This window comes from Pseudonocardia xishanensis, from assembly GCF_039541715.1.
In the GTDB taxonomy this organism is placed as follows: Bacteria; Actinomycetota; Actinomycetes; order Mycobacteriales; family Pseudonocardiaceae; genus Pseudonocardia; species Pseudonocardia xishanensis.
Genome location: NZ_BAABGT010000025.1, coordinates 55199 through 168739, shown reverse-complemented (window position 1 = coordinate 168739; position 113541 = coordinate 55199). Strand labels below are relative to the sequence as shown.

The window sequence follows — 113541 nt, the reverse complement described above, 5'->3', positions numbered from 1 at the left end:
AGGTGGAACTCGACCGTGCCGCGGTGGTAGGCGGCCCAGTCGCGGGTGCGGGCGTCGAGGTCGGCGAGGATCCGGGAGAGCACGGTGCGGTTGCCCGGCTCGAGGGTCTCGACGGGCTGGACCTCGCCGCGCTCCGCCGCCCGGACCCACGCGGACTGGGTGAGGCAGCCGATCAGCGCCTCTCCGACCTCGTCGCGCAGGTAGTCGACGTCCTCGGCGGAGACGGTCTTGTTGCCCAGCACCCGCAGCGCGACGCCGTGCTCGGCCGCGTAGTCCGCGTACTGCCGGTAGACGCCGACGCCGCGCCGGGTGGGCTCGCAGACCAGCACCGTCAGGTCGAACCGGGTGAACAGGCCGGACGCGAAGGCGTCCGCACCCGCGGTCATGTCGACCGCGACGTACTCCCCCGGCCCGTCGAGCAGGTGGTTGAGGTACAGCTCCACCGCGCCGGTCTTGGAGTGGTAGCAGGAGACGCCGATGTCCGCCTCGTCGAACGCGCCGGTGGCGAGGTGGCGCACCCCGCCCGCGACGGCGGAGTACCGCTGCAGCAGCTCGCCCGACGGGTCGAGGGTCAGCATCCGGGAACCCGGGCCGGGTGGCGTGGTCTTGATCATGCTGTCGGCCGAGGGCAGCAGCGGGTTGTCCCCGCGCACGTGGTCCTTGAGCCAGGTCAGGTCCCCGCCGAGGGCCCGCGGCGGGGCCTCGTCCGGGTCCGCCCCCAGGGCCACCCCGAGGTGCTGGTTGATGTCGGCGTCGACGGCCAGCACCGGCCTGCCGAGCCCGGCGACGTACCTGCTGAACAGGGCCGCCGTCGTGGTCTTGCCACTACCGCCCTTCCCGACGAACGCGATCCGCACCGCTCGGGTCCCCTCTCCGTGTTGGAAAGGGTAACGATAACGATGTTCACCAACGGGTGATCACCCCGGGCCCCACATGACCGTGCGCGGTCGGTGGTGTCGGAGCACCGCCGACCGCGCACGAGCGTCAGATCGTCGCCGCGATCAGCGGGACGGCGTGGTCGATCGCGTAGCGCGTGCCCGGTGTTGAGCCGGAGGAGAAGGCGTTGATCAGCGTCGGGTCCTCCAGGATCAGCAGGTGCCCGGCCCGGGCGGCCGGGATCTGGTTGAGCACCGGGTCCGTCTTCAAGGGGGAGGCGTCGCCGCCGATCGGGAAGAGGATCGTCAGGTCCGCGGAGAGCTGCTCGATGTTCTCCCTGGCCAGCGAGACGTAGAAGCTGCCGCCCGCCGCCTGCGACTTGATCTGCGGGGCATTGGTGAAGCCGAGCGACTCCAGGAAGTCGACGCGCGGGTCCCCCTGGACGTAGGCGCCGTAGGAGTCGCTGAAGAACGCCCCCACGCCGACGGTCCTGCCCGCGAAGCCCGGGTCGGCCGCCTTGGCGGCCGCGAACGCGCCGTTCACGTCCGCGACCAGCGCGGCACCCTGCTCCTTCCTCCCCAACGCCGCCGCGACCTGCGTGGCCTGCTGCTCCCACGTGGTGCCGTACTGCACGGTGACCCCGGGCGGGGCGGAGACGGTCGGCGCGATCCTGCTCAGCTCGTCGAACTTCTCCTTCGTGTTGTCCGAGCGGGTGTTGAGGATGAGGTCCGGGTTCAGCGCGGAGATCTGCTCGTAGTTCAGCTCCAGCGTCGGCAGGATCGTCGGCGTCGAGGTGAAGAGGTCCGCCGCCCACGGCCCGACGCCCTTGCCGCCGAACGCCAGCCAGTCGCTGACGGCGATCGGCTGCACCCCCAGGGCCAGCGCGGCCTCGGCGTCCGACCAGCCGAGGGCGACGACGCGCTGCGGGTTCGCAGGCACCTCGACCGCCCCGAACAGCGTCTCGACGGTCGTCGCGGCGGCCGCGGTGCCGCCGGGGGACGACGAGTCCTGCACCTGGCCGCAGGCGGCGAGGGTCAGGCCGACGGCGGCCGTGACGGCCGCCACCAGAAGGCGGCTCCGTCATCTCTGGGGGGTTCTCACGACGTGCTCTCCGAATCTCTCGTGTGGTGCCGCCCGATCGGCACGATCAGGGGGGTGCCCGACACCGGGTCCACCAGGACGTCGCACCGCATCCCGAACACCGTCGAGACGGTCTCGGCGGTGACGACCTCCCGTGGGGGGCCCTCGGCGACGATGTCGCCCGCCTTCATGCACACCAGGTGGTCGGCGTAGCGGCAGGCGAGGTTGAGGTCGTGCAGCACGATCGCGATCGTGGTGCCGGACCGCCGGTTCAGGTCCGTGAGCAGGTCCTGCAGCTCGACCTGGTTGGCCAGGTCCAGGAAGGTCGTCGGCTCGTCCAGCAGGAGCAGGTCCGTGCGCTGGGCGAGGGCCATGGCGATCCAGACGCGCTGGCGCTGGCCGCCGGACAGGCTGCCGACGGGCCGCCCGGCCAGCTCCGCGGTGTTCGTGACGGTGAGGGCCCGGGCGACGGCCTCGTCGTCCTCGGCGTTCCACTTCCGGAACCATCCCTGGTGGGGGTACCGGCCGCGACCGACCAGGTCGGTGACCGTGATCCCGTCCGGGGCCACCGGGTGCTGCGGCAGGATGCCGAGCACCCGCGCGACCTCCCGGTTCGGCAGGGTGCCGATGTCCCGGCCGTCCAGCAGGACCCGGCCGCCGCTGGGGTCGAGCAGCCGGGCGAGGCCGCGCAGCGTGGTCGACTTGCCGCAGCCGTTCGGCCCGATGATCATCGTGACCTTGCCGGGCGGCAGCTGGAGGTCGATGCCGTGGACGACCTCCTTCCTGTCGTAGGAGAGTCGGAGCCCCTCGGCGAGGAGCGTGTGCCGGGTGCGCGGGTGCCCGTCGGACGAGTCCGTCGCAGCACGAGCGTGGACCGTGGTCATGTCTCCCTCGGGGGTCATCCGCCCTGCCCACCGGAGTTGGTGCGGGCGAGCTGCCACAGCAGGTACGGCGCGCCGATCGCGCCGGTGAGCACGCCGACGGGGAGGTTCGGCAGGAACGGCGTGTGCTGGGCCACGACGTCCGCCACCAGCACGATCAGAGCTCCGACCAGCGCCGACGGCACCAGCGCCGGGCCGCCGTCCTTGGCCGGCCCGCGGCCGATCGGCCCGGCCAGCAGGGCGATGAAGGCGATGGGTCCGGTGGCCGCGGTGGCCACGCCCGCGAGTCCGACGGCCGCCACGACCAGGCCCAGCCGGACCCGGCCGACGGTCACGCCCAGGCCGCGGGCCGTGTCGTCGCCCAGCCCGAGCATGCCCAGGACCCGGCCGAGCACCAGGGTGACCGGCACGAGCACGACCAGCGAGACCAGCAGCGGGACGATCTGGTCCCAGTTCCGGCCGGACAGGCTGCCGGAGATCCAGAGCAGCGCGTCCTGCGCGGTGGTGACCCGGGCGCTGGTCATGAAGTAGCTGATCACCGACAGCAGCAGCGAGTTGAGCCCGATGCCGACCAGGATCAGCCGGTAGCCGGAGACGCCGTTCCGCCAGGCGATCGCGTACATCAGCAGGGCGGTGAGCAGGGCGCCGCCGAGCGCGAGTCCGGAGACGGCCGGGCCGGACAGCCCGATCCCGATGATGCCGAGCACCGCGGCCGCGCTCGCCCCGGTGCTGATGCCGATGACGTCCGGGCTGGCCAGCGGGTTGTGCAGCAGGGTCTGGAGCACCGCGCCGGAGAGCCCGAACGCGATGCCGACCAGCACGCCGGCCAGCGCGCGCGGCAGCCGCAGCTCGAGGACGACGTAGTTCGTGTTCCGGCTGCCCTGGCCCGCGAGGGTGGACAGCACGTCCGGCAGCGAGACGACCGCCGCGCCCACGACCAGGGACAGCGCGACCACGACGAGGACCGCGACGGTGAGCGCGCCCGCGACCGAGACCCGTCGGACCCGACCACGGGTACGGGTGCGGGTGCGGGCGAGGTCGAGCGCCGCGGCCGTCACAGCTCCGCCACCTTCCGGCCGCGGACCAGGGCGATGAAGACCGGCGCGCCGATCGCGGCGGTGAGGATGCCGACCTGGACCTCGCCCGGACGGGCGATGACCCGTCCGACGATGTCCGCGCCCAGCACCAGGACCGGTGCCAGCACGACCGCGTACGGCAGCAGCCACCGGTTGTCCGGACCGGTGACCATGCGGGCGACCTGGGGGACGGCGAGCCCGACGAACGCGATCGGGCCGACGGCCGCGGTGGCCGCCCCGCAGAGCAGCACGACCGCGGTCCCGGAGACGATCCGGGCCCGGTTCACGTTCTGCCCCAGTGCCTTCGCGAGGTCCTCGCCGAGGGTCAGGGTGTTGAGCAGCCCACCGGAGAACAGCGCGATCACGATGCCGACGCCGAGGAACGGCAGCACCGACACCACGACGTCCCAGTCGCGGCCCGCCAGCGAGCCGACCTGCCAGAACCGGAACTGCTCGAAGGCGTCCGTGCTGGTCAGCAGCACGCCCGTGGTCAGCGACACGAACGCGGCGTTGGCCGCGGCACCGGCCAGCGCCAGCTTGATCGGCGTCGCACCCTCCCGGCCGAACGCCGACACGCCGTAGACCAGGACGGACGCGACCGCCGCACCGACGAAGCCGAACCAGACGTAGCCGGTCAGCGCGGTCAGCCCGAAGAACTCGATCCCCACGACGATGAACAGCGCGGCGCCGGCGTTCACCCCGAGGATGCCCGGATCGGCCAGGGGGTTGCGCGCGATCGCCTGCATCACGGTCCCGGCGAGACCGAGGGCGGCGCCCGCGAGCAGGCCGATGACGGTGCGGGGCAGCCGTTCGACCCGGACGAAGAGGTGGTCGTTGTTCGTGGGGTCGAAGCCGAGGAATGCGTCCAGCACGGTGCCGACCGGGATGGGCTTGGCGCCGACCATCACACTCGCGACGACTACGACGACCAGCGCGGCGACGGCGACCAGCAGACCGAGGACCCTGCCCGCGGGCCGCGCACCCCGGGGCTCCGGGCGGACCGCGGCGGCGGTCATCTGGGCGCCCTCGGCGGGGCGGGATGCTGTGGAGCGCTCATCGTCTCCCGTTCCGAACTGAGGCGTGCCTAACTTAGGGGACGGGATAGGAGAAGCCGCAATCAGCGGGACGAACCCGGGATCACCGGGACGCGCGCCGCGTCCGCACGTACTCGCGCAACGTCGGCACCGCCGTGCCCGCCGCGCGGAGGTTGTGCCGGGCCCGGGCCCGCATGACCACGATGCCGACCGCCGCGGCGGCCCACAGGACGTAGTGCACGGTCCAGGCGACCCGGAAGGCTGACGGCGTGTAGCCGCCCAGCGCCCCCAGGACCGTGCCGATCCCCAGCGAGACCAGCAGCGACGCGGTGAACCCGCCGACGTTGACGATCCCCACCGCGGTGCCCTGCCGGGTGCTGGGGTTGAACGTGCGGGCGTAGTCGAAGGCGACCATCGACCCCGGCGGCCCGAGCGCCAGCACCACGACGAGCGCCACCAGCAGCCACAGCGGCACGGGCGGCGGCAGCAGGAGCACGAGGGTCCACATCGCCGCCGTCAGCGCGATCACGCCCAGCACGAGGTACGAGCGGCGGAACGGGTGCCGCGCGGTGAACGTGCCGAAGATCGGGCCCGCCACGATCCCGACGGCGACGAGCAGCGTCAGCAGCAGGCTCGCCGTCCCCGGGGCGACTCCCTGCCCGGCGACCAGGTACGGCACGCCCCAGAGCAGCCCGAACACCGTCCCGGAGAACTGCGTGCCCATGTGGGTGAACAGGCCGAGCCGGGTCCCGGGCTCGTGCCAGGAGGAGCGCAGCCCGTCGAGCACCTCGCGCGGGGTGGGTGCCGCGGGCCCGGCGGGTGAGCCGGGCGGGCTCTCGCGGAACACGGCGAGGACCGCGACCGCCGACAGCACGCCGAGGCCCGCGGCGGACAGGAACGCGGGCGTCCAGCCCGGGCCGTGCAGGACCGCCGCCAGCGGCACGGCCGAGAGCACCTGCCCGAGCTGGCCGAGCAGGCCGGTGAGTTGGGTGAGCACCGGGACCCGCCGCGCCGGGAACCAGGCGCCGAGAACGGAGAGCACGGAGATGAAGGTGAACGCGTCCCCGGCGCCGACCAGCACGCGGGCGGCGATCGCGAGCGGCAGCGCGGTGGCCAGGGCCAGCATCGCCTGGCCCGCCGCCATCGCGAGCGCACCAGTCGCCACCAGCGTCTTCGCCCCGAACCGGTCCAGCAGCACCCCGGCGGGCACCTGGAGCGCGGCGTAGACCAGCAGCTGCAGCACCACGAAGCCGGAGAGCACGGCGGGCGAGGCGTCGAACCGGGCCGCGGCGTCCAGCCCCGCCACGCCGAACGAGGTGCGCTGCAGCACCCCGACCACATAGGCCAGCAGACCGACCGACCAGACGAGATACGCGCGCGCAGAACCCATGACGGGTTCCATGGTGCGCTGTGACCGCAGCTACAGCCCGGACGGGGCCTGCGCCCGCCACCCGTCGACGACGGCGGGGTCCTGCAGGTCGAGGAACGCGTCGACCTGGGAGTAGGTGGCGCAGACGGTCTCCGGGCGCAGGCACACCTAACCCATGGACTCCTCGACCGCCCGCGCGAACCCGCCCCCGGACCAGTCGTTGAAGTGGTTGCCCACCACGAGTGGCGCCCGGTTCCCGGCCGGCGCCGACTCGTACGCCGCCCGGTACGCACCGAGGGTGACCTGCGCGAGCTCGTCCGCCCGGGCCGGTTGGTCCTTCGCCCCGTTGAGCACGAACCAGAGGTTGTAGCCCATCGGCACGACCGTGCGGCCGAGCGCCGGGACGGTGACCGTGGGCATCCCGTACTCCCGGAGCCCACCCTGCTCGGTGGGCCACGCGACCCCGCGGACGACCCTGCTCGTGTACCGGAACGGAGCAGCGGAAGGGATGCTGTGTGGGGGCCGCGGTGTTGGACGTGGAGGATGGGCCGGAGAAGTCGCGACGAGGAGGTACGTCAGGTGCTGGATCCCGCGGAGCTGTACCGCGTCGAGGAGGGCGTGACCGCCGACCCCGACGGGTCGGTGCTGCTGGTGGTGCTCGACGGTTTCGTCGATGCGGGCAACGCCGGTCGGCTCGCGGTCGAGGCGCTGCGCGAGGGGCGGGAGCCCACCGTGCTGGCCTCCTTCGACACCGACCAGCTGGTCGACTACCGCTCGCGCAGGCCGCCGCTGACCTTCGACACCGACCGGTGGTCGGCGTACGACCCGCCGGTGCTGGACGTCGTGGCCCTCACCGACACCGCGGAGGCCACCTACCTGCTGCTGGCGGGCCCCGAGCCGGACACCCAGTGGGAGCGGTTCGCCGCGGCCACCGAGCAGCTGGTGCGCACGCTGAACGTGCGGCTGGTCGTCACGCTGCAGGGCATCCCGATGGCCGTGCCGCACACCCGGCCGATCGGGGTCACCGCACACGCCACCCGCAAGGACCTGATCGAGGGCCACGAGCCCTGGTTCGCCGAGGCGCAGGTCCCGGGCAGCGCCGCGGGGCTGCTGGAGTACCGGCTCGGCGAGGCGGGGATCGACGTCGTCGGGTTCGCGGTGCACGTGCCGCACTACCTGGCCCGCGCGGAGTACCCGCAGGCCGCGCGCACGCTGCTGGACCACACCGCCGTCGCCACGGGGCTGTACCTGCCCACCGAGGAGCTCACCAAGTCCGCGGAGCGCACGGACGCGGAGATCTCCGAGCAGGTCGCGAACTCCGCCGAGGTCGCCGAGGTGGTGTCGGCGCTGGAGAAGCAGTACGACTCGGTCGCCGCCGGGCGGGCCGCGGGCGGGCTCGTCGGGGACCTGCCGAGCGCGGACGAGCTGGCCGCCGAGGTCGAGCGGTTCCTGGCCGACCAGGACGACGACAAGAACGGCCCCGGGTTGGGCGAGGAACGCTAAGCCGGGGCACAGCCGCCGCACAGGATCGCGGCGCACGCTGGTCGTACGGCGCGCGGCGGGCCGGACCCCCCTCACCGGTCCGCCCCGCGCCGGTCCTCCGGGGAGGTGCGCCGTGTCCATCACCGATCAGCTGCCGCGTCCCGCGGCCGAGCCGTCGGACGGATCGTTCGCGGAGGGCCGCGTCGAGCGGACCCTCGTCGGCGCGGGCCGACCCACCGGGCGCGGTCTCGCCGGGTCCGCCTCGGTGCGCGGACTCCGCCGGGTCGCCGCGGACGCCACCGCGGTGTGCGGGTCCGCCGCCGCGGTCGCGGACGGCATCGGGGACTCCGCGGGTGCCGCCCGCGCGGCCCGGATCGCCGCCGACGTGGCCGCCGGTGCCGCGGGCCGGATCGGCCCGCGGGCCGCGGTCCTCGTCGCGCGGGACGCCGTCCTGGGCTCTCCCGACGCCGCCGACACGGTACTGGTGGTCACCGCCGAGGAGCCCGACGGCGACCGGGCCGTCGCGTGGGTCGGCGACTGCCGGGCCTACCTGGTCACCGCGCGCGGGGTCGCGCTGCTCAGCCACGACCACACCGCCGCCCAGGCCTTCCGGGACGCGGGCCTGGACCCCGCGCCGCAGTGGGAGCACCTGGTGACGACGACCGTCGCGCACGCCGAGGCGGAGTCGATCGGCCACGCTCGCGTGCCGGGCGCGGGAACGCTCGTGCTGGTCAGCGACGGGGTGCACCGCAGCGTCGAGCCCGAGACCCTGGCCTTCCTGGTCCGCCGCGGCCCCACCCCCGCCGCCGCGGCCCGCGCCCTCGTCGAGGCCGCCCTCACCGCGGGCGGCACGGACAACGCGACCGCGACGGTCCTCCCACCCCCCTGACACCGCTACCGACACCGCTGCAGACACCGCTGCAGACACCGCTGCCCCGCCCGCATGCCCGCGGGCGGCGCAGCGGGGTGCTCAGAGCAGGTCCAGGGCCGCCGCCACGACGGAGTCGGTGTCGATGCCGTGGTGGCGGTAGACGCTGTCCAGGTCGCCGGACTGGCCGAAGCGCGTCACGCCGAGGTGGGTGGCCCGGACCTGGTTGATGCCCGCGAGGAAGGCCAGCGAGTGCGGGTGGCCGTCCAGCAGGGTCACCAGCGGCGCCGCCCGCCGCGCCGGGAAGGCCGCGTCGAGGATCCAGGTGTCCGCTCCGTCGAACCGGGACCCGTGCCCCGCACGCGCCTGGACCGCGTCGAACAGCAGGCCGGGGCTCGTGATCACGACCACGTCGACGGCCGTGCCCAGCGACTCCAGCCGCTCGGCCGCGGCCAGCGCCTCGGGCACCATCGCCCCCATCGCGGCGATCGTGACCCGCGGCTGCTCCCCCGCCCGCAGCGGGTACGCCCCCGCCACCACCTGCCTGCGCCGCCGCTCCCGCGCCGCCGGATCGGCGGGGACCGCGGCCAGGGACTGGTCCACCGGCCGGGTGGACAGGCGCAGGTAGGCCGAGGCCCCGTCCGGTCGCCCGAGCCGGGCCAGCGAGGCCAGCAGGGTCCACTCGACGTCGAGCGCGAAGGCGGGCTCGTAGGTGATGCAGCCCGGCTGCTCCAGCCCGACCGACGGGGTGGTGATCGACTGGTGCGCCCCGCCCTCCGGCGCGAGCGACACCCCGGACGGCGTGCCGACCAGGATCGACTGCCCGCCCGCGTAGATCCCGAACGACCACGGCTCCAGCGCGCGCTCGACGAACGGGTCGTAGAGCACCCCGATCGGTAGCAGCGGCCGGCCCCACCGGGACCAGGTCGCCCCCAGCTCGCCCAGCGCGCCGACCAGGTTGCCCTCGGCGATACCCAGCTCGATGTGCTGGCCGGTGGGGCGCTCGCGCCAGTGCAGGATCGTCTCGGGGTCGTCGTCGAACCAGTCCCGGCGCTCGTCCGGGGACCACACGCCGACCTTGTTGACCCAACCGCCGAGGTTCGTCGACGAGGAGACGTCCGGGCAGAGCGTGACCACCCGCCGCGCCGCCTCGGGCGCCTCCCGGGTCAGGTCGAGCAGCGCGCGGCCGAGCGCGGCCTGCGTCGTCGCCCTGCCCGACGGCGTGCGGCCGATGTCCGTCGGCAGCCCCGGCGGCGCCACCGCGGCGACGGGCTCCCGCCGCAGCCGCGCCGCGGTCTGCGCGCACACCTCACCGGCGGGCGACGCCGGGTCGAACCGCTGCCAGGGCGCCTCCACCGACATCCCCGAGCGTTCCGCCAGCTCCCCCAGCTGCTCCGCGGTCAGCAGCGACGAGTGGTTCTGCGGGTGCCCCTCGCTCGCCAGCCCCTGCCCCTTCACCGTGTAGGCGAAGATCACCGTGGGCCGGGTGTCGTCGATCTCGTCGAAGGCCTGCCCCAGCGCGGCGAGGTCGGTGCCGCCCAGGTTGCGGATCGCGGCGTGCAGCGTGGCGTCGTCCAGCGTCTCGACGAGCGCGGCCAGCTCGGGTGAGTCCGGCAGCCGCTCGCGCAGCTGCTCCGGGGTGCAGCGCAGCAGCCGCTGGTACTCCGGGTTGGTCATCTCGTCGATCCGCGTGCGCAGCTCGGGACCGCCGGACCGCTCGAACAGCGCGGTGAGCAGGGCACCGTACTTCACGGTGAGCACCTGCCAACCCGCCGCGGCGAACATGCCCTGCAGCCGCGGCGCGCCGATGTTCGGCACCACCCGGTCCAGGCTCTGCCGGTTCAGGTCGACGATCCACACGACCTCGCCCAGCTCGGCGACCATCGGGTCGAGGATGGCCTCCCAGACCGCGCCCTCGTCCAGCTCCGCGTCCCCGACCAGCGAGTACTGCCGCCCCGCGCCCGCCTGCTCGCCGAGTGTGGTCACGTACCGGCGGGCGATCGCGCCCCAGATCGGGGCCGTCGCGCCGATGCCGACCGAGCCCGTGGAGTAGTCGACGGGATCGGGGTCCTTCGACCGCGACGGGTACGACTGCAGCCCGCCGAAGGCCCGCAGCGTGGTCAGGTACTCCTCGTCCAGATCGCCGAGCAGATAGTTGATCGCATGCAGCACCGGCGAGGCGTGCGGCTTCACCGACACCCGGTCCCCCGCGCGCAGCCGCTCGAACCACAGCGCCGTCATGATCGTCGTCATCGAGGCCGACGACGCCTGGTGCCCACCGACCTTCAGCCCCGTCGGGTTGGGCCGCACCCGGTTCGCGTGGTCGATGATCGCCGTCGAGAGCCAGCGCACCCGCTGCTCGATCTCCCCGAGCACCGCCAGCCGGTCGGTCTCGGCGGATGCGGACGGTGCGGTCATCGACGACTCCTTCAGCGGCGGGATGGGCGCCCAGCGCACCACCGGACACCGCTCTGCACAAGCGGCTACCGAGTCAGCGTGCAGAATGCCCACCATGAGCGCAGCCGCCGCAGGAGACGCGAGCAGAGTGGGCACCATCGACGACATCGACGCCCGGCTGCTCCTCGCCCTCGCCGACAACCCGCGCGGCACCGCCCTGGCGCTCGCCGAGGCGGCCGGGCTCTCCCGCAACACCGTGCAGGCGCGGCTCGCCCGCTTCGCCGAGCGCGGGGTGCTCACGGCGTTCGAGCGCCGGATCGACCCGGCGGCGCTGGGCTACCCGCTGGCCGCGTACGTCACGGTCACCGTGGTGCAGCGGCTCCTCACCCCGGTCGCGGACGCGCTCGCGGCCGTGCCGGAGGTCCTCGAGGTGCTCGGGATGACCGGCGAGGGCGACCTGCTCGTGCAGGTGGTCGCGCGAGACGCCGACGACCTGTACCGGATCGCGGGGCGGCTGCTGGCCATCGACGGCATCGAGCGGACCACCACGTCGCTGGTCATGCGCAGGCTGGTCGACTACCGGATCGCCCAGCTCGTCCCGCGGAGGTAGTCCGCGCACCGCGCTCGGGGGCGCCCGTGTACGAGATCGACCCGCATCGCGCTCTCCCGTGAAACGCCACCCTCCCCCGGAGTCCGCCATGACCACGCTCCTCGTCGTCCTGCTGATCATGGTGACGCTCGTCGCCGCCCTGGTCGTCTTCTACAACCGGCTCGTGACCTCGCGCAACGCGGTGGACAACGCCTGGGCGCAGATCGACGTCCAGCTCCGCCGCCGCCACGAGCTGATCCCCAACCTCGTCGAGACGGTGAAGGGGTACGCGGCGCACGAACGGCAGACCCTCGAGGCCGTCACCGCCGCCCGGGCGGTCGCGGTCTCCGCGACCGGTCCCGCCGAGCAGGCGGCCGCCGAGAACGCGCTGACCGGTGCGCTGCGCAGCCTGTTCGCCGTGGCCGAGGCGTACCCGCAGCTGCAGGCGGGCCGCAACTTCAGCGCGCTGCAGGGCGAGCTGAGCGACACCGAGAACCGGATCGCCTACTCGCGGCAGTACTACAACGACGCCGTGCTCGGCTACAACAACGCCGTCCAGACGGTGCCCACGACCATCGTCGCCGGGATCACCGGCTTCCGGGTCCGCGAGTACTTCGCGGCGCCGGACGAGGAGCGCGGCCCGGTCCAGGTCCGGTTCTGATGCCGCTCGCCCTGCTCGCCACGGCGGTCGTGCTGGGCGCCTGGTTCGCCCTGCTCGCCGTGCTCCTCGCCGCGTCGCGCACCCCGCCGGTCCGGCCCGGGCCCGCGACCGGCGCGCTCCGTCCCGAGTCCCCCGCCGTCGTCGACCTGCTGACCGGGGACTGGGAGCTGTGCGACGAGGCCGCCTCGGCCACCCTGCTCGACCTCGCCGCCCGGCGGGTGGTCACCCTCGAGGAGATCGGCCCGGAGCTGGCGCTGGTCCGCCTCGGCCGCGGTGAGCAGGCGGAGCTCACCCCCTACGAGCAGCTGGTCCTGGACCACGTGCGCGAGCTCGCCACCGCGGACGGCGTGGTCGCCACCGGGGCGCTCGCCGAGGGCGCCCGCAACCTCGGCGGATGGTGGGCCGCCTTCACCAGGGCGGTGATCGCCGAGGCGCGCGCCGCCGGGCTGTCCCGGCGGCGCTGGAGCGGTCCGCAGCGCACGATCCTGGTCGGGGCCGCCCTGGTGCCCGGCGCGGCCGCCGGGATCGCCGCGGCGGTGGCGTTCACGAAGCCGGACGACGGCCCCCTCGGACCGTTCTTCGGCGGCGCCCTCTTGGTCGTCGCCGCGTTGTCCGCGCTGGTCGAGCGGTTGGACGGCGAGCGCGGCACGGAGGCGGGCGCCGCGGCGGCGGGGCACTGGCTGGGCGTGCGCGAGCACCTGCGCGGCGCGCGGTTGCTCGAGGCGCCCGCCGCGGCCGTCACGATCTGGGGCAGGCCGCTGGCCTACGCCGCGGCACTGGGCGTGGCGGGCCGGGCGGTCGCGGGACTGCCGGTCGCCACGCCCGCGGACGACTCCCGCGCCTGGTCGGACCGCGGCGGGCTGTGGCACGTCGTGCGGGTCGAGTACCGCGGGCCCGGTCCGTGGGGCCGGTTCTTCTGGGGCCGCTCGCCGCTGCAGCAGCTGGGCAGGCTGCTCCTGGCCGCGATCCCGTCCGCGGGCTTCGCGTTCGTCCTCGGCATCCTGGCGCGGGCGCTGCTGGGCTCGCCGGTCGAGCCTGAGGTCTTCGGCGTCCTCGGCGCGGTCGTCGTGGTCGGGGTCCCGCTGCTGAGGCTGGCCCTGGACACCCTCGCCCGGAGCACCGTGGAGGGTCAGGTCGTGCGACTGCGCGGGAAGGTGCGCTCGCAGAACGACAGCTCCACGACCTACGACCACTACGTCGCGCTCGACGACGGGCACTCCCGCACCGTGTACGCCTTCGGCATCGCCGAGGACCGGTGGAACTCACTCGTCGAGGGCGACGTCGTCCGGGCGACGGCCGCCCGGCGCAGCGGCTGGATCCACGAGGTGGAGGTGGTCACGGCCTCCCGGCACCGGCCCGGGGACGGCTCGGTGGGAGAGAGCCCAGTAGCTTCCGGATCATGAGCCTGCTCCCCTCCACCGAACGCCTCCTGCTCGCCCGGGTGGCCCGGGCCCAGCGGGACGGGCGCTGCCCCTCGCTCGTCGCCGGCGTCGTGCGGGCCGGAGACGGAGCCCGCGGAGTCGACCATCGGCTCGACGGAGCCCGCGGAGTCGACCATCGGCTCGACGGAGCCCGCGGAGTCGACCATCGGCTCGACGGAGCCCGCGGAGTCGACCATCGGCTCGGCGGCCTGGTGTGGCACACCGGCCGCGGTGCCGTCGCCGAACCGACCGACGACGTCCAGTACCGCCTCGGCTCGATCTCCAAGACCGTCTGTGCGGTCACGGTGCTCCGCCTGCGGGACGAGGGGCTGCTCGACCTCTCCGACCCGCTGGAGCGGCACCTGCCCGGCACCCCGCTCGGCGACCGCACCCTCACCCAGCTGCTCTCCCACACCGGCGGTGTGACCAGCGAGAGCCCCGGCCACTGGTGGGAGCGCACGCCCGGCGGTGGGCTCGACCTCTCCGCGGCCGACCGGGTGCTGCCCGCGGGCCGCCGCTTCCACTACTCCAACCTCGGCTTCGGGCTCCTGGGGGACGTCGTCGCGCGGATCCGCGGCCGGTCCTGGGATGCCGTCGCCCGCGACGAGGTGCTCCTCCCCCTCGGCATGCGCCGCACCACGCCCCGGCCCGACGGCCGGGCCGCGCAGGGCTACGCGGTGCACCCGTGGTCGGACGAGGTGCTGGTCGAACCCGAGCACCACGCCGGGGCGATGGCCCCCGCCGGGCAGCTCTGGGCCACCGCCGCGGACCTCGGCAGGCTCGGCGCGTTCCTGCTCGGGGACGGCGCGGAGGTGCTGTCCGCCGGCACCATCGAGGAGATGACGCTGCCCGCGGGCGTCGACTTCTCGGGTCCGAACTGGACGTCCTACGGGCTCGGGGTGCAGGTGCAGAAGCACGAGGGCCGCACGCTCGTGGGGCACGGCGGCTCCATGCCCGGCTTCCTCGCGGGCCTCTGGGCGGACCGCGAGGAGGGCACCGCCGCCCTCGCGCTCGCCAACGTCACCTCCGGGCTGGACGGCGGGCTGCCCGCGGCCCTGCTCGCCGACCTGCGGACGCACGAGCCGACCGTCGTCGAGGCCTGGCGGCCCGCCCCGAGCCCGGTCCCCGCGGAGCGGGCTCGGCAGGCCCGGCCGGTCGTCGCGGTTCCGGGCCCGGGAGGACGGCACCTGGGTGGGGCTGGACGGCTACTTCGCGGGCGAGACCCTCCGCCTGCTGGACGGCTCGCTGAACCTCGCGACCTTCGTGTTCACCCGCACGCCGTACGACCCGGCGGCCCCCGTGCCGGGAGACGTCGACCCCGCGGGCTGGCACGCGCCGTGACGTTCGGGTAACGATCGGACGCGCAACGATCCCCGTTCGCGCAGCTCAGACACCCTGTCTGCGCAGGTACGCACACTGCGCAACCCATCGCGCTCCGCGAAACGAAACCGGATTCTCCTGTTGACGGGGGACGATTCGCAGGCCGATGGTGTCCGCGACAGCCCGATGACCGTTCGCTTCGAGGACACGTGAGGGGGACCCCGCCGACCGGCGGGAACGCCACGGATGACACTGAAGGAACCCACCACCGGCGGGTCCGGGACGGACCCCGCTCCCGAGCAGCCCGACACTCCGGAGATCGTCGCCGAGGGCGGCGGCGCCGCCGACCGGAAGCAGCCGACCGACAAGATCGTGTTCGGGGTGGCGGCCGCACTGGTCGTCGCGTTCATCGTCTGGGGCATCGTGGGCACCGCGAGCCTGTCGTCGGTCGCGAGCGCGGTGCTCGGCGGCATCATGTCCGGCGGTGGCTGGTTCTTCATCCTCACCGCGTCCGCCTTCGTGGTGTTCGCGATCTACCTGGCCGCCAGCCGGTACGGCAAGATCCCGCTCGGCCGAGACGACGAGGGTCCGGAGTTCCGGACGTCCTCGTGGGTCGCGATGATGTTCTCCGCCGGGATGGGCATCGGCCTGATGTTCTACGGCGTGGCCGAGCCGCTGGCCTTCTTCACCTCACCGCCCCCGGGCTCCGGGGCCACCGCGGGCAGCCCGCAGGCGCTCGACGCCGCCATGGCGACCACCCTGTTCCACTGGACGCTGCACCCGTGGGCGATCTACGCCGTCGTCGGGTTGGCGATCGCGTACGGCACCTTCCGCAAGGGCCGCAGCCAGCTCATCTCGGCCGCGTTCGCGCCGCTGCTGGGCACCCGGCGCACCGAGGGCCCGCTCGGCAAGGCGATCGACATCTTCGCGATCTTCGCCACGCTGTTCGGCTCGGCCGCCTCGCTCGGCCTGGGCGCGCTGCAGATCGGCGGCGGGCTGGACGCCGTCGGCTGGATGTCCGACCCGGGCACCGGCGTCCTCGTGGCGATCATCGTCGTGCTGACCATCGCGTTCATCGCCTCGGCCGTCAGCGGCGTGGCCAAGGGCATCCAGCTGCTGTCCAACGTGAACATGGTGCTGGCCGCGATCCTGGCCTTCGTGGTGTTCGTGGTCGGCCCGACGGTGCTGATCCTCAACCTGCTGCCGGGCGCGGTGGGCCACTACCTCGCCGACCTCGCCTCGATGGCCGCCCGCACCGGTGCGGACGGGCCGGAGACGGCCGAGTGGCTGCAGAGCTGGACGGTCTTCTACTGGGCCTGGTGGATCTCCTGGACGCCGTTCGTCGGCATGTTCATCGCCCGCATCTCCCGCGGCCGCACGATCAAGCAGTTCATCACCGGCGTCATCCTGATCCCGAGCGTCGTGTCGCTGGTCTGGTTCGCCATCTTCGGCGGGGCCGCGATCTCCGAGCAGCAGGCGGGCAACGACCTGGCGTCGGCGAGCACCGAGGGGCAGCTGTTCGGGCTGCTGCAGTCCTACCCGCTCGGCGGCATCCTGGCCGTCATCGCGATGCTGCTGGTGGCGATCTTCTTCGTCTCCGGCGCGGACGCCGCGTCCGTGGTGATGGGCACGATCTCGCAGAAGGGCTCGATCGAGCCCGGCCGCGGCATCGTGATCTTCTGGGGCGCGGTGATGGGCGCCATCGCGGCGGTGATGCTGCTCGTCGGCGGCTCGGACGCCCTGTCCGGCATCCAGAACATCACGATCATCATGGCGCTGCCGTTCGTGATCGTGATGGTGCTGCTGTGCGTGGCGCTGTTCAAGGACCTGCGCAGCGACCCGCTGATCCGCAAGGAGGACCGGGCCGCCGAGGCCGTCGAGCAGGCCGTGGACTACGGCCTCAAGGAGCACGACGGCGACTTCATCCTCAACGTCAAGCCGCTCACCATGGCGGAGGGCGCGGACGAGGCGAAGCGCCACGGCGGCGGCACGCTCCTGCCGGGCGATCCGCGCCCGGAGCAGTAGCGCATCGGGCCCACTCCCGCGGCACCCACCCCCCGTCCCCGGACGCGGGCCGGGCTGCGAGAGTGGGCCCGATGCGTCTCGTGTTCGCCCCCGGTGACGACCAGGGATACGCCGGAGCCCGGGACCGGCTGATCGACGCGTTCCTGGTCTGGGCGCGCAGGCGCCGGGTCTCGGCCGACGTCTTCCTCGTCGCCGCCGCCCTCGACTACAAGTACGCGCTGGACCGCAGGCTCGGCCGCTGGACCCGCGCCCACGTCGCCGACGCGCTCGGCATGTGGTTCCCTCGGCACGTCACCGTGCTCGACGCCGACGAGGTCCCCGAGGCCTTCCACGCCCTGATCGACTTCCTGGGCGACCACGACGGGCTGGACCCCCGCTCCTCCTCGCGCGCCGAGCTGCACGCCCAGGTCCGCGACTCCACCCCCGCCCTGCTCGACGGGATCGCGGACGAGCGCAACTACGACCTCGGCAAGTTCTGGGGCGTGCAGCTGCGCCGCCACGGCGTCGACCCGGCCGATCCCCGTGCGGTGCAACGGTTCCTGGACCGGGCGCGTACCGGCGAGGTGGACATCGACCGCGCCGCGCTGGCCGAGATCACCCGTCGCGAGTCCCAGACGCCGAGCAGGCAGGTGCCCGCCCCGGAGCTGCCGCCGGTGCTGCTGCCGTCGGCAGCGGACATGGTCACCGCGGCGGGCGAGAGCGTGGCGCTGGACCTGTTGCGGCGCTTGACCGTCTGGGTCCGGGCAGGCCGCAGGCTGACCCGGGACGGGCGGCTCACCCTGCCCGACGCGCTGTCGCTGGCCGACCTCCTCGGCCTCGACCAGCTCTACCGCGACTCCGCCCGGACCGCCACGGACCTGCCCGAGACGTCGCTGATGCTGCACTGGGCCAAGGCCGCGCGGCTGGTGCGCCCGGTGCACGGCCTGCTGGTCCCGGTGAAGAGCGCGGCGAAGGACCTGCACAGGCCGATCGAGCTGTGGCGCAGGGTGTTCGGGTCCGTCGGGCGGATCGGCGACCACCTCGGCGGCACGGACGTGTTCGGGGCGCCGTCGCTGTTCGGGATGTCCCTGGCGGACGCGTTCCCGATCCTGTGGCTCGAGCTCTACGCCGCTGGCGGCGGACCGGTCCCGGTGGAGCTGTTCCACCGGCTGGTCCGCGAGGCCGTCAACGACTCGTGCGGCTGCGTGGTGGACGACCTGGCCGGAGACGCCGAGGGGCGGCTCTGGCGGCGGGACGTCACCGCCCTGCTGGACGCGCTCGAGCTGCTCGGGGCGGTGGAGCTCGGCGAGGTGCTGGACTCGGACGAGCACGACCGGCTCGTCGAGCTCGCCGGGCGGGACGACCCGGACCCCACCGTCGTCTCGCTGACCCCGATGGGGCTGTGGGCCGTGCACGAGGTCCTGATCGACCAGGGCCTGCACGCGCCGCTGCCCGGGGAGCTGGCGGACGAGGACATCGAGTACGTGTGCGTGCGGATGGCGGACGTGCGCGCCGCCGTCGCCGAGGCCGAGCTGGACGCGTGGGTCGCCGCCCGCACCCAGGTCGACGCCGCGGACGAGCTGTCCCGGTTCCTGGCCCGCACCGACGACCCCCTCCACCGCGACCTGGCCCTGCACGCCCTCGCCCGCACCGGCGCGACCGGCCTCGCCACCGCCAAGCGCCTGCGCAGCACCCCGTCGGCGCAGCACCGGGAGGACGAGCTCCGCCTCGGCTGACTGTCGCACAGGGCTCAGGCCGGGACGGGGAGGTGCGACCTCGAGCTCCGGGCGATGACCGCGGTGCCCGCGAGAGCGACCACCACCAGCGCGCCCAGGAGCGCCGGGTAGCTCGCCACGCCCGCGAGCAGGGCCAGGACGCTCGGGAGCAGGAAGCCGACGTAGGCCAGGGCGTAGTAGACGCCGGTCATCGCGGCGAGCTCGGCGGGCGGGACCATCCGCTGCAGCTCCAGCAGCCCCGACACCACCGCGATCCCGTACGCCGCCCCCAGCACGACCGCCGCCACCAGGGCCACGACCGGCGACCGCACGACCGCCGCGGCCGCGCTCACCGCCAGCCCCGCGGACATCAGGACCATGCCGGTCACCACCCCGCGCGCGCTCGTCACGCGGTCGAGGCGCTTGGCCACGGGCTGCACCAGCGCCCCGGCACCGAGCGTGCAGACCGTGAGCAGCGTGGAGTACGCGAGCCCCCACGACCCCAGCCGCTCCCCCACCAGCTGCGGCAGGATCGCGTACGCCACCCCGGCGGAGCCGAAGATCCACGGCGCCATCGGGAGGACCACGCGTCGGAAGCGGGGCCGGCGGAGCCCGGCGAACCGGGGACCCGGGGCCGCCGCGCCACGGGTCTCGGGGAGCCGGAACAGCGGGACCAGGACCGCCGCCGCCAGCGCCGCGTGCACCAGGAACGGCAGGCGCCACGGCCAGGGCGCCCACTGGGCCAGCACCCCGGCCACCCCCGCGCCGAGCCCGAACCCGAGGGTCAGCCAGAGTGCCCCCCGCCGGGTCCCGGTCGCCGCGGTCCCGCCCGCGCGCACCGACAGCTCGGTCACCCACGTCGACCCGACGGCCATCGCGACCGCCACCCCGACCCCCGTCACGAACCGGCCCGCGCCGATCGCCCAGACCTCGCCCACCGCCAGCAGCAGGCTCGCCACCAGCGACGCGAGCGTCCCGGCGATCATCACCGGGCGGCGGCCACAGCGCTGCGACAGCGCCCCCGCGCACAGCAGCCCCGGCACCAGCCCGACGACGTAGGCGCCCAGCAGCGCGTCGACCGTCAGGACCGACCAGCCCGCCTCCCGGTACATGACCAGCAGCGGCGTGAACTGATTGCCGCCCCACCCGCACGCGAACACCGCGAGCGCGGCCGCCCGCCACCCCGCTCGCGCGCGCCGAGAGGTGTCGCGCACGGTCACCGCCGGTGGGTGCGGTCGAGGTGCCGGTGCAGCGCGGACGCGAACGCCGCCGCGTCACCGGCCCGGACGATGTCGACCAGCGCCGCGTGCTCGTCCACGATCTCGGGCAGCCGGGCGGGCACCGGGCCGAGGGCGTGCATGCTCATCCGCCTCTGCCGGTCGGCCAGGGTCGCGTAGAACCGCAGCGTGACGGCGTTGCGCCCGGTCTCGACCAGCGTGCGGTGGAAGACCTCGTCCGCCTCCGCGAACGCGGGGAGGTCACCGCGCGCGGCGTGTCCCCGCTGCACGTCGAGCGCCTCTCGCAGCCGGTCGACGGCCTCGGGCACGAGGTCCGGCCTGCGCAGCAGCCGACGCACGGCGGCGGTCTCGATGGCCTCGCGGGCGTCGAGCACGTCCTCGGCCTCGCCCGGCGACACCGGCACGACGACCGCGCCCCGCTTGGGGATCAGCGTGAGCAGGTCCTCCGCCTGCAGCCGCAGGAACGCCTCGCGGACCGGGGTGCGGCTCACCCCGAGCCGCTCGGCGATCTCGCCCTCGCTGAACAGGTGACCGCCGGGCAGCTCGCCGGTGAGGACGAGCTCCTTGGTCAGCGCGTAGGCACGGTCGGCGGCAGGCTGCTCGGGCACGCGGGCAGCCTACGCCTCGCATCCATGCTTGTATCTAAGCTTTCACAACGGCGGCGCGTCCCCGTACCGGACGGGCGCGACGCCGCCGGTCAGCTCGTCGCACAGGTCCGAGAGCCTGCTGTCCAGGCGCTGCTGCACGCGTTCCAGGCCGTCGAGCTCGATCATGATCTCGACGGACGAGCGGGGACCGTCGATGCCCGAGAGCACCCGACGCAGCTCGCCCCGCAGCTCGGTGATGCGTTCGCGGCACTCGTCGACGGCGCTGCGGTGCGCGGCGAGCCGGGCGCGCTGCGTGGCGTCGAGCGACTCCGGGACGGAGTCGAGTCGGTCCTTCAGGCGGTGCGGGTTCACGGGCCGGCCTCCCCGGTGGTGGTGGTCGCGATCACTGTGTGATCGACACCACACCACCGTAGCAGGGCCGCGGGCCGTGCGGCGGAGATCCGCCGAGCGGTGCCCGCTAGGCGGAACGGCGGTCCCGCTGCTGCGGCATCGCGGCGAGGGCGCGGAAGGCGTCCAGCTCGCGCTGCCGCTCCCGGACCAGGTCCGTGGTCAGGTGGTAGTGCCCGCGCCGGGAGCGCTTGCAGACGTACGCGCGCTGCGCGCGAGCGCCCAGCTCCTCGAGCTCGCGGGCCGCGGACTCCGCCGACTCGCGGTCCGGGTAGATGACCTTGCCGTCCGCGCCCACGCCCTGGCGCCGCGGGGCGGTGCCCGCCAGCTCGGCGCGGCTCGGCTTGCAGAAGACCGGGCGGCCGGTGGCCATCAGCCGCGCGTAGCGCAGCAGCACCTTCGCGCGCTCCTGGTCGCGGACCGGGCCGGTGGGCTCGAGGTCCCCGCGGTCCTCGGGCGAGACGCGCGGCCGCGGGGCCAGCCTGCGGACGTGGGCCAGGTCCGACGGGGACGGGACCCGGCGCTGCTGGCGCGGGATGAACGGCATGAGCGGTCCGGCGCCTGCGGTCTCGCCGACACCGGGGACTCCCTGCTCGCGCTCGCTCATCTCATCCTCCGCACCACTGCATCCGTGGAACCGCTGTCATCTCCTGGATCGTGTGAGCCATCCTGCCTCGTTACCGGGGTGGCGCGGTGTCCCACGATCGTGTCGTTTCGTCCGGCGGTTCACCGTCCGTAGTCCCCCGCCGGCCCTCCGCCGCCCCGACCGGCCACTGTCCGTGCCCGGATCGGTGCACACGCCTGTCCGGCGACGGCGCACGGTCGTATGATGCAGATCACTTCGGGGGAGGTGTCATGGCGGCGGGCGCAGGTGACTGGACGGGATCGTTCCTGCGCTCCCCGCTCGCCCCGACGGTCTTCGAGACCGCCCCCGCCGTCCGACCCGTGCTGCGCGCGTGGCTCGCCGAGCAGGTCGGTGCGCGCGCCGAGACCCGCGAACCGCTCCGCCCCGCCGTCGACGCCTGGGCCGTGCTCGACGGCGGCGTGCTCGCCGTCGCGCACTGTCGTCCGGCCGGCCCGCAGGATCTGCCCGCCGGCCTGCACGTCGTCGGGTTCGGCGCGTTCCGGCTGGTCACGGCCGAGCTGGGGCTGGCGCGCCCGCTCCGCCCGGTGCCCGGCGAGCCGCTCTACGACCTCGACTCGCTGCGCCGCGCCCACCGGGCCCGGCCCGCGGAGTGCCCGGACGCGCGGGAGCAGGCCGAGCTGCTCGCCACCTGCGTGGACGCCCGGTCGCTGCGCTGGGTCGCGGGCGCGCTGGCGGCCGTGCGCACCCCCGGGGAGGCTTCCGCCCTGGGAGCATGACGGGCGTGACCCGGTGGGTGCTGCACGTCGACCTGGACCAGTTCCTGGCGGCCGTCGAGCAGCTGCGCAGGCCCGAGCTGCGCGGGCGGCCGGTGGTGGTCGGTGGGAACGGGGACCCGTCGTCCCGCACCGTGGTCGCCACCGCGTCCTACGAGGCGCGGGAGTTCGGGATCCACTCCGGCATGCCGATGCGCCTGGCCGCCCGCCGCTGCCCCGACGCCGTGTTCCTGCCCGCCGACAACCCGACCTACGAGGCGGCGTCGGAGGAGGTCATGGCGGTGCTGCGGGAGTTCGACGTCGTCGTCGAGGTGATCGGCTGGGACGAGGCCTTCCTGCAGTGGGACGGCACGGATCCCGAGGCGCTCGCCGACGAGGTGCGGGCGGCGGTCCGCGCGCGCACCCACCTCTCCTGCGCGGTCGGGATCGGCGACAACACCCTGCGCGCCAAGATGGCGACCGGCTTCGCCAAGCCCGGAGGCGTGCACCGGATCACCGCGCACAACTGGTTCGCGACCTTCGGCGACTCCCCCACCGGCGTGCTGCACGGGATCGGGACGAAGACCGAGCGCAAGCTCGCCGAGCTGGGGATCCACACCGTCACGCAGCTCGCGGAGGCCTCGCCCACCGCCGTCGGCGAGCGGCTCGGGCCGCGGATGGGTCCGTACTACGTGTCGCTGGGCCGCGGGATGGGGCGCACCGAGATGGAGGGCGCCGCGTACGTGCCGCGCTCCCGCAGCCGCGAGACCACCTACGACCAGGACATCGACGACTGGACGCGGGTGCTCGCGGAGATCTCGGCCCTGTCGGTGCGGGTGTCCGCGGACGTCGCGGACGAGGGCCGGGACGTCGCGCGGGTCGGGGTGAAGGTGCGCTACGCCCCGTTCCTCACCACGACCCGCAGCCGCACGCTCGACTCCCCGACCCGCGATCCCGCCGTCCTGGAGGCCGCCGCGCTGGAGGTGGCGGGATGGTTCCGCCGGGACCGGCCGATCCGGCTGCTCGGTGTCAAGGCGGAGTTCGCGGAAGTGTCGGTGGGCGGTGGCACGCTGCCCACCATCTCGGAGCGAGGGACTCGGAGCGAGGAGACGCCATGACCTACACGGACACCCCCTGGCCCGCGGGCACGCCCTGCTGGGTGGACCTCACCGTGCCGGACCTGCAGGCGGCGCGGGAGTTCTACGGCCCGGTCGTCGGCTGGGACTTCGCGGACACCGGCGAGGAGTTCGGCCACTACACGCTCTGTCAGGTCGAGGGTCGGGCGGCGGCGGGCCTCGGCCCGGTCCCGCAGGAGGGCACGCCGAGCGCGTGGACCCTCTACTTCGCCACGCCGGACCTCGACGCCACCGCGAAGCAGGTCGGCGAGCACGGCGGCACGCTCGTCGCCGGGCCCATGGACATCCCGCGCAACGGCCGGATGGCCGTCGCCGCGGACCCCACCGGCGCGGCGTTCGGGCTGTGGCAGGCCGACGGGCGGATCGGCACCGAGATCGTCAACGAGCCCGGCAGCCTGGTGTGGGAGGACGGCCGGGTCGCCGACGTCGCCCGGGCGCGGGAGTTCTACACGGCCCTGTTCGGCTACTACGCGCCGGTCCCCGGCGTGCCGTGGGAGGTCTACGGCACGGCGGACCTCGCAGGGCGCCCGGTGGGCGGGCTCGGCGGGATGTTCGACGCGCCCGCGGGCACCCCCTCGCACTGGCTCGTCTACTTCGGGGTGGTGTCGACGGACGCCGCGGTGGCGGCCGCGACCGCGGGCGGCGGCCGGGTGGTCTCCCCCGCCGCGGACTCGCCGTTCGGGCGGATGGCCACGGTCGCGGACCCGTTCGGTGCGGTCTTCGCACTGCACCAGCCGCCCGGGACGGGCTGAGATCCAGTTGCTTGCTTGACGTCAGACAACTTAGTGTGGAGGAACCTCCGGAAAGCAGGTGACCACTCCCCTTGTCCGAATCCGTCCGCGACGTCTCGCCCCCACTCGCCCCACCCGGGACGTCCCCGACGGAGGTGCTCGCCCCGCATCCGCGCAGGCACGCGGTCTTCGTCGTGGTCGCGTTCGCGCTGTTGATGTTCTCGCTGGACCAGACGTCGGTGTCGACGGCACTGACCACCCTGGGCGCGGACCTCGGGGCGGACCTGGCCTGGACAGGCTGGACGGTCACCGCGTGCGCCGCCGGGCAGATCCTCGCGCTGCCGCTCGGCGGCTGGCTGGGCGACCGGTTCGGCAGGCGCCGGGTCTTCCTGGTCGCGGTCGCCGCGTTCTCGCTGCTGTCCCTGTGCAGCGCGGTGACCACGGACATCGGGCAGCTGATCGGCTGCCGGTTCGCCCAGGGCGTCGCAGGCGGGGTGATGATCCCCGCGGCCACCGGGATCGTGGCGCACCACTACGGCCGGGAGAGGGACCGCGCGCTCGCGCTGTTCACCTGCGTGTTCCCGTTCGGCGCCATCGCCGGGCCGCTGCTCGGGGGCGTGATCCTCACGGTCTGGTCGTGGCACGGGATCTTCCTGGTCAACGTGCCCATCGGGCTGCTGCTGGTCGTGGCGGGGTCGCTGCTGCTGTCCGAGCCGCCCCGCCGCAGGCCCGAGCGGGTGGACGTGGCAGGCATCGCGCTGATCATGGCCACGCTGGTCTCGGCGATGGTCGCGATCACCCTGCTCGGGTCGCTCGGCCGCGGGCCGCTCGCCCCGGTGCTCGCGGCCCTGGCCGGGGCCGTGGCGGTCGGGGCGGGCTGGGCGTTCCTGCGCCATGCCCGCACCCACGCGGACGCGGTCGTGCCGATGCGGCTGCTGCGCGGTCGCGGGCTCGGCATCATGAACGTGACGAACGTGCTGTTCGGCACCGCGATCATCGGCTTCTCCGCGCTGCTCCCGCTCTACGCCCAGACCCGCTACGCCCTGCTGCCGCTGGCGGCGGGCGTGCTGCTCACGGCCCGCGCGGTCGGCACGATCCTCACCTCGACGGTCGCCGTCGCCCTGCTGCGCCGGACCGGACACCGCCCGCTGCTCCTCGTCGGGATGGGGGTGATCGTGGTGGGGCTCGTCCTCGCGGCGGTGCCGCCGATCGGCACCTCCCCCACGGTGTGGCTCTCGGTCGCGGCCGGGCTCTGCGGGATGGGCGTCGGGCTCGCCGGACCTGCCGCCAACAACGCCGGGATGCACCTCGTGCCGGAGGACGTCACCGCCGTCACCGGTCTGCGGGTCATGTTCCGGCAGACCGGCGGCATCGCCGCGGTGTCCGTGGCGACCGCTGCGCTGTCCGCGAGCGGCTCGCCGGGGATCGCGGGCGGGATCGTGTTCGGCGTCCTCGCGACGCTGCTGACCGGTGCGGCGGTGGCGGCGTCCCGGATCCCCAACCGCCGCGGGCGCTGGTGACCGCGTCGGCGTCGGGCGCCACGGCCGGCCGCGGGCGCCGTCCTCCTACGATCGGTCCCATGGAGAGCTGGACGGCCGCCGAGTGCGCCGAGGCGTGGGGGGTGAAGCCCGGGACCTGGGCGGGCTACGTCTCCCGCGGCCAGGCCCCGGCTCCCCTGCCCGGCACCGAGCCGAAGCAGTGGTCCGCGGCGGAGGTCCGCGACTTCCCGCGACCCGGGGTCGGGCGATCGCGCGCGGGCGCGGGCTCCGACGCCCGGGCCCTGCTCGCGGAGATGGCGGAGGTGGCGGAGCGGATCGAGGAGCTGCGCGCCGAGCAGCGCAGGCTGCTGGCCGCCGGGCGCGCGCAGGGCCTGGAGATCAGCCCGATGGCGAAGGCACTCGGGATCTCGCGCCAGACCGCCTACTCGTGGCTGGGATGACCCCGCCGGTCGCGGAGATCGAGCCGGAGGGTGCGCGCGGAGCATTACGGCTGCTCCGGCCGGCCGTGGCCACGTCGAGCCTGGACCGCTTCGCGATCTCCCCGCTGCTCATCGCCATCGGCCTCGACCTGGGCGCGTCGCTGGCCGAGGTCGCGGTCGCCGCGTCGGCCTACTTCCTCGCCTACGGGCTGCTGCAACCGGTCTGGGGCATGCTGGGCGACCGCATCGGCCTGGTCCGGGTGATGCGCATCGCCCTCACGGTCGCCGGGGTGGCCGGGCTCGCCTCCGCGTTCGCCCCGTCGGTGCTGGTCCTCACGCTGCTGCGGGCGGTGGCGGGCGGCTGCTTCGGCGCGGTCAACCCGGCTGGGCTGGTCTACGTGGGCGACACCTGGCCCGCGGGCATCCGACAGCGGGCGCTGGTGGACGTGGCGGCGGCGACCTCGCTCGGGCTCGCGGTGGCGACGGCGGGCGCGGGCGCGCTCGGCGACTGGGCGGGCTGGCGGGTCGTCCTCGCCGTCACCGCGGTGATCGCGCTGATCCTGGGCCTGGTGCTGCGCAGGCTGCCGGAGCCGCCGCGCAAGCAGGCCACCAGCCCGCTGCGGGCGCTGGCTTCGGTGGTGCGCGAACGGTGGGCGCTGGTCGTCCTGGCGCTGGTGTTCGTCGAGGGCGCGGAAATCGGGGTGCTCACGTTCATCGCCCCCGCCGTCCAGACCCTCGGGTACGGGACCACCGTGGCGGGCCTGGCCGCGGCGGGGTACGGCGTGGGCGTCGTGCTCGTCTCCCGGGCCGTGCGGCCCCTCGTCGGCAGGCTGACGACGGCGTGGCTCGCCGGCATCGGCGGCGCCCTGCTGGTCGGGGGCTGGGCCCTGCCCGCCGCGGTGGTGACCCTGCCGACCGCGGCGGTGGGCGGGCTGCTGCTGGGCGGCTCGTGGGCCTTCCTGCACTCCACCCTGCAGAACTGGGCCACCGTCGTGGTGCCGCGCGAGCGCGCCACCATGATCGCCCTGTTCGCCGCGACACTGTTCCTCGGCAGCGCCGTGGGCACCGCCCTGGCGAGCCACGAGGCGGACGCGGGCGCGTACGCGCTCGTCTTCCGCCTGACGCTCGTGGTGTCGCTGGGCCTGGCCCTCGCGGCTCCCCTGGCCCTGTCCCGCTACGCCGCCCGCGCGTAGCGCTCAGGCCACGCGGACCAGCTCGCGGAAGGCGCTGGCGTGGAAGACCAGCGGCTCGCCCTCGGGCAGCGCGCGGGCGGCGTGCACCCGCAGCAGCACGATCCGGTGGTCCCCGGCGGGCACGAGCTGCTCGACCGAGCAGTCCAGCTGCGCCGGTGAGCCGTCGACGAACACCGCGCCGTCCGCCGTCGTGGTGGTGGCGAGGCCCGCGAACCGGTCGCCCTCCTTCCGCGACAGCTGAAGGCACGCGGCCGAGTGCGCGGAGCCGAGCACGCTGACCCCGAGGCGGGGCAGGTCGGCGAGCTTCGGCCAGGTCGTCGAGGTGTCCTGGATGCAGAACGACACCAGCGGCGGATCGATCGACACCGAGGTGAAGCTGCTGGCGGCGAGCCCGACGGGGCCGTCGGGGCCCTGGGCGCAGACCGCCACCACCCCGCTGGGGAAACAGCCGTAGAGCCTGCGCAACGCGGCGCGGTCGAGCACGGGATCGGCGGGCCAGGTGGTCATCCGGAGGTCCTCTCCAGGGTCGGGACGGGGACGGGCACGGTGAGCAGGGGCAGGGACCCGGCGTCGGCGAGCTCGCGCATCCGGGCCGGGTCCAGGGGGTCGCCCGCCTCGTCGAGGACGTCGGCGAGCACGGCCACGGCGGGCAGCCCGACCCGCCCGCACAGCCGGACGGCGGCCTCGGCGACCGCGCCCGCGGCCGTCGGGCGGACCTCGGTGCCCGCCAGCTCGACGAGGACGTGGCCGGGGGCGACCAGGTCCTCGGGCCGCGTGGCCGGATCGGCGAGCACCCGCAGGGTTCGGGCGCGCGAGGCGGCGCTGATCCCGGTGCCGGTGTCGACGGCGTCGACCGCGGCGGCCTGCTGGGGCCCGCGCCTGCCGGGATCGACGCCGCCCATCGGGGGCAGCCGCAGCGCCTCGGCCCGCGCAGGCTCGACGACCGCCCGCAGCAGCCCGGTGCTGTGCCGCACCGCCCAGGCGACCCCGGCCGTGGTGGCGGTCGCGGCCGCGAGCATGACCAGGCCGGTGTCCGGGCCGACCAGCAGGACGGGCCGCCCGTCGAACAGGGCCTCGACGACGGGCGACGAGACGGCACGGTCCGCGCGCCCGCCGCCGTCCGGGCCCCCCGGCAGGGAGTTCACGGCGGCGGTCACCGCGCACCGACCCCGGACTCGACCCCGGCCACCGAGCGGGCCCCCGCGACCGCGGTGAGCGCGGGGCCCCACAGCCCGACGAACTCGGCCAGCTGGGTCTGCAGGTCGCCGGACCCGATCGCGGACTCGAGCACGTAGAGCCCGCGGGTGGGGCAGGAGGCGCCGATCTCGACCAGCACCGGCCGCAGCTGCTCCTCCACCGCCAGGCTGTGCAGCGGCGCGGCCCCGACCATCAGCGGCACCGTGGCCAGCGCACCCAGCTCGTCTCGGCCGAACTGGTCCAGGAAGGACTTGAGCAGCCCCGTGTAGGAGGCCTTGTACACCGGGGTGGCCACGACCAGCAGGTCGGCGCCGAGCACGGTCGCCTTCGCCGCCGCCACCGCGGGGTCGCCCCACGCGAACAGGCCGCCCGCCAGCTCCGCGACCTCGACGGTCGTCACCTCGGCCGTGGGAGCCACCGCCGCCGCCGCGGCCCGACCCGCCGTCGCCGTGCGGGAGCCGACCTTCGGGTTCCCGACGACCACCACGACCCGTCCGATCGCACCTTCGTCCTCGCTCATGCGAGCCATGGTCACCCGGACGGGGCGGGCGGGGAGTGACTGCGGTGTCACGAGTTGTTTGCGCCACTCGCGGCGCCGTTCGCCGGGTGATCCCCGCAGCTCATGTGGCCCGTCGACGGCCGTCGGAGCCGGTCTGCGCCGCGGCGTTCGTGTGTCCTGGGTCACTTTCTCCTGGTGTCGCGACCGCCGGACGAGTGGTCGTCCGGCCCCGACGGTCCCTCGACACGCCGCCGCCCGTCCCTCCGTCGTGGAGTTTCGACTCCGGTCGGTGGACATTCCTTGCCCCTGAGTGACCGAACGGGCGATCATTCTCGTGCACGGTCCGGGCACGCGACGTGACGGAGCGTCAGGAGCACCGGTGAGAGCAAGGAGAAGGCGATGTCGGGCGATCACGATCCGCACAGTGACTACGGCTACGACCTGGCACACGAACTGACGATCGCCCTGAGGCAGCCCATGCGGCGGCCGAAGTCCGTCGTCTCGGTCCCGGCCCAGGTGCTCCGGCGCGAGCTGGACCTGGACATCGAGACCCCGGAAACCCTCGACGCCTGATCCGTTCCGACCCCGCGGGCCCGCGCCGCAGGCGCACCTACTCCTTCGGCGCGGGAGCCCGCCAGAACACCGCGAGCTGCGCCGCCGCGCCCGCCAGCCCCACCCCGGCCGCCACGGCCGCCGCCCCGCCCCCGCCGATCCGCCGGGTGAGACCCGTGGCGTGGTCCACGCTGAACCGCCCCGGCCCGATCGCCGCCAACGCCACCGCGGCCGCCGCCAGGTTGGTGACGTACTCCCAGCCCTCGGCCGTGATGAAGAAGCCGTTCGGCAGGTGCACCGAGCGCGCCGCCACCCCCATCGTCCCGACGACGGCGGCCGAGGCCAGCGGTGTCGCCGCGCCGGCCAGCAGCAGCGCCCCCGCCCCGACCTCGACGGCGGCACTGGTCTTGGCCTGCAGCTCGGGCTGCCGGAAGCCGATCGAGCCGAACCAGCCCGCGGTCCCCTTCAACGAGGTCCCGTGCTTCACGCCGTGCGCGATCATCGTGCCGCCGACCGCGCCCCGCAGGAGCAGGCTCGCGATCTCGCGCCCGACCCGATTCCGCCTGCCACGACCGCCCATCCGGGCCTCCTCGCTCGAATCCGTGTCGATCTCCGGCGCCCACCCTAGGCCATCCCCCCGCTCCGGTCGTCGATCGACGACCTCCAAATGTCCGGACTCGAATCCCCATTCCCACCAGGCAGAACGTCGGTGTGACCGGGTCCGCAATCCCAACCTCTCGGGTTGGGTATCGGCCGGAAGCGCGCTACCGTCGGGTACATGACCGGCACGACGTTCCTCACCGCCCGGGGTCACATCGACCTCGGGCGCGTGGCGTCGGCCCTCTGTCCGCGCTGACGCCCTCGTCGGACCATGCCGCCCCTGCAGCGGCGATCCCCCAGGGTGCCCGGTGCGAGATGACTCCCGGGTGCCCGTAGAGCCCCTAGGGACACCCATGACCACCACCCCGGAACGGACGCGTGTGCCCGCGCCACCGTCCGCAGTGGACACCGAGACGCTCTCCTCGCAGTCCGGCGGGCGCGCGGGCCGCGTGCCGCGCTGGCTGCTCAAGACCATCTCGCCGATCGTGCTGATCGCGTTGTGGCAGGTGCTCTCGAGCGTCGGCGTGCTGGACGACGACACGCTCGCCTCCCCCGCCACCGTCGTCGAGACCGCCGCGGGCATGTGGCGGGACGGGTCGCTGCAGAGCGCGGTGGGCACCTCGGTGCTCCGCGTGCTCGCCGGGCTGGCGTTCGGTGTGGTCGCCGCGGTCGTGCTCGCGACGGTCGCCGGGCTGTTCCGGCGCGGCGAGGACGCCATCGACGCACCGATGCAGATGCTGCGCACGGTCCCGGTCATCGGCCTGATCCCGCTGCTCATCATCTGGTTCGGGATCGGCGAGACGCCGAAGATCGTGCTGGTCGGCCTCGCGGTGACCTTCCCGCTCTACATCAACCTGTTCGCCGGCATCCGCAACGTCGACTCCGGGCTGGTCGAAGCCTCGCGGACGCTGGGGCTGGGCTGGTTCGGGCAGGTCAGGCACGTGATCCTGCCGTCGGCGATGCCGAACTTCCTGACCGGGCTGCGCTACTCGCTCGGCACCGCCTGGCTGGCCCTGGTCTTCGGCGAGACGATCAACGCCACCTCCGGGATCGGCTACGAGATGAACAAGGCCCGGGAGTTCTTCGCGACGGACGTGATCATCGTCTGTCTGGTGCTCTACGCGATCCTCGGCCTCGTCGCCGACCTGATCGTCCGGATCCTGGAGAGGGGGTTGCTGTCGTGGCGACCGGCGTTCAGCGGACGGTGAGTGCGGTCTCGGTTCGGGGCCTGACCCGGCGGTTCGACGACGGTGCCGGATCGTCGCGAGCGGTCATCGAGGACCTGGACCTGGACATCGAGCCCGGCCGGTTCGTCGCCCTGCTCGGGGCCTCCGGGTGCGGCAAGTCCACGCTGCTGCGGATCCTCGCGGACCTGGACAAGGACGTGACCGGCGAGGTCACGGTCGCCCGGAGGCGGGCCGTCGGGTTCCAGGCGCCGCGGCTGATGCCGTGGAAGAAGGTGTGGCGCAACGTCGTGCTCGGCCTGCCGGGCAAGCCGGACCGCGAGCGGGCGGTCGCGGCCCTGACCGAGGTGGGTCTCGCCCACCGGGTGGACGTGTGGCCGAAGGTGCTCTCCGGCGGCGAGGCGCAGCGCGCCGCGCTCGCCAGGGCCCTGGTCCGCGAGCCGGACCTGCTCCTGCTGGACGAGCCGTTCTCCGCCCTGGACGCCCTCACCCGGATCACCGCCCGCGGCCTGGTGGAGGAGCTGTGGCAGCGCCACCGGTGCGCGGTCCTGCTCGTCACGCACGACGTCGAGGAGGCGCTCGCGCTCGCCGACCGCGTGCTGGTCATGCAGGACGGGCGGATCGGCTACGACGCACCCGTCGAGCTCGACCGCCCCCGAGACGTCACCGATCCCGAGTTCCAGCGCCTGCGGGTCGAGCTGCTCGCGCGGCTCGGCGTGCACTGACTCGGACACCGAGGAGATGACCGTGAGCGTCGAGTTCATCGGCATGATCGGGACCCAGGAGGTCTCCGAGATCCACCCCGCCACCGGTCCGGTCGTGGACCGGGACACGGTGCGCCGCTTCGTCACCGCCCACGAGGAGGGCGGGTTCGACAAGGTGCTGGTCGGTCACTCGTCGTCCACTCCGGACGGTCTGCAGGTGGCCGCGTTCGGCGCCGCGCACTCCGAGCGGCTCGGCTTCCTGGTCGCGCACCGCCCGGGCTTCACCGAGCCCACGCTGGCCGCACGCCAGTACGCCACGCTGGACCACTTCTCCGGCGGCGGCCGCGTCGCGATGCACGTCATCTCCGGCGGCAGCGACGTCGACCAGCGGCGGGACGGGGACTGGCTGGACAAGGAGCAGCGCTACGCCCGCACGGACTCCTACCTCGAGGTCGTGAAGCGCTCCTGGTACTCCCCCGAGGCGTTCGACTACGCGGACGAGCACTACCGGGTCGCAGGCGTGCGGCAGGAGATCCGCCCGCTGAGCCCGCACATCCCGATCTTCTTCGGTGGGTCCTCCGAGGCCGCCTACCGGGTCGGGGGCAGGCACGCGGACGTGTTCGCGCTCTGGGGCGAGCCGCTGGCCGAGACCGCGGAGCAGATCGCGCGGGTGCACGAGGCCGCCCGGGCCGCGGGCCGCACCGAGCTCCCCCGGATCAGCGTGTCCTTCCGCCCGATCCTCGGCGCCACCGAGGAGCGGGCCTGGGAGCGGGCCCACGCGATCCGGGACGGGATCGTGGCCGCCCACGGCGGGCACGGGTCGTTCACCGGCACGCGCATGCGGGAACGGGGCGGACCGACCAACGTCGGCTCGCAGCGGCTGCTGGCCGCCGCCGAGAAGGCGGAGGTCCACGACCGCTGCCTCTGGACCGCCACCGCCGCGGCGTCCGGTGCCGCGGGCAACTCGACCGCGCTCGTCGGGACCCCGGAGACCGTCGCGCAGGCGCTGCTGGACTACGTCGACATCGGCGTGACCACGCTGCTGATCCGCGGATACGACCCCATCGCCGACGCAGCCGAGTACGGCCGTGAGCTGCTCCCCCTGGTCCGGGCCGAGATGGCCCGGCGTTCGCAGAAGGTGTCCGCATGACCCCGCCCGAGGCCCCGGCCGCACCGGCACCCGCCGTCTTCACCCCCTCCGCCGCCGTCCGCGGGACCGTCGTGGTCCTCGTGGGCCGAGGCGAGAACCCCGGGATCTACACCCGCTTCGGCACCCGGCTGGCCTTCGACGGCTACACCGTCGTCGTCCCCCGCGCCGGGGCGAGCGACGCCGAGGTCACCGCCGCCCTGGACGCGGGCGAGGGCGCCCGGATCCTGCTCGGCTCCGACGCGGGCGCCCTGCGCGCCTGGACCATCGCGACCCGGCACGCCCCGGACGCGCTGGTCCTCGCCGCCCTCCCGCTGGGGGACGGCGGGGCCGCCCCCGTCGACCACGACGCCGAGATCGCCGCCCGCACCGCATGCCCGGTCCACCGCCGGGTGCTCGACGCCGACCCGGACTTCCACTGGGGCGAGCTGAGCGCCGAGCTGCCCGCCCACCCCGAGGCGCTGCCCGCCGTGCCCACGCTCGTCCTGCACGGCGAGGTCGACCCGATCGCGCCGGTCGAGGCGGTGCGGGCGTTCACCGTCGGGGACGGAGCTCGCGGAGTCGACCACCGGCACAGCCTCGCCGTGGTCCGCGACGGCGTGCACGACGTGCTCAACGACCAGTTCCACCGCATCGTCGCCGCCCGGATCGTCACCTTCCTGGAAGGGGTTGCGAAGGGCGCCGGGTTCGTCGAGTCCGCCGCCCCGGAGACCCCGGAGGCCCCGCGGACCCGCAGGGCCGCGCCGCTGCACGTCTCCGCCCGGCTGGACTACGCCCTGCGCGCGCTCGACCAGCTCGTCGGCGCGGGCGAGGGGCCGGTGCGCTGCGAGGACATCGCCCGCGCCCGGGACATCCCGCTGAACTCGCTGGTCAACATCATGATCCAGCTCCGCAGGGCCGGACTGGTGAGCAGCCGCCGCGGCTGCGAGGGCGGCTACCAGCTCGCCCGGGACGCCGCGGACGTCACCCTCGCGGACGTCGTGCGGGCCACCGAGGGCGCCATCGCGACCGTGCCCGCCGGGGCGCCGTGGGGCGACCTGGAGCGGACCGTGCGCGACTATCTCGAGGAGCGTTCCGTGCTCGAGCTGAGGAGCTGAGATGAGCCAGGACAACACCGCCTTCCACCCCGACTTCACCACCGCCCAGGCGCAGCTGCCGGACCGCGCGCGCGTGCACCTGATCAAGGGCTCGCAGCTGTCCGGGGACACCACCCAGACCACCGGCATGCGCCGGTTGGAGGCGGTCAGCGGCAAGTCCGTCGGCTCGGAGAAGCTGTGGACGGGCGAGACGCACGTCGCGCCCGCCACCAACTCCGGCGACCACCACCACGGCGAAGCCGAGACCTCGATCTACATCGTCAGCGGGAACCCGCGGTTCGTCTTCCACGACGGCACCGGCGAGGTCGCGCTGCAGACCGAGCCCGGCGACTACATCTTCGTGCCGCCGTTCGTCCCGCACCGCGAGGAGAACCCGGACCCGGACCACCCGGCCGTCGTCGTGATCTCCCGCAGCACCCAGGAGGGGATCGTCGTGAACCTCCCCGCCCTCTACCCCCTGGAAGAGAATCCCTCGTGAAACGCGTCCTGACCGCCGTCCTCGCCGCCGCCGCCCTGGCCCTGACCGCCTGCGGGTCGAGCGGCTCCGCGTCCGACGGCCCCGTCGACCTCTCGACGGTCACCCTGCGCGTCGGCGACCAGGCCGGCATCCAGCAGGCACTCGTCGAGGCCTCCGGTGCGCTGCAGGGCGCCCCGTACAAGGTCGAGTGGGCCCAGTTCCCCGCCGCCGCGCCGGTGCTGGAGGCCCTGCGCGGGGACGCGGTGGACCTCGGCGTCGCGGGCGACGCACCCACCCTGACCGCGCTGTCGTCGACGGACGACATCAAGATCGTCGCGGCGACCCGGGCGCCGCAGCAGTACGGGCTGTCGGTGATCGTGCCCAAGGACTCGCCCATTCAGTCCGTCGCGGACCTGAAGGGCAGGACCGTCTCCCCCACCACGCAGGGCTCGGTGGGCCACTACCTGCTGCTGCAGGCGCTCAAGGAGGCCGGACTCACCGACCAGGACGTCACGATCTCGTTCCTGCAGCCGGTCGACGCCGCCGCGGCGATGTCGTCGGGCGCGATCGACGCCTGGTCCACCTGGGACCCCTACACCGCGGTCGCCGAGCAGGACCAGGGCGCCCGGGTGCTGCGCGGCTCGGACGGGCTCGCCCCCGGCCTGACCTTCCTCGACGCGAACACCACCGCGCTCGAGGACGCAGGCAAGACCCAGGCGATGAAGGACTTCGTCGCCCGCTACGGCAAGGCCGTGCAGTGGGCGGCCGACCACCCCGCCGAGAACGCGGCGATCTACACGAAGCTGACCCAGCGACCCGCCGCCGTCGCGGACCTGATGTCGCAGCGGGCGAACCGCAGCCTGGTGCCGATCGACACCGCGCTCGTCGGGGAGATCCAGACCGTGGCGGACAACTACGAGGCCTACGGCGTGCTGCGCAAGAGGGTCGACGTCTCCGAGGCGGTCCAGGACCTCTCCCCCGCGGCCGTCTCCTGAGGCAGGCCCGCAACTTCAGCCGGGATGCCCACCTCGACCCCGCCACCCGCTACGACCGTGCGGCCGAGTTCCTCGACACGGTCGTCGAGCTCCGGGACACCTGGGCGGCCGGGGCGTCGGGCACGTTCCAGGCGGTCGCGGCGCGCACCGCCGAGGTGGTGTTCGCGGTCGCCCCCACCCTGGAGCGCGCCCAGGACTTCCGGTCCGGCTTCCGGGCCGTCGTCGCGGCGGCCGGTCGGAGCCCGGACTCGGCGAAGGTCCTACCGGGGACCATGCCGATCGTCGCCCCGTCGTGGCGCCGGCCGAGCGGTAGGTGCCGCATCGGCACCGTCCCCGGTGGACGGTCGGTCGGGGGAGCTCAGGCGGCCGCAGCGGAGGAAGCAGGCGCCCGCGAGGGCGACCAGGGTCGCGCAGAGCAGCCAGGCGATCGGCCAGCCCGTCGCGTCGACCACGGCACCGAAGGCGGGGGCGCTGACCAGGGCGCCGAGGAAGTAGCCGGTCATCGCCACCCCGGCGGCCCGCCCGGCGGCCGCGGGCGCCACCGCCACGACCAGGGCGTGCAGCAGGCCGACGGCGAGGAGGTGGGCGACCGTGGCCAGCGCCAGACCGGTGATCCCGAGCAGCGGCCCACCGGGGCTCCCGACCGCCACGGCCTGCACGACCGAGCCCAGCGCCGCGACGCCACAGGCGACCGCGGCCCGCGCGCCCAGGGCGCCGGGGCCCACCGCACGCGCGCGGGTGGCCATCACCAGGACGCCGACCACCCCCACGACGGACACGGCCGCAGCGAGGATCCCGGCAGTCAACACCTCGAGCGCCAGCGCGTCGCGGAGGTACGCCACGGACCACACCATCACCGGCTGCGAGCCCACGATCAGCAGGAACGCCGCCACGGGGAGCCTGCCGAAGCCCGCGGGGAGGCGGGAACGCCCGGTCGTGGTGGCCGACGGACGGGCGTCGGGCAGGACGCGCCCTGCCGCGGCCGCCACCATCAGCACCGGCACCGCCAGGACCGCGAGCAGCGGTCGCCAGCCCCAGGCCGCGGCCAGTGGGCCTGCACCCAGCGAGGCGACCGCGACGAGCGCCGGGATGCCCGCGGTGCGCACCGCCATCACCCGGGTGCGCTGCGCCGCGGGGACCGCGGCGGCGACGGCCGAGGTGGTGCCGGTGGTGGCCAGCGCGTACCCGGCACCCGCGACCACCGCGACGGCGGCGAGCACGGCGTACTCCGCGACGGCCGCCGCGACGAGTAGGCACACCGCCAGCAGGAGCAGGTCCGCCACGACCGCGGCCCGGGCGCCGATCCGCTCGGTGAGCCGTCCGGCCGCCACCGAGCCGAGCCCGGTCGCGCCGAAGAACAGCCCGACCAGGACGCCGATCGCGGGGCGGCCGAAGCCCTCGGCCGCCAGCAGCACCGGGGCCAGCAGTCCGAACAGGAACCCCGGCACACTCCCGAGCCCCAGCGCCAGTCCCCCGACGACCCCGACCGCGAGCCCGGCGCGCCCGCCCCTCAGGCGTGCCTCGCCCAGTGCAGCGCCCGGCGCTCGACGGCGGCGTAGAGGGCGTTGAGCAGGTTGCCCAGCACCCCCAGCACGATGACCGCCGCGAACATCGCCGGGATGTCGAAGTTCTGCTGCTGGTAGGTCAGGTAGAAGCCGAGGCCGTTCTGCCCGCCCACCAGCTCCGAGACCACCATCATGATCAGCGCGATGGGCAGCGCGACCCGCAGCCCGGCGGAGATCATCGGCAGAGCCGAGGGCAACACCACCCGTCGGGCGATCGCGAACCGGGTCAGCCCGAACATCCGGGCCGTCTCGACCCGCTCCGGACGGACCGACCGCGCCCCCGCCGCCGCGTTGACCAGCACCGGGAACACCACCCCGAACACGATCACGGAGATGCGCATGGAGGTGCCGAGGCCCAGCACGAAGACCGCCACCGGCAGCACGGCCACCGCGGGCAGTGCCCGGAGGAACTCCAGGGTGGGTCGCAGGTAGTCGTCGAGCGTGCGGGACATGCCGATCGCCAGGCCCAGCACGATGCCGATGACCGCGGCGAGCAGGAACCCCGCGGCGAAGCGCCCGAGGCTGGGCAGCACGTCGTGCACGACCACGTCCGGGAACCAGGTCTCCGCGAAGACTCCCAGCGTGCGGGAGAGCGGAGGCAGGTAGACGCTGCCGCCCGCCTGCCCCGCGACCTCCCAGAGGGCGAGCAGCACGACCGGCAGGACAGCGGGCACCCACTTCGGCGGGGCTCCGCCCCGACGCCGGGTGCTCGGTGCGGCGACGGCCATCAGGCGTCCCCTCTCCGGTTCCAGAACAGCATCCTGCGCTCCAGTGCCTGGACGCCGAGGGCGATCAGGTAGCCGAGCACGCCGACGACCAACACGCCCGCGTACATCTCCGGCGTCCGGATCGCGGCCTGCATGAACGAGATGAAGTAGCCGACCCCGCCCGCCGCGGTGAGCAGCTCGACGGTGATCGTGAGGACGAGCGCGATCGCCGAGGCGACCCGCACGCCGGTGAGCACGTTCGGCAGGGCCAGCGGCAGCACCACGCGGCGCAGCACCTGCACCCGCGACAGCCCGAAGGTGCGCGCGCTGTCCACGGCGACCGGGTCCGCGTCCCGCACGCCGTAGAGCGTGTTGAACAGCACCGGCCACAGCGAGGCGTAGAACGCCGCGAGGATCGTGGTGGTGCTCCCGACCCCGAACAGCAGGATCGCGAAGGGCACCAGCGCGACGGATGGCAGCGGGCGGAGGAACTCCACCACCCAGCGGACGATCGCGAACGTCCACGGCGAGCTGCCGAGGAGGAGTCCGGCCACGACGCCGACCACCGTGGCCAGCACCAGCCCGGCCAGTGCGCTGCCCAGCGTGCTCAGCAGGGCCACGCCGAGCGCGCCGTCGGCGAGCTGGTCGACCAGGGCGGCGGCGATCGCGGTGGGTTGCGGGAAGTACCGCGACCCGATCACCGTGGTGATCACCTGCAGCGCCAGGACCAGCCCGACCACGAACACGACCCCGCGCAGCCCCGCCCGGCCGAGCCTGCGCCCCCGCCCCGCCGGCCGCGCGGCCCGCGAGACGGCGACCTGGGGATCGACGACCGCGGTCACGACGTGGCCGGGGCGGCCGTGATCAGGTCGGCCGCGTTCAGCTCCTTCGGCAGCGTGCCGAAGCGGCGCTGCAGGTCGAGCTGGCTCTGGATCAGCTCGGGGGTGAGCTCGGTGCCGTAGTAGGACAGCGCGGAGCGGGCCACGACCGCCGGGTCCTGCCCGGTCGCCCCGGCGAGGATCGCGCGCCGGGTGTCGGCGTTGGCGGGATCGTTCGACCAGGTGCTGACCTCCGCCATGGCCTCCTGGATCGCCGTGACGGCGGCCGGGTTCTGCGCGGCGAAGTCCTTCGTGCCGAACCAGACGGTGTAGACGAACGGGTTGCCGCCGTTGACCGCGTCGTAGGGGCTGGCGAGCTTCCTCCCGCCGTTGGCCTCCATGTCGTCCTGGTACGGCGGCTGCAGCACGCCGCTCTGGACCTGGCCGGTCTCCAGCGCCTGCCCGATGTTCGGGAAGGCGAGGTTCACGAAGGTCACCGAGGCCGGGTCCACGCCCGCGTCCTGCAGCATCGCCATGGTCGAGAGGTGGGGCAGGGTGTTGAGCGCGTTGACCGCCAGCGTGGTCCCGGCGAGCTGGGACACCGACGTGATCGAACTGCCTGCGGGTGTCATCAGGAACGAGCCCGGGTTGTCCTTCCGGTACTCGATCCCGGGGGCGATCATGGTGAAGGGCAGGCCCTGGTTGATCCCGCTCGCGACGGCGGTGGGGGCGCTGCAGGCGAGGTCGGCCTGGCCGGAGGTCACGGCCGCGGCCAGCTCCGGCACGCCGGCGACGACGTCGAGGGTGACGTCGATGCCGTGTGCGGCGAAGATGCCCTGCTTCTCGCCGATGAAGCTCTGGGCGCAGGAGTCGGTGGCGACGGTGGCCAGGGTCAGGGCGATGCGGCCGTCGTCGCCGGTCACGTTCTGGGCTCCCCCGCCGCAGGCGGCGAGGGTGAGGGCCGCGGCGGCACAGGAGACGACGGTGGCGAGTAGCCGCCGGGTGCGAAGTGGTGCGGTCATGTTCGGGGGTCCTGTCCGGGGAGGGGTGATCAGGGAGACGATCAGGGGGTGGGCTCGTCGCCGGCGCGTTGCCGGTTGAGCCCCACCCGCTCGTGGATCAGCGCGCGGGCCTCGAGGAAGGCCTGCTCGCCGCGAGTGCGGATCTGGTTGCGGGGGCGGGCGAGTGTGATCGGGAGCTCCTCGACCACGCGGCACGGCGGCGGGCCCAGCACCTCCACCCGGTCGGCGAGGTACACGGCCTCGTCGATGTCGTGGGTGACGAGCAGCATCGTGATGCCCTCGTCGGCGTAGCGCTGCTGGATGGTCAGCAGCAGGTCCTCCAGGTTCTCCTTGGTCAGCGCGTCGACCGAGGCGAACGGCTCGTCCAACAGCAGGATCCGCGGCCGGAACGCCAGCGCGCGGGCGATCGCCACGCGCTGCTGCATGCCACCGGAGAGCTGGTAGGGGTGGTAGCCCTCGAACCCGGCCAGCCCGACGGCGGAGATCGCCTCGTCGATGCGGGCCCGCTTCTCGTCCGGGGTCAGGTCGGTGCGCTTCTTGAGCGGGAAGGCGACGTTCCCGGCGACGGTCAGCCAGGGGAACAGCGAGCGGGTGTAGTCCTGGAAGACCAGGGCCATCTCCGGCGGCGGCCCGGTGACGGGCTTCCCGTCGAGCAGCACCCGGCCCTCGGTCGGGTCCAGCAGCCCGCAGATCATCCGCAGCAGCGTGGACTTGCCGCAGCCCGAGGGGCCGACGATCGCGACGAACTCGCCGCTGCGGACCTCGAAGGACAGGTCCTTGGACACGAAGGGGCCGTCGGCCCGGTACTGCTTGGCCAGGTCCTCGATCCGCAGCAGCGGCTCGGCGGCCCGCGTGGCCACGGGGTCCTGCTCGGTACTCGACACGGCGGTCATGGCGATCCTCAGCTGTGGTGGGCGAGCAGCCGGAGCCGCTCGAGCACGAACGGGCGGTCCTTGGTGGCCAGGAAGTAGCCGGGCGACTGGGGGAAGACCGGCTCCAGGAAGGCGCCGAGCACCGCGCGGCCCGCGGCCCCGCGGCCGAGCGCGTGCGCGGAGAGGACCGTCGTGACGGCCTCCTGCACGACCAGCGGCGACCAGCTCTCCAGGTCCTGCAGCGCGTCCGCGACGGTTCCGAGCAGGGCGCGGCGGGCGGGGTCGTACTCCAGCGCGGCCGCCGGGGGCTCCTCCTCGCGGAAGGCCAGGAAGTTGCTCCAGTTGCCCGGGTGCTGCGCGGCCTCGGCGTCCGGCCGGACGACCTCGCCGTGCTTCGCGGTGAACACCACCTCGAGCCGCTGCCGCCCGGTCAGCCGCCCGCCGACCGTGTCGGCGAACTCGGTCGGCTGGTCCACCAGGTCCAGCACGGTGATGTCGGCCGCCCGCCCGACCCGCAGGGCACCGTGGCGGTCCGAGGCGCGCAGCCGCTCGGCGGCGTGGGTGGTGACCATGGGCAGGATCTCGCGCAGCGACATCCCCATGGCCAGGAACATCCCCATCACGTTGACCAGCGAGAAGGTGGGGCCGGTGACGTTGGCCTGCTGCAGGTCCGACGAGATGGTGGTCGGCAGGAAGCCCAGCTCCATGCTGCGCCGCGCGATCCGGAAGTCGAAGTTGAAGGCGCCCATGCCCACGTCGAACCCGACGCCGCGCTCGATCGCGGCGGCGACCGACGGGTACAGCTCGGTCTCGCTGCGGAACAGCGAGTTCGGGTTCGGCGAGTAGCAGTGCGTCACGGTGTCGCACGGGTCCAGCAGGTCGATGATCGCGTCCATGTCGAGCGGGAGCGGCTGCCGCTCCTGGATGTCGCCGACGTGGATGTAGAGGGGCAGGCCGAGGCTGCGGGCGAGGCCCTTCGCCATGGTCATCGGGCCGATCTCGCCGGTGGGCCCGAACGCGGGCACCTTCATCCCGGCGATGGTGTCGCGGTGGCGGTCGACCAGCTCGAACATGTCGGTGATCGGCAGCACCGGGACAATCGAGCGGATGTCCTTCTGCTGTTCCTCACCGATCAGCGAGACCGCGATCCCGCTCGGCCCGACGTAGAGCCAGGAGTACATGTCGGTGCGCAGTCGCCCGTCGAGCTGGGCGTGCATGTCCGGGAAGGACCAGGTGCCGGCGCCGCCCGCGTCGCACAGGGTGGTGACGCCGCTCTGCACACCGACGGTGTCGGAGTCGGAGAAGCCTATGCCGCCGAAGGCGTGCATGTGGATGTCGATCAGACCGGGCACGACGTACCGGCTGGTGACGTCGTGGACCTCGGCATCCGCGTCGGGGGTCAGGTCGGGGCCGATGGCGGAGATCCGGCCGTCGCGCACCGCGACGTCGGCGACGCCGTCGAGGCCGGAGGCGGGATCGAGCACGTGTCCGCCGCGCAGCAGCAGGTGGCGGCCGGTGCCGTCGGCGTGGGAGGAGCCGAGGGACATCAGAGGGAACCCTTCTCCGGTCAGGGGGTCACGTCGGCGGGGACGCCGTCGACGTGCCAGCGGCCGTCCAGCAGCGCGGCCGGGCGGGTGGCGATGGTGAAGCGGCAGTTCATGCCGCGGCCGGTGCGGCTGTCGAAGAGGAAGCCGTGCAGGGGGCACTTGACCGCCCTGCCCATCAGCGACCCCCGGGCCATGTCCGCGTCCTGGTGCGGGCACGCTCGGGCGACCGCGGTGTCGTGCTCCACCACGACGACCCATTCGGTGCCGTCCGCGGTGACGGGGACCAGGGGCCCGGTCAGCGGGTCGAACACCGGGGTGACGGTGCGCGTCCGGTCGGTCATCTCGCCTCCTAATACGCTGTATCGTACGTTGTACGATCAAGGGTTTCGAGTCGTCCGTGTTACAAGCGTGTGCAGGTCAGAGACTCAGAGACGACTCGGGGACGGGTCGAGCAGGGCCTCGGCGGCCCGGGTCGCCAGGCCCGCCGCGGCGTCGAGCTTCCAGGCGTTGCCGGGCAGCGGATGGGCGTGCCGGGAGAGCTCGGCGTCGACCGCCGCGCCCACCGCCGCGGGCTCCGGCCGGGTGCCGCGCAGGGCCGCCTCCGCGGCCGTCATCCGCAGCGGGGTCGGCGCCGTCGCGCCGAGCACGATCCGCACGTCCCGCCAGATCCCGCCCGGCCCGTACCCGACGGCGAGCGCGACCGACGCGGCGGCGAAGTCGCCGGTGTAGAGCGCGAGCTTGGTGAAGCTCGTCGCCCGCTCCCGCAGCGGCACGTGCACCGCCGTGACCAGCTCGCCCTCGCCCAGCACGGTCTCACCCGGGCCGGAGTAGAACTCCCCCACCGGGATCCGACGGCGGTCGGTCTCGATCTCCGCGTCCAGCGCGAGCAGGACCGTGCCCAGGTCCGAGGGCGTGACGGCCTGGCAGCGGTGGCCGTCGACGACCGCGTGCTGGAACCGGTGGTCGCCCAGCACGGCGTAGCAGGGGCTGGTCGCGCCGTTGCGCTTGTAGCAGTCGAAGCCGTTGCGGAAGAACCAGCAGCGCTTGGCCTGTACCAGGTTCCCGGCGACCGTCGCGGCCTCACGGATCTGCGGGGACGCGATGGTCTCGACCGCCTGCCGCACGGCGGCGGGCAGGCACCCGTCCGCGGCCAGCTCGGCCAGCGTGGTCGCCGCGCCGATGCGCAGCACCCCGCCCCGCTCGACGATCCCGCGCAGCGAGGTCACCGCCGCCACGCTGACCAGCACCGGGGCCGGGCGGGGCTCGGCGCGGCGCTCGATCGGGGCGTCGGTGGCCCCGCCGAGGATCGCGGCGGGGCCGCGGCCCAGCAGCCCCACCGCCTCATCCACCGTGGTCGGCGCGTCCACGGTCGGCTCGACCGGGACCGCGGCCCGACGGCGGGCGCGGTACACAGGCCCGAACCGCACACCCCAGGTGTGCAGGACGTGGTGCAGGCCCAGCGGGTAGGCGGCGCGGATCGCCGCGACCCACCATCGGCTCGGCCGCCGCCAGACCGTCGACCGCCGAGGGGCGCCGAGGGCGGTGAGGATCTTGTCCGGGGTGATCGGCAGCTCGCGGATCCGAACCCCGATCGCGTCCGCCACCGCGTTGGCCACCGCCGCACCCGGCGGGATGACCGACATCTCGCCGACGGCCTTGGCGCCGTACGGGCCGCGGGTCTCGTCCGGGTTGGCGACGATCACCGGTCGGATCGAGGGCAGGTCGGCGTTGCGCGGCATCGCGTAGTGCAGGTAGCCGGTGTTGACGATCCGCCCGCCCTCGCGGACGAGCTCCTCCCCCAGCGCCGCGCCGAGGCCCATCGCCACGCCGCCCGCGATCTGCCCCTCGACCAGCGTCGGGTTGATCGCGACGCCGACGTCGTGCGCCGCCACGTAGTCGACGACGCGGACCGTGCCGGTCAGCCGGTCGACCTCCACCCGCGCGCCGTGCGCGGCATAGGTGTAGGTCGGCGAGAGGTTCGCGGTGCTCTTCGCGGGGTTCAGCGGCTCGGTGCCGCGCAGCCGATAGGAGGTCTCGTGGGACAGCACGTCCTCGCCCTCCCGCTCACCGGGGACGGGATCGGGCCGGGTGTCGTCGGAGAGGGCGACCAGGTCGCCGAGGTCGACCGAGCCCGCCTCGGACTCGGCGCGGCCGCCGACCAGGGTGACCGCGTCGGTACCGAGCTTCTCCGCGGCCAGGGCGCGCAGGGTGGCGGCGAGCTCGCGGGCGGCCTGCCCCACGGACGACCCGGTCATGTGCGTGCCGCGGGAGGACCAGGCCCCCAGCTCGAACGGCGTGTGCTCGCCGTCCATCGAGGTCACCGACACGTCCGCGACGTCGATCCCCAGCTCCTGCGCCGCGACCTGGGCGAGGATCGTGTTCTGCCCCGTCCCGGCGTCCGCGCCGCCGTGGCGCACCCGGACGTGCCCGTCGGCGTAGAGGTCGAGGGCGGCGTCGCTGCGGTCCGCGTGCTCGTAGGCGTAGGCGCCCGAGCCGTGGCTGCCCGCGGCCACACCGCGGCCCGTCGCGACGCCGGCGCGCTCGGGGGTCCGCGGGGCGTCCCAGCCCAGGCCCTCGCGCACCGCGACCAGGCAGTCCCCGAGCCGATTCGTGCCCACCTCGTACCCGGACAGCGTGGTGGCGTGCTCCGGTGCGAGGTTCCGCAGCCGCAGCTCCAGGGGGTCGATGCCGAGCCGAGCGGCGATCTCGTCCACCTGGGACTCCATCGCCAGCGAGACCTGTGGGGTTCCGTAGCCGCGGAACTGGCCGCCGGGCTGGGTCGCGGTGTCGACGAGCCGGGCGTCGAAGCGGACGCCCTCCGGCCGGTACATCGACCCGAGCGTGATCACCCCGACCCGCATGACCGAGGTGCCCATGTGGTTGTACGAGCCGTTGTCGACGGCGACGTCCGCCTCCAGCGCCCGGATGACACCGGCGGAGTCGGCGGCGGTCGCGAGCGTGGTCTCGAAGCGGTGCCGGGGCTTGTTCGCGCCGAACTCCTCGGCGCGGCTCAGCTCGACCAGCACGGGCCGACCGGCCTTGCGCGCCAACGCCGCGGCCAGCACCTCGTGCTCGGAGGCCTTGGACTTCGACCCGAACCCGCCGCCGACGGCGACCTCCCGGCAGACGACCTGCTCGTGCCGCAGCCCGAGCAGGTGCGAGATCTCCTTGGCGATGAACCACGGAGCCTGGGTCGAGGTCCAGAGCTCGATGATCTCCCGCTCAGGGTCCCACGCGGCGAAGGTGGTGTTGGGCTCCATGCAGGCGTGGCTCACACTCGGGTACACGAACCGCCCGTCCACCCGGACCTCGGCCGCGGCGAGCCCCGCGGCGGCGTCCCCCCACTCGATCCGCAGCAGCTGGGAGACGTTCGGCTCGGCCGTGGTGCGCTCGTGCAGCCGGGTCGCGCCGCGGGACCGGGAGGCCGCGACGTCCAGCGGTGCGCGCCGCACGCGGTACCGCACGCGGATCGCGCGCAGTGCGGCTGCGGCCAGCTCCGGGGTCTCGGCGGCGACCGCGGCGACCTCCTGGCCCACGTGCCGCACCACGCCCGCGGCCAGCGGCGGCCGGTCGGACAGCGGGGCACCGCGGTGCAGGTAGGTGATCCCGGGCGCGAAGTCCGCGCTGGTCAGCACCGCGTGCACGCCCGGGGCGGCGGCGGCGCGGGAGACGTCGACGCCGCGGATCTCGGCGTAGGGGTGCGGCGAGCGGAGGATCGCGCCGTACAGCGGCGGGCGCCCGGCGCGGGCCTGCGCGACGACGTGGTCGGCGGTGTAGCGCACCAGCCCGACGCTGCGGTCCTCCCAGTCCAGGGGCCGGACCCGGGCCCCGACCCAGCCGGTCACGAGGTCCGCCGGGTCTCGGCCACGCGGCACACCGAGTCGGTGATGGCCTGGTAGCCGGTGCAGCGGCAGAGGTTGCCGGACAGCGCGTGCGCCACCCGCTCGCGGCGGCCCTCGACGGGCCGGTCGGCCTCCATGCGCAGCACCGCGCAGCCGTGCACGACCTGGCCGGGGGTGCAGAAGCCGCACTGGAAGGCGCCGCGGTCGGCGAACTCGGCGCGCAGGTCCGCGCTCTCGGCGGCGAGGCCCTCGCTGGTCCAGACGGGCTCGCGGACGAGCGCCGCGGGCGTCGCGCACGCCATCCGGGGCCTGCCCCCGACGAGGACGGTGCAGGCGCCGCACTCCCCGCGGCCGCAGGCGACCTTGGTGGCGGTGAGACCGAGCCGCTCGCGCAGCACGGTGGACAACGGGACGAGCCCGGCGACGGCGATCTCGATCTCCTCGCCGTTCACGACGAGCCGGTGGAGCTGGGTCACTGACGACCTCCTTACGGGTCGTACGTTGTACGACCGCGGTCGCGGCGGACAAGCGAACGTGACGTGAACCGGGCCGTGTTACCCAGTGTTCACGCTGGTCGGAGCAGGGTGGAGCGGGACGGACGCGGAGCGTCAGTCGGCGGCGTCGAGCTCGCGGACCACGGTCGCGACGAAGGCGTCGAGTCCGAAGGCGAACTGCTCGTCCGAGGGCAGGCAGACGAGCTCGTCCGCCAGTTCCACGAGCCGCGGGAACCGGTCGATCGGCAGGGCCGAGTAGACGTGCGAGCGCTGCCTGCGCTGCTCCTCGGTCTCGGCCGAGTCCCGGCTCGTGTGGCCCCACGGCCGCGGGACCTGGTAGCTGGCGAACCCGATCGCGTAGGTGATCAGGAAGCCGTAGCAGCGCACGGCGGCGGGGCCCGGGACGCCTGCCGCCACGAGCCTGCCGATCGGGCCCTCCATCGCGCCGTGCAGCGCGGTGTGGCTGTCGGTGATCCGGGTGGCGAGCAGCCGCACGACCGTCGGGTGGTCCCGCATCATCTCGAGGAACCCGTAGCCGACCTGGCGGATCGCCTCCGCCGGGCTCGCGGCGGGCTCGGCGGGCAGCCGCATCCGGCCGAGCACGTGGTCGGCCATGCCGTCGAGGATCTCGTCCCGGCTGCGGAAGTAGCTGTAGAGCGTCATCGCGCCGACACCGAGCTCGGCGGCCAGCCTGCGCACGGTCAGCTTGTCCAGGTCCGCCTCGGCGTCCGACAGGCTCAGGGCCACCTCGATGATCCTGTCCGGGGTCAGCGTGGCGCCCCGGCCGCGTCCCGAGCTCTGCCGTGCACCCTGTCGCGCCACTGCACCCCTCCCGGCCGTCCCCGCCCGGGTGGACCCTATGCGCTCAGCCACGGGGCCGACCCGCGAGATCCACCACGGTGTGGATCAGGTGTCGGGCCAGCCGCTCGGCCTCCCGGACGTCGACGACGTTCATCCCGGCCGGGAAGTCCAGCCGGACCGGCGCGTCCGGCCCGATGCGGTCCATCCCGATCCGCGCGGTGGGGATCCCCCTGCCGCGCAGGATGTTGGCGTCCGTCGCGCCGGAGTTGGCGACGATCGGGGCGTGCGGCCGCCCGGTCGCCTCCTCCCACGCCGCCACCGCGGCCCGGATGACCGGGGCGTCCTCGGGGGTCGCGGTCCCGGGGATGGAGAGCACCATGTCCCAGTCGATCCCGATGTCCGGGAACCGGCCGCGGATCTCGTCGATCGCGGCGGCGAACTCGCGGCGCACGTCGGCCGGGGTCTGCCGGGGGCTGGTGCGCAGGTCGACGGTGAAGCGGCAGAGCGCCGAGGTGGCCGAGGCCAGCCGCGGCCAGCCGCCCTCGATGGACGCGACGATCCCCTGCGGGGCGACCAGCCCGTCGGTGTGCCGGGCCGCGTACTGCGGGAACCACGCCTCCAGCTCCTGCACGACGACGGCGGCGTGCGCGATCGGGTTCCGGTAGGGCATCCGGTGCCGGGAGCCGACGTAGGAGAACGTGCCGCGCACGCGCACCTGGAACCAGCAGAGCCCGACCTCCTCCCAGGCGACCGCCCAACCGGGCTTGGCGATCACCGCGTGGTCGGCCCAGACCCCCTGCTCCAGCAGGAACGAACAGCCGACGCCCTGCCCCGCGTTGCGCCGGGTCAGGCCGCGGGTGGTCCGGCCGTTGGTGGGCATCCCGCCCGCCCCGAGCCCGACGATCACGTCCCCGGCCAGCGGGGTCCCCACCAGCGCCTCGGCGGCGGCGACCACGGCGGCGGCGTGACCCTTGGGGTTGCTCGCGCCGAGCCCCAGGACGTGGTCGCCGTGCACCTCCGCGCGCGGGCGCATGTCGGGGCGCAGGGTGTCCCCGATCCAGGGCAGGTCCTCGGCCTCGTCGCCCACGGTGAACGTGTCGATCGGGGCGTAGAGCAGCACGTCGTCCCCGGTGCCCGCCCCGCGCAGCCGCCCTACCGCGTTGCCCTGCCGGTCGTCGATCACCTGGTGGCGGCCCTCCAGGCCCGCGGCGCTGAGGGTGTCGGCGAGCCACTGCGCCAGCTCGGCCTCCTCGCCGGTGGGGCTGGGGATGTCGACCATGCTCACCACCAGCTCGGTGATCCGCGCCCGCGACAGCCGGGCCCGGGCGGCCTCGACCCACTCCCGGCGCTCGGCGTCCAGGCCACCGAGCACGGCGGTCACGCGTCCCGCCGGACGGTCAGCACGGTCGTCGCCCGGCCGCAGCGGGCCAGCAGCCCCGCGCCGTAGCGGCGGCGGACGAGCCGGTCGGCGGCCACGGAGACCGCGGCGGCCGCCGCGGCGAGGATCAGGGTGCGGCTCATGCGGGCTCCAGGTGCGGGACGGGGAGGAAGGCGTCGACCAGTGCGGCGACGGCCGCGGGGCGCTCGGACTGGGGGTGGTGAGCGGTCCGGGAGAGCACGGTGAGGTCGCCCCGGGGTAGTGCGCCGGCGAGCACGGCGCCGTAGTCCGGCCCGGAGAACGGGTCGTGGGCGCCCCAGACCGCCAGGGTCGGGGAGGCGACCGCGCCGAGCAGCGGGCCCAGGTCCTCGTCGGCGCCGCGGGCGGCCGGGTCGGTCGCCACCGCGAGCGCGACGTCCGTCGTCGCGGCCCGCAGCCGCGCCGCGACGAGCTCGTCCGACGGCCGGTCCCCGTACCACTCCACGCCCTCCATCAGCGCACGCATGGTCGCCGGGCCGGGCTCGGCGTAGAGGGCGTCGCGCAGCCGGAGACCGAGGCCGGGGTCCACGGTGGTGCCCGGGAACGCGGCCGGGGTGCTGCCGATCAGCACGATCCGACCGACCCGCTCCGGGCGGCGCGCGGCCAGCGCCAGCGCGACCGCGCCGCCGAGGGACTGAGCCAGCACGTCGATCGGGCCGGGCAGCCCGAGCCGGTCGAGCAGGGTGTCGAGCGCGGCGGCCGGACCGGAGTACCGGCCCGGGGGGAGCTCCGGGCCGGGGAGCGGGGACCCGCCGTAGCGCGGCAGGTCGACGCACAGGAATGCCCGGTCCTGCCGCAGCGCGAGCAGCGCGGCGAAGTCCGCCGTGGTGTGGCACCCCGGCCCGCCCCCGTGCAGCACGACCACGGGGGTGCGGTGGCGGGGGCCGAGCCGGGTGCAGTGCAGGCCGCCGATCACGCGGCCGGGGACCGCCATCAGTGGCCCTTGCGCTTCTCGGTCGGCTGCACCACGACGTCCGCCTGCTCGACGTGCCGCCGCCAGGCCGTCAGCGACAGGTCGGGGCGGTAGAGCCGCTCGGGCGGGGCGTCCATGACGTCGACCATCCAGGCGTCCTGCGCGGTGAACTGGCCATGGAACAGCCAGCGGATCGCGGCGAGGTACTTCGCCTGGAAGAGCCGAGCACGCCAGCTCCGTTCGAAGCGCACCATCAGCTGCACGTAGCGGACGTGGTCGGCGTCCACCGGCACGTACCACTCGTAGTGGATGAACTGCGGGTACGCGACGCGCAGCAGCCCGGGCAGCCGGATGGACACGAAGCCGGGCAGGTCCAGCCCGGCGATCACCGGGTTGGCGTCGCCGTTGCCACCGGGGCGGTCCGGCAGCGGCATCCGCTTCCACCAGCGCCTGTTGGTGAAGGTGCCGACGCCCGGGAACTCCGCGTCCCAGTGCACCTCGTCCTGCACCCGGATCAGCCAGCCGTCCTTCTCCACGACCCGGGTCATGTTCCAGGTCGGCATGACCTTGAACAGCCGCCAGAGCGCGGTGTTGTGCAGGTACTTCGCGTGGCCCTCGTCGAAACCGTTCTCCGCGGCGAACCGCCAGTTGCCGTCCCGGATCTCGGTGCGCCCGCCGAGGACGAGGGAGTTGTCGTTCAGCTCGGCCGGGATGTCCCGCTCGACGGGTGGCGGCGCGGCACCGTCCTCGACGTCTCCGATGTAGAGGAAGACCAGCCCGAGCCGCTCGGCGACGGGGTAGGTGGCGACCTTCACCCGGCCGCAGATCGGCGAGTCCGGGCCGTCGGTGATCACGGCCTTGAGCCCGCCGTCCTGCAGGTCGTAGGTCCAGCCGTGGTAGGGACAGCTGATCGTGCCGGGGAACTGCCTGCGGCCCAACGACAACGGGACGCCACGGTGCGGGCAGCGGTCGTGCAGCGCGCGGATCGAGCCGTCGCGGTCGTCGCGGACCAGCACGACCCGCTCCCCCGCGACCGTCAGCGGCACCGGCTTGCGGCCGACCTGGTGGGCGAAGACGGTGGGGTACCAGTAGTTCCGGAAGCCCAGCTCGGCGGCGTCGTAGGTCGACCACGCCGACCAGTCCGCGCCCGCCTGCACGGGCGGGCCGGGCGGCAGTGGGGCCTCGCGGGCGGGGCCGCGGCGGCGGGCGGGCCTGCGCGGAGCGAAGACCGCGGCGGCGGTGTCCGCGGTGTCTCGGGCGTCTGCGGTGTCTGTGGTGTCCGCGGTGTGTGCGGTGTGTGCGGTGTGTGCGGCGTCGACGGTGGGCGCCGGGGGCACGGCGTCACGGAGCTCGGTCACGGGGGCCTCTCGGGATGGGGAGCGGATCAGGCGTCGAGCACGAGCTCGGGGGTGCGGGCGCGGGAGACGCACGGCATGACCCGGTCCACGGCGTCCGGTTCGGTCAGCTCGTCGCGGTGCTCGGGGAGCCCGGCGAGGACGGGGGTCTCGCAGCTGCCGCAGATCCCTTCGCGGCAGGCGTTCGGCAGCTCGACGCCCGCGGCCTCGAGCACGTCGAGCGCACTCTCCCCCGCGGGGACGGTGACCCGGACGCCGCTCCGCTGCGCGACGACGTCGAACGGCACGTCGTCGGTCGTGTCGCGGGCTGTGGCGGCGAACCGCTCGACGTGGAGCGTCCCGGCGGGCCAGTCGGCGCAGGCGTGCTCCATCGCCTCGATCAGCGGGGCGGGTCCGCAGCAGTAGACGGCGACGCCCGCGCGCGGCAGACCGAGCGCGGCGACCAGGTCGAAGCGGCCACCGCGGATGTCGATCCGCTCGTCGGTGCCGAGCCGGTCGAGGAACGCCATCGACCCCCGCGACCGGCCGCTGTAGAGCAGCCGCCACGACAGCCCGGCCGCCCGGACCGCCTCGATCATCGGCAGCAGCGGCGTGATCCCGATGCCGCCCGCCACGAACACGTACTCGGCCGCCGGGACCAGCGGGAAGTGGTTGCGCGGCCCACCGACCTCGACCCGCTCGCCCGGGCGCAGCACCGCATGCACGTACTCCGAGCCGCCGCGCGAGGCGTCCTCGCGCAGCACGGCGATCCGGTAGGTGCGGCGGTCCGCCGGGTCCCCGCACAGGGAGTACTGGCGGACGTGCTCGGGCAGCCCCAGGTCGATGTGCGCGCCCGGAGCCCACTCCGGCAGCAGCCTGCGGGCCGGATCGGCGAGCAGCACCGAGAGCACGCGGTCGGACTCCCGGCGCAGCTCGATCACCTCGAGATCGAGCACACCCTCGTCGGCCCGCGGGGGGAGCACCGCGGGCCGGACATCGGTCGATGTCACCGGCACCTCCTGTAGTCGTACAACGTACGGTACAGCCCGGACGTCGCCCCGGGAACGTGGCGCCGACCGCATCCGGGCAGGCCGGAGGCGGTCTCGTGACGGTGGCGTTACGGCTGGACGGGGAGTCGGCTCTACCGGGCGCCCGGGAGCGAGCGCGGAGCGGTGCCGCTGCACCACAGCCAGGCGGTGCCGCCGAGGGTGGCGAGCACCAGCGAGCCGACGACGGCGGCGCCGGACAGCGCGGCCATGCCCGCGAGCAGGCCGAGGCCCCCCAGCAGCAGCGCGGCCAGCGCCAGACGCCTGCCGACCGGGCGCCGCAGACGCCCGGTGCGCAGCCGCTCGGCGAGGGCCGGGTCCTGCATCGCCAGTCGCGTCTCGATCCCGCGCAGCTGCGCGAGCTCCTCGCTGCTCAGCATCGGCACCCCTCCGTGTGTGACATATCGATGACACACCGGAAACGCAGTATTCACAAGAGGAGGGCGTCCACCGCCCACTGTCGGAGCAGTGCCCGCAGCGCCGTGACGAGGACCAGCGGCTGGTCCAGCATCGGGTGGTGGCCGGTCGCGGGCAGGTCGACGATCGGGGCCCGGTGCCCGAGCAACGCGTCGATCTCGCCCGCCATGGTGTCCGGGACCAGGCCGAACTCCGAGCGCAGGAAGCCCGCCCGGCACGTGACGTCCGGCAGCAGGTCCCGCAGCAGCTTCCGCTCGGCGAAGAGGACCGGATCGAACTTCCACGTCCAGCCGCCCTCGACCCGCCGCACCGACTCCTCGGCGATGTGGCGGCGGACGTACTCGAGCATGACCTCCTGCGCGGGCATGGTGCGGAAGCGGCTCAGGATCGCCTCCCGGTCGGCGTAGACCTTCCGCGGGCGCGGCTCGGGGCGGCGCAGCCCCTCCTCCTCCGGCGGCTGGACGTGCAGGGGCGAGTCGATGATGACGATGCCGTCGCACTCGGCACCGTGGCGCGCGCCGACCATCGCGGTGACGAAGCCGCCCATGCTGTGTCCGGCCACCAGCGGCGGGCCCCCGATCCCGCCCACCGCCGCCACCGTCATGACCTCCTTCGCCCAGGTCTCGAGGTCGTAGGTCGACCGGCGCTCGCTGTCACCGTGTCCGGACAGGTCGAGCGCCAGGATCCGGCCGCGGCGGGCGAAGAACGGCGCGATGTGGTCCCACCAGCCGGAGTTCGCCGCGCCGCCGTGCACGAGGACCAGCCCGCGCTCCCCCGGCTCCCCCCACGCGCGGTAGTGCACGCGGGCACCGTCGACCTCCACGTCGTGGTGCTCCGGGGGCCGGGCCAGTGCCTCGAGGAACCAGCGGGGGGCGTCGGACTCGGTCATCCGGCGATCGTCGCACGCCGACCCGGTCGACCCCCGCGGCCCTCACACCGCGTCGTGGACGATGATCCCCGGGACCCGCCGCCGTCCGGCCCGCACCGCGCTGACCCCGTGCCGCCTCGCCGAACCCGTGGCCGCCATGACGACGGCGCTCCGGCCGCGCGGGGCGCGGGGATCCGGTGGGAATCAGACGTCGAGGCGGTAGCCCATGCCCGGTTCGGTGTGCAGGTAGCGGGGGTGCGCGGGATCGGGCTCCAGCTTGCGACGCAGCTGGGCGAGGTAGACGCGCAGGTAGTTCGTGTTGTCCTCGTACTGGGGGCCCCAGACCCGGCGCAGCAGCTCCCGCTGCCCGACCAGCGCCCCCCGGTGCGCCGCGAGCATCTCGAGGATGCCCCACTCGGTCGGCGTGAGGTGGACCGGCTCGCTTCCCCGCAGGACCCGCTTGGCCCCGAGGTCCACGGTGAGCTCGCCCAGCCGCAGCACCGGTTCCGCCGGTCCGGTGGCGGTGGTCCCGCGGCGCACGGCGGCCCGCAGCCGCGCCAGCAGCTCGTCCATGCCGAAGGGCTTGGTCACGTAGTCGTCCGCGCCCGCGTCGAGCGCCGCGACCTTCTCGGCCGAGTCCGTGCGCGCGGACAGCACGAGGATCGGGACCGGGCTCCAGCCCCGGATCCCGGCGATGACGTCGACGCCGTCGAGGTCCGGCAGGCCGAGGTCCAGCACGACGACGTCCGGGTGCCGGTCGGCGGCCGCCCGCAGCGCCGCGGTCCCGTCGGCGGCCACGGTGACCCGGTAACCCTGCGCCACCAGGTTGATCCGCATGGCCCGCGCGATGGCGGGATCGTCGTCCACGACGAGGACGTGGGTCGGTGTCGCCGGGGCCTGGGGCACGCCCCCATTCACTCACAGCCGTGTTCTCGATCTCTCCGGGCATCGCCGGGCGCGCGTGCCCCGTTGTGCCGGGGAGATCCCCGTCGCGAAGGAGCCCGCCCGTGCCGTCCCTGTTCGACCCGATCACCCTGCGCGGCGTCACCACGCGCAACCGGATCTGGCTCGCCCCGATGTGCCAGTACTCGGTCGAGGCCCGCGACGGGGTGCCCACCGACTGGCACCTCGTTCACCTCGGCGCCCGCGCGACGGGTGGGTTCGGCCTGGTCATGACCGAGGCGGCGGCCGTCACGCCCGAGGGCCGGATCTCGCCGCAGGACGCGGGCATCTGGTCGGACGAGCAGGCCGCGGCCTGGTCCCGGATCACCGCCTTCCTGCGCGCCGAGGGCGCCGTGCCCGCGATCCAGCTCGCGCACGCCGGCCGCAAGGCCTCGCGGCTCGCCCCGTGGGAGGGCGACGGGCCCGCCGAGGACGGCTGGGAGGCCGTCGGCCCCGCGGACGTCCCGTTCCAGGGCTACGCCACCCCGCGAGGGCTCGCGCAGCCCGAGATCGCCGAGATCGTCACCGCGTTCGCCGACGCGGCCCGGCGGGCGGACGCGGTCGGGTTCGACGTCGTCGAGCTGCACGCCGCGCACGGCTACCTGCTGCACCAGTTCCTGTCCCCGCTGTCCAACCTGCGCACGGACTCCTACGGGGGCTCGTTCGAGAACCGGATCCGGATCGTGCTGGAGGCCGCGGACGCGGTCCGCGCCGCGCTGCCCGACCACAAGGCCCTGCTCGTGCGGCTGTCCGCGGCCGACTGGGTCGAGGGCGGCTGGACCGTCGAGGAGACCGTGGAGCTGTCCGCGCTGCTCGCAGGACACGGCGTCGACCTGGTCGACGTCAGCTCCGGCGGGCTGGACGCCCGGCAGGCCATCACCATCGGCCCCGGCTACCAGGTGCCCTTCGCCCGGGACGTGCGGCAGAAGGCGGGCGTCCCCAGCGGCGCGGTCGGCCTGATCACCGATCCCGCCCAGGCGCAGGCGATCCTGGACGAGGGCTCCGCGGACGTGGTGCTGCTCGCCCGCGCCGCCCTGCGCGAGCCCGGGTGGCCGCAGCGCGCCGCGCACGAGCTGGGTGTCCCGGGCCCGTACCCGGTCCAGTACACCCGGGGCGCGTGGCGCCGACCCACGTGATCGCGGTCATTCGATCAGGTGGAGGAACACCACTCCGTTCGGCCCAGCGCGTTGACCCGCCCGCACTGGGGTCGCCCAGCGCGGTGGGGGGAGTCGACGGTTTGGGGATGTCGACAAGCGGGTCGGCGCCGTGGAGGGTGACACGCGCGGACCCCCTCGGGAGGCTCCGGGCACTCTTCGCCTGGAGGTGCGCGGTGACCGACTTCGGACTCTGGTACGACTTCCGCAACCCCGACCGGGAGCGACCGTTCGGCGCGTTCTACCGAGAGTTGCTGGAGCAGATCGGCTGGGCCGAGCAGCAGGGGATCGACTCGGTGTGGCTCACCGAGCACCACTTCGTGCCGGACGGGTACAGCCCCTCCCCCTTCGTCCTCGCCTCGGCGATCGGCCAGCGCACCTCGCGCCTGCGGATCGGCACGAACCTGATCGTCTCGCCGCTGCACGACCCGGTGCGGCTCGCGGAGGACTCCGCCACGCTGTCGCTGCTCACCGGCGGCCGGTTCGACCTCGGCGTCGGGCAGGGGTACTGGGAGAGGGAGTTCGCGGCGTTCGGGCAGCGGGTGGTCAACCGGCCCAGCCTGCTCGAGGAGGGCGTCGAGGTCATCCGCCGCGCCTGGGCCGGGGACGCGAGCGGCTTCGCGGGCAGGCGGTACGCACTGCCCGAGGGCCTCGCCGTCACCCCGCAGCCGGAGACGACGCCGTTGCTGCTGGTCGGCGCCATGGCGGAGCCCGCGATCGCCCGCGCGGCCCGGATCGCCGACGGCTTCCTCTCCACCCAGAACGCGCACCAGCAGGCCTACCTCGACGAGTGCGCCGCGCTCGGCCGCGAGGACCCGCGGATCTACGCGGGCCAGTGGGCGATCATCGCCGAGGACCCCGAGCGCACCTGGGCCGCGATCGGCGAGCACGCGCTCTACCAGCTCAACGAGTACATCTCCTGGGGCGCCTTCGGGCCCCCGGACGCCACCCCCCGGTTCACCGACCCGCAGCAGATCCTCGACGCGGGCGCCTACGTGCTGATGGACGCCGGGGCGGCCGTCGACGAGTACACCGCGCTGCTGCGCGAGCGGCCCCAGATCCGCGACGTGCACTTCTGGGCCCAGCTGCCCGGCGAACCGGTGGACTCCGGCTCCGAGCGCATCGAGTACCTCACGACCAAGGTCATCCCCCGGATCCGAGAGAGGCTGTAGATGTCCTACCTGGAGCGCGACGGCAAGAACGTCTACTACGAGCACCACCGCGGGTCCGGTGGGCGAGCGGTCGTGCTGGTGCACGGCTGGGGCGCGACCAGCGAGTGCTGGGACACCACGCTCACGGCGCTGCTGGCGGCCGGGCACGAGGTCGCGCTGGTCGACCACCGTGCGTGCGGGCGTTCCGACCGGGACTTCGACGACGTGTCCGTGGAGGCGATCGCGTCGGACGTCGTGGCGCTGGTCCGCCACCTCGGACTGGACCGCCCGGTGCTCAACGGCTGGTCCGCGGGCGGTGCGGTCGTGGTCGCGGCGGCGGCGGAGCTGGGGGACGCGATCTCCGGCGTCGTGCTGACGTCCGGCGCGACCCCGCGCTACACCGCCACGGAGGGCTGGCCCTACGGCGGCACCCCCGCGGACACCGAGGGCGTGCTCGCCGGGCTGGCCGCGGACCGGGCCGCGACCTTCCGCGCGGTCACCGGCGCCGTGGCGGCCAAGCCGCTGTCGGACGACCTGACCGAGTCCATCTGGCTGCAGTTCATGAAGACCGGTGCGCGGGCCGCGGACACCATCCGCGGGCTGATCGACCTGGACCAGCGCGAGATCCTCGCGAACCTCGCCGTTCCGGTGCTGTCGCTGCACGGCACGGACGACGCGTTCGTGGCGTTCGCCGGGGCGAAGGCCGGCATCGAGCTCACCCGCGACGGGCGGCTCGTGGAGTTCCCCGGGGTCGGCCACGCCCCGTTCCTGGAGGACCCGCAGACCTATCGGACCGAGCTGCTGCGGTTCCTCGCCGACTAGGCGCAGCAGCCGACCAGGCGCAGCGCCAGGTCAACGTACCGGGCGGCGAGCTCGTCGATGTCGAGCCTGCCGCCCGGTTCGTACCACTCGTTGGGCCCGTTGAGCATGTCCAGCAGGGCCAGCGCGGACAGCCGCGGGTCCGGGCAGTCGAACTCCCCCGCCGCCGTGCCCGCGGCCAGGAACTCCGCGATCGCGTGCTGGTAGCGGCGGCGGTAGACCTGCACCTCGTCGAAGCGTTCAGGGCTCAGCGCACGCAGCTCGCGGCCCGCGACCCACCAGGCGTCCCGGTTGGTGCCGATGTGGCGGACGTGTCCCTCGACGAGCTCCTGTAGCCGCTCCGGCCGGGTCCCTGAGCCCTCCAGGAGCGGCAGCTGGTCCACCACGAGGTCGCGGTCGACCACGTAGATCGACTCGAGGAGCAGCTCCTCCTTGCCGGCGAAGTGGTGGTAGAGCGAGGCCGCCTGGATGTGCGCGGCCTCGGCGATCGCCCGCATGCCGACGCCGTGATAGCCGCGCTCGCGGAACAGCCGCGTCGCGACGGCCACCAGCTCGGCCCGCCGGGTCCCGGCCCGCGTCGGGCCGCGCCCCAGCACCTCGGGCCCCACGTCGGTCACACCCGTGATCGAACCACCCCGGTCCGCCTCAGCCCCCGCCACCCCGCGCCAGGCCGTCGATCTGCAGGGCGAGCTGGGCGGCGAGCAGCGCGTCGAAGTGGCGCAGGTCCAGCCCGCCGACGTGCTCGATGCGACCGAGCCGGTACCGGATGGTGTTCTCGTGCACCCCCAGCACCTTGGCCGTGGCGCGCACCTGGGCCCCGGAGTCGAGGTAGACCCGCAGCGTCTCGGTGAGGTCGCCCCCGGTCTCGGCGTCGTTGCGGCGCAGCGGGTCGAGCAGGCCCACGGCGAACGCGAGCGCCACCGAGGTGCGCTCGCCGTTGACCACCAGCCGCAGGGTGCGGAAGTCCGCGGCGTCCACGACGCCCGCCCGGCCGCCGAACCCGGCGAGGATCGCCTCGGCGTCCCGGGTCTCCGCGTGAGCGGCCGGGTAGTCGCCGATCCGGCGGCACACCCCCGACACGACCGCGCGCGGGCAGCCGGTGAGCAGGCCGACCCGGTCGAGCGCGCCGCTCAGCAGCGACCGCAGCCGGACCTCCGGGGCCGCGCCGCCCGCCAGACCGACCAGGACCACCACCGCGTCCGGCTCGGCGATCGCGAGAACCGGGCCGTGCGGGTCCCCGACGAGCTCCCCGACCGCCGCGGCCACCGCCGCCCGGTGGTCGCGGGCCTCCCGTCCGGCCGCGACCGGCAGCCGGACCAGCACGTGCGGCCGGTCCACCGCGATCCCGACGTGCGCCGCCATCCGGTCCAGGTCCTCCGGTGCCCGGGAGCCGCGGACCAGCTCCCCCAGCACGTCGTCGCGCGCCTGGACCACGGCCTCGGCGCGGCAGGACTCCGACAGCGACTGCAGCGCCAGGACGGCCGCGGTCCACTCCGCGAGCTGGGCGTCCGCGCCGCACAGCCGTCTGCCCGTCTCGACGACGTCGAGGTACCCGGACACCTCCCCCTCCCCGACCAGCGCCGCGACCAGGTGCCTGCGCATCAGGCCCGCGTCCGGCGCGGGGGGCAGCACCAGCGAGACGCGACCGGGCCCCAGCTCGCCGAGTGCGGTGCGGACGGGGGCGGTGCCGGGCAGGAACGCGACGTCCGCCCCGGACCGGGCCACCGGGTGCAGCGCGGCGTCCAGCCAGGCCACGCCGGTGCCGAGCAGCTCGGCGAGCAGCGCGACCAGGGCGTCCCCCTCGGCGCCCGCCGCCACCGCGGCGGCGAGCCTGCGCTGCAGGGTGCGGGCCCGGCCCACCTCGGCCAGCTCGCGACGCTGCCGGGCGGCCAGGGCGGCCTCCCGTTCCCGGGCGAGGACGGTCTCGGCGAGCGCGGCGTACGGGGCCGCGGCGACGGCGTCGTCGTCCGGGAGGTCGCCGGGGCTCGCCCGGCCGGGGCGCTCGATCTCCAGCACGCCCGCGACCTCGCCCTCGACGAGCAGCGGGACCGCGGCGCTGGTGAAGCTGTGCGACGTCCGCTCCCGGCAGGCCTCGCCCGCCGTCGCCACCCGGGCCAGCCCGCCGTCCGGGCCGCGGACGTGCACCGCGCACCGGACGGGTCCGAGCTCGGCCCGGACCGCGCGCAGGACCAGCGCCAACTCCGCGGCCACGTCCTGCGCGGGCAGGGTCGTGGGCGGGGTCGTGGGCGGGGTTGTAGGACTCGCCATGGGTCTCCCTCGACAGCGTTGGTGGGGGGTTCCGGCTGCGACTACCGTCACAATCTGCCCCCCTAACAGTCGTTAGGGCAAGACGAAGACACGGAAGGACGCCCACATGGATGTCGGTGTGCTGCTGGTGTTCCAGAACTGGCACGAGAACCTGTCCGACGGCGAGATGTTCACGCACGAGGCCGAGCTGGGCGTCCTGGCCGAGGAGTACGGCTTCGACTCCGTCTGGGCCGCCGAGCACCACTTCGACGACTACTCGATGTGCCCGGACAACCTCCAGCTGATGACCTACCTGGCCGGTCGGACCAGCCGGATCAAGCTGGGCACCGGCGCGGTGATCCTGCCCTGGAACAACCCGCTGCGGGTGGTCGAGAAGGCGATCATGCTGGACCACCTGTCGAACGGGCGGGTGCTGCTCGGCATGGGCCGCGGTCTGGCGAAGATGGAGTACGAGCAGTTCGGCGTGGACATGAACGAGTCCCGGCAGCGGTTCGACGAGGCCGCGCCGATGATCGTCGCGGGCCTGGAGAACGGCTACGTCGAGGGCGACGGACCCTTCTACCCGCAGCCGAAGGCGATCGTGCGGCCCGGGCCGAACCCGGCGTACGACTGGACCGGCCGGATCTACGGCGTCGCGATGTCGCCCGACTCGGTGCCCGCCGTCGCGAACGTCGGCGCTCGGATGATGACGTTCATGCAGTACCCGGCGGAGGTCCACGCCGAGTCGATCAACCGGTACCGGGACCTCTACCGGGAGGCGCACGGCCGCGAGCCGCTGCCGGTGCACACGCAGGACTTCATCTACTGCCACGAGGACGCCGAGGAGGCCGAGAAGACGGCCCGCGAGTACCTGTCGCGCTACTTCCTCTCGGTGGTGAAGCACTACGACTTCGCCGGGAGGCACTGGCGGGAGACGAAGGGCTACGAGGCCTACCAGAGCGGTGCCGACATGATCCGCGAGGCGGGCATGGAGGCCGCCGCCGCGGGCTACGCGGACACGCAGGTCTTCGGTACACCCGAGCAGTGCATCGAGAAGTACCGCCACCGCCTCGAGGTGCTCGGCCCGCACGACCCGTCGATCGCGCCGTCCTTCGCGGGCCTGCCCTTCGACAAGGTGAGGGCCAGCCTGAAGCTGTTCGGCGAGCAGGTCGTGCCGGAGCTCAAGAAGATGGGCGTGTCGGCACCCGCGGGGGTCTGAGCCCGCCGGCACCACTCGAGCGGCCCGAGAGTCCCCAGCGGCTCTCGGGCCGCCCGGGTGTCAGGTGGGGACGTGTACCGACGCGCGGAGGGCGCGCTTGTCCAGCTTGCCCACGCTGGTGCGGGGCAGGGACTCGACGAGCACGATCTGCTCGGGCAGCCACCAGCGCGGGACCCGCTCGGCCAACCGCTCGGCGAGCTCCGCCTCCGTCGCCTCCCCGTGGAGCACGACCAGGGCCAGGGGGCGTTCCTGCCAGCGCGGGTGCGGGACCGCGACCACGGCGGCCTCGGCCACGGCGGGATCGGCCAGCAGCGCCTGCTCCAGGGCGAGCGAGCTGATCCACTCGCCGCCGCTCTTGATCAGGTCCTTGGCCCGGTCCACGATCCGCATCCAGCCGTCCGCGTCGATGACGGCGACGTCCCCGGTCAGCAGCCAGCCGTCGTCGAACCGCTCGGGGGCCTCGCCCAGGTAGTAGCCTGTGGCCACCCACGGCCCCTTGACCTGCAGCTCCCCCGCCGACTCGCCGTCCCACGGGAGCTCCGCGCCGGACTCGTCGACGATCCGCCACTGCAGACCCGGCAGCAGCCTGCCCTGGCTCTGGGTGCGCCGCCGCCGCTCCTCGGGATCGGCGATCGGCTGCGGGGCGCGGGTGAAGCTCGCCATCGGCGACAGCTCGGTCATCCCCCAGCCCTGGTAGACGGGGACGCCGAGCTCCTCCTCCAGGTCCCGGATCAGTCCGAGCGACGGCGTCGACCCGCCCAGGACGAGCGCCCGCAGGCTGGTCAGGTCCCCGCCGTGGGTGCGGACGTGGCGCAGCAGGTCGACCGCGACCGTCGGCACCATGCCGGTGTAGGTCACGCGCTCGCGCTCGATGATCCGGGCGATGTCCGCCGGGGTGGGGTGCGGGCCGGGCAGCACCTGGGCGGCCCCGGACAGGGTCGCGGCGAAGGGCACGCCCCAGGCGTTCGCGTGGAACATCGGGACCACGTGCAGCACGGTGTCCGCGGCGGAGATCGCGTGCCCGTCGGCGAGGCAGGCGGCGAAGGTGTGCAGGTAGAGGCCGCGGTGGCTGTACCCGACGCCCTTGGGCCGCCCGGTCGTGCCGGAGGTGTAGCAGAGCACCGCGAGATCGTCCTCGCCCACGCCCGGTCCGCCCTCGTACGGCTCCGCCGACACCAGCAGCCGCTCGTACTCCTCCCCGGAGTCGAGCACGCCGAGCGTGGGGTCCACGCCGTCGAGCAGGGGGCGCAGGTCGGCGTCGACGACGATCAGCCGGTCGTCCGCGTGCCCCGCGATGTAGGCGATCTCCTCGGCCGACAGGCGCAGGTTCAGCGTGTGCAGCACCGCCCCGACCAGCGGCACCGCGGCGTACATCTCGAGGTGCCGGTGGTGGTTCCAGGCCAGGCTCGCGACCCGGTCGCCGGGCCGCACGCCGAGCCCGCGCAGCGCCCCGGCGAGCCTGGCCACGCGCTCGGCGTAGGCCGCGTAGTCGTAGCGCAGGACCTCCTCGCCGTGGGAGTAGCAGACGATCTCGCGGTGCGGATGGTGCCGCCGGGCGCGGCCCAGGAAGTCGGAGAGGAGCAGCTCGCCGCGGTCCGTCATGGGAGCAGCGTCGCGGGACGGGCGCGCCCTGTCACGCCCGCCGCCCGCGACCCTTGTGGGCAGTTGCAAAGCGCGTCAGCGACGCACGGCCCGCCGGATCCGCTTCTGCACGTACATCGCCTCGTCGGCCGCCTTCCAGGCCCCGGGGAAGCCGGCGACGATCGAGTACGGCGCGTGTCCGAAGGACCCGGACACCCCGCCTCCTCACGGGCCACGAACCGGTCCCGGCCGCGGCGGTTGAGCAGTCCGGTGAGCGCGTCGGTCTCCGAGTCCCGGCGCGCGGTCTCGAGCTGGCGGGCGGTCTCGGTCGCCCGCAGGTCGGCCTCCAGCACCGACGACGACAGGCTCGACAGCAGGTCCAGCAGCGGGCCGTGCTCGCTGAGCGCGTCCGCGCCCCGCTCCGGGTCGAACCCGCGGACCGAGCCGAACAGCGAGCCGTCCGCCTGCAGGATCGGCGTGCCGACGTAGGTGTTCACCGCGAACGGGGACTCGTCCGCCGACGCCCGGTACACCGGCACGGCCGCCACATCCGGCGCGATCCGCGGGGCCTCCCCCGAGACCATCCACCGGCACATCGTGTCCACCAGCGGGGTCCAGGCGCCCGCGACGATCGGGGAGGAGCCGTCCCCGTCCACGGACAGGAACGTCTGCCGGTCCCCGGCGATCCGGGTGACCGCCCGGGACCCCCGACCCGGCCCCCACGCCGCCACCACGGACGGGTGAGGACCCCGGTCACCGTTCCAGCAGGTCACGGAGCACCCGGACGATCTCCGCAGGCGCCTCCTCGGCCGTGTAGTGGCCCCTCGAGGAGCACGTGGTCGAGGTCCGCCGCCCAGACGCCCCACAGCGTGGCCCCGTCGTAGCCGAGCCGGGCACCCCGTCACGGGCATCCGCAGCGTGACGCAGTGATCACGGTCCGTCCGATGGTGGGGCACCTTCGCGCCTCCGGTCACGGCCGGCCGGGTGATCCGGCAACCACCAGGGGTCGAATGAAAGCGGGCGTAACGGGATGAACCTCGCGGATTGCCCGGCTAAGAAAGGCCAGGCTACCCTTTGCGTCGCACGGGACCGGCGTCCTGCGCGCGGTCGACGAAAGGAACTCCATGCGACTCCCCCGCCTCGGCGCGGCCGTCCTGCTCAGCGCCGTGGTGGCGTTGACCGGCTGCTCCAGCCCGTCCCAGGAACCCGCCGCCCCCGCCGCGGCCCCGGACGGCGCCTACCCCGTCACCCTCACCCACCTCTACGGCAGCACGACGATCCCGGCGAAGCCGCAGCGCATCGTCACCGTGGGGTTCAACGAGGCGGACTTCGTGCTCGCCCTCGGCGAGAGGCCGGTCGGCGAGCGCGCGGTGCTCGGCGACTTCGACGCGGACGGGCGCAGCTGGGCGCGGACGCCGCTCGGCGGCACCACGCCGGAGAAGGTCGGCGGCACCGAGATCGACTTCGAGAAGGTCGCGTCCCTGCGCCCGGACCTGATCCTCGGCGTCTACTCGTTCATGGAGCAGGCGGACTACGACCGGCTCAGTGCGATCGCCCCGACCGTCGCGCAACCGGACGCCGACGGCGCGACCTGGCAGGAGCAGCAGCGGACGACGGGCCTGGCCCTCGGTGGGGAGGCGGAGGCGACGCGGGTCGTCGCGGACGCCGAGCAGAGGTTCACCGACGCGATCGCCGCGAACCCCGGGTTCCGCGGCCGAACCGTGACCGTCGGGCTGTGGGGTGTCGACTCGGGGATCTACGCCCTGGAGCCCACCGACCTGCGCGCGAAGTTCTACGCCGACCTCGGCCTCACCCCGACCGCGATCACCGGGGCGGTCGGCCCCGAGTCCTACGGACAGCTCGAAGCGGACGTCGTGGTGATCATGGGGGCCACCCGGGAGGACCTGGCGAACCAGCCGACCTTCCAGAGCCTGCCCGCCGCGCAGCAGAACCGGGTCGTCTACACCGGCGGCTTCGGCACCGAGCTCAACGGCGCCCTCGGCTTCGGCAGCCCGCTCTCGCTGCCGGTCGCCATCGACCTGGCCACCCCCCGCCTCGCCGCCGCCCTCGACGGCGACCCGGCGAACGCCACCGACTGAGCCGCGCCGGGTGGTGCCGTCCGCGAGGGTCGGCACCACCCGTCCGGACGGTCCGGGGATCCGATGACGGTCGGGCCCGTCGCGAGAGGACCCCAGCGGTCGCTGATGGCGGTGGCCTGCCGCAGCGTGAACACGCCCCGGGCGGCCGGGTCACGCCCCGGTCACCCGCCGCACCACCAGTTCCGGCGGCGGCTCCGGGGCGCCGCGGTCGGGGAAGTCGAACAGGCCGAGGATCAGCAGCATCGGGTAGTCGGGCGAGCGGGTCGAGCGGCGGACGACCTCGCCGTCGAGGGAGAAGTCGACGCCGTCGGGACGCCAGTCGACGGCGTACCGGTGCCACCGCGCCACGTCGAGCGCCCTGCGCTCCGCGGAGAACTCCTCGCGCAGCGCGGGATCCCGGAAGGGGTGCAGGCCGCAGCCCACCGCGGCGGTGCCCGGCTCCAGCGCGTCCCCGAAGACCTCGACGAGACAGATCTCGCCGCAGCGCTCGGGGCGGTCCTCCATGCCGATCATCCAGGCGGAGAACATCGACCGCGGGCCGAGCCGGGCCCGGCACTCCACCTCGATCCGGCCGTACCGCGGGACGAACCCGCGGGACTCCGGCTGGGCCTCGCGCACGAGGAGCCCCTCGCGGAAGGGCTGTTGCCCCAGGGTGCTCCCGACGGGCCCCGACCAGTTCCCGGACTGGACGGCCGAGACCCGCAGCGGCGGATCGTGCAGGTCCGGGCACCACACCGGGTGGTCGGCGGGGATCGTCAGCCGCAGCCCCTCGTCGTCGAGCACGTAGGACGCGGCGGCCGCGGCCCGCGAGCTCCACGCGGGCAGGTAGGCCGGGGTCCAGACGGTCGGGTCCAGCTCCGGGCCCCGGAAGGTGTCCTCGAACACGCCCCGAACATAAGCGAACGGGCCCGTCAGCGGGTGCCGTGCAGCTCGGCGAACGGGACGGTCCGGGCCGCGCCCGCATCCGCCGGTCCGCGGTGTCGCGGGTGATCACGTGCAGCCGGATCCCGAACCGCACGGTGCGCCCCCGCGCGGCGGCGAGCGCGCGGACCCGGGCGATCTTCTCCGCGACCTCAGCCGGTGCCGACGCCGTGCCCGCCCCCGACGAGCTGACGGCTGTCGCCGCTGGTGAGCAGGAACCAGAGGACGGACAGCGGAGTGCTCACGCGGTGAACCCCGCCGTGAACCCCGCCGTGAACCCCGCCGTGAAACCCTTAGCCCGCCCCGGGTCCCGGTCGCTCCACAGTGTCGTGCTCACCTCGCGCTGGACCAGCGGGATCACCTCCTCGGCGAACCGGGTCAGCACCTCCTGCTGCTGCGCGTAGGGCAGCACCGGGTTGACCGAGATCGACTGCACGTCGTGCCGGTAGGCCTTGTGGTAGTCCAGGATCTTCTCCGCGACCCGCTGCGGGGTCCCGACGAGCGCAGGGCCGTGGGCCACCGCGTCCTCGATCGTGGTGAAGGACATCGTCTTGCCGAGCCGGGTGTCGCCTGCGTGCGCGGCGTTGAGCTTGGCCGCCATGAACTCGTAGATCGGCCGGTACTCGGCGATCGCCTGCTCGTCGGTCTCGGCGAGGAACAGCCCGCCGGAGCCGGAGCCGACGTAGTTCGGCTCGTGGCCGTGCACCGCGCACTGCTCGCGGTAGCGGTCGATCAGCACCAGGTAGTTCTCCCTGGGCTGCAACGCATTCGCGGTGAAGATCGGGTCGCCCCACTTCGCGGCGAGGTCGACGGCCGTGGTCGAGGTGGCCGAGCCGTGCCAGATCCGGAACGGGCCGTCGAAGGGCCGCGGGTGGGTGGTGACCCCGTCGAGGTCCGGACGGTGCGCGCCCCGCCAGGACACCGGCCCGTCGCGCAGCAGCAGCCGGAGCAGCTCGTAGTTCTCGGTGAGGTAGTCGTACTGCTTCGCGAGCTCGAGGCCGAAGAGCGGGAAGTGCTTGTCCTCGTTGCCCTTCCCGATGACGATCTCCAACCTGCCGCCGGAGAGCTGGTCGATCGTCGCGTAGTCCTCGGCGACCCGGACCGGGTCCAACAGCGACAGCACGGTGACGCCGGTGCTCAGCAGGATCCTCGAGGTGGCCTGGGCGAGCGCGCCGAGCAGGACGGTCGGGGCGGACGAGACGAACTCGCCCGCGTGCCGCTCCCCCACCGCGTACGAGTCGAAGCCGAGCCGCTCGGCCAGCACGGCGGTCTCGACGACCCGGCGCAGTCGCTCGTAGACCGAGACGATCTCCCCGGTGACGGGGTGCGGGGTGTGCGGGACGATGTCGAGCACCTGGAAACGCATCAGACGTCCACCCTCCGGCCGGCGATCGCCGCCAGCAGCTCGCGCGTGTACTCGTGGTCCGGGTCGGTGAACAGCTCCTCGGTGGGCCGCAGCTCCAGCAGCCGCCCCTCGCGCATCACGCCGACCCGGTGCGCGATCCGCCGCACGACGGCGAGGTCGTGTGAGATGAACAGGTAGGTCAGGCCCTGCTCGCGCTGCAGCTCGTCCAGCAGCTCGAGCACCTGGGCCTGGACCGAGACGTCCAGCGCCGAGACCGGCTCGTCGCACACGACCAGGTCCGGGTTCAGCGCGAGCGCGCGGGCGATCGCGACGCGCTGGCGCTGCCCGCCCGAGAGCTCGACGGGCCGCCGGTCCAGCAGGGCCGCGGGCAGCGCGACCCGCTCCAGCAGTCCGCCCGCCCGTTCCCGGCGCTCCGCGGCGGTGCCGATCCCGAACGCGCGCAACGGCTCCGTGACCACCTCCGCGACCGAGAACCGGGGGTCCAGGGAGGCGTACGGGTTCTGGTAGATCAGCTGGGCCCGGCGGCGCAGCTCCCGCCAGGGACCGCCCTTCAGCGCGGTCACGTCCACGCCGTCGAACCGGACCTCACCCGCGGTCGGGTCCGCCAGCCGCAGCACGAGCCGCGCGGTCGTGGACTTGCCCGAGCCGGACTCCCCGACCAACGCGAGGGTCTCGCCGCGCGCGACGGTGAACGACACGTCGTCCACCGCGCGCAGGGTCCGCCGCCGCCCCAGCGGGAACTCCTTGGTCAGGCCGCGGACCTCCACCAGCGGCGGCGCGCTCACCGGCTCGCGTGGGGTGACCGGCGCGGACAGCCCGGGTGCCGCCGCGATCAGCCGCCGCGTGTACGGGTCCGCGGGCGCCCGCAGGACCTCCGCGACCGGCCCGGCCTCCACGATCCGGCCGCCGGACATCACCACGACCCGGTCCGCCCGGTCGGCGGCGACACCCAGGTCGTGAGTGATCAGCAGCATCGCGGTGCCGTTGTCCCGCAACGTGTCCAGGTGATCGAGGATCCGCCGCTGCACGGTCGCGTCCAACGCGCTGGTGGGCTCGTCGGCGATGATCAGCGCCGGGTCCGCGGCGGTGGCGATCGCGATCAGCACCCGCTGCCGCATGCCGCCGGAGAGCTCGTGCGGGTACTGCCGGGCCCGGGCCTCCGGCTCCGGCAGCCCGGCCTTCGCCAGCAGCTCGACGGCCCGGACCGCGGCCGTCCGCCGGTCCGCCAGACCGTGCACCCGCAGGGCCTCGCCGACCTGCCTGCCGATGCGCTGCACGGGGTTCAGCGAGACCGTCGGGTCCTGCGGGACGAGCCCGATCCCGCGCCCGCGCACCGCGCGGAAGGCCTTCTCGGACAGGCCGGTCAGCTCGCGGCCGCCGAGCCGGATGCTGCCGCCCGACACGGCCCCGTTGCCCGGCAGCAGCCCGATCACGGCCTGGGCCAGCGTGGACTTGCCCGAGCCGGACTCCCCCACGACCGCGACCACCTCGCCGGGCGCGACGGTCAGCGAGGCGCCCTGCACGGCGTCGATCCGGCCGGCGGCGATCCGGTAGGAGACGGCCAGGTCGGTGATCTCCAGCAGTGTCGACGACTCGCTCGTCGCCGAGGGTTCGCTCGCGAGCTCGCTCATCGGGCCCTGCTCCATTCCCCGTCGAGCGCCCGGGAGATCCGGTTCACCGACAGCACGGTCGCGGCGATCGTCAGGCCGGGCATGGCGCACAGCCACCACGACGTCGCCAGGTAGTTGCGGCCCTCCGCGATCAACGACCCCCACTCCGGCGACGGCGGCGGCGCGCCGTAGCCGAGGAACGACAGCGAGGACACGGCCAGGATGGCCAGCCCGAACTCCAGCACCGCGAGCACGAGCACCGGCCCCGCGGCGTTGGGCAGCACGTGCCGCCACAGCGAGACGTACCACCGCGTCCCGACGGACCGGGCCGCCTCCACGTAGGTCGACCGCCGGATCCGCATGGTCTCGGCCCGCATGACGCGGGCGAAACCGGCCACGCTCGCGATCCCGACCGCGATCGCGACCTTGACGGTGCCGTAGCCCAGCGCCGTGATCAGCGCGAGCGACAGCAGGATGGCCGGGATGGACAGCAGGACGTCGACCAGCCGCATGAGCGCCTCGTCCACCCAGCGGCCGACGAACCCCGCGAGCAGCCCGATCAGCCCGCCCGCGACGAGCGCCACCACGACGGCGATCAACGTGGCCTGCAACGACAACGAGGCGCCGTGCACCACCCGCGTGTAGAGGTCCCGGCCGAGGTAGTCGGTCCCGAAGACGTGCGCGCCGCTGGGCGCCTGCAGCTTGTCCGCCACGACGCCGGTGTTCGGGTCCCCGGGCGCGAGCAGGCTCGGGACGAACGCGGCGAGCAGTACCAGGACCACCACCACGATCGCTGCGACGAGCCCCGGGCGATGCCCGAGGAGACGGCCCAGCCGGGCCCAGCGCTCGCGGCGGGTGGGGGGTTCGGGCAGGACGACGGCCGGGCGCGCCGGGTCGGCGGCGTCGGACCTGATCAGAAGTTCGGTCATGCCGCTGCAGGCACCCCCCTCGCGATCCTCGGGTCGAGGACCGGGTAGACGAGGTCCACCAGCAGGTTGACCCCGACGAACACGAGCGACGCGAACAGCACGATCCCCTGGACCATCGGGATGTCCTGCACGCCCACCGCCTGCACGGTCAGCCGCCCCAGGCCGGGTCGGGTGAACACGGTCTCCACCACCACGGTCCCGGCGAGGAGGTTCCCGGCGACGTAGCCGAGCACGGTCAGCGCGGGGATCGCGGCGTTCTGCAGCGCGTGCCGCAGGTGGATCGCGCCCCGCCCGACGCCCTTGGCCCGCGCGGTCTGCACGTACGGCTCGTCCAGCGCGGTGGTCAGGCTCTTGGCCAGCACCTGCGCCACCAGCGCTCCCATCGGCAGCCCGAGGGTGACCGACGGCAGGACCAGCGCCGAGAACCCGCCGGCGCCCACCGAGGGCAGCACGCCGAGCCCGAACGAGAAGATCTGCACGAGCATCAGGCCGACCCAGAAGACCGGCAGCGACACGGCCAGCGACGGCAGCGCCATCAGCAGCTGCCGCAGCCAGCGCAGGCGCGTGGAGGTCGCCGCCACGGCGGTCCCGGTGCCGAGCACCACCGCCACGAGCAGGCCGCCGAGCGCGATCTGGATCGTCGGCGGCAGCGCCTCGGCGATCGCGGACCCGACCGGGCGGCCCGTCTGGATCGACGCGCCCAGGTCACCCTGCACCGCCGCCCACAGCCGCGTGCCGTACTGCACGATCAGCGGCTGGTCGAAGCCGTACCGCGCCTTCAGCGCCTCGATCGCCGCCGGGGTGAGCGGCTCGCCGTCCAGCCCGCCGCTCGCCATGGTGCTGATCGGGTCGCCGGGCAGCAGCCACAGCACGACGAAGCCGGCCGTGTACGCCGCCCACAGCACCGCGACCGCGGTGCCGAGGCGGCGGAGCAGGTAGCCGAGCACGTCAGCTCACGTCCGACTTCCAGGCGTCGTGCAGCTGGATCCGGGAGGACGCGTCGAACGCGACGCCGTGCGTCGTCGCGCCCGCGGCGAGCACCGAGGTCAGCTCGACGACGGGCACGAAGAACCCCTGCTTCACGAGCTGCTCCTGCGCCTGCTCGACGAGCGCGGTGCGCTTCGCGGGGTCCGGCTCGGCGGCCTGCCCGGCCAGCAGCGGCTCCAGCGGGGTCTGGGGAATCCGGTAGAAGTTGGACCCGGCCGTCGAGAAGGAGCTGCGCAGGATGTCCGGGTCCGCGCGGGTGATGTTGAACCAGAAGGACGTGAAGTCGCCGCTCGCCTGGATCTGGGGGGTCTGCGAGATCGGGTACTCCTGCACCCGGACGTCGATGCCGACCACCCGGGCCTGCTGCTGGATCAGCTCCAGCGCCGGCTTGTTGGTGGCGGCCACGGTCGCGAAGGAGATCGGCAGGGTGAGCGGCTGACCGCCCTTGGCCCGGATCCCGTCCGGCCCCGGCACCCAGCCCGCGGCGTCGAGCAGCGACTTCGCCTTCTCCGGGTCGAACGTCAGCACAGCCGACTCGTCCGCGTAGGACGGCGTGGTCGAGGCCAGCACGCTGGTGGCGGGCAGCGTCTGCGACGGGAAGACGCCCGCCACGATCTCCTGCCGGTTGATCGCCAGGCTCAACGCCTGCCGGACGGCCGGGTCGTTCGCCACGGGCTTGCTCTGGTTGAGCCCGATCCCGAAGGTGATCCCCGGGTTGGAGCGGGCCAGCAGCTGCGCGCCCGCCCCGGTCAGCGGGGCCTCGTCCTGCTGGCCGATGCTGCCGATCAGGTCGACCTCACCGGACTGCAGGCTGCCGGTGCGCACCCCGGACTCGGGCACGATCCGGAACTCGACCGAGTCCAGGTAGGCCTCGCCCTCGTGCGCCCACAGCGACGAGCCCCAGGTGTAGCCGGGCCGCTTGGCCAGGGTGATCGAGGCGTTCTGCGTGTAGCTCTGCAGCGTGAACGGGCCGGAGCCGACCACGCCCGCGCACCGCTCGTCGTCCGACTTCGAGACGCTCGCCGGGGCGAGGATGCCGAGGCTGTGCGTGGAGGTGCCCTGCAGGAACTGCACGTTGGGCTGGGTGAAGGACACGGTGAACCGCGTCGGGCTCTCGACGGTCGTGCCCGCGTACCCGGCCAGGTAGCCCTTGGGCAGAGTGCCGCGGACGCCGAGCTGCGGGACGCGGTCGAAGTTGGCCTTGACCGCGTTCGCGTCCAGCGGGGTGCCGTCCGAGAAGGTCACGCCCTCGCGCAGGGTGAAGGTGTAGCTCGTCGCGTCCGGCGAAGTCGTCCAGGAGGTGGCGAGCCAGGGCTTGAGCTCCCCGCTCCGGGGGTCCTGGTCGGTGAGCGAGTCCACGAGCTGGCGGACCGAGTAGATCGTGTCGTTGCTGCCGACCTGCTGCGGGTCGACGCAGCCCGCGTCGCTGCCGACGGCGACGCGCAGGGTGCCGCCGGGCTGCGGCGGGCCGGCATCGACGGACCCTCCGGCGGCTCCGCTCGAGCCGCAGCCCGCGAGCGCCAGCGCGGCGGTGGTGAGCAGGGCGGGCAGCCGGGCAGGAGTGCCCGGCGTGGTCGTGCGGTCATCGGTCTCGTTCCTTCGAAGGGGGACCGGCCGGGCGGCCGATCGCGGGGATCGGGTGCCGGTCCGGAGGCGGAGCGGTGCGGAAGGCGCCCGCGATCCCGCAGCTCCGGGATCACCTTCGCCACCACCTCGTCCAGCCCGACGGGGCTGGCGTGGGAGCCGAGGATGTACCCGTCGACGGCGCGTTGCTGCACGTAACGGTCGATCTCGGCGGCCACCCGGGACGGCGTGCCGACGGACACCGCGCGGTCGAACACGTGCGTGACGACCTCGCGCAGCGACCACCCGTGCTCGCGCCCGATCGCCCGCCGGGCCCTCGGCGGTGGCGTGCCCGTCCTGGGTCGGCGGGGCCCGCCCGCGGATCCACTCCGGGGCCTCGGGGGTCGGAGCGAGGGTCGGGGACGGGTCCGTCCGGGTCGACCGCGGACAGGTCGCGGTTCCACACCATCTCGGCCGGCACGACCGCGGTGAACGGATCGACCTGGCGGCTGCGGACGTCCCGGGGCCGGTCCCGCGCCTCGGCCTCGGTGTCGCCGAGGATCACCGCCGCCGAGGGCGGCATCTCGACCTGCTCGAGATCGCGGCCGACCTTCGCCACCCGCGCCTTCCCGTCCCACAGGAAGCGGCCGGTCGCCGGGTCGGCGACGACGGCGTCGGAACCCCAGGAGTCCCACAGCGCCCGGACGGCGTCGAGGGTCTCCCCCGCCCGTTCGTACCGCCCGGAGTGGGCGAGGAGCCCGCCGCCCCGGAAGTTCTCCCCGGTGTCGGCGTCCGAGCTGGTCACGACGTTCCAGGCGGCGCGGCCGCCGGACTATGGCCGGTCCGCGGACCGTGAAGGACCGACCCGAGAAGTCGATCGTGTACATCCGGGGTGGCCTCGTCCGCGCGGGCGGAGGTCTGCACGCGCCAGCCTGCCCGGCCGAGGCTGTCGTGGTCCAGAGTGGCGAGGCCGAGGCCGTCGTCGATCGTGACCAGGTCGAGCAGACCGCGCTCGGCCGCGCGGGCCGGCGCCGCCCGGTAGCGGGCGGTGAAGAGCAGATCGGGCCGGGCGCCGGGCTCACGCCACGCGGCCGGGTGCCAGCCGGCGCCGTCGAGCGCGACGCCGAGGTGGAAGGGGGCCATGAGGGCACACCACTCCTGCGGGAGAAGGGACGGGACGAGACCTCGTCAGGCCCGACAGCCCGCGCTCGCCGTCCGCAGGAGATCCACGTGTCGGCGCTGCACCCCGACGAACATTCCCCGCCTCCATCGCACCCGGCCTTAGCACCCGCACCCGCGGACGGGGGGTTGCTGCGGCGTCGTCGAGCCAGGTCTCTCGGCCGCTCTCAATGGTGTGATCCCCGAGGGATCCCCTGCACTGTATGTCGCCCGACCCGGCCGACGTCAATCATCGGGGTGAGGACTGTGACCCAGGCCGCCGTGTGCTGTCCGGACACCTTTCCGACACTCCCACCAGCCGAAACCGTTCGCGGTTCCGCTCCGCAAAGGACCGGACCGAGCACGGCGTCGTGGTTCCCCCTCGCCCTCGGCCCGCGTCCCCGGGCCTGCGCCCGGCCCGGAACGCGGACAGGGCCCGTCCCCCCGAGGGGGAACGGGCCCTGTCCTGGTGTCGGATCAGATGATCCGGACGCCCTGGGCCTGCGGGCCCTTCTGGCCCTGGCCGATCTCGAACTCCACGCGCTGGCCCTCGTCCAGGCTGCGGAAGCCGCTGGCGTCGATCTCGGAGTAGTGGACGAAGACGTCAGCCCCGCCACCGTCCTGCGCGATGAAGCCGAAGCCCTTCTCGCCGTTGAACCACTTCACAGTTCCCTGTGCCATGTGTGTCTCCCTCTCAGGTGGTTAGACCCGCACCCTGTGTGCGGACCCGGCCGGCCCTGGAGGCGATACGTGCACGTGTCCCCTGGGGGACCCGGTACGACTCACCGCCAACTGTTCCTGCGGCGTGCGTACACGAGCACCGAAACTGAACGACCTGGAACCAGCATAGCCCGTCCGGGCATGAGCCCGACAGGGCCGGGTATCCGCCCCGCGTCACGTCGTTCGCTTCAGACCCCGGCGGATCCCCGCGCGACACACCAGTCGACCGACAGGATTCCCATGTACCTGCACGTGCAGCGCCTGATCAACGAGATCGTCCCCGACGAGCCGGACCCGGCCGCCGCCAACGCCCTCCAGGAGGGTCTGGGCGGACAGTTCGGCGAGATGCGCACGATGATGCAGTACCTGTTCCAGAGCATGAACTTCCGCGGCGCGACCGCGAAGCCGTACCGCGACCTGCTGCAGGGCATCGGCACGGAGGAGATCAGCCATGTCGAGCTGATCGGCACCACGATCGCCCGGCTGACCGACGGCTCGCCCCGCTACAAGGGCTCGGCGACCAAGCCGGTGGACGAGCCCGGCAAGGGCGGCGCCACCCCGCTGGCCGACGCCCTGAGCATGGGCAACATCCACCACTACCTGGTCGGCGCCCAGGGCGCCCTGCCCGTCGACTCCGCGGGCAACCCGTGGTCGGGCTCGTACGTCTACAACAGCGGGAACCTGGTCCTCGACCTGCTGTACAACCTGATGCTCGAGTCGACCGGCAGGCTGCAGAAGTGCCGGATCTACGAGATGACCGCGAACAAGACCGCGCGGGCCACGCTCGCGTACCTGATCGTGCGCGACCAGGCACACGAGAACGCCTACGCGAAGGCGCTGGAGAGCCTGGGCATCGACTGGGGGAGGACCCTGCCGATCCCGAAGACCGACGCCGAGCGGTTCCCGGAGGTGAAGACCCTGCTGGAGCAGGGGCTGCACCTCACGCAGTACACGTTCAGCCTCGACGACCTGTCCGAGGCCGGGAAGATCTTCCGCGGTGAGGCACCGGCCGCCGTCGGGGGTGGGACGCTCCGCACCGAGCAGATGCCGAAGGGATTCCCGATGGACATCGCCGTCGAGCGCCCGGAGGAGTTCGCGCCGGGTCTGGACGCCGGGCTGCTCGAGCTCGTGCAGCAGACCGCCGAGCTCGAGCTCGCCGACGCGGACCGCCCCGCGGGGAGCTGACCGTCGTCGGGCCCGGCCGGATCCCGGTCGGGCCCGACGCGCCGCGGCGAGGGCCGCGCCGTTCAGCGCGGCCCACCCCTGGGCGACGACGAGGGTCTTGCGCTTCGCGTCGGCGGGCAGATCGGCCAGCCCGAAGGCGACGGCGTCGCCCAGGTCGGAGGCGATCCGCGCCGCGAGCGCGAGCTGCAGCGCCGAGCGGGACGGGGCGAGCGCGATCGCGGCGCCCGAGGCGAGGTCGCGCACCCCGACCGCGCGGGTCAGCAGGTCGGTGCGGGGAGACTCGCCCAGCCCGGTGGGGCGGGTGAGCAGGACGGGCCTGACGAGGGTGGCCGCGGCATAGGCCGCGGTGGCCACTCCGAGGGCGCGGATGAGGCGGGACATCGGTCCTCCGAGAGGTGTGGGTGACCAGCGCGCCGTCCCGGACCCGGGCGCGGGCACCCGGCCCTCCTCGAACTCGCCTACGAGGCGAACCGCCCGCCGTCGGCGGAGTGCCAGGGCCCGCAGCGGCAGGTCGTCCGTCACCGGCACGGCACCTCGGGTCGCCATGCGATCGACCCTGGGACGCGCTCGGGCGGGCGCCCTCCCCCACCCTCGGCCATCATCGACGGATGCCGAAGTACCGGGTCAACGACGCCGCGGTCGAGTACGCCCACCACCTCGTCGATGCGCGCCGCTACGTGCTGCGCAGCCGGTGGCGGGACGTCCAGCCCTCGGCCGCGGACGGCACCCGGTACCTGAGGACCCACACCTGGGCGGAGTACGGCGCCTGGCACCTCGCGCTGACCGAGGGGGCGGCGGAGGAGACCAAGCGCCGCTACGCCTTCGTCTTCGGCGACTTCACCCGCCTGCACCGCATGGGCATCATCAGCTGCCACTACCGCGCCGCGGAGTGGGGGCACAAGGAGGTCGAGCTGGCGGCCCACGACCTGCTGCAGTACCTGGACGACTCACGCCGTTAGGGAGGGCGCCGCCCGTGGACGTTCCCGGGGCGACCGGGCAGGGTGGGGGTCATGACAGAGGTGTCGGCCGAGGACTTCGGCTTCATCCGACGGCAGGTGCGGGAGTTCGTGCGCACCGACGTCGTGCCCCGCGAGACCGAGATCATGCGGGAGGACCGGATCCCGGACGACCTGCGCCGGGCCGCCGCGGAGATGGGCCTGTTCGGCTATGCGATCCCCGCCGAGTGGGGCGGGCTCGGGCTCGACCTGACCCAGGATGTCGAGCTGGCCATGGAGCTCGGCTACACCACCCTGGCCCTGCGCTCGATGTTCGGCACCAACAACGGCATCGCCGGCCAGGTGCTCGTCGGCTTCGGCACGGACGAGCAGCGCAAGACCTGGCTCGAGCGGCTCGCCTCCGGCGAGGTCGTCGCGTCCTTCGCCCTCACCGAGCCCGGCGCGGGCTCCAACCCCGCGGGCCTGCGCACCCGCGCCCGCCAGGACGGGACCGACTGGGTGATCGACGGGCGGAAGCAGTACATCACCAACGCCCCGCTCGCGGACCTGTTCGTCGTCTTCGCCCGCACCGCCGACCCGCAGCCGGGCGACCCCGGCATCGCGGTGTTCCTCGTCCCCGCCGACACCCCCGGCCTGACGGTCGGGCCGAAGGACCGCAAGATGGGCCAGGAGGGCGCCTGGACCTCCGACGTGACCCTCGACGGGGTCCGCGTCCCGGCCGAGGCACTCGTCGGCGGGCAGGAGGCGGCCGGGTACAAGGCGGCGATGACCTCCCTGGCGCGTGGCCGCGTGCACATCGCCGCGCTCGCCGTCGGCACCGCGCAGCGCGCGCTGGACGAGTCGGTCGCCTACGCCACCCAGAACACCCAGGGCGGCACCCCGATCGGTGAGTTCCAGCTGGTCCAGGCCATGCTCGCCGACATGCAGACCGGTGTGCTGGCCGGCCGGGCGCTGGTCCGCGAGACCGCCGGCGCCTACGTCTCCGGCGAGGACCGGCGCCTCGCCCCGTCGGCCGCCAAGCTGTTCTGCACCGAGATGGTCGGGAAGGTCGCCGACCTCGCCGTCCAGGTCCACGGCGGGGCGGGCTACATGCGGGAGATCCCCGTCGAGCGCATCTACCGGGACGTGCGGCTGCTGCGCCTCTACGAGGGCACCAGCGAGATCCAGCGGCTGATCGTCGGCGGCGGGCTCGTCCGCGCGGCGCTGCGGTAGGGCGGGCTCAGGAGGCGGGCGGCTCGATCCCGGTCAGGTCGAGGACGCGCGCGGCCGGAGTGCCGGGTCGGGCGTCGAGACGGATCCTGACCCCGCGCTCCGCGGCCTGACGGACGAGGTCGACCAGCATGCCGACACCCGCGCTGGCCAGGTAGCCGACGTCGTCCAGGTCGAGTCGGACCTCCTCGCCCCGGCTCGCCCCGTCGACGAGGCGCAGGAGCTCCGCGCCCAGGCCGCCGACCGTGGCCAGGTCGACCTCCCCGCGGATCCCGACCCGCACGGTCCCGTCCTCGCGGTGGACCCGCAGGTCCGGGACGAGGGGCGCGAGGCCGGTCGACGGCGCGGGCGGCGGAACCGCCCCGGCCGACTCCGGCGCGACGACGAACCCGATGACCGTCCCCAGTGGACCGGGCTGGACCGTGACCTCCCGGCCGAGCGCGCGGATCAGGTCCAGGCCGCGCCCGCGGTGGCCCTTGTCCGCGGGCGCGGGCCGCCAGGTCCCGTGGTCGGTGACGACGACGTGCACCGCGCCGTCCCCGCGCAGCGCGACGCGCAGGTCGTAGCTGCCGGGCGCGTCCGGGTAGGCGTGGTCGACGACGTTGGCGGCGGCCTCACCGAGCACCAGCTGCAGGTCCTCGACCAGCAGCTCGTCCAGGGCGGCCAGCCGGGCCCACTCCGCGATCCGCCTGCGCAGCCCGCGCAGCTCCCCGGCCTCGGCCGGGACGGTCGTGACCAACGGCGCGGGCAGCAGCCGCACCGCGACGACGGCGATGTCGTCCGGGTGCACGTCCTGCTCCCCGAGCCGGTCCAGCAGCCCGTCGACCAGCTGCTCGGGCGGGGCGTCCGCGAGGTCCTCCGCGGCGGTGCGCAGCCGCTCCAGACCCGTGTCCAGCAGCTCGCCGCGCCGCTCGACCAGGCCGTCGGTGTAGAGCAGCAGGGTGGCACCGGGCCGGACGACGATCGTCCCCTCGCTGTACGGCGGGCGCCCCCGTATGCCCAGCACGGGCCCGTGGCCGCCCTCGAGGAACCCGGCGCCGGTGCTGTCGACCAGCAGCGGGGGCAGGTGCCCGGCGCGGGCCCAGCGCAGCGTGCGGGTCTCCCGATCGAGGATCAGGCAGGCCGCCGTCGAGGCCTGCGCGCCCGGGACCCAGGAGACGTACTCGTCGAGCGTCTCGAGCGCCTCGGCGGGCGCCCGCCCCTGGCGCAGGGCGCCGGACAGCGCCACCCGCAGCTGCCCCATGACCGCGGCGGCCGCCGCCCCCTGCCCGACGACGTCCCCCACCGCGAGGGCGATCCCCGCCCGGCCGCCCGCCAGCGAGACGGGGAACAGGTCGTACCAGTCCCCACCCGCCTGTACCCCGGCCGCGCCGGGGCGGTAACGGGCGGCGACCGCCAGCCCCTCCAGCGGCACGACCTCGCGCGGGAGCAGACTGCGCTGCAGGACCGCGGCGATCTCGTGCTCGGCCTCGTGCAGCCGGGCACGGTCGAGCGCCTGCGCGCACTGCGCCGCGACGGTGAGCAGCGCGGCCCGGGCCTCGTCGGACAGCGGCGGGGCCACGCCCGACGTGCCGGGCGCGGCGGGGAACCGCAGGCCCAGGGCACCCAGGATGGTGCCGCCGAGGTCGAGGGGCACCGCGACCTGGTCCGGCAGCTCGATCTGCCCGGTGCGCAGCCTGCGGTGCCGCCACGCCTGCTCCGAGCGCTCCCCCACCCAGACCGGCCGCCCGGTCCGGGAGGCGTGGGCCAGGGGGTGCCCGGCCGCCAGCGGCACCCGGTGCACGTCGACCGCCTCCGAGGACGCGAGGATCTCCAGCTGCCCGTCGCGCACCAGGACGACCGCGGCCTCCTCGGCCCCGATGTCCACCGCGTGGTCGAGGATCACCCGGCCGACCTCGGCCGGGGTGACCGCGCGGGAGAGCGCGGACACCACCATGCTGAACTTCTCGGCCGCCAGCCGGGCGTCGCTCTCCGCGGCGAGCAGCTCGGCCCGGCGCAGCGCCTCGGCACACTGCTCGGCGAGCGAGAGCACCGCGGCCCGTTCGGTGTCGGTCAGCACGCGCTCGGCGACGAACGCGATCGACACGACGCCGATGCACCGGCCCGCCACCACCAGGGGCACCGAGGACACCGCGCCGTATCCGTACTCGCGCCGGACGAGCTCGTCGATCTGCGGGTAGCGCGTCCGCCAGTCCTCGTCCCTCTCGACCCACATCGGCTTCCGGCTGCGGACGGCCTCGGCGGTCGGGTCGTCGGAGTCGGTCGGCAGGGTGTTCCAGTCCCGCTCCACCCGCGGGTCCCAGCCGCGCAGGGCCAGCGCCTCGAGCACCCCGTCGGCGCGCAGCTCCCACACCCCGACCGCGGTGGCCCCCGTGAGCTGCGCGAACTGCTCGGTCGCGACCTGGGCGACCAGGGTGGGTGTCGGGGCCGCCGACAGCGCCGCCGTGGCCTGCTGCAGCAGCGCGAGCCGGGCGGTGGTCTCCTGCTCGCTGGCGAAGAGCTGCGCGTTGTCCAGTGCGACGGCGGCCCGCGCACCGATCTCGTCCAGCAGGGCGAGGTCGTCGTCGTCCTGCGGCGCGGCGGGCGCGGTGCGGGCCGCGGCGAGGACCCCGGCGATCCGTCCGCGCGCCGCGAGCGGGACCAGCGCGACGCTGCGCAGCGCGAGCCTGCGACCGAGGTCCTGCTGCACCGGCGGGCCCTCGGAGAGGAGCCCGCCGTCGCCGGGCAGCACGACCGGCAGTCCCTTCGTCACGACGTCGGCGAACCAGCGCGGGCCGACGTCCACCTGGCGCAGCAGCTCCCTCGTCTCCTCGTCCCGGGTGGCCACGGCGACCACCTCCGGGCCCGTCCCGTCGGTGACGACGAGCCCGGCCAGGTCCGCGACGCCCTCGTCGACGAGGCTGCGCACCAGCACCTCGCGGCGCTCGTGCACGGCCGCCGCCCGGTCCATCGCCGCGCCGACCTCCCCGACGACCCGCTGCCGCTCCTCCTCGCGGTAGCGCGCGTCGATGTCCAGACAGCCGCCGACGTAGCCGCCGCCCGCCGCCCCGGGCCCGGCCACGGGGACGCCCCGGTCGAGCACCCAGAGGTACCGCCCGTCGGCACGGCGGAGCCGGTACTCGACCTCGAAGCCCGCGTTCTCCCGGGTCGCCGCGGCCCGCCGCGCGTCGTAGTGCTCGAGGTCGTCCGGGTGGACGAGCGAGCGCCAGCCCGCCAGGTCCATCGCCCCGGTGTAGTCCCGCCACGCCTGGTTGACGAACGTGCGGTCGCCCTCGGGACCGTCCACCCAGATCAGGGCCGGGGTCGCGTCCGCGAGCATCCGGAACCGCTGCTCGGCCTCGGTTCGGGCCCGGCTCAGCCGCAGCGTCCCGTCGACCCGGGCGAGCAGCTCCGGGGCCGCGAACGGCTTGACGAGGTAGTCGTCCGCCCCCGCGACGAGCCCCTCGACCGCCGCCTCCTGCCCCGCACGGGCGGAGAGCAGCAGCACCGGCACCCGCGCCGTGCGCGGATCGGCCCGCAGCCGCGCCAGCAGCTCCAGGCCGTCGATGCCGGGCATCATCACGTCGGTCACCAGGATGTCCGGCGGGTCCGCCAGCGCGGAGTCGAGCGCGGACCGCCCGTCCGGCACGGCCTCGACGGTGTACCGGTCCGCCAGCAGCCTGCGCAGGTAGTCCCGCATGTCGGCGTTGTCGTCCGCGACGAGCACCCGGGAGAACTGGGCCTCTCCCGCAGCGGGCTCGCCCGGGCCCGGACCGGTCGCGGGCAGCCAGCGCAGCGACTCCGCGACGAAGGGCGCGGCCAGCCGCGGCTCGGGCGCGTCCGCCTCGATGTCCGCGGCGTCGACGATCCGGTCCGCGGGCAGGTGGGCGGTGCCCGTCGGCACCTCCACGGTGAAGGTCGTGCCGACCCCGGGCGTGCTCTGCGCGGTGATCCGCCCACCGTGGAGGCCGACGAGCTCGCGGACCATGGCCAGCCCGATCCCGCTGCCCTCGGCCGAGCGCGACCGCACCCCGGTCACCCGGTGGAAGCGCTCGAACAGCCGCGGCATCTCCGACTCGGCGACCCCGACCCCGGTGTCGGACACGGTGAGCCGCACCGCACCCGCCACCTCCCGCAGCACCACCCGGATCTCGCCGTCGAAGGTGAACTTGAGCGCGTTGGACAGCAGGTTGAGAACGATCTTCTCCCAGCTGTCCCGGTCGACGTGGACCGGCGCCGTCAGCGGCGGGCAGTCCACGACGAAGCCGAGCTCGGCGTGCTCGACGGCGGAGCGGAAGGCCCCGGCGAGCTCGTTGGTCAGCCGGGCGAGGTCGACCGGGCCGAACCGGGCGTCGATCCGGCCCGCCTGCAGCCGCGAGTAGTCGAGCAGGCTGTTGACCAGCTTGCCCAGCCGCATCCCGTTGCGGTGCACCACGTCCAGCTCGGTGCGCAGCCGAGCCGGGTCGACCGGGCCGGGGTCCGCCTCGCGGCGCAGGTCCTCCAACGGGCCCATGATCAGGGTCAGCGGGGTGCGGAACTCGTGGGAGACGTTGGAGAAGAAGTCCGTCTTGGCCCGGTCCAGCTCGGCCAGTGCCTCCGCGCGGGTCCGCTCGGTCTCGTAGGCGCGCGCGCTGCGCAGGCCCGAGGCGATCTGCGCGCCGAGCAGCTCGACGAAGCCGCGGTAGCCGTCGTCGAGGGCGCGGTAGGGGTTCAGCCCGGCCACCAGGAACCCGGCGACGGCCCCCTCCTGCGCCGAACCCAGCGGCAGCACGATCGCCTGCTCCGGCGGCCGGTCCCAGGACCCGGTCGGCAGGTCCGGGAGCAGCGCGGATAGACCGTCGACGACGACCGGGTGCCCGTCCAGCACCTCCGGGCGGTGCCACGGGTGGTCGGCCGCGAGGGTGTGGGGCGCCGCCGCCGAGCCCTCCTCGACGCCGACCGCGCAGGCCAGCCGCGCCGCCCCGCCGTCCGCGGTCAGGTAGACGGCGGTGAACGGGAGGTCGCGGGTGCGGCGCCCGAGCTGGTCGCCGACGGCGTCGAGGACCTCCCGCTCGGACCGCGTCGAGGTCAACGCCGCCGACAGCGCCCGGAGGGTGTCCATCCGGCGCTCGGACAGCACCCGGTCGGTGTTCTCGGTGACGACGCAGAGGAAGCCCGCGGTGGCGCCCGTCTCGTCGGCGAGGGGGCTGTAGGAGAAGGTGTGGTAGGTCTCCTCCGGGTAGCCGCTGCGTTCGAGGAACAGCAGCAGGTCGGAGTCCCAGGTGGCCTCGCCGGTCTCGAGGACGGACTCGATCCGCGGGCCGATGTCCGGCCAGATCTCGGCCCACACCTCGCGGGCGGGCCTGCCCAGCGCCCAGGGGTGCTTGGTGCGCAGGGTGTCCCGCTGGTAGGCGTCGTTGTAGAACACGACGAGGTCCGGACCCCAGCCCATCCACATGGAGAAGCGCGACCCCAGCAGGATCCGCACGACGCTGCGCAACGCCGCGGGCCACGTCTCGGGGTCGCCGACCGGGGTCGCCGCCCAGTCCCGCTCGCCCATCACCGCGCCGACCTCGCCGCCGTGGGCGAAGAGGCTGCCCGGGTCCTCGGGCGGTGCGGACATCGGTGCTCCCCTTCCGTGGTCCGACGTGCAGGGGAGGACCGGGTCGGAAGCCTAGTAGCCCCCGGGCCGGCCCGCAGCCCGTCCGCCGGGAGCGTGTCGAGTGCCTGCGAGCGGGTAGCCGACGGCATGGAGGACAACCACATCGACACCCCGCTCGTCCGCAGCTTCGTCGCGACCCTGCGCTCCGCCGAGCAGGCGGACGACGTCGCCGACCTGGCCGCGATGTTCACCGACGACGCCGAGCTCTTCCGACTGGACGGCGCCGGTCTGCGCCGCGGTGACGCCCGGGGATTCTGGGAGAGCTACCGGGCCCAGTTCAGCGAGGTGCGCACGGTCTTCACCAACGCCGTCGAGACGGACGCCGAGGCCGCGCTGGAGTGGCACAGCTCGGGCACGCTGAGCGACGGCAAGCCCTTCACCTACGAGGGCTCGACGTTCCTCACCCACGACGGTGAGCACATCACGGGCCTGCGGACCTACTACGACACCGCCGCGTTCCTCGAGGTCACCGCGGGCACCTGACGCCGTGGCGGAGGGCGACACGATCGCCCGCCCGGCGCGTCGACTGCACGCGGCGACGGCGGGCGTCGAGGTCGCGCGCAGCCGCTTCCGTCATCCCCGCGTCGCCACCGCCGACCTGGCCGGGCAGCGGATCGCGGGCTGGGGGTCGCACGGCAAGCACCTGCTGATGCGGACCGACGACGGCCTCACCCTGCACTCGCACCTGCGGATGAGCGGGCGGTGGTCGGTGCTGCGCCCCGGTCGCCGACCTCCGCCCCGACTCGACGTCCGTGCGCTCCTCGTGCTCGCCGACGGCCGTTCCCTCGCCGGTGTCGCCCTCCCCGTCCTGCAGCTGGTCCGCACCCGGGACGAACGCCTGGTCGTCGGGCACCTGGGCCCCGACCTGCTCGCCGACGGGTTCGACCCGGCCACCGCGGTCGTCCGGCTCCGCGCGGGCTCGGACACGCTCGTCGGCGCGCTGCTGGACCAGCGGCGCCTGGCGGGTCTGGGCACCATGTGGGCGGGCGAGCTGTGCTTCCTGCACCACCTCTCCCCCTGGACCCCGGTCGCCGGGGTCGACCCGGCCCGCCTGCACGCCCTGGTCGACGACGCTCGGGCCCGGCTGAGCACCGCCGTCACCGACAACCCCCGCCAGGTCACGACCGGCGATCCCCGTGTGCCGCACTGGGTCCACGGCCGCGCGGGCCGCCCCTGCCTGCGCTGCGGGACCCCCGTCGCCTTCCGCCCCGCCGCCCGGGCCGCGCACGGTCGCGAGACGTGGTGGTGCCCGGGCTGTCAGAGCTGATCCGGGTCGTCGGGCCCGCACGGTCTCCGCGTCGCCATGCCGCGCCGACGTGACGGCACCGGATCTCCGCACGAACGGCACTCTCGTGCGGTAGGTCCGCACCAGAGTGCCGTTCGTGCGGTCAGCTTTGCCCAGCCCGGGCAGGGGGTGGGCGGCCGAGGGCTGGAATCCCGCACTCGTGCAGGCGAGGGTGACGAGCTGGTGGTAGTGGCGTCCCGACGGTCCATGAGCCGCTGCAGCGCTCGAGAACATGGTCGCGGACCGCATGGTGGGCCTGCGGCGGGTGCCCGCGGGCGATCCGGAGGTCATGACCCGGATGTTCCGGTGAGTCGGCGCCACAGCCATCCCGTCGGCTCCCGACGCCCGGTGCGCACGTAGGCGGCCGCGGCGTCGATCAGCATCGTGGTGTCCAGGGCGCGCGCGGCGGCGGGTTCGGCGGCCAGCAGGAGCTCGTCGTCCAGGCGGAGGAGGACCTCGTCGTCCGGAGCCATCAGGCTCTCCTCGGCGCCGTCGGCGCCCCGCCTCAGGACCATCAGCACGATCACGGACAGCCGGGTCTCGCGGTCCTCGGGATCGCGCAGCACCCGCCCGAGCCGGGCCTCGCCCGTGGCGAGCCAGTCGACCAGCGCCGGGGCCTCCTCGCGGTTGAGCCGCACCTTCGTCAGCCGGGCCAGCCGGTGGCCGCACTCGGTGGTCATCCGGTCCACCAGCGCGGCGGCCCACTCGTCCCCCTGCGCGGGCACCTCCTGCAGGAACCGCCAGAGCAGCGGGGTGCTGAGCTGCGCGAAGACCTCGTGCGCCACCACCTCGGCCGGGACGAGCAGCGAGTCGACCTCCATGGCGGCGAACAGCGGCGCGCTGGCCGCCCGGTTCTGCCGGGCCGTGACGAAGAGCCCGGGGTTGATCCGCCGGGCGTCGGCGACCAGCGAGAGGTTGGTGGTGTCGTTGTCCGTCCCGGCGACGATCCCGACGGCGTCCGCGATCCCCGCCTGCTCCAGCGTGGCCGCGTCCGCACCCGAGCCCTCCACCATGCGCACGCGCGCGTCGGGTGAGGTCACCGGACCGGTCTCGACCACCGTGACGTCCAGTCCCTCGGCGCGCAGGTCCCTGGTGACCTCCCGGCCGAACCGGCCGTAGCCGAACACCACCCAGCGTCCCTCGCCGGGCGGGCGGCCGCGCTCGGGCAGCTCGGCGCCCGGCCCGCTCTCCAACCACGTGATGAGCTGGAACGAGGCGGGCGCGCGCATCGCGACGCGGAGGTGGTCGCCGAAGCGGTCGAAGGCGTTGACCACGCTCGGCGTGCCGAAGGCGTCGATGCGGTCGGCCACCGCGGGCGAGACGGTGCGCGCGATCACCTGCACGTCCGGGCGCAGCAGGCCCGCGGTCATCGCGACGGCGAGGTTGGCCTCGTCGTCGTCGGTCAGGGCGAGCACGGCGACGCACCGCGGGTTGCGCAGGCCCGCCACGCCGAGGTGTCCCGGGTCGCGCCCGTCCGCGACCAGCCCCGGGATGTCGCCCCGGTACGACCCGAGCTCGAGGGCGTCGATCCGGTCCTCCGCGATGTCGATCACCACGACGTGCTTGCCGAGGTCGTCGAACGACCGGCACAGCAGCTCGCCGGTCCGGCCGTGCCCCACGATGAGCAGGAACGGCTCGCGGATCCGCCGGACCTCGCGGGTGAAGCGCTGCAGTGCGACCGCCCGGCGGAAGGCGCGGTCCTGCAGCAGGGCCAGCAGCGTGCCGATCGCGTAGGCCCAGCCGATCACGGTGAGGTAGATGGCCGCGGTGACCCACAGCCGTTGGGCGGCGGTGAACGGGTTGGGCAGCTCGCCGAAACCGATGGTCGAGGCCGTGTAGCTCATGAAGTAGAAGGCGTCGAAGAAGCTCATCCGGGTGGGGGCGCCGGTGGCGTCCTGCCCGGGGATGAGGTGCAGCCCGAGCACGCTGACCGCGAAGATCGTGATCAGCACGATCAGCGGGGTGCGCATCCGGCGCAGGATCAGGAAGATCGTGGCCTCGGCCTCGACCGCCGACGCGAGCGGCACCCGTCGGCGCAGCCGCCGCGACGGCGCGGCCGGGTCGGGGTCGCGGCCCAGCAGCCTGCGCCCCCACGACCGCACGGCGCCCACCCCTACCGCCGGTGGTAGGAGACGGTCTCGATCACCAGCAGCACCACCGACACCACGTTGGCGACGAGCGCGCCGCCGGACAGCGACACGACGCTCGCCGTGGCGGCCGGGCTCAGGCTGTCCGACGCGATGTGGACGTAGTACGTCCAGGTCAGCGCGGCGGCGACGAGCTGGAGGTCGGCGACGAGGCTGGTGGCGAGGTGCACCGCGCCGATCTGGGTGCGGTCGCCGAACTTGAGCACGGTCGCGATCAGGCTGACCACGATCGCGGCGAAGAGCTCGTAGATGTTGTGCAGCGCGGGATCGGCGATGTCGCCGATGAAGAAGCCGAAGTTCAGGGTGGCGGCGAGCAGGACGAAGAAGCCGAAGACCACCTTCTCCAGATTCATGTCCCCACCCTTCGAGCCCACGGTCGGGTCCGCAGGCTCCCCCTCCGGGCCGACGGTCGGGTCCGCAGGCTCCCCCTCCGGGCCGACGGTCGGGTCCGCAGGCTCCCCCTCCGGGCCGACGGTCGGGTCCGCAGGCTCCCCCTCCACCCGACCGGCGTCAGGATGGCACGTCCGTCGCCACGCCGCGCACGGAGGATCATGCCGGTTCCCGCCTGCGGTCCAGCCAGGCCATCACCGGCGTCGTCGCGACGCCGTGGACCACGACCGACACGACCACGACGAACCCCACCGCGGCCCACACCCGGTCGATGTCCGCGAAGCCGGCCTCGGACGAGGCGTAGGCGATGTAGTAGAACGTGCCGATCCCGCGGATGCCGAACCACGCGATGGCCTGCCGTTCACTGCGCTCCCCGCGGCCGCGGCGCAGCGCCAGCGTGGCGACGACCGGCCGGATCACCAGGACCAGGGCCAACCCGAGCACCACCGTCCGCCAGTCCAGTGCCGCGAACAGCCCGCGCACGATCGCGCCGCCGAGCAGCACCAACAGCAGCACCGTGAGCAGCCGTTCGATCTGCTCGACGAAGTCGTGCAGCACCTGATGGAACTCGTGGCGGCGCTCCGCGGACCGGATCGACCGCGCGCACACGAACACGGCCAGGAACCCGTAGCCGCCCGCGACCTCGGTCAGGCCGTAGGACAGGAAGGTCGCGGCGAGCGCGGTGAAGCCCTCCGCGTGCGAGGCCATGTGCAGGACCTTCGACCGCGGCCGGAAGAACAGCAGACCCAGCAGCCTGCCGGTGACCACCCCGCCCACCACCCCGACGGCGATCTTGACCAGGACGTCCCAGGCGAACCACTCCAGCAGCCCGCCCATCGTCGCGCCGACCGTCGCGAGAGTGATCGCGAGGTAGACGAAGGGGAAGGCCAGCGCGTCGTTCAAGCCGGCCTCCGAGGTCAGGGCGAAGCGGACCTCGTCCTCGCCGTCCTCGTCCTCGCTGGGCTCCCCCACCTGTACGTCGGCCGCCAGGACCGGGTCGGTCGGGGCGAGGGACGCCCCGAGCAGCAGCGCCACCGCCGGGGCGAGACCCAGCCACCACCAGCCCAGCAGGGCCGCGGCCCCGATGGTCACCGGCATCACGATCGCGAGCAGCTTCCACGTGGACGACCAGGTGCGCCAGGAGATCGGCCGGTCGAGCTTCAGCCCGGCGCCCATCAGCGCCACGATCACGGTCACCTCGGTGAGCCGCTCCGCCACCACGGGATGGGCGATCGGGTCCGGGTCGGGCAGTCCGAGCGGGAGCGCGAAGAGCAGCACGCCGAGCCCGAGGAAGACCATCGGCATGGACAACGGCCGATGCGCCAGCAGCCGGGGCAGCAGGCCCGCGAGCAGCGCACCCACCCCGACCAGTGCATACGTCAGATCCAGCAGGTCCACGCCAGCCCCTCACGGCCCCGCGGCCAGGTCTGGACCGGGCACGTCGCCGCGGTCGTCACCGGGAGTGGGGATAGCCCGATCCGGGCGGGCGAAACACGAGAACCCGGCGCTGTCCGGCCCCACCCCGCACACCGACCACCGGCCGCGCAGCAACCGGGACTGGTGGCCGAACCAGGTCGACCTGGGCGTGCTGAACCGGACCTCGCGGGCGTCGGACCCGCTGGGCGAGGACTTCGACTACAAGACGGCCGTCGCGCAGCTGGACTTCGACGCCGTCAAGGCCGACATCGTCGCGGTCATGCGCACCTCGCAGGACTGGTGGCCCGCGGACTGGGGGCACTACGGCCCGCTGTTCATCCGGATGTCCTGGCACGCCGCAGGCACCTACCGCCAGCTCGACGGCCGCGGCGGCGCGGGCGGCGGCGAGCAGCGCTTCGCCCCGCTCAACAGCCGGCCGGACAACGGCAACCTCGACAAGGCGCGGCGGCTGCTGCTGCCCGTCAAGCAGAAGTACGGCCGCAGCCTGTCCTGGGCGGACCTGCTGGTGCTCGCCGGCAACGTCGCGCACGAGGACATGGGCTTCGAGACCTTCGGGTTCGCCTTCGGCCGCGAGGACAGCTGGCAGCCCGAGGAGGTCTTCTGGGGGCCGGAGGACACCTGGCTCGGCGACGAGCGCTACGGCTCCGACGCCCCCCTGGAGCTCGAGGGCGCGCTCGGCGCCGTCACCATGGGCCTGATCTACGTCAACCCGGAGGGGCCCAAGGGATCCGCGGACCCGGTCGCGTCGGCCCACGACATCCGCGTGACGTTCGGTCGGATGGCGATGAACGGCGAGGAGACCGTCGCGCTGATCGCAGGCGGTCACACGTTCGGCAAGGCGCACGGCAACGGGAACCCGGACCTCGTCGGGCCGGAGCCCGAGGGCTGCCCGGTGTTCTCCGGCGGCCTGGGCTGGCCGAACCGGAACGGCACCGGCAAGGGCGCCGACACCGTGACCAGCGGGCTGGAGGGTGCCTGGACGCCCAACCCCACCCAGTGGGACAACGGCTACTGGGACATGCTCTTCGGCTACGAGTGGGAGCTCACGCGCAGCCCCGCGGGCGCCAAGCAGTGGAAGCCCAAGGAGGCCGAGGGCCAGGAGCTCGTCCCCGACGCCCACATCGAGGGGAGGAGGAACCCCCCGATGATGGCGACGAGCGACCTGTCGCTGCTCGCCGACCCGGAGTACCGCCGGATCTCCGAGCGGTTCCGCGACCACCCGGACGAGTTCGCCGAGGCCTACCGCCGCGCGTGGTTCAAGCTGCTGCACCGCGACATGGGCCCGCTCTCGCGCTACGTCGGTCCGTGGGTGCCGCGGGAGGAGCTGCTCTGGCAGGACCCGGTCCCGCCGGTCGAGCACGAGCTGCTCGCCGAGCCGGACGTCGCGGCCCTCAAGCAGCGGATCCTCGACTCCGGGCTGTCGGTCTCCCAGCTGGTGCACACCGCCTGGTCGGCCGCCGCGTCCTACCGCGGCACCGACAAGCGGGGTGGCGCCAACGGCGGACGGCTCCGCCTGGAGCCGCAGGCGAGCTGGCCGGTCAACGCGGGCACCGCCGAGGTGATCGCCGGGCTGGACGAGGTGCGGTCGGCCTTCGGCAAGCCGGTCTCGATCGCCGACACGATCGTGCTGGCCGGTGCCGCGGCCGTCGAGAAGGCGGCGGCGGACGCGGGCGTCGAGGTCACCGTGCCGGTCGCCCTCGGCCGCACCGACGCCTCCCAGGAGCAGACGGACGTCGAGACGTTCCAGTACCTGGAGCCCCGCGCCGACGGGTTCCGCAACTGGATCGACCCGGAGGCGAAGCTCGAGCCGGAGACGCTGCTCGTCGACCGGGCGTACATGCTCGAGCTCACCGCCAAGGAGCTGACCGTCCTGATCGGTGGCCTGCGGGTGCTGGGCGCGACCACTGACGGCGTGACGCACGGCGTGTTCACGGACCGGCCGGGCGTCCTGTCGCAGGACTTCTTCACGACCCTGCTCGACCTCGACGTCGAGTGGAGCACGTCGAAGGACTCGGCCGGGGTCTACGAGGCGCGGGACGCCCGGGGCACCGTGGTGCGCACCGCCACCGCGGTCGACCTGGTCTTCGGCTCGAACTCGATCCTGCGCGGGATCGCCGAGGTCTACTCCTCGGCGGATGCGAAGGAGCGGTTCGTCCACGACTTCGTGCAGGCCTGGGACAAGGTCATGAACCTGGACCGGTACGACCTGCGCTGAGCCCGTCCGCCGACGCCCCGACCCGCTGCGGCGGGGCGTCGGTCGTTCGAGCGCGGGTCAGCGCACGTGAGGGGCCCTGCCCGTCTCGACGACCTGGTCGGCGACGTCGCGCAGCTTGAGGTTCAGCCGCTGGGAGGCCCGGCGCAGCAGCGCGAAGGCCTCGTCCTCGTCGACGTGCTCGCGGGCCATGAGGACGCCCATCGCCACCCCGATCCGGCGGTTGCTCTCCAGCGCCGAGGCGAGCTGCTCGGCGCGGCGCTCGTGCTGGACGGCGGTCAGCGCGACGGCGCCGTGGGCGGCCAGGATCGCGGCGACCGCGCACGAGTGGTCGTCGAAGGCGTCCGCCGTGCGGGAGTACAGGTTCAGGGCGCCGATCGTGTCCCCGCCGAGGAACAGCCGCACGGCGAGCATGCTGCGCACGCCCGTCTCGGCGGCCGCGCGCGCGGCGGAGCGGGGCCAGCGCGACTCGACGGCGAGATCGCCGGTCATGAAGACGTCGTGCGTGCGGATCGAGTCCAGGCAGGGGCCCTCCCGCACCTCGTACTGGAGCGCGTCCACCCGGACCGGCACGTCGTCCGTGGCCGCCACCGTCCGGATGACGCCGTTGTGCACGACCAACGAGATCGCCGCGTGGTCGCAGCCGTCGACCGTGTGGGTCGCGGTGCGGGTGATGCGGTCCTGGGTCGGCCCGGCCCCGTCCTCGGCCTGCAGCTGGCGGGCGATCACGGAGAAGTCCCTGGCCAGGAGCTCGTCGTGAGGGTCGCTCATCATTCTCCGGTGATCCGTCGTCGGGGCCCGGCCCGCACGGCGCACCCGCGGGACGCGGGAGCGGGCGGCGGGCGCGTGGTCAGGGCGCAGGGTGCGACGAGGGCCGGGTCGGACTCCACAACGGCACCTCGGGTGCCGGGGCCCCACCGTACCGGTCGGGTGACCGGGTGGCAGGCCGCGGTGACGCGGCCGGCGCGGGGATCCGGATCCACGCTTCGGCCCGCCGATCCGGGCTACCCCGTCCCCACACCGGTCGCCTCAGCGCTCCCCCGGCCGTTCGTACCGAGAGGAACCCATGTCCGCATCCGGCGTTCGCCCGCTCGACCCGTCCCGCTCCCGCCCCGACACGCCGCTCGTCGGCGTCCCGGGTCTCGGGCTGTCCGCTGCCACCCTGCGCCCGGTCCTGCACCGGCTCGGCGGAGGCACCGTGGTCACCCTCCCGGGGTTCGGCGAGCCGGTGCCCCGGCACCTCCCGGTGGACCCGCAGACCCAGGCGGGTCGGCTGCTGGACCGGGTCACGGAGCTCGGGATCGACACCTGCGTCCTGCTCGGGCACTCGGCGAGCTGTCAGGTCGTGGTCGAGGCGGCGGCCCGGGCACCCGGCGTCGTGGCGGCGCTGGTGCTGATCGGCCCGACGACCGACCCCCGGGCCCGGACCCGGTCGCGGCTGGCCGCGCGCTGGCTCCGCACCTCCGTGCACGAGCGTCCCGCGCAGGTGCCGCTGCTGGTCCGCGACTACGCCCGGACCGGCCCGACCGCCATGGTCCGCACGATGGGGGCGGCCCGCAGGCACCGGATCGAGACGGCACTGGTCGGCGTCTCGTGCCCGGTCCTCGTCCTGCGCGGCCCCCGGGACCGCATCTCCCCCGCCGACTGGACCGACACGCTCGCCCGCGTCGCTCCGCACGGGGCCTCGACCACCCTGGAGAGCGGAGCCCACATGGTGCCGCTGACCGAGCCGGACGCCCTCGCGGCCGCGATCGGGGCGTTCCTCCGGACCGCGGCCGATGGCCGGGTCACCGGCCACCCCGCCGCCTGACCGTCGTCAGCCGTGCCAGTCCAGGCACACGACGGTGGCGTCGTCCCGGAGGTCGCCGCCGGTCGCGGCCAGCACCTCCTCGCCGAGGGTGTAGACCACCTCGCGGGGGTGCCGGTCCGCGGTGTCCGCCAGCAGGGCCTCGACGTCGAGGGCCTCGGCGTTGCGTTCCAGGATCCCGTCCGTGACCAGGACGATCCGGTCCCCCGGGCGCAGGTCGAGATGCTGCACGGTGAATCCGTGGCCCGCGTAGAGGCCGAAGGGGAGGTCGATCGCGAGGTCGACCACCTCGGCCCCGCCCGCGCGCACCCGGTACGGCAGCGGGTGTCCGGCGTTGACGATCGCGAGGCGGGCGCGGGCCCGGTCGACGCGGACGAGCTGGCCGGTCACGAACTCGCCCGGCTGCGAATAGCCGACGAGCGCGTCGTTGGCCGTGGTCGCCTGGTCCCGCAGGTCGAGCCGGTGGCGGCGGCCGTTGCGCAGGCTCCCGACCAGCACCGTGGCGAGCAGGGCGGCGGTGACGTCGTGCCCGACGGCGTCGGTGATGGACAGGTGCAGGCTGTCCCGGTCGAGGGCGTAGTCGAACGTGTCGCCGCCGACGGCGTTGGCGGGCTCCAGCCAGCCGGACACGGTGAACTGCCCGGCCTCACAGGTGAACGCGCTGGGCAGCAGCCTGCGCTGGATCTCCGCGGCGAGCGAGAACGGGGCGCTGCGCTGCGCCCACTCGAAGAGGTCGGTGTGCCTGCGGGCGCCGACCACGACGTAGGCGAGCGCCCGGGCCGCGGCGGCGATGCTCGCGATGACGGCCTCGTCGGGGACCCCCGGTGTGTACACCTCGACGAGGCCCATCGTGTCCCCGCGGTCGGCCACCGGCACCACGAGCCTGCTCCCGTCGGGACCGGAGCGCAGGTCGGGGCGCTGCGAACGGAGGACCCGCTCGTAGACGGTGCCCGCCAGCCGCACCACGGGCACGTCCTCGGCCCGGTGGTGGAGCCTGGCCGCGTTGGCGTTCGTGCCCCCGAACCGCGCGACCGCCCGCCCGCTGAGGTCCGTGATCCAGAACCAGACCTCCGTCGCGGACAGCATCTCGGCCATGGCGTCGGCCATGACGTCGATCGCCTCGACCGGCGAGGCGGACTCGGCGCGGTCCAGGAGCTCCCGCAGGTCCAGCGGTGGGACCCGCGGAGACGACATCCGGCGAGACTAGTGCGGGCGGGAGGATCAGCGGCGGTGCTGGCCGTCGTCCACCTTCACCACGGTCCCGGTCACCGCCTCCGACGCGGGCGAGCACAGGTACAGCAGGGTGGAGTCGAGCATCTCCGGCCGCGGGAACCGGTTGCGGGGCCAGCCCGCGGCCATCTCCTCCTCCGACGTCTTCAGCCGGTCGATCATGCCGTCCATCATCTCGGTGAGGAACGCTCCGGGCGCGATGGCGTTGACGTTGATCCGGTACTTCGCCCACTCCACCGCGTGCACCTCGCTCATCCGCTCGACGGCGGCCTTGGTCACCGAGTAGAGGCCCGCGGCCCCGTCGTGGCCGTAGTCGTGCGCGCTGAGAGAGGAGATGTTGACGATCCGGCCCGGCCGGTCCGCCGCGATGAGCCTGCGGGCGACCTCCGTGGACAGCTGCCACGGCCCGCGGACGTTGGTGGCCAGCACCGCGTCGACGACCTCGAGCGGCATGCGGTGGGCCCGCTTGGCGTCCGGGATGCCCGCGTTGTTGACCAGGACGGTGACCGGACCCAGGCCCGCCTCGACCGTGTCGACCGCGCCCGGGATTTCGACGGCGTCCGCGATGTCGAGTGGCACCGCCAGGGCTCGCCCGCCCGCCGCCTCGATCTGCTCGACCAGCTCCTCGAGCCGCTCCTTCCGCCGCCCGGCGACGGCGACCGCCGCCCCCGCCCCGGCCAGCACCGTGGCGAACCGGTGTCCCAGCCCCGATCCCGCGCCGGTCACCAGGGCCACCTCGCCCGCGAGCTCACCGCTCATGTCGCTCCCTCTCGTCGAGACCCTGCTCGGTGCCTGCCTCGGTACCGACCTCGGTACCGACCTCACCGCCAGCCGTAGGTCGGCGTGCGCTTCTCCAGGAACGCCTGCGCCGCCTCGGCGCGGTCGGCGGTCATGGAGGACAGGATCTGCTGGCGGTTCTCGAACTCCACCGCGTTGGTGAAGCTGGGGTTCTCCACCGACGCCCACATGCCCTGCTTGGTCAGCTCCACGGAGAACGGCGGGTTCAGCAGGATCTCGCCCGCCTTCTCCAGCGCGACGTCCATCAGGTCCTCGGGGTCGACGGCGTCGGTCACCAGCCCGATCCGCAGCGCCTCGGCGGTATCCCACCGCCGCCCGGTCAGCATCAGCTCGTGCGCCCGCCCGGTCCCGACGATCCGGGGCAACAGCCAGGACAGCCCGATGTCGCAGGCGGAGAAGCCCGCCCGGATGAACCCCACGGCGAACACCGCGCCCGTCGCGGCGAGCCGGATGTCCGAGGCGCAGGCCAGCCCCCCGCCCGCGGCGGGGCCGTTGATCGCGGAGATCACCGGCTGTGGGAGCTGGTGGAGCTGCACGGCGAGCCGGGCGATGTCACGCTGCCGGTCCAGCCCGGCGATCGGGTCGATCCGCGCTCGGGGCTCCTCGTCCGCGCCGGTGTAGCCCCGCAGGTCCAGTCCGGCGCAGAAGCCGCGCCCGGCGCCGGTCAGGACCACGACCCGGCAGGTCCGGTCCCCCGCGAGGCGGGTGAGCTCCGCGGAGAGCTCGGCGACCATCTCGGCCGTCAGCGTGTTGAGCCGGTCCGGCCGGTTCAACGTGATCCGGACCACGCCCTCGAGAGGCCTGTCGCTGACCATCACCGCCATGTCATCCCCCATCGGGCCGCGTCGCCTCCGTCACTCACACACTTTGTCGATCGTTCGTTAATCTAGCCGCAAGTCGTCGCCGACTTCGACTCTCGAGTCGGCCACACGTCGAGAGGACAGCCATGCAGTTGCGGACCGGGCAGAGGCTGCGGAGCGTCGCGTGCGAGACGACGGTAGTCGTCGTGCGCACCGGTGACGAGGACGTCGACCTGCGCTGCGGCGGGTACCCGATGGTGCCGGTGGGCACCGACGCCCCCGCCGCGGAGCCGGTCGCGGACGGCGCGCCGCCGCCCGTGATGGGCAAGCGCTACGCGCACGGCGACCTCGAGCTGCTGTGCACCAAGGCGGGCGTCGGTGGGCTCACGGTGGACGGCGTGGCCGTCGCGCCGAAGCAGGCCACCGCTCTCCCCAGTTCGGGCTGAAGGGACTTCACGTTGAGCGCGTTCACCGACGGCCTGATGGCCGACCGCACCGTGTTCGTGGCGGGCGGGACCAGTGGGATCAACCTGGGCATCGCCAAGCGGTTCGGCGAGCTCGCGGCACGGGTGGCGGTCCTGGGCCGCAACCCGGAGAAGGCGAAGGCGGCCGCGGACTCGATCGGCGCGGGCGCCCTCGGGCTCTCCGCCGACGTCCGCGACTACGCGGCGACCCGCGAGGCGATGGAGCAGGTGGTCGCCGAGCTCGGCCCGCTGGACGTCGTGGTGTCCGGCGCCGCGGGCAACTTCCTCGCCCCGGCGGCGCAGATGTCGGCCAACGCCTTCCGCACCGTGATCGACATCGACCTCAACGGCACGTTCAACGTGTTCCGCGGCTGCTACGACCTGCTGCGCAGGCCGGGCGCCTCGCTGATCGCGATCACCGCGGGCCAGGCCGTCAACGCGATCCCGCTGCAGGCCCACGCCTGCGCGGCCAAGGCGGGCATCAACCAGCTCGTCCGGGTGCTGGCCATGGAGTGGGGCCCGGAGGTCCGGGTCAACGGCATCTCCCCCGGCCCCATCTCGGGCACCGAGGGCATGGCCCGCCTCGCCCCGGACCACGACGCGCGCGAGGCGTACTACGCGCGGATCCCGATGCGGCGCTGGGGCGAGATCGAGGAGGTCGCGGAGGCCGCGGTGTTCTTGTGCAGCTCGTCGGCCACCTACGTCAGCGGCACCATCCTGGACGTCGACGGCGGCTCGCAGCTCGGCGACGCGAGCCGGGGCACCGCGGCGAAGGGCCTGGCGTGAACCCTGGCGTGGAACCCGTCCGAGTGGTGGTCTCACGACCATGAACGTGACGATGCTGCTGGACATGGCCGCCGACGGGTTCGGCGACCGCATCGTGGTGGGCACCCGCGAGACGGGCCTGACCGCCGAGGCCCTGCGCTCCCACGCGGGCGGTGGGGCGGCGCTGGTCCAGGCGGCGGGCGCCGACGCGATCCTCTACCTCGCCGTCAACGGCCCGGCCTTCCCGGTCGCGCTGTTCGCGGCGGGGACGGCGGGCGTGCCGCTCGTGCCGGTCAACTACCGGCTGGGCGCGGACCAGCTCGCCCACCTCGTCGGCAACCATCCCCGGGCGCTGGTCGTGGCGGACGAGGGCCGGCGCGCCGCGGTCGAGCGGGCCGGGCTGACCGCGCGGACCCCCGAGGCCTTCCTCGCCGACGCGCGCGCGGCCGCGGACCGGGCGCCCGCGGAGTCGTTCGTCGACCCGGACTCGGCCGCGGTGATCATCTACACCAGCGGGACGACCTCGGCACCGAAGGGCGTGGTGCTGCGGCACACGAACCTGGTGTCCTACGTCCTGGGCACCGTCGAGTTCGCGTCCGCGGACGCGGACGACGCGGCGCTGATGAGCGTGCCGCCCTACCACATCGCGGCGGTGTCGAACGCGCTCACGAACCTCTACGCCGGCCGCCGAGTGATCGTGCTGGAGTCCTTCACCCCGCAGGACTGGCTGCGGACGGTCCGGGAGCAGGGCGTCACGAACGCCATGGTCGTGCCCACGATGCTGGCGCGGATCGTGGACGAGCCGGACCTCGACCGGTCCGTGCCGTCGCTGCGCTCGCTGGCCTACGGCGGCGCCGCCATGCCCCGGCGGATCATCGAGCGGGCCCTGGCGGAGTGGCCGGACGTCGACTTCGTCAACGCCTACGGCCTCACCGAGACCAGCTCGACCATCACGGTGCTCGGCCCCGCCGACCACCGCGCGGCCCTGAGCTCGGACGACGACGTGGTCCGGGCGCGGCTGTCGTCCGCGGGACAGGCGGTGCCCGGTATCGAGATCCAGGTGCGCGGGGACGACGGCGCGCCGCTCCCGGCCGGGGAACCGGGCCACATCTGGGTCCGCGGCGAGCAGGTCTCCACCGAGTACGCGGGGAAGGGGTCCACGGTGGACGGGGCGGGCTGGTTCCACACCCGCGACCACGGCAGGCTGGACGCCGAGGGCTACCTGTTCCTCGAGGGCCGGGTGGACGACACGATCATCCGCGGTGCGGAGAACATCGCCCCCGCCGAGATCGAGGACGTCCTGCTCCGGCACCCGGACATCGCGGACGCCGTGGTCGTCGGCGTGCCGGACGAGGAGTGGGGCCAGCGGATCGAGGCGGTCGTGGTGCCCCGGCGGGGCGTCGACCTCGACGCCCCCGCGCTGGAGGAGCTGCGCACGACCGTCCGCGGCACCCTGCGCGGCTCCAAGACCCCGGACCGGATCCTGGCCTGGGACGAGCTGCCCCGCACCCCCACCGGCAAGCTCGTCCGCCGGGACGTCGTCGCCCGGCTGGCGGACGCGCCGTGACCCACCCGACCACCCCGGAGGCACCCGTGCAGACCGACCCGACCGTCGTCCGGACCGAGGACCGGGGCGCCGTGCGCGTCGTGACGATCGACCGGCCGGAGGCGCGCAACGCCTTCAGCAGCGCGGTGATCTCCGGCCTGTACCGGGCGCTGCTGGCCGCCGACGAGGACCCCGCGGTGCTCGCCGTCGTCCTGACCGGGGCCGATCCCGCGTTCTGCGCGGGCGTCGACCTCAAGGAGGCCGCGGCGGACGGCGCGGCCTACTTCCGCCGCCACCGGGACGAGCCGGTGATCGCGCAGACCGGCCGGATGCGCACCCCGATCATCGGGGCGGTCAACGGGGCGTGCTTCACCGGCGGCCTGGAGCTGGCGCTGGGCTGCGACTTCCTCGTCGCCTCCGAGCGGGCCGTGTTCGCCGACACCCACGCCCGGGTCGGCGTGCGGCCCGGCGGCGGGATGACGGCCCGGCTCCCGAGCGTCGTCGGGATGGGCTGGGCGCGGCGGATGTCCTTCGCGGGCGAGGTGGTGGACGCCCAGCTGGCCCTGCGGATCGGGCTGGTCACCGAGGTGGTGCCGCACGAGCGGCTGCTCGACCGGGCCGTCGAGCTGGCGACGGCGGCCACCGAGCCCCCCGCGGACGTCCTGCAGGCGGTCAAGCGGATGTACGTCGAGGGGTCCGGCGCCCCGGTGCTGGCCGCCCTGGAGACCGAGCGGGCCATCGCCGAGGCCGGGACCACCGACTTCGCCGCGCTGGACGAGCGGCGCCGGGCGGTGATGGCCCGCAACCGCGCCCAGGTGGGTTCCTGACCCGGCCGGCTCTCGGGTCAGCCGTCCGCGGCGGCGGCGAACATCCGGCCCGCCGTCGTGAGGAAGCGGCGTTCGAGCTCGGCTCTCGATGCCGGCGTCCGCCGGCGCGAGCTCGCGCGCGGCCTCGACGCCGAAGTGGTTCGACGCCGAAGTGGTTCGACGCCGTCGAGTGGACGATCCGGTCCGACACCCGTCACCGCTGAATGTGACGGAATGTCAACTCCCTCGAGGGGTGCCGTTCGCGGCGGGGTATCGGTACGCTCACCGGCGACGAAGGGTGTGACGATGACGTCATGTTCGCCTGATGTGGAGACCCCCCTGGCGGGGGTTCGGGTGCTGGAGACGGGTGACACGATCGCCCTCGCGTACGCCGGTCGACTCCTCGCCGACCTCGGCGCGGAGGTCGTCACGGTCGAGGAGGGCACGGGCAGCCCGCTGCGCGCGCTCGGCCCGTTCGCCGGGGGTGTCCCGGACACCGAGCGCAGTGCGTCGTTCGCGTACTTCCACGCCGGGAAGCACTCCGTGCGACACACCACCGCGGACACGCTCGCGCTCGCAGCGCGGTCCGACGTGCTGCTGCGGTCGACACGGGACGGCCACGAGTCGATCGCCGACGCGGACGTCGCGCGGCTGCGGGCGGAGGACCCCGGGCTGGTCGTGGTGGACGTGTCGAGCTTCGGCCGGATCGGCACCGGGTCGGGTCCGCACGGGTCGGACGACCTGCTCGCGCTCGCCGCGGCCGGGCTGCTGTCGGTCAACTCGACGAGCCTGACCGAGCCGGACCCCGATCCGCTGCGGTACCGCGGCGAGCTCTCCGCCGTGCACGCCGCCTGCGGTGCGGTGATCGCCGTGCTGGGTGCGCTGTTCGAGCGCAGGCGCAGCGGCCGGGGCCAGCGGATCGACGTCTCCCAGCAGGCGGCGGTGGCCTCCGTGCTGGCCACGGCGGTGTCCCGGTACGCCTACACCGGGCAGCTGCCCGTGCGGCAGGGCAACCGCAGCGTCGGCCCGTGGGGCTTCTACGAGCTGCGCGACGGCCGGATGCTCATGCAGATCACCCGGGATGAGGAGTTCCGGCGCTTCCTGCACCTGCTCGGCGACCCGGACTGGGGCGAGATCGAGCTCTTCCACACCACCGCGGGCCGGGACGAGAACGCCGACGTGCTGGACGTCTTCGTCCGGGAGGCCTTGGCGGAGTTCACCTTGACGGAGTTCCTCGACCTCGCCCACACCCACCGCATCCCGGCCTGCCCGATCCACGGCGCCCGGGACATCCTGGAGTGGGACCACCTCGCGGCCCGCTCCTCGCTGCCCCCGGTCGAGTTCGGCGCCGCACCGGGGGAGACCGTGCCGGTCCCGGGCAGGCCGTGGCGCTTCGGCGGCGCGGTGCCGCCCGCGCGCGGGCCCGCACCCGCGCTGGGATCGTCCGAGGCCAATGCCCTGTGGAGCACTCCGGCGGACCGGCCGGAGCCGACCGCGGACGACGGGCCCGTCCCCGCGCCCCTGGCGGGCGTGCGGGTGGTGGACCTGACGGTCGTCTGGGCGGGGCCGTTCTCGGCGATGCAGCTCGCCCACCTGGGCGCGGACGTGCTCAAGGTGGAGACGTCCACGCGCCTGGAGACGACGCGCGGACTCGGCCCGTACGCCGATGAGATCGTGGGGCGCGACCGCTCCGGCTACTTCAACCAGAACAACCAGGGCAAGCGCTCGGTCGCGCTGAACCTCAAGACCGAGCGCGGCCGCGAGCTGCTGCACGACCTGATCGCCACGGCGGACGTGGTGATCGACAACATGAGCTCCGGGGCGTTGGGGCGCATGGGCTTCCCCTTCGAGCGGCTGGTCGAGATCAACCCCCGGATCGTCGCGGTGTCGATGACCGGGTTCGGCGAGTCCGGCCCCTACTCCGACCACACGGCGTACGGCTCGCTGATCGACGCGCTGGTCGGGACGGCGACGTCGAACGGCTCGGTCCGCGGCGGGCCGACGGACCTGGTCATGTCCCTGCCGGACCCGATGGCGGGCATCACGACCGCGATCGCCACCCTCGGCGCGCTCTACCGGGCCCGGGCGACGGGCGAGCCGGTGCGCGTCGAGACGGCGATGTTCGAGGCGTGCCTGGCCGCCTTCCCGTGGCCGGTGCTCTTCGCCGGGGCGACGGGCGGCGAGGTGCCGGTGATCGGCAACCGGGACGAGGCCCGCAGCCCGCACGGCACCTTCCGCTGCCGCGGCGAGGACGCCTGGGTGGCGCTCAGCGTGGCGGACGACGCCGCGTTCGCCGCCCTGAGCGACGTGATCGGCGAACCGGGTCTCGCCGACGACCCCCGCTTCGCCACGCTCGCCGCCCGCAGGCTGCACGAGGACGCACTGGAGGGGATCGTGAGCGCCTGGACCGCGGGCCGGACCCCGACCGAGGCGGCGGAGGCCTTGCAGGCCAAGGGCATCGGCGCCGAGGCGGTACTGACGGTCGGCGAGGTGCACGCCCATCCGGTGCTCGCCGCGCGGGGCTTCCTCCCGGAGCTGACGCACTCGGTGATCGGCCCCCGCAGGCTCCCCTCGGTCCCCTGGGTCACCGACCGCTCCCCCATGGCCCCGCGGTCGGCCGCCCCCGCCCTCGGCGAGCACACCCGCGAGGTGCTGGCCGAGGTCCTCGGCCTGTCCGAGGAGCAGCTGGACGAGCTGGAGCGCGCAGGCGTCACGGTGTGAGGACATGCGTCAGGGCCTGGTGATCGCCCCGCGTGGGGATCACCAGGCCCTGACGCGGGTGTCTAGAACGGGACGCCGACCAGTTCCCTGGCCTTCGCGACGGCCTTGTCCATCGGGTACCACTTGCGCGTGACGATCTTCTGCGCGTAGAGCCCGCCGCCTGCCTGGATGTTGGTGACCAGCTTCCAGCCGCCGTAGGTGTCCGCGGAGATGTCCCGGATCAGGTGGAACAGCCGCAGCCTGACCTCGCCGTCGATCTCCGGGTTGGCCTGCATGTACTTGCGCACCGCCGGGCCGATCTCGGGGTTGCGCAGGTCCGCGAGCGACGGGGCGGTGACGATCGAGCCGCCCGCGATGTCGTGCAGGCTCTGCACCAGCCGGTCGTACTTCGAGGCCGCGTAGTACTTGCCCGCGTTGGTGTACAGCTCGTCCGGGAACGCCGCACCGTTGTCCCCGACGTGGCAGTGCGTGATCGCCGCCTCCAGCGCCGCGCGGATCAGCGTGGCCTGGATGAGCATGTCGTCGATCTTGTCCCGTACGTGCGCCACCGACTCGGTGCCGTTGGCCTGCGCGATCAGCTGGGCGAGCCCGACCAGCAGGTCCGCGCCGTCCGCCATCGACGAGAGCCCGCCCAGACGCTCCCAGAGGCCCAGCGAGTGGGCGAAGACGGTGGCCAGCGTGGTCTGCCCGTCGAGGAAGACCCGCTCGGTCGGGACGAACACGTCGTCGAGGATCACGAAGGACTCGGGGTAGGCCACCGGGCCGGAGACCGGGTAGTCCTCGAGCTCGGTGGCCCGCGGGGCGTAGCTGACGTCCACGATCTTCACGCCGGGCGCGTTGACCGGGATCATGCACGCGATCGCGTAGTCCTCCTCGCCCGGCTTCATGCCCTTGGTCGGGATGACCATCAGCTCGTGGCCCAGCGACGCCGCGGTGATGTGCAGCTTGGCGCCGCGCACGACGACGCCGTCGTCTCGCCGCTCGACCACGTGCACGTACTGGTCCGGGTCCTCCTGGGCGCCCGGGCGCACCTTGCGGTGGCCCTTCGCGTCCGTGATGCACTGCGTGATCCGCAGGTCCTCGTCCCGAGCCCGCGCGACGAAGGCGTTGATCCGCTCGACCTCCTCCGGGCAGGAGTCCATGATCCGGCCCGCGGCGGTCAGCAGCGTCATGATCGAGGTGTAGGTGACGTGGGCCAGCATGCCCATGTCGTGCACGAAGTCGATGTGCTCGCGCAGGCCCGCGGCATCTCCCGGCACGTCCGAGAACGGGCTGTGGTCACCGGTCGGGTCGTAGACCTTGTCGTAGCCCTCGGCGATCAGCTTCGCGCTCAGGCCCAGGATCGGGTGGTCCTCGATCCGCTCGACGAGCTGGCCCTCGAACCACACCTTGCGCCCGTCGTCGATCGACGCCAGGTACTCGCTACCGGTCTTCATCAGGTCTCCTCGTGGGGTGCGTCTCGACGCCGACGCTGCGCAGCAGGAGGTCGGTGAACCCGTCGATGATCTCGGTCATGCTCATCGGGCCGTCCGGTCGGAACCACGCCTGCACGGAGTTCAGCGTGGCCAGCACGGCGGCGGCGGTCAGTCGCGGGTCCAGGTGGGCCGCGAAGGTGCCCTCGGCCTGGCCCTGGCGGACCAGCTCGCGGACGGCGTGCTCGTAGGTGTCCCGACTGTCGACGACCGCGGCGAACCGATCCGCGGGCAGCGTGGAGAACTCCCGGAACAGCACCTGCACCTGGGTCAGGTTCTTCTCGGTGCCGCGCAGGTGCCGCTCGACGACCGTGCGCAGCTTGTCCACCGCGGGGGCCTGCGAGGCCGTGATCTCCTCGCCCAGCAGCGCGGTGCCGCGGTGGGCCTCCTCGACGATCGCCGCGAGGAGGTCCTCCTTGGTCCGGATGTAGTGGTAGACGCTGCCCTTGAGCAGACCCGCCGCCTCCGCGACCTCGGCGACGCTCGTCGCCGCGTACCCCCGGGTGCGGAACAGCTCGGCCGCCGCCTCCAGGATCCGCTCCCAGCGGCTGGGCTCCAGCGGCTGCGCCGCCTTCGGCGGCCGGGGGCGATCCTGCTGCCCCGCTTGTGATCCGGTCTCCGCCACCTCTCCATTGGACTCCCCCGCAGGCCCCTGGTCAACCGTTCGGTAGGGACAACCCGACCGTTCGTTTGATCGAGGCGGGGCGTGCGTGGTCCCGGGGCGGGCGGGGGTGGTGGTTCAGGCCTTCGGGGCGCGCCAGGCCTGCGAGTCCTCGACGCCGATGGTGCGGGCCCAGACCGTGGTCAGGGAGTCCAGCACCTCGTCCGCGTCGTAGGGCTTGCCGAGCGAGAGCCACACGTAGCAGGCGTGGTCCGCCATGGCGCCGAGCACCTGGATGGTCATGTACGGGTCCAGGGTGGGGTCCGCGATGCCCTCGGCCTGCTGACGCTTCAGCACGCGCTCGAGCCGGGCCAGCCAACCCTCCCGGATCTGCAGCCGCATCTCCCGCATCTCCGGGGTGAACGTGCCGACCTGCTCGGTCAGCGCGATCATCCGGGCGTTCTCCCGGTAGACCTCGATGTAGCCCTTCAGACCCGCCCGGATGCGCTCGATCATCGGGGCGTCCGGCGAGGTGACGGTGGCCGCCTCGACGTCCTCCATCATCCGGTCGGTGTTGATCCGGCAGACCTCGCGGAAGATCGTGTCCTTGGAGTCGAAGTAGCTGTAGAACGTGCCCTGGGCGACGGCCGCCTCGGCGACGATGTCCGCCACCCGCGCGTCCACGAAGCCCTTGCGCACGAACACGGTGTGCGCAGCCTCGATCAGCTGGTCCCGCCGCTGCTGACCCTTGTCGGTCTGCGGGCCGCTGTCGCGGCGCTGCTGTTGGGGGTCGCTCGCGGGCGTGACCCGTCTACCGCGGGAGCTGCCGCCGCGCGAAGCCATCGTCCACCCCTCCCCACCACTGCCCACCCCTGGTCCCGAACCGAGTGGGCCGAGTGATGCAGTCTACGGCCCTGACCTGCGGTCCGGGCCGTCGGGGCGTCATGTGTCGACCCGTCTGAGCTCGCGCTTGAGGATCTTCCCGCTGGCGTTCATCGGCAGGTCGTCCCGCCGGACGACCTCGGCGGGCACCTTGTAGCGCGCCAGCCGGTCCCGGCAGAGCGCCACGAGCTCCGCCGCGAGCTCCGCGTCCGTGCCCGTCCAGCCGGGAGCGCTGACGAACGCGCGGACGATCTCGCCCCAGTGCTCGTGCGGCACCCCGACGACCGCGCACTGCACGACCGCCGGGTGCTCGGCCAGAACCGTCTCGATCTCCACGGGGTAGATGTTCTCGCCACCCCGGATGATCATGTCCTTCTTGCGTCCGTGCAGGTAGAGGTAGCCGTCCTTGTCGCGGTAGGCCATGTCCCCCGCCCGGAACCAGCCCCCGGCGAAGGCCCGCTCGGTCTCCTCGGGCATGTCCAGGTAGCCGTCCATCACCATGTCGCTGCGGGTGGCGATCTCGCCCACCTCGCCGTCCGCGACGTCCTGCATGTCGTCGTCGACCAGCCGCAGCGCGATGCCGTAGCCGGGTCGCCCGATCGACCCGAGCAGCTCGGGCCGCCCGGCGAGGGCGAGCCGGTGCTCCTCGGGGGTGAGGAAGGCCTGCAGGCCCGCCTCGGTGCCCGCCCCGAACAGCTGCAGGAAGTCGCAGTCGAAGACGTCCATCGCGCGGCGCAGCAGCGTCGGCGACATCGGCGCGGCGCCGTAGTAGATGAGCCGCAGCCGGTCGTAGGCGTGGTCGGCCACCCCCGGCTGCTGCAGCAGGGTGCTGATCATCGTCGGGACCATGAAGGCCCCGGTGATCCGGTCCTCGGCCAGGAAGCCGAGCACCGTGCCCGCGTCGAACTGCGGCAGCAGCAGCGAGGTGAAGCCGGTGGCGACCCCGCCCAGCAGGCCGGCGATCCCGGTGACGTGGAAGGCGGGCGCGGCCACGTACCGGATGTCGTCCGGACGCGGCTGGTTGGTGATCATCCCGTGCTCGATGATCGCCTTCATCATCCCCTGGGACTGCAGGACGCCCTTCGGCGTTCCCGTGGTCCCCGAGGTGAACGCCAGCCCGAGCAGGTCGGAGTCCCGGCAGACGACCGGCGGCTCGCGGTCCGGAGCGGTCTCGAGGAACCCGTCGAACGCGGTCTCCATCTCGATCACCAGCCGCAGCGACGGGTGCTGCTCGGCCACGCCCGCGAGCAGGTCGGCGTACCGCGCGTCGTGGAACAGCGCCACGGCCTGCCCGCGGTCGAGGAAGACGTCCACCTCGGGTCGCACGAGCCGGTAGTTCAGCGGCATGTAGACCACGCCGGTCTTGAGGCAGGCCAGCACGATCTCGACGTAGCGGTGCGAGTCGAGCGCCAGCACCGCCACCCGGTCACCGCGCCCGATCCCCTGCGCCTCCAGCGCGGCGACCAGCCGGTTCACCCGGGAGTTGGTGGTGGCGAACGACTGCTCCGTCCCGTCCGGGAACAGGAAGCAGGCCTTGTCCGGGTGGCGCGCCGCCGACAGCGGGAGCGCCTCACCCAGGGAGAACGCGAGCGGGGCCGTCATGGGGTCTCCTCGTCGAGAACCGAAGGCTTACTTGCCGGACCAGATCGGGGCGCGCTTCTCCGCGAAGGCGGTCGCACCCTCGCGCGCGTCCGCCGAGGTCGAGATGGGGGCGGCGAGCTCGCTCTGCCGGGCCCACTTCTCCTCCGCGGACCAGCCGAGCGACTCGGCGACGATCTGCTTGCTGACCCGGACGGCCAGCGGGCCGTTGGCGGTGATCTCGGCGGCCAGCTCGAGCGCGGCGTCGAGCGCCCCGCCCGTGGGGGCCAGTCGGTTGACCAGCCCGAGCTCGGCCATCCGCGCCGCCGAGACGTGCGTGCCGGTCAGCGCCAGCTCCATCGCGACGTGGTACGGGATGCGCTCGGGCAGCCGCAGCAGCCCACCGCCCGCGGCGACCAGGCCGCGCTTCGTCTCGGGGATGCCGAAGGTGGCCCCCTCCGCCGCCACGACCAGGTCGCAGGCCAGCACGATCTCGCAGCCGCCCGCGAGCGCATAGCCCTCGACCGCGGCGATCAGCGGCTTCTCGGGGCCGCGCACCGTCACGCCCGCGAAGCCGCGGTCCCCGCCGTAGGGCCGCTCGCCGCGCACGAACGCCTTGAGGTCCATGCCCGAGCAGAACGTGCCGCCCGCGCCGGTCAGGATGCCGACCCGCAGGTCCGGATCGGAGTCGAGGCGGTCCATCGCCTCGGCGACGAGCTCGGAGAGCCGGGCGTTGACGGCGTTGCGCGCCTCGGGACGATCGAGGGTGACCAGCAGGACCCCCTCGGCCGGGACCGTGACGTGGACCGGCTCGCGCCGTGCCGAGGAGTCGCTCGTGGGCTCGCTCATGACCGTCCTCGTTCGTTGAAGGGCAGGTGGCGCTCGGGATCGGGGTCCTTGGGCAGCCCCAGCACGCGCTCCGCGATGATGTTGCGCTGGATCTCCGAGGTCCCGCCGGCGATCGAGTACGTCTTCATGGCGAGGAATCGGTCCGCGGCCTCGCTGCCCGCCTCGGGGTCCCAGGCCGTTCCGCCGTCGGGTTCGAGGTCCAGGCCGAGCACCCCCAGCCGCTCGGCCAGCACGGAGTGCGCGAGCTTGCGGATCGAGCCCTCCGCCGTCGGCGCCGCGTCACCGGAGGCGACGAAGCTCCGGACGGTCGTCATCTGCAGGACCTTCTCCTCCACGTAGGCCTCGAGCAACCGGTCCCGCAGCACCGGGTCCTCCCACGCACCGGTCTCGACGGCCCGACCGACCAGCCGGTCCGCCTCCCCCGGCCCGACGGCGGGGCGGCCGGAGAGCCCGTTGCGCTCCTGCATCAGCGTGGTGATCGCGACCGACCAGCCCTGGTTGACCGGCCCGATCCGGGCCGAGTCGGGGATCACGACGTCGGTCAGGAACGTCTCGTTGAACTCGGCGTCGCCGGTCATCTGCCTCAGCGGCCGCGGCTCGACGCCGGGGGTGCGCATGTCCAGCAGGAAGTAGGTGATCCCGCGGTGCTTGGGCGCCGCCGGGTCGGTGCGGGCCATCAGCAGCCCGTAGCCGGCGAGGTGGGCGTAGGAGTTCCACACCTTCTGGCCGTCGATCCGCCAGGTCCCGTCGTCCTGGCGGACCGCCCGGGTGGAGAGTCCCGCCAGGTCCGAGCCCGCCCCGGGCTCGCTGAACAGCTGGCACCAGAACTCGCGGCCGCGGCGCAGCGCGGGCAGCCGCTCCGCCTTCTGCTCCGGCGTGCCCCACTCCAGGATCGTGTGGCCCGCCAGGACCAGCCCCACGAAGTCCCGCTGGTGCCGTTCGGCGCGGTAGCGGGCCAGCGTCTCGGTGACGACGGCGCCGCGGTCCGCGGGCATCCCCAGCCCGCCGTGCTCCACCGGCCAGGTCGGCGTGGCGAGCCCGGAGTCCCCGAGCAGGTCGAACCACGCGGGCCCGCGCTCGGGGTCCTCGCGGATCGCCTCGACGGCGGCGAGGTCGCCGCGCGCGACGGCGTCCTGCCAGTCCTCGGGCAGGTGCGCCTGCAGCCAGCCCTCGACGGCCGCGACGATCTCGGCGTCCGCCGCGTCGGCGGCGAGGGCGACCCGGTCGGTGCCGGGCTCGGTGACGGTCATGCGGGGATCCCCTCGGTCGTCGCGGCGGGCACGAGCTCGGCCCTGGCCTGCACGGGCGTGCCCAGCAGGGTGCGGTCCGCGCGGGCCCGGCGTAGGTAGAGGTGGGCGTCGTGCTCCCAGGTGAAGCCGATGCCACCGTGTAGCTGGATGGTGTCCAGGCCGGTCTGCAGGAACGCGTCCCCGCAGTACGAGCGGGCGATCGCGGCCCCGTAGGCCTGCGCGGGCGAGCCGAGCGGCTGCCACGCGGCCCAGTAGGCGGCCGAATGGGCGAGCTCGACGCGCACGGACATGTCCGCGAGCCGGTGCTTGACCCCCTGGAAGGAGCCGATCGACCTGCCGAACTGGCGCCGGGTCCGGGCGTACTCCGCGGTCAGCTCGGTGGCCGCGGTCATCCCCCCGACCTGCTCGGCCGCGAGCAGCACGGACGCCGCCGCGCGGGCCGCGGCGAGCACCTCCCAGCCGCGCCCCGGGGCACCCAGCGGGCTCGCGGGCGTGACCGCGAGCTGGATGCGAGCCGCCCTGCGGGTGAGGTCCAGCGTCTCCAGCGGGGTCCGCTCGACGCCCGCGGCGCCGGGTTCCACCAGGTAGGGGGCCACGCCGTCCGGACCGCAGGCGGCCACGACCAGCAGGTCCGCGTCCGCGCCGTCGAGGACCACCGGGACCGTGCCGGTCAGCGCGCCCGCGCCGTCCGCGGTCACGGCGACCCGGTCCTCGACCCAGGTGTCCACCGCGAGCGCCGCGGTCAGCACCCCGTCGGCGATCTCCGGGAGGTACGTCGCGGCGGCGCGCTCGTCGTCGCCGAGCAGCAGGACCGGCGCGGCGAGCCCGACCGTCGACAGGAACGGGCCGCCGTAGAGCACCCGGCCCATCTCCTCGACCGCGATCGCGAGATCGAGCAGGGTGCCGCCGGACCCGCCGTGGCGCTCGGGGAGAGCCAGGCCCTGCAGACCGACGTCTCGGGCGAGGCTCGACCACAGCGCGGGGTCGTGCCGTTCGCCCGCCTCGGCGAGCTCTCGGGCCCGCGCGACGGGGGCTCTCTCGGCCAGTATCCCGCGGACCGTCGCGCGCAGGGCACGGTGCTCGTCGGTCCAGCCGAACTCGGGTCCACGCTGCTCTGCGTCCACGCCGTGAACCATGCATTCGATGTGACGCCGGTGTCAATCTCACTTTTCAGTGGCACCCCTGAGCTGGGAAACGAGACGAATCTTGGTGTTGACATGACGCGGATCACGGTCAATCCTGCAACCTGACGACGACGTCACACTCACTACCGACCGTCGTCCCCCGTCGACGATCAGGAGCTCCATCGCATGCTGACCGGCCAGGAGTACAAGACGTCCCTTCGGGACGGCCGGAAGGTCTACTTCCAGGGCAGGCTCGTCGAGGACATGGAGGCCGAGCCCGGCCTCTCCGTCCCGCTCGCCGCCGTCGCCGACGGCTACGACAAGTACTACTCCTCGGCCCCGGACGCGGTGAACCCCGTGATCACCGCACCGCGCAGCCCGCAGGAGCTGCGCGACCGGATCCCCGAGCTCATGGAGCTCGACCTGGTCCTCAACACCACCTACCAGTCGCTGATGACCGTGCTGGTCGCCGCGGGCCGGATGGAGAACGCCGCCCCGCAGTACATCCCGCGCATCGAGGCCTACGTCGAGAAGGCGCGGCGGGACGACATCCGGATCACCGAGTGCATCACCGACGCCAAGGGCAACCGGAGCCTGCACCCCGGCAAGCAGGAGGACCCCGACTCCTACGTGCGGGTCGTCTCGCGCAGCCAGGACGGCGTGGTCATCCGCGGGGCGAAGCTGCACATCAGCGGCGCGGCGCTGGGCCACGACCTCATGGTCATGCCCACCAAGACGATGCGGCCCGGCGAGGAGGACTACGCGATCGCCTGCGCGGTCCCGGTCAACGCCCCCGGTGTGCACATCACCAACACGACCTACCACCCCCTGCACGGCGACCCGCGGGACTACCCGGTCTCGAGCCACCACTCGATCCCCGACTCGATGTGCATCTTCGACGACGTGTTCGTCCCGAACGACCGCGTCTTCCTCGACGGCGAGACCGAGCACGCCGCGGTGTTCGCCCACTCCCTGGGCCTGTGGGAGCGCCTCGGCGGCGTCTCGTTCATGGTCCAGCAGGCCGACGAGCTGGTCGGCCTCGCCCACCTGGTCGCCGAGGCCAACGGCACGGCCAAGGTCTCCCACGTAAGGGAGAAGATCGACGAGATGATGATCCACGCGACGCTGCTGCGCGCGGGGCTGGAGGCGGCGATCGCGAACGCGCACAGCACGCCCGAGGGCTACTACTTCCCCGACGACATGTTCACCAACGTCACGAAGTACCAGGGCGCCGCGCAGTTCGGCGTCATGGTGCGCCACCTGCACGACATCGCGGGCGGCGCCGTGGTCACCGCGCCGTCGATGGCGGACTTCGACAACCCGACGCTCAAGCCGTACCTCGAGAAGTACATGAGCACCGGCGGCGGCGTCTCGGGTGAGTACCGCTCGAAGCTGTTCCACGCGATCCGCGACACCACGGCGGACGCCTACGGCGGGTGGCACCTGGTCACCAACATCCAGTCCGGCGGCGGGCTCTACGCCCAGCGCCTGGTCACCCGCAGGAACTACGACCTCGACCGCGCCCGCGCCCTCGGCCTCAAGGCCGCGGGCCTCGCCAGCTGACCCTGCTCCCCCGCCCCCGACGCTCTCACAACGGCGTGCTCCGCCGAAGGGAATCAGATCTCGATGAAGAGAACACTGGCCGCCGTCGCCTCGTGCGCGGCCGTCGCCCTCGCCCTCGCAGGCTGCAGCTCCGGCGAAGGCTCCTCCGACGCCGCGGGCGGCCTCAGCGGGGAGCCCGTCCTCGTCGGCGTCCTCGCCCCGATGGACGGCGCCACGGCCTACCCCCAGACCGGCTACGGCGCCCAGGCCGCCGAGCGGTACATCAACGAGAAGCTGGGCGGCATCAACGGCCGTCCGGTCAAGATCGACCTCTGCGCGGGCGACGGCAGCCCGGAGACGGCGGTCAACTGCGCCAACCAGTTCGTCACCGAGGACGTCGTCGCGGTCTTCGACGCCTACGACGGCTCGGTCGGCGGCGCGGTCCCGGTGCTCACCGCGGCCAAGATCCCGATCGTCGGCGAGCTCGGCGCCACCGCGGTGGTCGACGCGCTGCCGTGGGGCCAGTCGTTCTACTTCTCCGGCCCGCTGGAGACCAGCGCGCTCGGCATGGTCACGATCCTCAACCAGATCGGCAAGAAGAACGCCTCGCTGGCCGTGACCGACGGGCCGCCCAGCCACGGCTACGTGGACAAGCTGGTCATGCCCGCCGCGAAGAACCTCGGCATCAACGTGACCCCGCTCTACGCGCCGGGGGCCAACTCGAACTTCAACGTGCTGGCGGCCACCGAGCTGTCCACCGGCCCGGACGTCGCGGGCAGCATCGCCCTGCCCGAGGACTCCTGCACCGGCCTGTTCAAGGCGCTGCGGGCGCAGGGTTACAAGGACACCATCTTCGCGGGGTCCTGCTCGCAGTTCATCGCCGCGATGGGCCCGGACGCGGCGGGCGCGATCATCCAGCCGCGCGTGTGGGTGCCCGCGGCCAAGGAGAACGCCCCGGCCGAGGTCAAGCAGCAGCTGGACGACTTCGCCTCCTCGATGGAGGAGATCGACCGCGCGGACCAGCAGTCGGCCCGCTCGCTCTACTCCTTCGCCGGCATGGTCAACCTGGCGAACGTCATGAAGGGCATCCAGGGCGAGATCAACCCGGACACCGTCACGGCGGCGATGAAGGCCGTCAAGGACATGCCCACGTTCGCGGGCCCGAAGGTGACGTGTGACGGGCAGCAGTGGGCCAACCGGCCCGCCTCCTGCAGCAACCAGGCCATCTTCTTCGAGGTCCAGTCCGACGGCTCGATGAAGCCGGTCGACCCGAACGGCTTCATCGACCTCGACCCGTCGAAGATGAGCGCCGCCTAGCAGCCCCGGGCGGGTCCCCCTGCGCCGCGGGGGACCCGCCCGTCGCCGCACGTCGAAGGAAGGATTCTCCCGTGGGGACGTTCCTCCAGTTCGTGGTTCTCGGCCTGGGGCTCGGTGCGATCTACATCGGCCTCGGCACGGGCCTGCTCCTGGTCCACCGCGCCACCGGCATCATCAACTTCGCCCAGGGCGCCATGGCCATGTGGGGCGCCTACGTCTTCGCCCAGCTCCGGCTGGACGGCACGTTGGTCCTCCCGATCGGCTCCATCGAGCTCGCCCGCCGCCCCCCGGTCGCCGTCGCGGCCCTGATCGGGCTCGTCATGGCGTTCCTGCTGGGCCTGCTCGTGCACTACGTCGTGTTCCGCCCGGTGCGGCACGCGCCGGTCCTCGCCCAGGTGGTCGTGTCGGTCGCCGTCATGATCACGCTGCAGGCCCTGGTGGTGCTCCGCTTCGGGCCCAACAACATCGCCGTGGCGTCCCTGATCCCCGAGGGCTCGATCGCCGTCTTCGGCGCCGAGATCCCGACCCGCGAGCTCATCATGGCCGCGATCATGGTGCTGCTCGCCGCCGCGGTCTGGGCCTACCTGCGCTTCACCCGGGCGGGCGTGGCCACCCGGGCCGCCTCGGAGAACGAGCGCGCCGCGGTCCTGATGGGCTTCTCCCCCGACCGGCTGGCCGCCGTCGCGCAGGTCGTCGCGATCATGCTCGGCACCGTGGCCGTCATCCTGGGCAGCTCGCTGACCGGCCTGAACCCGGACAACTACACGCTGCTCGTGGTGCCCGCGCTGGCGGTGCTGCTGGTGGCGCGCATGGAGTCCATCGCGATCGTGGTGGTCTCCGCGCTGCTGCTCGGCGCCTTCCAGTCCCTGATCAACCTGCTGATCACCAAGCCGTTCTGGCCGCAGTGGGCGCAGTCCGGCCTGGACCAGGTCGTGCCGTTCGCGGTCGTCATGGTGATCCTGTTCGTGCAGGGCAAGCGGCTTCCGTCGCGCGGGTCGCTGCAGACCATCCGGCTGCCCGACGTCGCCGTCCCCCGGTTCAAGCCGGTCCCCGCGGTGATCATGCTGGTCGTCGGTGTGGCGGCACTGTCGTTCACCCAGGGCACCTGGCGCTTCGGCATCACCACCTCGATCATCGTGATGCTGCTGGCGCTGTCCTACGTGGTGCTCACCGGCTACCTCGGGCAGATCTCGCTGGCCCAGGGCGCCTTCGCGGGCGCGGCCGGGTTCTGCCTGTCCAAGGCCACCACGAACTGGGGCATCCCGTTCCCGCTCTCGCTGATCCTCTGCGCGCTCGTCGCGACGGGCCTGGGCATGCTCGTGGCCCTGCCCGCCTTCCGGATCCGTGGCGCCCAGCTGGCGATCGTCACGATCGCGGCGGCGCTGGCCATCGAGCGGTTCGTGTTCAACAACTACACACTGAGCCCGCCCGAGGGGAACCCGATCGCGGACGCCACGCTGTTCGGGCTCAACCTGGGCGTGCGCGAGGGGCGTGACCTCTCCCGGATCGCCTTCTCCCTCACCGTGCTGATCGTGGCCGCGATCCTGGTGTGGATGTTCATCCGGGTGGCCTCCGGGGACACCGGACGGGCGTTCCTGGCGGTCCGCGCCAACGAGCGCGCGGCGGCGTCGTCCGGCATCGACGTGCGCAAGACGAAGCTGATCG

The 113541-nt window shown here is 73.9% G+C and carries 104 protein-coding genes, 1 pseudogene and 1 riboswitch (2 of these 106 only partly in view); of the genes and pseudogenes, 43 read left to right on the top strand and 62 right to left on the bottom strand.

Features of this window, described 5'->3' with window-relative positions; translation table 11 throughout:
- The 7 genes from ABD993_RS09250 to ABD993_RS09220 all read right to left on the bottom strand — a co-directional run.
- A protein-coding gene (locus tag ABD993_RS09250) for an ATP-binding protein (protein ID WP_345414718.1) crosses the window boundary here: on the bottom strand, positions 1 to 857 show its 5' portion. 82 nt of this gene lie to the left of the window's left edge; 857 of the gene's 939 nt are visible here — the first part of the coding sequence; it begins with the start codon at positions 855 to 857; its stop codon lies beyond the left edge, outside the window.
- A 127-nt stretch (positions 858 to 984) separates the two neighbouring features.
- A complete protein-coding gene (locus ABD993_RS09245) occupies positions 985 to 1941 on the bottom strand; it encodes an iron-siderophore ABC transporter substrate-binding protein (RefSeq protein ID WP_345414717.1) in 957 nt (318 codons plus the stop codon).
- A 32-nt stretch (positions 1942 to 1973) separates the two neighbouring features.
- Positions 1974 to 2840 carry an ABC transporter ATP-binding protein gene (locus ABD993_RS09240; RefSeq protein ID WP_345414715.1) on the bottom strand — a complete coding sequence of 289 codons (867 nt, stop codon included), beginning with the start codon at positions 2838 to 2840 and terminating at the stop codon, positions 1974 to 1976.
- 14 nt (positions 2841 to 2854) lie between these two features.
- Positions 2855 to 3895 carry a FecCD family ABC transporter permease gene (locus ABD993_RS09235; RefSeq protein ID WP_345414714.1) on the bottom strand — a complete coding sequence of 347 codons (1041 nt, stop codon included), beginning with the start codon at positions 3893 to 3895 and terminating at the stop codon, positions 2855 to 2857.
- Positions 3892 to 4929 carry a FecCD family ABC transporter permease gene (locus ABD993_RS09230; protein ID WP_345414712.1) on the bottom strand — a complete coding sequence of 346 codons (1038 nt, stop codon included), beginning with the start codon at positions 4927 to 4929 and terminating at the stop codon, positions 3892 to 3894. Before ABD993_RS09230 ends, ABD993_RS09235 begins: the two co-directional genes overlap by 4 nt.
- A 121-nt stretch (positions 4930 to 5050) precedes the next feature.
- A complete protein-coding gene (locus tag ABD993_RS09225; RefSeq protein ID WP_345414711.1) occupies positions 5051 to 6337 on the bottom strand; it encodes an MFS transporter in 1287 nt (428 codons plus the stop codon).
- 147 nt (positions 6338 to 6484) lie between these two features.
- The gene (locus tag ABD993_RS09220) at positions 6485 to 6736 is read right to left on the bottom strand and encodes a polysaccharide deacetylase family protein (protein ID WP_345414710.1); all 252 of its coding nucleotides are present in this window, start codon (positions 6734 to 6736) and stop codon (positions 6485 to 6487) included.
- Positions 6737 to 6895: 159 nt separating this feature from the next.
- On the opposite strand from ABD993_RS09220, the gene ABD993_RS09215 reads away from it, so the two are divergent.
- Both ABD993_RS09215 and ABD993_RS09210 read left to right on the top strand, forming a co-directional pair.
- Entirely contained in the window at positions 6896 to 7819 is a 924-nt protein-coding gene (locus ABD993_RS09215) for a proteasome assembly chaperone family protein (protein WP_345414708.1), read from the top strand.
- Positions 7820 to 7931: 112 nt separating this feature from the next.
- Positions 7932 to 8687 carry a PP2C family protein-serine/threonine phosphatase gene (locus ABD993_RS09210; protein ID WP_345414707.1) on the top strand — a complete coding sequence of 252 codons (756 nt, stop codon included), beginning with the start codon at positions 7932 to 7934 and terminating at the stop codon, positions 8685 to 8687.
- Between the two features lie 81 nt (positions 8688 to 8768).
- On the opposite strand, the gene ABD993_RS09205 is transcribed toward ABD993_RS09210, so the two are convergent.
- On the bottom strand, positions 8769 to 11084 hold the full coding sequence (locus ABD993_RS09205) for a transketolase-like TK C-terminal-containing protein (protein ID WP_345414705.1): 2316 nt from the start codon (positions 11082 to 11084) through the stop codon (positions 8769 to 8771).
- A gap of 94 nt (positions 11085 to 11178) precedes the next feature.
- On the opposite strand from ABD993_RS09205, the gene ABD993_RS09200 reads away from it, so the two are divergent.
- The 7 genes and pseudogenes from ABD993_RS09200 to ABD993_RS09175 all read left to right on the top strand — a co-directional run bounded on the left by ABD993_RS09200 (position 11179) and on the right by ABD993_RS09175 (position 18794).
- On the top strand, positions 11179 to 11673 hold the full coding sequence (locus tag ABD993_RS09200; RefSeq protein ID WP_345414704.1) for an Lrp/AsnC family transcriptional regulator: 495 nt from the start codon (positions 11179 to 11181) through the stop codon (positions 11671 to 11673).
- Positions 11674 to 11761: 88 nt separating this feature from the next.
- On the top strand, positions 11762 to 12313 hold the full coding sequence (locus tag ABD993_RS09195) for a LemA family protein (RefSeq protein ID WP_345414702.1): 552 nt from the start codon (positions 11762 to 11764) through the stop codon (positions 12311 to 12313).
- Positions 12313 to 13716 (top strand): DUF2207 family protein, encoded by a 1404-nt coding sequence (locus tag ABD993_RS09190; RefSeq protein ID WP_345414700.1) that lies wholly within the window; start codon positions 12313 to 12315, stop codon positions 13714 to 13716. Before ABD993_RS09195 ends, ABD993_RS09190 begins: the two co-directional genes overlap by 1 nt.
- Positions 13713 to 14711, top strand: a pseudogene (locus ABD993_RS09185) (serine hydrolase domain-containing protein); the annotation flags it as partial. The gene ABD993_RS09190 and the pseudogene ABD993_RS09185, both read left to right, overlap by 4 nt.
- 214 nt (positions 14712 to 14925) lie before the next feature.
- A complete protein-coding gene (locus tag ABD993_RS36660) occupies positions 14926 to 15075 on the top strand; it encodes a hypothetical protein (protein WP_425568926.1) in 150 nt (49 codons plus the stop codon).
- A 225-nt stretch (positions 15076 to 15300) separates the two neighbouring features.
- The gene (locus tag ABD993_RS09180) at positions 15301 to 17079 is read left to right on the top strand and encodes a BCCT family transporter (RefSeq protein ID WP_345414697.1); all 1779 of its coding nucleotides are present in this window, start codon (positions 15301 to 15303) and stop codon (positions 17077 to 17079) included.
- Between the two features lie 71 nt (positions 17080 to 17150).
- On the top strand, positions 17151 to 18794 hold the full coding sequence (locus tag ABD993_RS09175; protein ID WP_345414695.1) for a hypothetical protein: 1644 nt from the start codon (positions 17151 to 17153) through the stop codon (positions 18792 to 18794).
- Positions 18795 to 18808: 14 nt separating this feature from the next.
- Here the strand turns inward: ABD993_RS09175 and ABD993_RS09170 are convergent, their stop codons facing one another.
- From ABD993_RS09170 to ABD993_RS09155, 4 genes are all read right to left on the bottom strand, one after another.
- On the bottom strand, positions 18809 to 19993 hold the full coding sequence (locus tag ABD993_RS09170) for an MFS transporter (RefSeq protein WP_345414693.1): 1185 nt from the start codon (positions 19991 to 19993) through the stop codon (positions 18809 to 18811).
- Positions 19990 to 20619 (bottom strand): GntR family transcriptional regulator, encoded by a 630-nt coding sequence (locus ABD993_RS09165; RefSeq protein ID WP_345414691.1) that lies wholly within the window; start codon positions 20617 to 20619, stop codon positions 19990 to 19992. Before ABD993_RS09165 ends, ABD993_RS09170 begins: the two co-directional genes overlap by 4 nt.
- 42 nt (positions 20620 to 20661) lie before the next feature.
- Positions 20662 to 20970: a hypothetical protein gene (locus ABD993_RS09160; protein ID WP_345414689.1), complete on the bottom strand. Its 309-nt coding sequence runs from the start codon at positions 20968 to 20970 to the stop codon at positions 20662 to 20664.
- A gap of 106 nt (positions 20971 to 21076) precedes the next feature.
- Entirely contained in the window at positions 21077 to 21613 is a 537-nt protein-coding gene (locus ABD993_RS09155; protein ID WP_345414688.1) for a hypothetical protein, read from the bottom strand.
- A gap of 248 nt (positions 21614 to 21861) precedes the next feature.
- Here ABD993_RS09155 and ABD993_RS09150 point away from each other — a divergent pair, with 248 nt between their 5' ends.
- The 6 genes from ABD993_RS09150 (at position 21862) to ABD993_RS09125 (ending at position 27322) form a co-directional block, all read left to right on the top strand.
- Positions 21862 to 22368, top strand: coding sequence for a hypothetical protein (locus ABD993_RS09150; RefSeq protein WP_345414686.1), 507 nt, complete (start codon positions 21862 to 21864; stop codon positions 22366 to 22368).
- Positions 22365 to 23462 (top strand): DNA polymerase IV, encoded by a 1098-nt coding sequence (locus tag ABD993_RS09145; protein ID WP_345414684.1) that lies wholly within the window; start codon positions 22365 to 22367, stop codon positions 23460 to 23462. Before ABD993_RS09150 ends, ABD993_RS09145 begins: the two co-directional genes overlap by 4 nt.
- A complete protein-coding gene (locus ABD993_RS09140; RefSeq protein ID WP_345414683.1) occupies positions 23459 to 24232 on the top strand; it encodes a VOC family protein in 774 nt (257 codons plus the stop codon). The genes ABD993_RS09145 and ABD993_RS09140 overlap by 4 nt, the downstream gene beginning before the upstream one ends.
- A gap of 71 nt (positions 24233 to 24303) precedes the next feature.
- On the top strand, positions 24304 to 25731 hold the full coding sequence (locus tag ABD993_RS09135) for an MFS transporter (RefSeq protein WP_345414681.1): 1428 nt from the start codon (positions 24304 to 24306) through the stop codon (positions 25729 to 25731).
- A gap of 59 nt (positions 25732 to 25790) precedes the next feature.
- On the top strand, positions 25791 to 26150 hold the full coding sequence (locus tag ABD993_RS09130; protein WP_345414679.1) for an ECF-type sigma factor: 360 nt from the start codon (positions 25791 to 25793) through the stop codon (positions 26148 to 26150).
- Positions 26147 to 27322, top strand: coding sequence for an MFS transporter (locus ABD993_RS09125; RefSeq protein ID WP_345414677.1), 1176 nt, complete (start codon positions 26147 to 26149; stop codon positions 27320 to 27322). The genes ABD993_RS09130 and ABD993_RS09125 overlap by 4 nt, the downstream gene beginning before the upstream one ends.
- Positions 27323 to 27325: 3 nt before the next feature.
- On the opposite strand, the gene ABD993_RS09120 is transcribed toward ABD993_RS09125, so the two are convergent.
- The 3 genes from ABD993_RS09120 to ABD993_RS09110 are packed head-to-tail and all read right to left on the bottom strand — an operon-like array spanning position 27326 to position 29039.
- On the bottom strand, positions 27326 to 27829 hold the full coding sequence (locus ABD993_RS09120; RefSeq protein WP_345414675.1) for a flavin reductase family protein: 504 nt from the start codon (positions 27827 to 27829) through the stop codon (positions 27326 to 27328).
- Complete coding sequence (locus ABD993_RS09115; RefSeq protein ID WP_345414674.1) at positions 27826 to 28479, bottom strand: 3,4-dihydroxy-2-butanone-4-phosphate synthase; 654 nt, start codon at positions 28477 to 28479, stop codon at positions 27826 to 27828. Before ABD993_RS09115 ends, ABD993_RS09120 begins: the two co-directional genes overlap by 4 nt.
- The gene (locus ABD993_RS09110; protein WP_345414672.1) at positions 28476 to 29039 is read right to left on the bottom strand and encodes an NAD(P)H-dependent oxidoreductase; all 564 of its coding nucleotides are present in this window, start codon (positions 29037 to 29039) and stop codon (positions 28476 to 28478) included. Before ABD993_RS09110 ends, ABD993_RS09115 begins: the two co-directional genes overlap by 4 nt.
- 378 nt (positions 29040 to 29417) lie before the next feature.
- Here ABD993_RS09110 and ABD993_RS09105 point away from each other — a divergent pair, with 378 nt between their 5' ends.
- Entirely contained in the window at positions 29418 to 29591 is a 174-nt protein-coding gene (locus tag ABD993_RS09105; RefSeq protein ID WP_345414670.1) for a hypothetical protein, read from the top strand.
- 37 nt (positions 29592 to 29628) lie between these two features.
- Here ABD993_RS09105 and ABD993_RS09100 read toward each other — a convergent pair whose 3' ends face one another.
- Complete coding sequence (locus ABD993_RS09100; protein ID WP_345414668.1) at positions 29629 to 30150, bottom strand: DoxX family protein; 522 nt, start codon at positions 30148 to 30150, stop codon at positions 29629 to 29631.
- Between the two features lie 198 nt (positions 30151 to 30348).
- Between ABD993_RS09100 and ABD993_RS36655 the strand changes: the two genes are divergently transcribed.
- The 7 genes from ABD993_RS36655 (at position 30349) to ABD993_RS09070 (ending at position 35754) form a co-directional block, all read left to right on the top strand.
- Entirely contained in the window at positions 30349 to 30426 is a 78-nt protein-coding gene (locus tag ABD993_RS36655) for a putative leader peptide (RefSeq protein ID WP_425568925.1), read from the top strand.
- 97 nt (positions 30427 to 30523) lie between these two features.
- Positions 30524 to 31378 carry an ABC transporter permease gene (locus tag ABD993_RS09095; RefSeq protein WP_345414667.1) on the top strand — a complete coding sequence of 285 codons (855 nt, stop codon included), beginning with the start codon at positions 30524 to 30526 and terminating at the stop codon, positions 31376 to 31378.
- On the top strand, positions 31351 to 32079 hold the full coding sequence (locus ABD993_RS09090) for an ABC transporter ATP-binding protein (RefSeq protein ID WP_345414665.1): 729 nt from the start codon (positions 31351 to 31353) through the stop codon (positions 32077 to 32079). The genes ABD993_RS09095 and ABD993_RS09090 overlap by 28 nt, the downstream gene beginning before the upstream one ends.
- Positions 32080 to 32101: 22 nt before the next feature.
- Entirely contained in the window at positions 32102 to 33208 is a 1107-nt protein-coding gene (locus tag ABD993_RS09085; RefSeq protein ID WP_425568923.1) for an LLM class flavin-dependent oxidoreductase, read from the top strand.
- Positions 33205 to 34302 carry an Rrf2 family transcriptional regulator gene (locus tag ABD993_RS09080; RefSeq protein WP_345414663.1) on the top strand — a complete coding sequence of 366 codons (1098 nt, stop codon included), beginning with the start codon at positions 33205 to 33207 and terminating at the stop codon, positions 34300 to 34302. The genes ABD993_RS09085 and ABD993_RS09080 overlap by 4 nt, the downstream gene beginning before the upstream one ends.
- 1 nt (position 34303) lies before the next feature.
- A complete protein-coding gene (locus ABD993_RS09075; protein WP_345414660.1) occupies positions 34304 to 34780 on the top strand; it encodes a cupin domain-containing protein in 477 nt (158 codons plus the stop codon).
- Positions 34777 to 35754 carry an ABC transporter substrate-binding protein gene (locus tag ABD993_RS09070; RefSeq protein ID WP_345414659.1) on the top strand — a complete coding sequence of 326 codons (978 nt, stop codon included), beginning with the start codon at positions 34777 to 34779 and terminating at the stop codon, positions 35752 to 35754. The genes ABD993_RS09075 and ABD993_RS09070 overlap by 4 nt, the downstream gene beginning before the upstream one ends.
- 260 nt (positions 35755 to 36014) lie before the next feature.
- Here ABD993_RS09070 and ABD993_RS09065 read toward each other — a convergent pair whose 3' ends face one another.
- From ABD993_RS09065 to ABD993_RS08980, 18 genes are all read right to left on the bottom strand, one after another.
- A complete protein-coding gene (locus tag ABD993_RS09065) occupies positions 36015 to 37202 on the bottom strand; it encodes an MFS transporter (RefSeq protein WP_345414657.1) in 1188 nt (395 codons plus the stop codon).
- A 62-nt stretch (positions 37203 to 37264) separates the two neighbouring features.
- Positions 37265 to 38047, bottom strand: a complete 783-nt coding sequence (locus tag ABD993_RS09060) for an ABC transporter permease (protein ID WP_345414655.1) — start codon at positions 38045 to 38047, stop codon at positions 37265 to 37267.
- Positions 38047 to 38868: an ABC transporter permease gene (locus ABD993_RS09055; RefSeq protein WP_345414653.1), complete on the bottom strand. Its 822-nt coding sequence runs from the start codon at positions 38866 to 38868 to the stop codon at positions 38047 to 38049. The genes ABD993_RS09060 and ABD993_RS09055 overlap by 1 nt, the downstream gene beginning before the upstream one ends.
- Complete coding sequence (locus ABD993_RS09050) at positions 38865 to 39866, bottom strand: ABC transporter substrate-binding protein (RefSeq protein WP_345414651.1); 1002 nt, start codon at positions 39864 to 39866, stop codon at positions 38865 to 38867. The genes ABD993_RS09055 and ABD993_RS09050 overlap by 4 nt, the downstream gene beginning before the upstream one ends.
- A gap of 41 nt (positions 39867 to 39907) precedes the next feature.
- Positions 39908 to 40759, bottom strand: a complete 852-nt coding sequence (locus ABD993_RS09045) for an ABC transporter ATP-binding protein (RefSeq protein WP_345414649.1) — start codon at positions 40757 to 40759, stop codon at positions 39908 to 39910.
- Between the two features lie 8 nt (positions 40760 to 40767).
- Positions 40768 to 42285 (bottom strand): amidohydrolase family protein, encoded by a 1518-nt coding sequence (locus ABD993_RS09040; RefSeq protein WP_345414647.1) that lies wholly within the window; start codon positions 42283 to 42285, stop codon positions 40768 to 40770.
- Between the two features lie 20 nt (positions 42286 to 42305).
- A complete protein-coding gene (locus ABD993_RS09035; RefSeq protein WP_345414645.1) occupies positions 42306 to 42626 on the bottom strand; it encodes a Rieske (2Fe-2S) protein in 321 nt (106 codons plus the stop codon).
- An 84-nt stretch (positions 42627 to 42710) separates the two neighbouring features.
- Positions 42711 to 46160: a molybdopterin cofactor-binding domain-containing protein gene (locus ABD993_RS09030; RefSeq protein ID WP_345414643.1), complete on the bottom strand. Its 3450-nt coding sequence runs from the start codon at positions 46158 to 46160 to the stop codon at positions 42711 to 42713.
- On the bottom strand, positions 46127 to 46603 hold the full coding sequence (locus ABD993_RS09025; RefSeq protein WP_345414641.1) for a (2Fe-2S)-binding protein: 477 nt from the start codon (positions 46601 to 46603) through the stop codon (positions 46127 to 46129). Before ABD993_RS09025 ends, ABD993_RS09030 begins: the two co-directional genes overlap by 34 nt.
- A 132-nt stretch (positions 46604 to 46735) precedes the next feature.
- On the bottom strand, positions 46736 to 47368 hold the full coding sequence (locus ABD993_RS09020; RefSeq protein ID WP_345414639.1) for a TetR/AcrR family transcriptional regulator: 633 nt from the start codon (positions 47366 to 47368) through the stop codon (positions 46736 to 46738).
- 118 nt (positions 47369 to 47486) lie between these two features.
- On the bottom strand, positions 47487 to 48803 hold the full coding sequence (locus ABD993_RS09015) for a M20 family metallopeptidase (RefSeq protein ID WP_345414637.1): 1317 nt from the start codon (positions 48801 to 48803) through the stop codon (positions 47487 to 47489).
- Positions 48800 to 48943: a hypothetical protein gene (locus tag ABD993_RS09010; RefSeq protein ID WP_345414635.1), complete on the bottom strand. Its 144-nt coding sequence runs from the start codon at positions 48941 to 48943 to the stop codon at positions 48800 to 48802. The genes ABD993_RS09015 and ABD993_RS09010 overlap by 4 nt, the downstream gene beginning before the upstream one ends.
- On the bottom strand, positions 48940 to 49773 hold the full coding sequence (locus ABD993_RS09005; protein WP_345414633.1) for an alpha/beta fold hydrolase: 834 nt from the start codon (positions 49771 to 49773) through the stop codon (positions 48940 to 48942). Before ABD993_RS09005 ends, ABD993_RS09010 begins: the two co-directional genes overlap by 4 nt.
- On the bottom strand, positions 49773 to 51110 hold the full coding sequence (locus ABD993_RS09000; RefSeq protein WP_345414631.1) for a Rieske 2Fe-2S domain-containing protein: 1338 nt from the start codon (positions 51108 to 51110) through the stop codon (positions 49773 to 49775). Before ABD993_RS09000 ends, ABD993_RS09005 begins: the two co-directional genes overlap by 1 nt.
- Positions 51111 to 51136: 26 nt before the next feature.
- Positions 51137 to 52096: a PDR/VanB family oxidoreductase gene (locus ABD993_RS08995; protein WP_345414629.1), complete on the bottom strand. Its 960-nt coding sequence runs from the start codon at positions 52094 to 52096 to the stop codon at positions 51137 to 51139.
- 131 nt (positions 52097 to 52227) lie between these two features.
- On the bottom strand, positions 52228 to 52512 hold the full coding sequence (locus ABD993_RS08990; protein WP_345414627.1) for a DUF3040 domain-containing protein: 285 nt from the start codon (positions 52510 to 52512) through the stop codon (positions 52228 to 52230).
- 50 nt (positions 52513 to 52562) lie between these two features.
- Positions 52563 to 53438, bottom strand: a complete 876-nt coding sequence (locus ABD993_RS08985; RefSeq protein WP_345414625.1) for an alpha/beta fold hydrolase — start codon at positions 53436 to 53438, stop codon at positions 52563 to 52565.
- 183 nt (positions 53439 to 53621) lie between these two features.
- Positions 53622 to 54323 carry a response regulator gene (locus tag ABD993_RS08980; RefSeq protein WP_345414623.1) on the bottom strand — a complete coding sequence of 234 codons (702 nt, stop codon included), beginning with the start codon at positions 54321 to 54323 and terminating at the stop codon, positions 53622 to 53624.
- 101 nt (positions 54324 to 54424) lie between these two features.
- On the opposite strand from ABD993_RS08980, the gene ABD993_RS08975 reads away from it, so the two are divergent.
- The 3 genes from ABD993_RS08975 to ABD993_RS08965 all read left to right on the top strand — a co-directional run bounded on the left by ABD993_RS08975 (position 54425) and on the right by ABD993_RS08965 (position 57486).
- Positions 54425 to 55495 carry an NADH:flavin oxidoreductase/NADH oxidase gene (locus tag ABD993_RS08975; RefSeq protein ID WP_345414621.1) on the top strand — a complete coding sequence of 357 codons (1071 nt, stop codon included), beginning with the start codon at positions 54425 to 54427 and terminating at the stop codon, positions 55493 to 55495.
- Between the two features lie 194 nt (positions 55496 to 55689).
- Positions 55690 to 56685: an LLM class flavin-dependent oxidoreductase gene (locus ABD993_RS08970; protein WP_345414620.1), complete on the top strand. Its 996-nt coding sequence runs from the start codon at positions 55690 to 55692 to the stop codon at positions 56683 to 56685.
- Complete coding sequence (locus ABD993_RS08965; protein WP_345414619.1) at positions 56686 to 57486, top strand: alpha/beta fold hydrolase; 801 nt, start codon at positions 56686 to 56688, stop codon at positions 57484 to 57486.
- Here the strand turns inward: ABD993_RS08965 and ABD993_RS08960 are convergent.
- Positions 57483 to 58100 (bottom strand): TetR/AcrR family transcriptional regulator, encoded by a 618-nt coding sequence (locus ABD993_RS08960; protein WP_345414617.1) that lies wholly within the window; start codon positions 58098 to 58100, stop codon positions 57483 to 57485. The genes ABD993_RS08965 and ABD993_RS08960 overlap by 4 nt on opposite strands.
- 28 nt (positions 58101 to 58128) lie before the next feature.
- Complete coding sequence (locus ABD993_RS08955; protein ID WP_345414615.1) at positions 58129 to 59751, bottom strand: PucR family transcriptional regulator; 1623 nt, start codon at positions 59749 to 59751, stop codon at positions 58129 to 58131.
- 106 nt (positions 59752 to 59857) lie between these two features.
- Here ABD993_RS08955 and ABD993_RS08950 point away from each other — a divergent pair, with 106 nt between their 5' ends.
- The gene (locus ABD993_RS08950) at positions 59858 to 60949 is read left to right on the top strand and encodes an LLM class flavin-dependent oxidoreductase (protein ID WP_345414613.1); all 1092 of its coding nucleotides are present in this window, start codon (positions 59858 to 59860) and stop codon (positions 60947 to 60949) included.
- A 60-nt stretch (positions 60950 to 61009) separates the two neighbouring features.
- On the opposite strand, the gene ABD993_RS08945 is transcribed toward ABD993_RS08950, so the two are convergent.
- Both ABD993_RS08945 and ABD993_RS08940 read right to left on the bottom strand, forming a co-directional pair.
- Positions 61010 to 62551 carry a long-chain-fatty-acid--CoA ligase gene (locus tag ABD993_RS08945; RefSeq protein ID WP_345414611.1) on the bottom strand — a complete coding sequence of 514 codons (1542 nt, stop codon included), beginning with the start codon at positions 62549 to 62551 and terminating at the stop codon, positions 61010 to 61012.
- Positions 62548 to 63303, bottom strand: a complete 756-nt coding sequence (locus ABD993_RS08940; RefSeq protein ID WP_345414609.1) for a hypothetical protein — start codon at positions 63301 to 63303, stop codon at positions 62548 to 62550. Before ABD993_RS08940 ends, ABD993_RS08945 begins: the two co-directional genes overlap by 4 nt.
- Before the next feature lie 351 nt (positions 63304 to 63654).
- Here ABD993_RS08940 and ABD993_RS08935 point away from each other — a divergent pair, with 351 nt between their 5' ends.
- The gene (locus ABD993_RS08935) at positions 63655 to 64629 is read left to right on the top strand and encodes an iron-siderophore ABC transporter substrate-binding protein (RefSeq protein ID WP_345414607.1); all 975 of its coding nucleotides are present in this window, start codon (positions 63655 to 63657) and stop codon (positions 64627 to 64629) included.
- Between the two features lie 150 nt (positions 64630 to 64779).
- On the opposite strand, the gene ABD993_RS08930 is transcribed toward ABD993_RS08935, so the two are convergent.
- The 9 genes from ABD993_RS08930 to ABD993_RS08895 all read right to left on the bottom strand — a co-directional run bounded on the left by ABD993_RS08930 (position 64780) and on the right by ABD993_RS08895 (position 73844).
- Positions 64780 to 65514 (bottom strand): glycoside hydrolase family 16 protein, encoded by a 735-nt coding sequence (locus ABD993_RS08930; protein ID WP_345414606.1) that lies wholly within the window; start codon positions 65512 to 65514, stop codon positions 64780 to 64782.
- Positions 65515 to 65791: 277 nt separating this feature from the next.
- Positions 65792 to 66916: an LLM class flavin-dependent oxidoreductase gene (locus ABD993_RS08925; RefSeq protein ID WP_345414604.1), complete on the bottom strand. Its 1125-nt coding sequence runs from the start codon at positions 66914 to 66916 to the stop codon at positions 65792 to 65794.
- Entirely contained in the window at positions 66916 to 68547 is a 1632-nt protein-coding gene (locus ABD993_RS08920; RefSeq protein ID WP_345414602.1) for a dipeptide ABC transporter ATP-binding protein, read from the bottom strand. Before ABD993_RS08920 ends, ABD993_RS08925 begins: the two co-directional genes overlap by 1 nt.
- Entirely contained in the window at positions 68544 to 69455 is a 912-nt protein-coding gene (locus ABD993_RS08915; protein ID WP_345414600.1) for an ABC transporter permease, read from the bottom strand. Before ABD993_RS08915 ends, ABD993_RS08920 begins: the two co-directional genes overlap by 4 nt.
- The gene (locus ABD993_RS08910; RefSeq protein WP_345414598.1) at positions 69452 to 70402 is read right to left on the bottom strand and encodes an ABC transporter permease; all 951 of its coding nucleotides are present in this window, start codon (positions 70400 to 70402) and stop codon (positions 69452 to 69454) included. The genes ABD993_RS08915 and ABD993_RS08910 overlap by 4 nt, the downstream gene beginning before the upstream one ends.
- A 1-nt stretch (position 70403) precedes the next feature.
- The gene (locus ABD993_RS08905; protein ID WP_345414596.1) at positions 70404 to 71801 is read right to left on the bottom strand and encodes an ABC transporter substrate-binding protein; all 1398 of its coding nucleotides are present in this window, start codon (positions 71799 to 71801) and stop codon (positions 70404 to 70406) included.
- Positions 71802 to 72806: 1005 nt separating this feature from the next.
- Positions 72807 to 73148, bottom strand: a complete 342-nt coding sequence (locus ABD993_RS08900) for a hypothetical protein (RefSeq protein ID WP_425568922.1) — start codon at positions 73146 to 73148, stop codon at positions 72807 to 72809.
- Between the two features lie 45 nt (positions 73149 to 73193).
- A complete protein-coding gene (locus ABD993_RS36650) occupies positions 73194 to 73262 on the bottom strand; it encodes a putative leader peptide (RefSeq protein ID WP_425568924.1) in 69 nt (22 codons plus the stop codon).
- Between the two features lie 6 nt (positions 73263 to 73268).
- Positions 73269 to 73361, bottom strand: a riboswitch (SAM riboswitch).
- A 279-nt stretch (positions 73362 to 73640) separates the two neighbouring features.
- Entirely contained in the window at positions 73641 to 73844 is a 204-nt protein-coding gene (locus tag ABD993_RS08895; protein WP_345414594.1) for a cold-shock protein, read from the bottom strand.
- 279 nt (positions 73845 to 74123) lie between these two features.
- On the opposite strand from ABD993_RS08895, the gene ABD993_RS08890 reads away from it, so the two are divergent.
- From ABD993_RS08890 to ABD993_RS08880, 3 genes are all read left to right on the top strand, one after another.
- Complete coding sequence (locus tag ABD993_RS08890) at positions 74124 to 75068, top strand: manganese catalase family protein (protein WP_345414593.1); 945 nt, start codon at positions 74124 to 74126, stop codon at positions 75066 to 75068.
- A gap of 608 nt (positions 75069 to 75676) precedes the next feature.
- Positions 75677 to 76027, top strand: a complete 351-nt coding sequence (locus tag ABD993_RS08885) for a hypothetical protein (protein ID WP_345414592.1) — start codon at positions 75677 to 75679, stop codon at positions 76025 to 76027.
- A gap of 51 nt (positions 76028 to 76078) precedes the next feature.
- The gene (locus ABD993_RS08880; protein WP_345414590.1) at positions 76079 to 77236 is read left to right on the top strand and encodes an acyl-CoA dehydrogenase family protein; all 1158 of its coding nucleotides are present in this window, start codon (positions 76079 to 76081) and stop codon (positions 77234 to 77236) included.
- A gap of 7 nt (positions 77237 to 77243) precedes the next feature.
- On the opposite strand, the gene ABD993_RS08875 is transcribed toward ABD993_RS08880, so the two are convergent.
- Positions 77244 to 82814 (bottom strand): SpoIIE family protein phosphatase, encoded by a 5571-nt coding sequence (locus tag ABD993_RS08875; RefSeq protein WP_345414589.1) that lies wholly within the window; start codon positions 82812 to 82814, stop codon positions 77244 to 77246.
- A gap of 126 nt (positions 82815 to 82940) precedes the next feature.
- Here ABD993_RS08875 and ABD993_RS08870 point away from each other — a divergent pair, with 126 nt between their 5' ends.
- Both ABD993_RS08870 and ABD993_RS08865 read left to right on the top strand, forming a co-directional pair.
- Entirely contained in the window at positions 82941 to 83336 is a 396-nt protein-coding gene (locus tag ABD993_RS08870; RefSeq protein WP_345414588.1) for a nuclear transport factor 2 family protein, read from the top strand.
- A 4-nt stretch (positions 83337 to 83340) separates the two neighbouring features.
- Positions 83341 to 84120 (top strand): DNA-formamidopyrimidine glycosylase family protein, encoded by a 780-nt coding sequence (locus tag ABD993_RS08865; RefSeq protein ID WP_345414586.1) that lies wholly within the window; start codon positions 83341 to 83343, stop codon positions 84118 to 84120.
- Positions 84121 to 84425: 305 nt separating this feature from the next.
- Here the strand turns inward: ABD993_RS08865 and ABD993_RS08860 are convergent, their stop codons facing one another.
- Genes ABD993_RS08860 through ABD993_RS08850 form a run of 3 tightly spaced genes read right to left on the bottom strand, consistent with a single transcriptional unit; the run spans position 84426 to position 88073 of the window.
- On the bottom strand, positions 84426 to 86240 hold the full coding sequence (locus ABD993_RS08860; RefSeq protein WP_345414585.1) for a potassium channel family protein: 1815 nt from the start codon (positions 86238 to 86240) through the stop codon (positions 84426 to 84428).
- Positions 86241 to 86251: 11 nt separating this feature from the next.
- Positions 86252 to 86785, bottom strand: coding sequence for a DUF6394 family protein (locus ABD993_RS08855; protein WP_345414583.1), 534 nt, complete (start codon positions 86783 to 86785; stop codon positions 86252 to 86254).
- 49 nt (positions 86786 to 86834) lie between these two features.
- On the bottom strand, positions 86835 to 88073 hold the full coding sequence (locus ABD993_RS08850; RefSeq protein WP_345414582.1) for a cation:proton antiporter: 1239 nt from the start codon (positions 88071 to 88073) through the stop codon (positions 86835 to 86837).
- Here ABD993_RS08850 and katG point away from each other — a divergent pair.
- Entirely contained in the window at positions 87979 to 90327 is a 2349-nt protein-coding gene (katG, locus tag ABD993_RS08845) for a catalase/peroxidase HPI (RefSeq protein ID WP_425568921.1), read from the top strand. The genes ABD993_RS08850 and katG overlap by 95 nt on opposite strands.
- Before the next feature lie 57 nt (positions 90328 to 90384).
- Here katG and ABD993_RS08840 read toward each other — a convergent pair whose 3' ends face one another.
- On the bottom strand, positions 90385 to 91095 hold the full coding sequence (locus ABD993_RS08840) for a GAF and ANTAR domain-containing protein (RefSeq protein WP_345414578.1): 711 nt from the start codon (positions 91093 to 91095) through the stop codon (positions 90385 to 90387).
- 295 nt (positions 91096 to 91390) lie between these two features.
- Between ABD993_RS08840 and ABD993_RS08835 the strand changes: the two genes are divergently transcribed.
- Positions 91391 to 92134, top strand: coding sequence for an alpha/beta fold hydrolase (locus ABD993_RS08835; RefSeq protein ID WP_345414577.1), 744 nt, complete (start codon positions 91391 to 91393; stop codon positions 92132 to 92134).
- Positions 92135 to 92140: 6 nt separating this feature from the next.
- Here the strand turns inward: ABD993_RS08835 and ABD993_RS08830 are convergent, their stop codons facing one another.
- The 3 genes from ABD993_RS08830 to ABD993_RS08820 all read right to left on the bottom strand — a co-directional run bounded on the left by ABD993_RS08830 (position 92141) and on the right by ABD993_RS08820 (position 94995).
- Positions 92141 to 93325 (bottom strand): PP2C family protein-serine/threonine phosphatase, encoded by a 1185-nt coding sequence (locus tag ABD993_RS08830; protein WP_345414575.1) that lies wholly within the window; start codon positions 93323 to 93325, stop codon positions 92141 to 92143.
- Positions 93326 to 93352: 27 nt separating this feature from the next.
- On the bottom strand, positions 93353 to 94120 hold the full coding sequence (locus ABD993_RS08825) for an SDR family NAD(P)-dependent oxidoreductase (protein ID WP_345414573.1): 768 nt from the start codon (positions 94118 to 94120) through the stop codon (positions 93353 to 93355).
- A 62-nt stretch (positions 94121 to 94182) separates the two neighbouring features.
- On the bottom strand, positions 94183 to 94995 hold the full coding sequence (locus tag ABD993_RS08820) for an enoyl-CoA hydratase/isomerase family protein (RefSeq protein ID WP_345414571.1): 813 nt from the start codon (positions 94993 to 94995) through the stop codon (positions 94183 to 94185).
- A gap of 170 nt (positions 94996 to 95165) precedes the next feature.
- Between ABD993_RS08820 and ABD993_RS08815 the strand changes: the two genes are divergently transcribed.
- The 5 genes from ABD993_RS08815 (at position 95166) to ABD993_RS08795 (ending at position 101261) form a co-directional block, all read left to right on the top strand.
- Positions 95166 to 95405 carry a hypothetical protein gene (locus ABD993_RS08815; protein WP_345414569.1) on the top strand — a complete coding sequence of 80 codons (240 nt, stop codon included), beginning with the start codon at positions 95166 to 95168 and terminating at the stop codon, positions 95403 to 95405.
- A gap of 12 nt (positions 95406 to 95417) precedes the next feature.
- Positions 95418 to 96209 carry an SDR family oxidoreductase gene (locus tag ABD993_RS08810; protein ID WP_345414567.1) on the top strand — a complete coding sequence of 264 codons (792 nt, stop codon included), beginning with the start codon at positions 95418 to 95420 and terminating at the stop codon, positions 96207 to 96209.
- A gap of 40 nt (positions 96210 to 96249) precedes the next feature.
- Positions 96250 to 97755 carry a class I adenylate-forming enzyme family protein gene (locus ABD993_RS08805; RefSeq protein ID WP_345414566.1) on the top strand — a complete coding sequence of 502 codons (1506 nt, stop codon included), beginning with the start codon at positions 96250 to 96252 and terminating at the stop codon, positions 97753 to 97755.
- On the top strand, positions 97752 to 98561 hold the full coding sequence (locus ABD993_RS08800) for an enoyl-CoA hydratase (RefSeq protein WP_345414564.1): 810 nt from the start codon (positions 97752 to 97754) through the stop codon (positions 98559 to 98561). Before ABD993_RS08805 ends, ABD993_RS08800 begins: the two co-directional genes overlap by 4 nt.
- 306 nt (positions 98562 to 98867) lie before the next feature.
- On the top strand, positions 98868 to 101261 hold the full coding sequence (locus ABD993_RS08795) for a CaiB/BaiF CoA-transferase family protein (protein ID WP_345414562.1): 2394 nt from the start codon (positions 98868 to 98870) through the stop codon (positions 101259 to 101261).
- Between the two features lie 62 nt (positions 101262 to 101323).
- Here ABD993_RS08795 and ABD993_RS08790 read toward each other — a convergent pair whose 3' ends face one another.
- The 7 genes from ABD993_RS08790 to ABD993_RS08760 all read right to left on the bottom strand — a co-directional run bounded on the left by ABD993_RS08790 (position 101324) and on the right by ABD993_RS08760 (position 109017).
- On the bottom strand, positions 101324 to 102697 hold the full coding sequence (locus ABD993_RS08790; RefSeq protein WP_345414560.1) for a 4-hydroxyphenylacetate 3-hydroxylase N-terminal domain-containing protein: 1374 nt from the start codon (positions 102695 to 102697) through the stop codon (positions 101324 to 101326).
- Positions 102684 to 103358, bottom strand: coding sequence for a TetR/AcrR family transcriptional regulator (locus ABD993_RS08785; RefSeq protein ID WP_345414559.1), 675 nt, complete (start codon positions 103356 to 103358; stop codon positions 102684 to 102686). Before ABD993_RS08785 ends, ABD993_RS08790 begins: the two co-directional genes overlap by 14 nt.
- Before the next feature lie 114 nt (positions 103359 to 103472).
- Positions 103473 to 104177: a TetR/AcrR family transcriptional regulator gene (locus tag ABD993_RS08780; protein ID WP_345414557.1), complete on the bottom strand. Its 705-nt coding sequence runs from the start codon at positions 104175 to 104177 to the stop codon at positions 103473 to 103475.
- 99 nt (positions 104178 to 104276) lie between these two features.
- A complete protein-coding gene (locus ABD993_RS08775; protein ID WP_345414556.1) occupies positions 104277 to 105818 on the bottom strand; it encodes a class I adenylate-forming enzyme family protein in 1542 nt (513 codons plus the stop codon).
- Between the two features lie 27 nt (positions 105819 to 105845).
- A complete protein-coding gene (locus ABD993_RS08770; protein WP_345414554.1) occupies positions 105846 to 106643 on the bottom strand; it encodes a crotonase/enoyl-CoA hydratase family protein in 798 nt (265 codons plus the stop codon).
- Complete coding sequence (locus tag ABD993_RS08765) at positions 106640 to 107893, bottom strand: acyl-CoA dehydrogenase family protein (RefSeq protein ID WP_345414552.1); 1254 nt, start codon at positions 107891 to 107893, stop codon at positions 106640 to 106642. The genes ABD993_RS08770 and ABD993_RS08765 overlap by 4 nt, the downstream gene beginning before the upstream one ends.
- Complete coding sequence (locus ABD993_RS08760) at positions 107890 to 109017, bottom strand: acyl-CoA dehydrogenase family protein (protein ID WP_345414551.1); 1128 nt, start codon at positions 109015 to 109017, stop codon at positions 107890 to 107892. The genes ABD993_RS08765 and ABD993_RS08760 overlap by 4 nt, the downstream gene beginning before the upstream one ends.
- A 186-nt stretch (positions 109018 to 109203) precedes the next feature.
- Between ABD993_RS08760 and ABD993_RS08755 the strand changes: the two genes are divergently transcribed.
- The 3 genes from ABD993_RS08755 to ABD993_RS08745 all read left to right on the top strand — a co-directional run.
- Positions 109204 to 110580, top strand: coding sequence for a 4-hydroxyphenylacetate 3-hydroxylase N-terminal domain-containing protein (locus ABD993_RS08755; RefSeq protein ID WP_345414549.1), 1377 nt, complete (start codon positions 109204 to 109206; stop codon positions 110578 to 110580).
- A gap of 63 nt (positions 110581 to 110643) precedes the next feature.
- The gene (locus ABD993_RS08750; RefSeq protein ID WP_345414547.1) at positions 110644 to 111876 is read left to right on the top strand and encodes an ABC transporter substrate-binding protein; all 1233 of its coding nucleotides are present in this window, start codon (positions 110644 to 110646) and stop codon (positions 111874 to 111876) included.
- Positions 111877 to 111947: 71 nt separating this feature from the next.
- On the top strand, positions 111948 to 113541 hold the 5' portion of the coding sequence (locus tag ABD993_RS08745) for an ABC transporter permease (protein ID WP_345414545.1). It continues 398 nt past the right edge of the window; 1594 of the gene's 1992 nt are visible here — the first part of the coding sequence; the start codon lies at positions 111948 to 111950; its stop codon lies beyond the right edge, outside the window.

Bases quoted from the DNA above. Each gene is read 5' to 3' on its own strand.
- ABD993_RS09240 (WP_345414715.1), bottom strand. From the start codon at position 2,840: ATGACCACGGTCCACGCTCGTGCTGCGACGGACTCGTCCGACGGGCAC.
- ABD993_RS09230 (WP_345414712.1), bottom strand. From the start codon at position 4,929: ATGACCGCCGCCGCGGTCCGCCCGGAGCCCCGGGGTGCGCGGCCCGCG.
- ABD993_RS09225 (WP_345414711.1), bottom strand. From the start codon at position 6,337: ATGGGTTCTGCGCGCGCGTATCTCGTCTGGTCGGTCGGTCTGCTGGCC.
- ABD993_RS09220 (WP_345414710.1), bottom strand. From the start codon at position 6,736: ATGCCCACGGTCACCGTCCCGGCGCTCGGCCGCACGGTCGTGCCGATG.
- ABD993_RS09205 (WP_345414705.1), bottom strand. From the start codon at position 11,084: ATGACCGCACCGTCCGCATCCGCCGAGACCGACCGGCTGGCGGTGCTC.
- ABD993_RS09200 (WP_345414704.1), top strand. From the start codon at position 11,179: ATGAGCGCAGCCGCCGCAGGAGACGCGAGCAGAGTGGGCACCATCGAC.
- ABD993_RS09195 (WP_345414702.1), top strand. From the start codon at position 11,762: ATGACCACGCTCCTCGTCGTCCTGCTGATCATGGTGACGCTCGTCGCC.
- ABD993_RS09190 (WP_345414700.1), top strand. From the start codon at position 12,313: ATGCCGCTCGCCCTGCTCGCCACGGCGGTCGTGCTGGGCGCCTGGTTC.
- ABD993_RS09180 (WP_345414697.1), top strand. From the start codon at position 15,301: ATGACACTGAAGGAACCCACCACCGGCGGGTCCGGGACGGACCCCGCT.
- ABD993_RS09175 (WP_345414695.1), top strand. From the start codon at position 17,151: ATGCGTCTCGTGTTCGCCCCCGGTGACGACCAGGGATACGCCGGAGCC.
- ABD993_RS09155 (WP_345414688.1), bottom strand. From the start codon at position 21,613: ATGAGCGAGCGCGAGCAGGGAGTCCCCGGTGTCGGCGAGACCGCAGGC.
- ABD993_RS09150 (WP_345414686.1), top strand. From the start codon at position 21,862: ATGGCGGCGGGCGCAGGTGACTGGACGGGATCGTTCCTGCGCTCCCCG.
- ABD993_RS09145 (WP_345414684.1), top strand. From the start codon at position 22,365: ATGACGGGCGTGACCCGGTGGGTGCTGCACGTCGACCTGGACCAGTTC.
- ABD993_RS09140 (WP_345414683.1), top strand. From the start codon at position 23,459: ATGACCTACACGGACACCCCCTGGCCCGCGGGCACGCCCTGCTGGGTG.
- ABD993_RS09130 (WP_345414679.1), top strand. From the start codon at position 25,791: ATGGAGAGCTGGACGGCCGCCGAGTGCGCCGAGGCGTGGGGGGTGAAG.
- ABD993_RS09125 (WP_345414677.1), top strand. From the start codon at position 26,147: ATGACCCCGCCGGTCGCGGAGATCGAGCCGGAGGGTGCGCGCGGAGCA.
- ABD993_RS09120 (WP_345414675.1), bottom strand. From the start codon at position 27,829: ATGACCACCTGGCCCGCCGATCCCGTGCTCGACCGCGCCGCGTTGCGC.
- ABD993_RS09110 (WP_345414672.1), bottom strand. From the start codon at position 29,039: ATGAGCGAGGACGAAGGTGCGATCGGACGGGTCGTGGTGGTCGTCGGG.
- ABD993_RS09105 (WP_345414670.1), top strand. From the start codon at position 29,418: ATGTCGGGCGATCACGATCCGCACAGTGACTACGGCTACGACCTGGCA.
- ABD993_RS09100 (WP_345414668.1), bottom strand. From the start codon at position 30,150: ATGGGCGGTCGTGGCAGGCGGAATCGGGTCGGGCGCGAGATCGCGAGC.
- ABD993_RS36655 (WP_425568925.1), top strand. From the start codon at position 30,349: ATGACCGGCACGACGTTCCTCACCGCCCGGGGTCACATCGACCTCGGG.
- ABD993_RS09095 (WP_345414667.1), top strand. From the start codon at position 30,524: ATGACCACCACCCCGGAACGGACGCGTGTGCCCGCGCCACCGTCCGCA.
- ABD993_RS09080 (WP_345414663.1), top strand. From the start codon at position 33,205: ATGACCCCGCCCGAGGCCCCGGCCGCACCGGCACCCGCCGTCTTCACC.
- ABD993_RS09075 (WP_345414660.1), top strand. From the start codon at position 34,304: ATGAGCCAGGACAACACCGCCTTCCACCCCGACTTCACCACCGCCCAG.
- ABD993_RS09060 (WP_345414655.1), bottom strand. From the start codon at position 38,047: ATGGCCGTCGCCGCACCGAGCACCCGGCGTCGGGGCGGAGCCCCGCCG.
- ABD993_RS09050 (WP_345414651.1), bottom strand. From the start codon at position 39,866: ATGACCGCACCACTTCGCACCCGGCGGCTACTCGCCACCGTCGTCTCC.
- ABD993_RS09045 (WP_345414649.1), bottom strand. From the start codon at position 40,759: ATGACCGCCGTGTCGAGTACCGAGCAGGACCCCGTGGCCACGCGGGCC.
- ABD993_RS09040 (WP_345414647.1), bottom strand. From the start codon at position 42,285: ATGTCCCTCGGCTCCTCCCACGCCGACGGCACCGGCCGCCACCTGCTG.
- ABD993_RS09035 (WP_345414645.1), bottom strand. From the start codon at position 42,626: ATGACCGACCGGACGCGCACCGTCACCCCGGTGTTCGACCCGCTGACC.
- ABD993_RS09010 (WP_345414635.1), bottom strand. From the start codon at position 48,943: ATGAGCCGCACCCTGATCCTCGCCGCGGCGGCCGCCGCGGTCTCCGTG.
- ABD993_RS09005 (WP_345414633.1), bottom strand. From the start codon at position 49,773: ATGGCGGTCCCCGGCCGCGTGATCGGCGGCCTGCACTGCACCCGGCTC.
- ABD993_RS08990 (WP_345414627.1), bottom strand. From the start codon at position 52,512: ATGCTGAGCAGCGAGGAGCTCGCGCAGCTGCGCGGGATCGAGACGCGA.
- ABD993_RS08985 (WP_345414625.1), bottom strand. From the start codon at position 53,438: ATGACCGAGTCCGACGCCCCCCGCTGGTTCCTCGAGGCACTGGCCCGG.
- ABD993_RS08965 (WP_345414619.1), top strand. From the start codon at position 56,686: ATGTCCTACCTGGAGCGCGACGGCAAGAACGTCTACTACGAGCACCAC.
- ABD993_RS08955 (WP_345414615.1), bottom strand. From the start codon at position 59,751: ATGGCGAGTCCTACAACCCCGCCCACGACCCCGCCCACGACCCTGCCC.
- ABD993_RS08950 (WP_345414613.1), top strand. From the start codon at position 59,858: ATGGATGTCGGTGTGCTGCTGGTGTTCCAGAACTGGCACGAGAACCTG.
- ABD993_RS08945 (WP_345414611.1), bottom strand. From the start codon at position 62,551: ATGACGGACCGCGGCGAGCTGCTCCTCTCCGACTTCCTGGGCCGCGCC.
- ABD993_RS08935 (WP_345414607.1), top strand. From the start codon at position 63,655: ATGCGACTCCCCCGCCTCGGCGCGGCCGTCCTGCTCAGCGCCGTGGTG.
- ABD993_RS08925 (WP_345414604.1), bottom strand. From the start codon at position 66,916: ATGCGTTTCCAGGTGCTCGACATCGTCCCGCACACCCCGCACCCCGTC.
- ABD993_RS08920 (WP_345414602.1), bottom strand. From the start codon at position 68,547: ATGAGCGAGCTCGCGAGCGAACCCTCGGCGACGAGCGAGTCGTCGACA.
- ABD993_RS08915 (WP_345414600.1), bottom strand. From the start codon at position 69,455: ATGACCGAACTTCTGATCAGGTCCGACGCCGCCGACCCGGCGCGCCCG.
- ABD993_RS08900 (WP_425568922.1), bottom strand. From the start codon at position 73,148: ATGGCCCCCTTCCACCTCGGCGTCGCGCTCGACGGCGCCGGCTGGCAC.
- ABD993_RS08895 (WP_345414594.1), bottom strand. From the start codon at position 73,844: ATGGCACAGGGAACTGTGAAGTGGTTCAACGGCGAGAAGGGCTTCGGC.
- ABD993_RS08890 (WP_345414593.1), top strand. From the start codon at position 74,124: ATGTACCTGCACGTGCAGCGCCTGATCAACGAGATCGTCCCCGACGAG.
- ABD993_RS08885 (WP_345414592.1), top strand. From the start codon at position 75,677: ATGCCGAAGTACCGGGTCAACGACGCCGCGGTCGAGTACGCCCACCAC.
- ABD993_RS08880 (WP_345414590.1), top strand. From the start codon at position 76,079: ATGACAGAGGTGTCGGCCGAGGACTTCGGCTTCATCCGACGGCAGGTG.
- ABD993_RS08875 (WP_345414589.1), bottom strand. From the start codon at position 82,814: ATGTCCGCACCGCCCGAGGACCCGGGCAGCCTCTTCGCCCACGGCGGC.
- ABD993_RS08870 (WP_345414588.1), top strand. From the start codon at position 82,941: ATGGAGGACAACCACATCGACACCCCGCTCGTCCGCAGCTTCGTCGCG.
- katG (WP_425568921.1), top strand. From the start codon at position 87,979: ATGGACAACGGCCGATGCGCCAGCAGCCGGGGCAGCAGGCCCGCGAGC.
- ABD993_RS08840 (WP_345414578.1), bottom strand. From the start codon at position 91,095: ATGAGCGACCCTCACGACGAGCTCCTGGCCAGGGACTTCTCCGTGATC.
- ABD993_RS08835 (WP_345414577.1), top strand. From the start codon at position 91,391: ATGTCCGCATCCGGCGTTCGCCCGCTCGACCCGTCCCGCTCCCGCCCC.
- ABD993_RS08830 (WP_345414575.1), bottom strand. From the start codon at position 93,325: ATGTCGTCTCCGCGGGTCCCACCGCTGGACCTGCGGGAGCTCCTGGAC.
- ABD993_RS08825 (WP_345414573.1), bottom strand. From the start codon at position 94,120: ATGAGCGGTGAGCTCGCGGGCGAGGTGGCCCTGGTGACCGGCGCGGGA.
- ABD993_RS08820 (WP_345414571.1), bottom strand. From the start codon at position 94,995: ATGGGGGATGACATGGCGGTGATGGTCAGCGACAGGCCTCTCGAGGGC.
- ABD993_RS08805 (WP_345414566.1), top strand. From the start codon at position 96,250: ATGAACGTGACGATGCTGCTGGACATGGCCGCCGACGGGTTCGGCGAC.
- ABD993_RS08790 (WP_345414560.1), bottom strand. From the start codon at position 102,697: ATGAAGACCGGTAGCGAGTACCTGGCGTCGATCGACGACGGGCGCAAG.
- ABD993_RS08780 (WP_345414557.1), bottom strand. From the start codon at position 104,177: ATGGCTTCGCGCGGCGGCAGCTCCCGCGGTAGACGGGTCACGCCCGCG.
- ABD993_RS08775 (WP_345414556.1), bottom strand. From the start codon at position 105,818: ATGACGGCCCCGCTCGCGTTCTCCCTGGGTGAGGCGCTCCCGCTGTCG.
- ABD993_RS08770 (WP_345414554.1), bottom strand. From the start codon at position 106,643: ATGAGCGAGCCCACGAGCGACTCCTCGGCACGGCGCGAGCCGGTCCAC.
- ABD993_RS08765 (WP_345414552.1), bottom strand. From the start codon at position 107,893: ATGACCGTCACCGAGCCCGGCACCGACCGGGTCGCCCTCGCCGCCGAC.
- ABD993_RS08755 (WP_345414549.1), top strand. From the start codon at position 109,204: ATGCTGACCGGCCAGGAGTACAAGACGTCCCTTCGGGACGGCCGGAAG.
- ABD993_RS08750 (WP_345414547.1), top strand. From the start codon at position 110,644: ATGAAGAGAACACTGGCCGCCGTCGCCTCGTGCGCGGCCGTCGCCCTC.